Raw genomic sequence first — 115,343 nt, 5'->3', positions numbered from 1 at the left:
ATTGTTTGGTTTGTTGAGGCAGGCTGTAAGGCGATGCTTGCCAAGTGACATCGAGGAAGAAAAAGAGCTCGCCCATGCACGGATTTACTTCTACACGCTGCATGGCATCGTCGGTACGTATACACATTCCGAAGAACCATTGGACAGCTTGATGGAAAGGCTAGCCCCTACATTCGCACTATCCGTAGATGTTTTTCTCGCAGGAAGTCAAAAAATAATGAACAGGGAGTGACGAAAGAATGATTAGAGTAGAGCAAATCTCAGCGAACATTTGGTGTATCAAAGCGTGGTTGTTGATTCCTTTGCGGGTCTGGATTGTTAGGGAGGAGGATGGTGTTACGCTGATCGATGCGGGAATGCCATTTATGACGAAGCGGATTATGGCCTTTATCAAGCAGCTGAATGCAGGACCACTCAAACGAATTTTGCTGACGCATGGTCATTCGGATCATGTTGGAGCCATAAAAAAAATCGCGGAAGCAGAATCCGTACCAGTTTATGCCCATCGAATCGAGATTCCGTATATGGAAGGGAAAGAGCTGTATCCACGTCGTAAAAAGCTGGAAGTAAACGTTCAGCCTGGCTTGGCTCAGCCATTGCCAGAGGATGCTGAAGGGAATGTAGCTCCGATTGGTGGACTGCAACCTTATTTGACACCTGGTCATTCTCCGGGGCATGTGGTGTATTATCACGAACAGGATGGAGTGCTTTTGGCTGGAGATTTGTTTACTTCCAAACAAGGCAGATTGCATCGTCCCATGCCGATGTTTACGGCGGATATGGCTCAAGCACTTAAAAGCAGTTTGATCATCCGCCAATTGCGCCCGCGCCATTTGGAAGTATGCCATGGTAAACCGATTGAGAATCCTGCCGAACAGCTCGATGATTATTTAAAAGAGGTCTCTACTTCTTTTTCAATTCCAACGAGTGTTTGGCAATCATAGGCCAATGATTGACTGAGTCAAGTCGGTGAAACGAATCCCCTTTTTCTCGCGTCATAGGTTTGAGGTGATTGGATGAAAAAGGTAGGATTACTTGATCAACTAATTCTAATAGCGACACTGTTACTGACGGGGTGTGGGAACGGATCGTCGGCGCAAGGGACTTCACAGCTTGCGGAACCACCACAGCCAGTCATTGAATGGAGCGGAAAAACAGCTGCGACGGTGCCCGCATCTTCCTGCTGGAGCTATAATAGCGAGTCGGTCTGCAAGGATACGGCAGCACCCCCGGAACTCATCGCAGAGCATAAGCCTGCACCCCTGCAAGTAAAGCCCGGGGCACCGCTAACCGTCACTTTTGCCCAGCAGCCAACTGCAAATACGCTCAAGGTAACACAGTGGAACGGTATCAATGAAGTTGAGCAAGCAGTGGAAAACGGCAATCAGTGGAAGGCACCCGAACAGCCGGGCTGGTATTTGTTCGATGTTCGCGGTCAGTGGACGCAAGGCGATGCAGGTCATGCATTTGTTATCGAAGTGAAAGACAACATCCGATAGACACACCTACAACAAAGAAAACAACTTAACATAAAAAAGAGGCATGGAAGCTACTGATCCATGTCTCTTTTTTGCATTCACGAGGCGGCCAGGCAATTGATTCGGCAGCCTTTCTGCGTTATATGAATATTTATTCCAATATTTCAATTCCAACGTCAATCATTCTCTCGTCTCCTAGAAAGTCAATTACAATTTTGGCTCTTTTCTTTCGCCGATTCACTTTCTTTATGATTCCTTCTTTTCCGGCAAGGGGACCCTTCTTGACGGTAATTTTGGAGTCGGTAATCAGTAAGGTTGAATATCCGAGTACCCCGTCTGTGTCCAGCATTTTTAAAATCGGACGGATTTCTGCTTCTTCGATTTCGGACACTTGCAGTAAACCATCTGATCGTTGTCTTATCTGCTTATTATTATTGAGTAATCTGAAAGTTCTAGGGGTTTCTTTAAGGTCGTAGTATGTCTTTGTGTCCATATTCGTTTGGATGAGTAGATAACCCGGAAACATAATTTTTAAAGGGTGGGTAATAAGACCCTGTTTTCGTTCAGGAAGCCTTCTTTTCGGTACAACGGCCCTTAATTGGCGAGAAGAGAATTTATCTGAAAGAAATTTGGCGACTCGTTCTTCGTATCCGGTCTCTACATAAAGGGCATACCAATTCATCAATTCCCTCCTCAATGGTGCGACATAATTCTAGTAAAATTTACAGTATTCGACTTTTGTGGTACAATTAGATTATAATTCACTAAACTACCTTTGTACATAGTCCCAGACGGCACGAACTAATCGTTGTTGCGGCACGTTAGTTTGCTTTGGATTCAGAATATTGGATGCATTTTTTGCTGCTATATAGCCGCGAAATGTCTCGTCATGTCCATTTTTGGGTGGTGGTCATCTTTTGCAGTGGCGTTCGTTCGAGAAATGCATCGTGTTGAATAGGCCCGATCTAACCATGAACGCTGGGCTAAGCTTCGTTCATATTGGCGAGGATAAGGAACCTGGGATAGATCCGCTTATATTCGACCTCGACGAAATGGAAGAATATCAAAAATTGGCATTTCATGTCGGAAAAAGAAATTATTTGTTAGGTAGAATAGCTACCAAACGAGCGGCTTCGACAATGATGTGCCGGTCTGATTTAACAAAGATAAATATTAGCCGGGGAGTCTTCGGACAGCCAGTTCTTCATACCGGCAGCCCGGATAAATTAGCGGTCAGCATTTCTCATTGCCAATGCATGGGAGCTGCTATTGTTTTCCCAGAAGGGAGCCCAATGGGAATCGATGTGGAAGCCATCAATCCGTCAAGAAACGAAACAATGGCCAGTCAAATGACAGTGGCGGAGATGGAGAGGGGCGCAACTGTTATTAGGAGCAAAGAATTCTTATTAACATTGTTGTGGTCCAGCAAAGAGGCGCTGTCAAAGGTGCTTCGTACGGGACTTACCATCCCGTTCGAATTGCTAGAGATCGAAACGATTCAACCTAACGACGGGTTTTATGTGAGTACGTTCACGCATTTTCCACAGTACAGCGCCAAAACATACCTGACTTGCGGTTACGTCTGGTCAATCGTAGCCCCTCGCAAAAGCGAGTGGCATTTAGATCCCTTGGAAATGCAAAATCATTTTCTGGCATTCGATTGCGGCTGCCGTAAACAAAGTGCAACTATAAAATAAAAACCGTGTTGATAGAAAAAATGATGCCTCGGAAGGATGAGCTCCACTTAGTGGGGCTTTTTGTTTTGTGTTTTGCTCCTGAAGGGAGAGTTAGCTGCAATGAGCGAATCCTATCAGATCCATACCATTTCTACTAGCTATCTCAATGAATTGTCCAATTACAATTATTTAATCGTCGATAAAGCGACAAAGCTGGCTGCTCTTGTAGATCCTTCTTGGGAACTCGATCGAATTTTGACGGTGATCGAGGGGCTGGACGTGAAGCTGCATGCCATTTTGTTAACGCATTCCCATTTTGATCACGTCAATCTTGTGGAATTGCTAAGTGTACGATATACGCCCAATGTGTACATATCAGCGAAGGAAGCGCGGTATTACGCCTTTTCTGCGCCCCATTTACATACGTTTAACGATCTAGATACCATTTCGCTGGGAAACACCACGATTACCTGTATGCTTACGCCGGGCCATACTGCCGGAAGCGCCTGTTATCTTTTATCCGGTTGTTTGATAACAGGAGATACGCTATTTATTGAAGGCTGCGGCAGATGCGATACAACCGGCGGAAATCCGGATGATATGTTCGATAGCTTGCAAAAAATACGAGACACCGTGCCGATCTACGCCAGAGTCTATCCTGGACATTCATACGGGAAAGAGCCTGGATATCCGCTTTGGTATTTATTGGAGAACAACATCTATTTTCACCTTGTGAATCGCGCGCAATTCATTTCGTTCCGAATGCGTCATGCTCAAGGCTATCGCTCGGATGCGAGAGAGAGACGAAAGTAAAACGGAGGGGACAAATGGAGAAAAAAGTCGTGTTTATGTTCTCGGGTCAAGGGTCCCAATATTATCACATGGGTGAGACGCTCCTGGCTGAGGGAGATGTATTCGAAAAATGGATGACCCGGCTAGATCAAATTGCCGAACCGTTAGTTGGCCGATCCATCATGCAGTTGCTCTATGACCCTCTACATTCGAAAGCAGAACCTTTCGATAGAACGCTTTTTACTCATCCGGCTCTTTTTATGGTGCAGTACGCCTTGGCACAAGAGATGCTTCATCACGGGATCTTTCCTGATTATGTATTGGGTAGCAGCCTCGGGGAATTTGTCGCGGCCGCTGTCTCCAATATTATAGACCCGGAGCAGGCCCTCATTGCTGTCATCAAACAGGCTCAAATCTTTGAGATGAGTTGTGAAAGCGGGGGGATGCTGGCCGTATTGGATGATCCCCGCACCTTTCGGGACAACCCGCTCTTATATAACAACACCGAGCTGGCAGGAGTTAACTACGATGGGCATTTCGTGATCGCAGGCGGTAATGTGGTCTTGGACGGCATTCATACGCATTTGAGGGATAAGGGCATTGCTTCCGTTCGGCTTCCTGTCTCCTACGCGTTCCATTCTAGGGGAGTTGATCCAGCCGAAAACGCGTTTATCAGTCATCTTCGTACTTTATCGCTTCAGAAACCGGCCGTTCCTTTTTTGTCCGGCATGACTGGAGAATTGGTTGAAGCCTTGAGGCACGAATACTTCTGGGACGTGGTCAGGCAGCCGATGAGGTTTCGGGAAGCAGTAACTGCTATGGAGAGGGAACAGCCGGCCATTTATTTGGATTTGAGCCCTTCAGGGGTGCTCGCAAATTTCACGAAACGTCTCTTTAGGGACGATTCAAGCTCTGAAAGTGCCGGGCTTCTGACGGTATATGGTTTTGACTTTGAGAAAATGAATGAGCTCAAGCGAACGCTCGCACGACCAAATGACTCGATTACGGGAGGGAAAGACGAAACCATGATCGCATATCTTTTTCCAGGACAAGGCTCGCAGCACGTTGGCATGGGGGAGGGACTTTTTGATGAATTTCCGGATATAACTGCAAAGGCGGATGCCATTCTTGGTTATTCGGTAAAGGAGCTATGCCTGAACGATCCGAAGCATCAGCTGAGCAACACCGCTTTTACCCAACCGCTTTTATACACCGTCAATGCTCTAATGTATATGAAGAAAAGAAAGGAAACAGGCAGACGTCCCGACTTTGTAGCCGGTCATAGCTTGGGCGAGTATAACGCCCTGTTTGCAGCAGAGGTTTTCGATTTCGAAACCGGACTGCGTCTCGTTAAGAAGCGGGGCGAGCTGATGGCCCTGGCTACAGGCGGTGGAATGGCGGCAGTAATCGGCATGCAGGCGCAAGAGGTTGAAGACATGATTCGCCGGAATGGACACTTGGAAATCGACGTTGCCAATTATAATTCACCCGTGCAAACCGTCTTGTCGGGGCGTAAAGACCATATAATGGAGGCGCAGCGCATTTTTGAACAGGCAGGGGCAGGGATGTACATTCCGCTTAATGTCAGTGGCGCATTCCATTCCCGGTATATGAATGAAGCGAAGAAAGAATTCGAGCAATTTCTAAATAACTTTATCTTCAGGGAGCCTGTTATCCCTGTCATCGCAAACGTGTCTGCCCGTCCGTATCGGTTCAACGAAATCAAACGCAACTTGACTGAGCAAATTACAAGCTCCGTCAATTGGACGGACACCATTCGCTATTTAATGGGAAAAGAGGTAGATCTGTTCGAGGAGGTTGGGCCGAAGGATGTGCTTACAAAACTGACGGAGAAGATCCGGCAGTCGAGCTCTCCGTTATTCGTAGAGGAAGAAACGAGCACAAACGAACAAGTGGACGACCTGCCGTTCGTTGACAGGGAATCGGTCTCCATGCCCAGCGCCCGGAAGACGATCACTGCAGCTTCGCTTGGCAGCCCGGCGTTCAAGGAAAGGTATGGTTTGAAATATGCCTATGTTTTGGGCGCGATGTACAAGGGGATTTCCTCGGCTGAAATGGTTGTGAAAGCCGGAAAGGCCGGCATGCTCTGTTTCTTTGGCTCCGGAGGACTAAGGATTACGCAAATTGAGGAAGCGATTCGGGACATTCAGCGCCAATTACGAGGCGGCGAGCCCTATGGAATGAATTTTCTTCACCATCCGGATAACCAAGCTCTCGAAGAAGCGGTTGCTGATCTTTACTTGAAGTACGGCATAACCGTAATAGAGGCTTCTTCCTTCATTACGATGACTCCCGCGCTCATTAAATATCGGGCGAAGGGACTGACTAGAAGAGCGGACGGAACGGTGGAGATTCGAAACAAAATTATCTCCAAGGTTTCCAGACCCGAGGTCGCATCCAACTTCCTAAGGCCAGCACCGGAGCGGATCATTGAGAGGCTTGTTCAAGAAGGTAAAATCACGCAGGAAGAAGGCCGTTTGCTGCAAATGGTACCAGTTGCCGACGATCTGTGCGTCGAAGCGGATTCGGGCGGACATACCGATCAAGGCAGCGCGTATGTGCTCATGCCGACATTGATCAGGCTGCGTGACGATATGGTACGCGAACATGGTTATACGAACGAGATTTCCGTAGGTGCTGCCGGAGGGATCGGAACTCCTGAGGCTGCGGCTGCCGCGATATTGCTAGGTGCGGATTTCCTTGTGACCGGTTCCATTAACCAATGCACGGTGGAGGCTGCGACTAGTGATGCTGCTAAAGACCTTTTGCAGCAGGCGAATGTGCAGGATACCGATTATGCGCCGGCGGGCGATATGTTTGAAATCGGCGCCAAGATACAGGTTTTAAAGAAGGGCCTGTTTTTCCCCGCAAGAGCGAATAAATTGTATGATCTGTACCGGCATTTCAACGCCTTGGAAGAAATAGACGAGCCGACAAGGGAGCGTCTTCAGGATAAGTTTTTCCATCGTTCCTTTGAAGAAATCTATCAGGAAGTTATAGCACACAAATCTCCTGCCGAAATCGAGAAGGCGGAGCGTAATCCGAAGCATAAAATGGCCCTTATATTCAAGTGGTATTTCTCCTATTCGACGCGGTTGGCGATGACGGGCAGCAAGGAACATAAGGTAGATTACCAAATTCATTGCGGTCCTGCGCTCGGAGCATTCAACCAATGGGTGCTGGGCACGGAGCTGGAGCATTGGAGAAACCGTCATATCGATCAGATTGGAGAGATGCTGCTGAATGAAACGGCAGCCCTGTTGAACCACCGAATTTCCGAATTGGTTGGCAATTGACTGAGAAGGAGAACGTTATGGTTGATATAGCAATCATCGGGATGTCCTGCAGACTACCTGGGGCGCGGAATTATCATGAATACTGGTCCAATCTGATCGAGGGTCGTTCATCCATCCGGGAAATTCCCAAGGAGCGGTGGGACTGGAGAGATTATTGGGGAGATCCGAAAGTTGAATATGCGAAGACCAACAGCAAATGGGGCGGCTTTATTGACGATGTAGACGCTTTTGATGCCGCGTTCTTCGGTATATCGGCCAGAGAGGCGGAGGTGATGGACCCGCAGCAGCGGATGATGCTTGAGCTTGCCTGGTCGTGTCTTGAAGATGCCGGGATCGTCCCGTCAGCGTTATCGGGCAGCAAGACAGGGGTCTATATCGGCGTGTTCAACTTGGATTACAAGGAACTGCAGGAGAGGCCCTCTAGCCTTATTGAAGCTCATTATTCGACGGGAACCGCAGCAGCTGTTATCGCGAATCGCATATCCCATTTTATGAATCTGAGAGGGCCCAGCCTTTCAGTGGACACCTCATGTTCAAGTTCGCTGCAAGCGATTCATTTAGCGGCCCAATCGTTACAGACAGGTGAATGCAGCATGGCTTTGGCGGGTGGCGTCAGTCTGATCCTGACTCCGACCCGCCATATTTCATTTTCCAGAACAGGCATGCTGTCACCTACGGGCTCCTGTAAAACGTTTGATGATAACGCGGATGGCTATGTCCGCAGTGAAGGCGCCGGTCTTATTTTGCTTAAGCCCTTGGCACTGGCGGAAAAAGACGGCGATTTAATCCATGGCGTCATTAAAGGGAGCGCTGTGAATCATGTCGGTAAGACACACACCTTAACTTATCCGAATGCACAGGCGCAGGCTGAAGTCATCGAGGAGGCGTTCCACAAAGCGGGTCTAACACCGGATCAGGTGAATTATATGGAGGCACACGGCACAGGAACGCCTAAAGGCGATCCGATTGAGTTTCAGGGTCTTACGCTTGCGTTTCAAAAACTCGAAGCAGAGATGGATAAGCCGCTTAGTCATCGTTATTGCGGCATCGGTTCAGCCAAAACAAATATCGGGCATGCCGAATCCGCAGCAGGCATCGCGGGCGTGATTAAAGTGCTGCTTTCCATGAAGCACCGAACACTCCCCGGATTACAAAATTTCAAAACGTTGAACCATCGGGTTGAATTAACCGAGACTCCTTTCTATATGGTGGACCGGCCGCGGGAATGGGAGCCGCTTCTGGATCATAATCAACAGCCACTTCCGAGAAGAGCCGGCGTAAGCTCGTTTGGCTTCGGTGGTACGAACGGGCATGTGCTGATCGAGGAAGCGCCGCAGAGGCCGTCTCACAAGATGGTACAGCATGGATTGCCGTGCCATCTATTTTGTTTTTCCGCGAAGTCTGAAAAATCGCTCCTTCTATCGCTAGAGACGTTAGTTGCATGGTTGGACAGCGAGGGAAGCGAGTGTGAAGCCGCGGACCTTAGTGCAGCCTTGCTACTGCGCAAGCAGCATTTTGGCATTCGTACCGCTATCGCGGCTCAAAGTGTGGAGGAGCTTAAAGGACGTTTAAAGGAGCTGTTGTCCGACCGGAAAGAAGCACAGCAATTTTTGAAGCAGGAAGCTTCAAAATTAGAAAAGACCAAAACTGCGCTTTTTCAAGAGCTGGCAGGCCTACTGATCCGGGAGCTCCGCGAATGTGTAAATGATACGCAAAAGTATCGGGAGAAAATATCGGCTTTGGCAGAGCTGTACGTAAAGGGCTATGACTTCGATGCATGGGTACTCTTTGAAGGAATGGACCTGAACAGACTTCGACTGCCTACCTATGCTTTTACCAAAGAACGATACTGGATTACGGGCAATGCTTCAGAATCCGCCATTGTGCCGACGTCAGGCAGCGGAGGTGTAGGTGAGCTTCATCCTGTACTGCATCGGAACACATCGGACTTTGCCGGGGTTCGCTACAGTTCGGTTTTCACAGGAGAGGAATTTTTTCTCGCTCATCATGTCGTCGCCGGGAAGCGTGTATTGCCGGGTGTCGTTTACTTGGAAATGGTCCGCGAGGCGGCTGAACAGGCCGGCAGGAAATGGTTAGGCGAACGTAAGCGTATCGTGCTAAATCGGGTGGTGTGGTCGAAGCCTGTTATTGTGACGGATAGCTCTGTTGAGGTTCATGTGTCGCTTTCGGTTCAAAATGACGATAGCTGCAGCTTTCAAGTGTACAGCGTATCCGGTGAATCAGAGCAGGATCGTGTTCTTCATTGCGAAGGTCATGTCTCGTTTCGTTCGGCTGATCCGGCTTTCAGGAAACTGGAAATTCAAGATTTCTTAAACTCCGGGCGAACTCCCGTCCCATCGCTCGTCTGTTATGAACGTATGGGGGGGATGGGTCTTCATTATGGTCCGGCTCATCAAGGAATTGAGCAACTATATCAAATGGACGGCTTTATTGCTGCTAAGCTGTTGCTGCCGGAACCCATTTCCGATACGCGAAATCACTTTATTCTTCATCCGAGCTTGATGGACGCCGCTCTGCAGACGGCGGTTTACGGTTATTCAAATGCCAGACAAACGGCGGTTGGTGAAAGCGGCAATCCCTTGCTGCCTTTTACGCTGCGGGAGCTCGAAATTATACGTCCGTGCGCTTTTGCTACTTGGGCGATTGTAAGCGAGGAAGAAGCGGAAGACAGCAAAATGACGAAACGTCTCCGTATTGATGTATGCGATGAGGACGGCAGCGTCTGTGTGAGTATCAAGGGCTTCGTCCTAAGGCCGCTGGAGGGCGGGTTCGCCGACGGCGTCTCAGATCCTGCAAAACCAGAGGCGTCAAAGGCGTATGCAGGATTAATGGTACCGCTATGGGACCCGATCACACCGGCAGCGCGTAAAACAGATGTTCCGAACATACGAACCGTAATAGCCGGGGGTTCGGCAGCGAGCCGTGACAAGATATGGCGGGTTATTCCAAATGCGCAGGATGTACAGCTACAGGTGGAGGATGACCTGGAAGTATTGGCACGAAAGCTGGAGAAATGCGGCGAGATCGGCCATTTTGTTTGGATTGCGCCTGACGATTCGATAGAGTCAGCGGAATCGGATGCGATGCTTGCGGCGCAGCATGAAGGCGTGCTATTCCTGTTTCGGATCATCAAAGTGCTTCTGCTGCTTGGATATGGCGCAAAGCCGTTAAAGTGGAGCGTCATCACATTTCAAACGGTGCAGGTATTCCGGAAAGAAACGATTCGGCCCGCTCATGCAAGCCTGCATGGGCTTATCGGCTCGATGGCCAAGGAATATCCGAACTGGTCAGTTAGCTTTGCCGATTTGGAGCGGGAAGATGCTTGGCCGATTGAAGAGTTGATCGCATTGCCGCCTGATGAGCGGGGCGACGTGTGGGCATACCGGTCCAAGGAGTGGTACCGGCAGAAAATGATCCCGGCGCAGATCCCCAAACCCGAAGGTACAGCCTATCGGAAGGGAGGGGTCTATGCGGTAATCGGCGGAACCGGCGGAATCGGAGAAGCATGGAGCGAATATATGATTCGCCAGTATCAGGCGAACATCGTCTGGATTGGCCGACGGGAGATTGATTCCGGTATTCAGGAGAAGATCGATCGGCTGTCAAAACTGGGGCCGTCTCCGTGCTACATCCAAGCAGACGCAAAGGACGGGAAGGCGCTGGAACTGGCGTACGAGAGTATAAAATCTAGCTACGGACGGATCCATGGTGTCATTCACTCGGCAATTGTGCTTTTGGATCAAAGTTTGGCGAATATGTCGGAGGAACGGTTCGCAGCGGGATTGACGGCAAAGGTGGACGTGAGCGTAAGGATTGCACAGGTATTCGGAAGGGAACCATTGGATTTCGTCCTGTTCTTCTCTTCCATGAACTCTTTTGCAAAACCCGGAGGTCAGAGCAATTATGCGGCAGGGTGCACCTTCAAAGATGCATTCGCACAGCGTCTGGCGATGGAATGGCCATGCAAAGTGAAGGTCATAAACTGGGGCTACTGGGGAGGCACAGGCATCGTTTCCTCGGAACATTACCGAAAGCGCATGGCACAAGCAGGGGTTGACTCCATCGAGCCGGAAGAAGCGATGGACGCACTGGAGACGCTCCTTACCGGGCCGTTTGACCAAATGATGCTAATCAAAACAACAAAGTCTTATCCGCTCATTGATATGAAGCATGATGAATGGATTTCAAACTATCCGGAACAGCTCTCGTCCAATATCCAACGGCTGATAACGGAGCGAAAGAGGCGCAGTGCTTCGGAGCAGGAGTATCCTGTAGCAGCTTCTTCGGTATCGGCCGATGAGACAGCCGATCCTGTGCTGACGTATTTATCCGGTTTAGCCGCAGAATGGCTTCAAGTGGATTTCGGTGAAATGGATGTGGATACTCGGTTGGAGGAATACGGGGTCGATGCGGTCGTTCTTAACGAAATGCTCTTGTCCGTAAATCAGCAGTATCATATCGATTTGCAGCCGGCCGAGCTGTCTGCTCAAGCATCGCTGCGTCAGATCAGTTCATGTGTGCGTGAGGGAATAAGAATCGGCGCTGACAAGAGCGATGCATAACAAAAGAAAGGATGGCCTGCTAATGTCGGGATTTAAGGTTGGAAGTCTGCAAATGAAGTGGAACGATCCGCTTCTTTGCCGGCTACTCTGGGGTCAACTGCAATCGATTGGCATGTTTAGGGAACGAAATACGACAATGGATGCGCTAAAAGCAGCTGCCGGCTTGCGCGGGATATATGATAGATGGCTGGAAGAAAGTGTCACTGTACTTGCGCGGCACGGTTATCTCGAGGTTAGCGGCGGCAATATCGATGTTTACGATACATCGCTTGTCCAAATCGAGACCATCTGGGCAGAATGGGACCGACAAAAAACGGAGTGGCTCGCCGACCCGAATCTTAAAGCGCAGGTCGTCTTGGCCGAAGCCGTGCTTAAGGCGCTGCCGGAGATTATTACGGGCAAAATTCCTGCAACCGACGTTATATTCCCTCAAGCTTCCATGGCGCTGACGGAGGGGATTTACAAGAACAATCTGGCCGCGGATTACTTCAATGAAGTGATCGCAGACCTCGTGGTCGATTATGTACAAGAACGAAAGCGTCAGGACGCATCGGTGCGCATCCGGATTTTAGAGATCGGCGCCGGTACGGGCGGAACGAGCGCGATGGTCTTTCGCAAGCTGAAACCGTATCAGGCGAATGTTGAGGAATACTGCTACACAGATCTGTCCCGCGCTTTTTTTATGCACGCCGAGAAAGAATACGGGCCTGACAATCCGTATTTGACCTGTCAAATATTCGATCTGGAGAAACCACTTGCGGAGCAGCGCATAGAGCCGGGAGCCTATGAGCTGGTGATTGCGACGAATGTTCTCCATGCTACAAAGCAGATCAGGCAAACATTGCGCAATGCTAAAGCTGCGCTTAAAAAGAATGGACTGCTTCTTCTCAATGAATTAAATGACAACTCCCTGTTCTCCCATCTTACCTTCGGATTTCTGGAAGGCTGGTGGATGTATGAGGATGCAGAGCTCCGAATACCCGGCTGTCCCGGCTTGTACCCCGAGACATGGAAGCGGGTGCTGGAGGCGGAGGGCTTTCGGCATGTATTTTTCCCTGCTGAAGCCAGACATGAATGGGGGCAGCAAATTGTCATTGCAGAGAGCGACGGCATCGTTCGACAGCTTGAAAAACGTCCGGCCTCTGCCGGTGCTGCAGAGCCTACGAGATCCCGGGCTTCGTCTTCAGAACGCTTGGATCGGATCGAAACGCAGCACGGTTACCCAGCACAGCCTGCCAAGGTAGAAGCGGCGAGCGTTCAGGACATCGACCGACACGCGATATCGGAAATGATTCGAGTGGTTATTCGGGAGAAACTGGCCGAATCGTTGAAGGTGAGTGCCGATATTATCCAAGACGATGAATCGTTTGCCGATTACGGCGTCGACTCCATCCTTGGCATTCATCTGGTGCGTATACTGAACGAGGCGCTAAAGGTGGAGCTGGAAACGACGAGTCTGTTCGACTACTCCTCCGTAGACGAATTGACTGCACACATCCAGTCGACTTATATGGACGTTTTTATACATAAAAATGTGCTTGAACCAAAAGCAGAAACAGAAGCAGGAGCAGCTAATGTCGCAACTGGCAGCGTCGTAATCGAAACTGAGGAGCGAGAAAAGGAGATTGCTCGTGACCCGATGACAGCGGAGGGCATTGCGATTATCGGGATGAGCGGACGGTTTGCCGGCTCAGAAACGACGGACGAGCTGTGGCAGCATATCGCAAACGGCCATAATTTGGTAGGCCCGATCACCCGCTGGGATCTTTCTTCCCACCTGGCCTGGAGCGGCTCGGATGCTTGCCGCGACGGCAGCTTTTTGGACCAGATCGACCGGTTTGATCCAATGTTCTTTAATATTTCGGGACTGGAAGCATCTTATATGGACCCTCAGCAAAGGCTGTTTCTCGAAGAAGCGTGGAAAACGCTTGAGGATGCGGGCTACGCGGGATCGGCAGCTTCAAGCCGGCAATGCGGGGTCTATGTCGGATGCTGTGGAAGCGATTACCATGAATTATTCGGTAATCAACCCCCGGCTCAATCGTTTTGGGGGAACGCCATATCCGTAATCCCATCCCGTATCGCATACTTTCTTAATTTGCAGGGGCCAGCGGTTACGATTGACACGGCTTGTTCCAGCTCGCTGACGGCTATTCATTTGGCTTGCCAAGCGCTTTGGTCCAATGAGGTCGAAATGGCATTGGCAGGCGGTGTTTTCGTGCAAGCGACGACTCGATTTTATGAAAACGCCATTCGAGCCGGTATGCTCTCGCCGAGTGGCCGCTGCTATACGTTCGATGAACGGGCGGACGGCTTTGTACCCGGCGAAGGGGTTGGTGTCGTGATGCTGAAGCGGCTGAAGGACGCATTGGCAGACGGTGACCATATTTATGGTGTCATCCGGGGCTCCGGAATTAATCAGGATGGGACGACCAACGGGATTACAGCGCCAAGCGCCAAATCCCAGGAACGACTGGAGCGTCAAGTGTATGACCGCTTCCAGCTCGATCCGCAGGGGATCCAATTGATGGAGGCGCATGGAACGGGAACAAGACTGGGCGATCCGATCGAGTTTCAGGCCTTAACGCGTGCGTTCCGGCATTATACGGATAAGGAGCATTATTGCGCTCTTGGTTCGATCAAAACGAATATCGGCCATTCAGTCGGCGCTGCCGGAGTAGCTGGCGTTATGAAAATATTGCTTGCTTTGAAGCATAAGCAGCTGCCGCCGTCGCTGCACGCAGAGCGCATCAATTCGAATATCCGCCTGGAAGGCAGTCCGTTTTTCATCAACAAGTCCATTCGGGCTTGGGAGACGGAGCCCGGCACGCCGCGCCGCGCTGCTGTCAGCTCGTTTGGCTTCAGTGGAACGAACGCCCATGTGGTCATTGAGGAGGCACCACCGCATATCGGACGCAGTAAGCGGCAGCGCTCTCTCTACTTGATTGTACTGTCGGCCCGGACTGGTGAGCAGCTACGCAGGCAAGCGGAACGGCTCGCTGCATTTTGCAGGCGGGAGAACGGCAGTGTATTCATCGGGGATATGAGCTTAACGCTTCTTCTCGGACGGAGACATTTTGCCGACCGTCTCGCCTTCCTGGCCAGGGATACGGAGGAGCTTTTTCTCCGTCTTGAAACTTGGCTGATGAATGGAGAAGGTCCGGGTATCTATGGATCTGATGCCCTTACGAAAGAGCAACGGGAGAAGCCAGATCTGAAAGAGTATGGCAATGAATGTATAAACATTTGCGCAGCGGCCGACCAAGATGCCAAGTTTATCGAGAGTCTGACTGCCGTGGCAGACTTATACAGCCAAGGCTATTCCTTGAACTATGAACAATTGTTCGATGGGTGCAGTTATAACAGAGTGTCTCTTCCGACCTACCCCTTTGCCGATGAGCGGTATTGGGTAAACGAGGGCGAGAGCAGTCCACGTGCAGGAGCACAGGAAGCTTTGCAATCCTCGGAGGCTTTCCATCCGTTGCTGCATCGGAATGTCTCTACGTTTGCCGAACAACGGTTTACGTCGATCTTTACTGGCAAAGAGTTTTTCTTGGAAGACCATGTGGTGCACGGGCAGCGAGTGCTGCCGGGAGTTACCTATTTAGAGATGGCAAGGGCGGCCGTTCAGTCTGCCGTAAGTGATGGGGAATACAGCGGGAAGAAGATCCGGCTTAAAAATGTGATATGGGCTAAGCCCATTATGGCAGGGGCTGCAGCCGTTTCGGCCGAAATTACGCTGACACCGTCAACCGACGGCGATATTGCTTTTCGGGTATACGGTCCGGCAGAAGCCGAAACCAAAACCGTCTTATGCAGTGAGGGCTCCGTATGCCTGGAGGAGCCAGGTGAGCAGCCGCGCATTCCGATCGAACGGCTGCTGAAGGAATGTGCTACACGTTCGATCAGTCGGACGGAATGCTACGAGACATTTAATAGGATCGGTGTCAATTATGGTCCTTCTCATCAGGTCATGGACATTCTGCTCACCGGACAGGGCAAGGCGCTTGCGAAGCTGGTGCTTCCCGAATCCTTAGCTGCGTCTGTGCAAAGTTTTGCGCTGCACCCGAGCTTGCTGGACGGCGCGCTGCAGGCAGCTTCATGCCTGCTGCTCGGACTCGATACGGAAGTCGGCTACCAACCAGGTATCTCTCCGCCGCTTCCTTTTGCGCTACAGGAGATGGAGCTGCTGAATGAATGCTTGCCTGTTATGTGGGCTTATGCCCGCTTCAGCAGCGGCAGCGGTCGACACAATCAGCTTCCAAGCCTTGACATCGATCTGCTGGACGAGCAGGGGAATATTTGCGTACGAATGAAGGGCTATTGCGCCAGAGCGATGGAGGCGGGTGCTAGGCAAGAGGATGTCCTCTTTATGGTTCCGGAATGGAGGGACAAAGCTCCGCAGCCTGGAATTGCGAATTCGCCGGTAACCGAGCATACCGTGATCCTGTGCGAACCCTCTCCCATGCTGCAAGCATCGGTGGAAAGCGCGTTTCCCGGTGTCCGTTGCTTGGTGCTGACGGCTGAAGAGGCCGCCATGGAGCAGAGATTCAGCCGCTTCGCGCAGAGGATCTTCGAAGAGACCCAGCGCTTACTGCGCCAAGTAACAGGAAGAGGCGTCATACAGATCGTTTATACCCCCGGTAGCGGTCGCGAGCTGTTAGCGGGACTGCGCGGGCTGCTAAAAACGATGCGTCTGGAAAACCCGCATATGTCTGGACATTTGATGGAAATTTCGCAAGACGAAACAGCGTACGCAATCGTGCAAAAGCTTCGCGATAATCTCGATCATCCGGAGGATACGCATATCGGCTATCAAGGTTCCCGCCGTATGGTGATGACACTCAAAAGGCGGGCTCCCGGAGAGGGAACGAACTCCCGGTTCTGGAAGGACGATGGCGTTTATCTCATTACGGGCGGAGCAGGCGGACTGGGTATCATTTTTGCGAAGGAAATCGCCCGAGCCGTACGCAGAGCGACGATCATTCTGACCGGCCGAGCACAGTGCGATCCATATAAGCTATACGAGATCAAAAATTCAGTTTCGGGAAACGCCGACATTGTATACAAGCAAGCCGATATGACACGGATGGAAGAGGTAAAGCGGCTGGTTCACGCTATTGAGACGGAATACGGCGGTTTGAACGGGGTCTTTCACAGCGCGGGCGTGCATGCGGATAATTATTTACTTCGCAAAAGCAAGGACGAATGGAATACGGTATTGGCTCCTAAGGTTTCGGGGCTCGTCCACCTGGATGAAGTAACGAAGCATATCCCTTTGGATGTATTCGTCATGTTTTCATCTGTGGTTGCTTGGCTCGGTAATTCCGGGCAGGCGGACTATAGCACGGCGAACGCGTTTATGGACGCGTATGCCGCTTTCCGCAGCAGGCTTGTCGCGGAGGGCCAAAGAAAAGGCCATACTTGTTCCATTAACTGGCCGTTATGGCAAGAAGGCGGCATGCGGGCAGGCGAGCATGCGGAGCGTGAGCTCGCCAAGGCGATCGGATTGATACCGATGTCCACCGAAGCCGGAATCCGTGCCTTCGATCAGGCGATGTCAATCGGTTCGCCGAACGTGATCGTCGCGGCCGGAAGCGCTAATCGATTGGAGCAAGCCCTGACAGGGGATATCCGAGTATCGTCGGATGACGTGCAGCAGTACGAATCGGCAACGGACACCCTTTCGACCGAAGTGGAAGAACGTGTCCTCCTAAAAGTGAGGGAGATCGTTTCCTCCGTCATCCGGCTGCCTCTGCATCGGGTGGAAGCGGATGCGCACATGATGACGTTCGGGCTGGATTCCATTATCGTCATGCAATTGACGGGACAGCTCGAGCGTCTATTCGGTTCCTTGCCGAAAACGCTGTTTTTTGAATATCAAAATCTGCGTGACTTGGCGAAGTTTTTCATACAGCGGCACGAATCACGGTGTGCGCAATTATTCGGCGATCGTCCTCAGCTGAAGGTGCTGGAGGAAGATGCGCGTATGCCGGAGCATTCTGCCACGAGGCAAACGGTACTTTTACAAGAGAAGGAAAGCGAGGATGCCGCTCCTAAGCAGCGTAGTCTTCCCGGCAGCGCTCCCCTTGATATCGCGATAATTGGTGTTGCCGGCAGATATCCGGGTGCGAGAAATATGGATGAGTTTTGGGAGCTGCTGCAAGAGGGCGTCGATTGCGTGACAGAAATTCCGAAGGAACGATGGGATCATACCCCTTATTTCCATCCTGCCAAAGGAACGTCCGGCAAAACAAATGGCAAGTGGGGCGGGTTTCTGGAGGGCGTCGATCAGTTTGACCCGTTGTTTTTTAATATTTCGCCGCGTGAAGCGGAGCTTATGGATCCTCAGGAGCGGCTTTTTTTGCAGTGTGTCTATGAAACAATCGAGGATGCTGGCTACACTCGGGACAGTCTTGTCGGAAGAAAAGGGGACGGTGCCGGTTCCAGTTCCAGTGTAGGGGTATTCGCAGGCGTCATGTACGAGGAGTACCAGCTTTACGGAGTTCAGGAGACGATGAACGGTAATCCGGTCGCGCTGAGCGGAAGCCCGGCGTCGATTGCAAATCGGGTATCTTATGTTTGTAATTTTCACGGTCCGAGCGTTGCTGTTGATACGATGTGCTCGTCCTCGCTGACGGCCATCCATTTTGCATGTCACAGCCTGCAAAGGGGAGAGTGCGATGCAGCCATTGCCGGTGGCGTAAACGTCTCGCTGCATCCGAACAAATATCTGTTGCTTGGCCAAGGCAATTTCCTGTCCACCAAAGGCCGGTGCGAAAGCTTTGGAGCCGACGGAGACGGCTATGTCCCAGGGGAAGGCGTTGGAGCCGTCCTGTTGAAGCCGCTTGCGAAGGCCATCGCCGACGGTGACCAGATTTATGGCGTCATTAAGGGGACATCTATTAATCACGGCGGGAGAACGAACGGTTATTATGTTCCGAATCCGAATGCGCAGGCTTCCGCAATTGCGCGCGCGTTGAAGGAGTCCGGTATTAACGCAAGGTCAATCAGCTATGTAGAGGCCCATGGTACAGGCACATCTCTTGGCGATCCGATTGAAATTGCCGGGCTTTCTAAAGCGTTTGAAGCTTATACCGAGGACAAGCAATATTGTGCAATCGGTTCCGTCAAATCGAATATCGGTCACTGTGAAAGTGCCGCAGGCATAGCGGGCCTGACCAAGGTGCTGCTGCAGCTCAAGCACCAGAAGCTGGTACCGTCGCTGCATGCCGACACGTCCAACCCATTTATCGATTTTCCTACTACGCCATTTCAGGTTCAGCGGGAGCTAGGGGAGTGGGAGCGTCCGGTGATGGTGCTTGATGGGAAAATCGCGGAGCAGCCGAGAATGGCCGGCCTTTCCTCATTTGGAGCAGGCGGTGCGAACGCTCATCTCATCGTTGCCGAGTATATTCCGGATCGTAAGGGTGCCGTGCATGCGCCAAAAGCTCAGCGAGAATGCATGATCGTGCTCTCCGCCAGAAGTGAAGACCAATTAAAAGAACGGGCTCGTCGTCTGCTGCAGGCAGTTAATAAAGACCTTGAAAATGACGATTCTTTCCTGATTAACATGTCTTACACACTCCAGGTAGGCCGAGAGGCGATGGAAGAGCGTATGGCCATCGTCGTAAGAACAATCGAGGAGCTGCGGGCAAAGCTTATCCAATATGTGGATGGGCAGCTAGGAATTCCGGATTTGTACAGAGGATCGGTAAAACAGAACAGGGAAACTGTTGCGCTTATTGCGGCGGACGAAGATATGATGAAAGCAGTCGGGACCTGGATGACCAAAGGTAAATACGCGAAGTTCCTGGATCTATGGGTAAAAGGGCTGGATATCGACTGGAGCAGTCTCTATGAAGAAGGAGATAAGCCGGAGAGGGTCAGTCTGCCCACCTATCCGTTCGCACAGGAGCGTTACTGGCTGCCGTCGGTATCGTCTACGGATGAACCAGGGGAGTTCCACTCTTTAGAACGACCTACTTCCGAGCCCGCTCTTGAGCCTGATGAGAAGGCAAAGGTTATTTCTGCTGAGGAATTTAGATCTCCGCTTGCACATAACGGATTGCTCGTGCCTGTGTGGGACCCTGCACCATCGCCAGTAAGAAATGTGGCTGATCGGAAACCGTATGGCCGCACAGTTATTATTGGCGGTACGGCCGCAAAGGTCGCCCAGATCAGGCGGCATGTGGAGGATGCATCGGATGTGCAGGTTTATGCGGGAGAGAACACGGCGGAATTGGCACGGAAGCTGGAACTGTCCGGTCCAATCGGGCATTTGATCTGGATTGCTCCGGATGATTCGATAGAAATAACACAATCGGAGGACATGTTGGAGGCGCAGCGTGAAGGGGTGCTGTTCCTGTTTCGGACCATAAAAGCCTTGTTGGCCCTTGGATATGGCATGAAACCGTTACGGTGGAGCATCATCACGGTTCGAACCGTCCAGGTTTACCGCGGCGAAGCGATTAAGCCTGCCCATGCAAGCCTCCACGGGCTAATCGGCTCAATGGCCAAGGAATATCCGAACTGGTCCGTTTGTCTTGTGGACATGGAGACGGATAACAGCTGGCCGCTCGAGGAACTGTTCGCACTCCCGCCGGATGCGCGGGGCGATGGATGGGCGTATCGGTCCGGGGAATGGTACCGGCAGAGACTGATGCCAGTGCGCATGACCAAGACTACAGCTACCGTATACAAGAAGGGTGGCGTCTATGTAGTCATCGGCGGTACGGGCGGCATCGGAGAAGTGTGGAGCGAATATATGATTCGGCGTTATCAGGCGAACATCGTTTGGATCGGGCGACGGGGGAAGGATACCGGCATACAGACCAAGATCGATCGGCTGGCGGAGCTTGGACCGGCTCCACGCTATATCCAAGCGGATGCGACTGACGGGAAGGCGATGGAGCGGGCGTATGAGGAAATAAGAAACCGATACGGACGCATCCACGGACTGGTCCACTCGGCCATCGTACTGCTGGATCAAAGCCTGGCGAACATGGAAGAGGAGCGGTTCGTTGCGGGATTGCGTCCGAAGACAGATGTGAGCGTACGAATGGCACAAATATTCGGTCATGAAAAGCTGGACTTTGTCCTGTTCTTTTCATCAATGAACGCGTTTCTAAAGCAAGAGGGGCAGAGCAACTATGCGGCAGGCTGCACGTTCAAGGATGCGTTCGCGCAGCGTCTGGCGACGGAGTGGCCATGCGCCGTGAAGATCATAAACTGGGGCTATTGGGGCAGCACGGGGGCTGTGTCGTCAGAACAGTACCGCCGGAGAATGGCGCAAGCAGGCATTGTCTCTATTGAACCGGGCGAGGCGATGGACGCGCTGGAATCGTTGCTTGCCGGACCTTTCGATCAGCTTGCCCTGATGAAAACGGCGGCAGGTAATGAAATGTTTGGCCAGCCGATCACCGATGAGCTGGAAGCTTATCTGGAAGAGGACAGCCTGTCTTTCGAGGATATCGTCAATCATCTTCGTTTGCCCGCGGTTCCGAAGGCTGAAGCTTCGGACTTGCTTAGAGCGGGAGAGTCTGTGGACCGGCTTGGAAATTCCCTGCTACGGGCGGCAGCGAGCATATTGAATGTGCAAGCGGAAGAAATCGAAGCGGACATCCCATTCTATGAGTATGGATTCGACCCTGTTAAGCTGGCCGAATTTTCCCGGTGGATATCCGATCACTATAAGCTTGCTATGACAAGCGATACGCTCCTTCAACAGGCAACGCTTGGACAGTTGGAGGCCTTCCTTGCGGAGCAGATCGGATAAACAAATAGATTCGGAAAAAATCGGAGATGGAGGCTTCTGTATGAGGGAAATGGAAGAACTGCTAAGCCGGCTGCTATGGCAGCAGCTTCGAACCATGGGGGAATTTGCGGAAGCCGGTTCTATTACGTCCGCATCAATGGCAGCAGCAGGAATAGACGGTAAATATGAGCGCTGGTTTGAGCATACCCTGGCCGTTCTGACAGAATACGGGTGGCTGAGGATGAAGGATACGGCTTATTTTGCTAACGATCGAAGCACCGGGCTGGAAACCGCATGGAGCGAGTGGAATAACCGCAAACAGGCCTGGCTGGAAGATTCGAGCTTGCGCGCGCGGGTCACCTTGCTTGATGCGGTGCTTCAGCGGCTCCCGGACATCTTAACAGGCAAGCTGCCGGCTACAGATGTCCTTTTTCCTAACTCCTCCATGGAATTGGTTGAAGGTATTTATAAAGACAATGAGATTGCGGATTACTTTAATGAGGGAATGGCTAATGCGGTTGTTGCCTATATCGAAGCAAGTTTGAAACAAAATCCGCATGCGCGGTTTCGATTGCTGGAAATCGGTGCGGGCACAGGCGGGACGAGCGCCATGGTGATCCGTAAACTTACGCCCTATCAGGACCTGATAACGGAATATAAGTATACGGACATTTCGCAGGGATTTCTTCGGCATGCCGAAGCCGTCTTTGGAACGAAGGCGCCATACTTGACCTGCCAGCTCTATCATGTCGAGAAGCCTTGCGCCGAGCAGCAAATTCAAACAGGCGTCTACGATCTTGTGCTTGCGTCAAATGTGCTTCACGCGACGGCTAATATTCGGTCAACCCTCAGAAACGCCAAGACGCTGCTGAAAAAAAACGGTCTGCTGCTCATCAATGAGATCAGCGGCAATTCGCTGTTTGCCCATCTGACATTCGGGCTGCTGCAAGGCTGGTGGCTATATGAGGATCATATGCTTCGGATCCCGGGCTGTCCAGGTCTCTACCCGGACACCTGGAGAAGGGTTCTGAGTCGAGAAGGTTTTCAGCACGTGATGTTCCCCGTTAAGGAAGCTCATGCGCTGGGGCAGCAGATCATTATTGCCCAAAGCGACGGTATCGTTCGCCAAGCGCGAATCAGCGAAGCTAATGCTGCATGGATGGAGGTAGCGACCAGTTCTGCTTCCACTACGGTGAAGAAGACGGAGAAAGACTCTGTCTCGGTACATGAAGTAATGGATGAAGGACAAGTTAAACGCCGTATCCGGAGTATATTAATGGAAAACTTGTCCGTATCGCTAAAGCTCGACAAACAGCGCATCGATATGGATGAATCGTTCTCCGATTACGGTTTGGATTCCATTACAGGGGTTCAATTCGTTAAGCAGATCAACAAAGTCTTGGGGACCGCCTTATCCACGACGATTTTGTTCGATTACAGCTCGATCCGGAAATTGACCGATTATTTGTGGAGTGCGTTCGGTCCGGTTATTACGACTCAATGGGCAGAAATAGATGGCAACGTACCTTCCGTGCCCTCTGATAAGGAGGCAGGCCAACGAAAGCCGCCCGTGCAGCAAGAGAAGAAAACCGTTTCCTCCGATGGGACGGACCCGTTGGGAGAGGTCTTTTATAAAGAGCCGATCGCCATCATCGGCATGAGTGGTAAATTTGCCAAATCGGATACACTCGAAGAATTGTGGAAGCACTTGGAAAATGGCGACGACCTCGTGGAGAAGGTAACACGTTGGGACTTGTCTTCTTATATGGAGAACGATTCTTTCTGCAATTTCGGCAGCTTCATCGAAGGCGTCGATCTTTTTGACCCGTTATTTTTTAACATCTCCCCAACGGAAGCTGCCTATATGGACCCGCAGCAAAGGCTTTTTCTGGAAGAGGCCTGGAAGGCGATGGAGCATGCCGGTTATGCCGGAAAGGGAATGGATGGACGAGCTTGCGGGATTTATGCCGGATTTAATATGAATTATTACGCCGAGCTGATCGAGGGCCGGCCTCCAGCGCAAGCGATGTGGGGGAACGCAGGGTCCGTCATTCCCGCACGTCTATCGTACTATCTCAATCTGCAGGGGCCTGCAGTAACGGTAGATACCGCGTGCTCCAGCTCGCTTGTGGCTATTCATCTGGCTTGTCAGAGCTTGTGGAGCAGGGAGACCGAGGCCGCCATTGCCGGAGGGGTGTTTCTTCAGCCTACGCCAGGCTTCTATATTAGCGCAACCCGGGCTGGAATGCTCTCCGCAGATGGACGATGCTATACATTCGACGACCGTGCCAACGGATTTGTTCCGGGTGAGGGTGTAGGTGTCGTTGTGTTGAAACGGCTGCAGGATGCGCTGAAAGACGGCGATTCTATCTATGGCGTCATTCGCGGTAGCGCCACGAATCAAGACGGGACAACAAATGGGATAACGGCACCAAGCGCGAGGTCTCAGGAAATGCTGCTGCGTCAGGTGTATGATTCATTCGGTCTTAACCCGGCGGACATTCAATTGGTCGAGGCGCATGGGACCGGAACCCGGTTGGGCGATCCGATCGAGTACCAAGCGCTCAGCCGGGCATTCCGTCAGCATACGAGCAAAACCGGATATTGCGCATTAGGTTCGATCAAAACGAATATCGGACATACGACAGCGGCAGCAGGAATTGCGGGCTTGCTGAAAATTTTGCTGGCCATGAAGCATCGGAAGCTGCCTCCTTCGCTGCATTTTCAATCGATAAATGGAAACATCGAGGCATCTGATAGTCCATTTTACATCAATACATCGCTGAAGAATTGGGAGGTTGAGGCAGGGGGGAAACGGCGAGCGGCCATCAGCGCATTCGGATTTAGCGGAACGAACGCCCATATGGTAATCGAGGAAGCTCCGGATATGGCGCCGCCGCGTACGCACAAGCCCGCCTACCTCATCGCACTGTCGGCGCGGACAGCCGGACAACTGCGCAGGCAAGCGGAACAAATGATAGCCTACGTCAAAGGCGAACCGAATGTCGATCTTGGACATGTAAGCTTTACGCTTCTTCTGGGCCGAAAGCACTTTCCGCACAGGCTCGCCTGCCTCGTGCAGAACGCCGGACAATTGGCGGAGCGGTTGACCGCATGGCTGGAGAACGGGCAAGCCGAAGACCTGTTTCAATCCGATCCCGGAGCACAGCTGCCTCTAGAGGAGCTCCCGAGCGATCATTACGGCTATGCCTGTATGGATGCGTGTGCGCGGGAAACCGAGCGAATGAACTATTTGGAACGGATTGCGTCGATTTTGGAGCTGTATACGCAAGGCTATGAGATGTCATTCGACCGTTTATTCGCGGATGGCCGTTATATCAGGCTGGCGCTTCCTGTTTATCCGTTTGCGCGGGAACGTTATTGGGTGCCTGAATCCACCGCAAGGCCAGCTGTCCGGACAAAACCACCGGAGGGCGCCGATCTGCATCCGCTGCTTCACCGTAAAATACCGGTGTTTGAAGGAACAGGATTTCGCTCCACGTTCACTGGCCACGAGTTTTTTCTGGCGGATCACGTCATTATGGGACGATCGTTATTACCGGGTGTAGCCTTTCTGGAGATGGCCAGAGCCGCTGTCGGGATGGCATTTGGATCAAGCGGCGGAGACTATGAAATCAGGCTGAAGGATCTGTTCTGGACCCGGCCCTATAGTGTGGACGGTCCGCATACGGAGCTTGAAATTCATATGGAAACCGGAGATAACGGTACCATTGAGTATGGGATATACGCCACAGCAGCTGACAAGGACGAAGCGGTACGTTGCCACCAAGGCAAAGCCGCGGTCGTACCGTTTTCTCGCGTGGAGAATGTAACCCTGGACGCAATCCGGCAGAAGTGCGGCTTGGCGATGCTGGATGCACAGCAGTGTTATACGGCTTTCAGGCAGATCGGCATGCATTACGGTCCGACCTTCCAATGCATCGAACGTCTATATATCGGCGAGGAACAATCGCTGGCCAAGCTTCGGCTGCCGGTTGCCGCCCAGGAAACGGTCAGTCAATACGGGCTTCATCCCGGCATGCTGGATGCAGCGCTTCAAGCGGCGGGTGTCGTAGCTACGGCGGACCTCGCGGACAGAAGCCGCGTTCTTGACCGGATTAAATCGGTCATTCCTTTTGCCCTTAAGGAGCTTCGTGTTTATAAGAGCTGTACATCGGACATGTGGGCCCATATAAGACGGAGCGCGAATGCGCCGTTCGATGAACGGACCCGGCAGACCGACATTGATTTGTGCGATGAACAAGGGAACGTTTGTGCACGGCTTATTGGTCTAGCATTCCGGGAGCCCAAATTGGAAGACGTAGCAGCCGAACAAGAAAATGAAACACTCTTGTGGGAGCCGGTATGGGTAGAAAAGGAGGCCGTCCGTGAAGACGACTCCGAAACGACACGGCGGCATATCGTCTTCCTATGCGAACCGAATGAATCGGTCGTCAACTTCGTACAATCGGAAGCTGGCCGCATGACCCGATATGTGACGCTTAGCGCAGGTCGTGTAGCGGAAATAACGGAGCGTTACGAGACCTACGCCGTTCAAATGATGGAAGAACTCAAATATATCCATTCGGAAGGCGTTCACGGGGAGACGCTGATCCAGATTGCTTCGTTCAGTTCGGAAAGCGATTGGCTGTTCCGGGGTCTGACCGGATTGCTTCGGACGGCATGTCTGGAGTATTCCGGTTTCATCGGGCAGTACATCGAGCTGGAACAAAATGTTCGAGCAGAGGACTTAATTCGGAAGCTTCTCGAGAACAAGAGCTGCCCGGAAGACTTTATGATTCGTTATCGCAAGGGTGTTCGACAGGTTCAGCATTGGGTTGAACGAGAGGAGATCCCTTCGGCGGCTGACATTCCGTGGAAGCATGAGGGCGTTTATTTCATTACAGGCGGTGCCGGCGGTCTGGGCTATGCACTTGCCCAGGAGATCGCAGGGAAAGTCGCATCTCCGACGCTTGTGCTTGCCGGGAGAACGCCGGCCAGTGCAGCGATCCACGAGAAGCTTGCTGCGTTAGGAAGGTTAGGCGCACAAGCAGTATACATGCAGATGGATGTATCCGATAAGGAGCAGACCGTTGCCGTCATCCAAGCCGTCAGGTCCAAGTACGGTCGGCTGAATGGAATCATTCATGCCGCAGGCTTGCTGAGAGACAGTCTTCTAATTCATAAAACCAAGACTCAGGTTGCTGATGTCATGGGTGCAAAGGTAAAGGGAGTTGTCCATTTGGATGACGCAACCCGGGAGCTGGAAGTCGACTGGGTGCTTGTATTCTCCGCTGCAGCGGCTGTGCTCGGCAATTACGGACAAGCCGATTACGCTGCGGCGAACGGCTTTATGGATGCCTACGCAGCATATCGAAACGGACAATCATCCGCTGGCGGCCGTAAAGGCAGAATGCTCTCCATTAACTGGCCATTATGGCAGGATGGCGGGATGCGAGTTACCCGGGAAACCGAGCAGAGCCTAAGAGACAGGATCGGTATGGCTCCCATGAAGGCAATGGACGGTATGCAGGCTTTGTACCGGGCATTTGGCACCGACCAGGATCAACTGCTTTTCATGCATGGCGATCCGGAACGGTTAAGGGCCTACATCCGTTTGGTGAACCGTCCTGCCCGTCCAAAGAAACCGAAAGCTCATCATCATGGAGCGGTGCCCCAGGACGAATTAACGGTATGGGTTAAACAGCAGCTGGCCGGTATTATCGGAATATCTGCAGACGATATTCACTCCGATACGGCATTCGATAAATACGGCATGGATTCCATCATGCAGTTGGATCTGATCCGCGAGCTGGAGAAACTGACCGGAGAGTTGCCCAAAACGCTCCTTTTTGAACATAACACTGTTCGTGAGGCAGCTGCTTATTTGGCCGATCATTATGCGGAACAGATTCGAAAATCATGGCAGGTGAATGTTATGGAGCAGCCTCCAGCCCCGCATATTTCCGTAACGCCACCTTTAGGCCCGGTTTCTGTCCGTGAAGCGTTTGTCGAAACGCAACAGCAGGATGTGAATTCGAGTGCCTTGAAGCAGGATGGTATCGCCATAATCGGGGTAGCGGGTAGATACCCGAAAGCCAATCAATTGGAGGAGCTGTGGGAGCGGCTCAGGTCGGGAGAGAACTGCATCACGGAAGCGCCTGCTGACCGATGGTTCAAAACGTTACTTCGGGGGTCGTCGGTCAAAGAAACCGAACAGAAGTCCCCGTATTACGGCGGGTTTTTGGATGCAGTCGATCGCTTCGACCATCGGTTGTTTGAAATGGATGCCGAAGAAGCCCGGGATCTTCCTCCGGAAGCACGGCTCTTCCTCGAGACGGTCTGGGAAACGTTCGAGAGCGCAGGTTATTCCAAATCGGCGATACAGCATTGGCAGAACCGGGATCAGGCTGGTATCGGCGTGTTTGCTGGAACGATGTATAGCCAATATGGCTGGCAGATGCCGTCGTTGGAGCAGGCGGCGCTTCACTCGAATCGGACCGATTGGCAAATCGCAAACCGGACATCGCATTTCTTCAACCTGACAGGTCCTAGCTTAACAGTGAATACCGCCTGCAGTAGTTCGCTTACCGCGATACATCTCGCTTGCGAAAGCCTAAGGCAAAACGGGTGTTCCATGGCTGTTGCCGGCGGAGTTAACCTGACGCTTGACGTGTCCAAATACGAGGCGCTGGAGCAGGTCAATTTTCTCGCGACTGGCGGCAAAAGTAAATCGTTCGGCGACGGTGACGGTTATGTTCCCGGAGAAGGCGTCGGGGCAGTGCTACTCAAACCGCTTTCGCTGGCTGAACGTGACGGAGACCAGATCCTCGGGGTCATCACGTATAGTGGCGTTAATCATGGCGGCGGACGGCAAAAATATAGCGTCCCCGATCCGAAGCAGCAGGCACAGCTTATGGAATCGGCAATCAAGCGTTCGGGGGTTGATCCCGAATCGATTACCTACGTAGAGTGCGCGGCTAACGGTTCGCCGCTGGGCGATTCCATCGAGGTCGCGGCTTTACGCAGCGCTTTCTCGCGATTTACCAGTAAGCAGCAATATTGTGCCATCGGCTCAGTCAAATCTAACATCGGGCATCTTGAAGCGGCTTCCGGCATCTCGCAGCTCAGTAAAGTGCTGTTGCAATTGAAATACCGCATGCTCGTTCCATCGATTCATGCTGACGTGCGCAATCCGAATCTTAAATTGGAAGGCACGCCTTTTTACTTGCAGGAGAAATTCGAGCCCTGGAAGCAGAAGGTTGACCCGTCAAATGGGAACCTGCTCCCACGCAGGAGTATGATCAATTCGTTCGGTGCTGGCGGTTCATATGCCGTGCTTATCGTTGAAGAGTATATCGGTCCGCACATCCGGACAGAAATTGGGGCGGATGCGGCTATTGACCCGCCGTCAGAGTATCTGGCCGTTTGGTCGGCCAAAACCGAATATAGCTTACGAAGCTATACGGATCGTATGCTACGACTGCTAAGAAAGGAACGCAATCTCTCGGCAGAAGCGCTTTCGGACTCGCTGATTCGGATTAACCACGATTTGGAATACCGTTTGGCTATCATTTATCGTTCAGTTGACGATCTTCGACTGAAGCTGGAAGCGCTGAGAGCAGGGGAAGAAGTGCGTGACCCGGATATATTCATCTCGCCAAATTGCAGGCCGGGTAAATCTGTACATGCGGTAAACACGAAACGGCAGGACCATGCTGGACAGCTGTACCGGATTGCTCTTCACTGGGTTCAAGGACGATCCGTGGATTTGGAAAGCCTAACGCATCACCCAGCAGCGGGAACAGTGAATCTTCCCCATTACGCATTCGATTATGGAACGGATGATGGCGAAGCCTCCGTCCATGGAAGCGGGGAAACCCAGCTGCGCGTTATATTGGAGAGAGTTTCGCGCGGCGAAATGTCCAAGAGCGAGGCTATGCAGTACTTTTTCGATATCGAGGTGTAAGGATGGACATGAAAAAGGAAGAATTGGAACGTCTTCTTGAACGGGTACAAAACGGCAATCTGGAGGTCGAGCAGGCGCTTCAGGAAGTCCGGGAAGCCCAGCGGCTTGCGAGCCAGATTCCGCAACGGCCTGCTTTCGAAGTGGCCAACCGCCGGTGGACGAGAACCTATCATTACGATGAGACGCTTCTACGTGACCACAAAGTCGGCGGCCAACCGGTTATCATAGGCGTCGCTCATGCTTCAATGGCCATGGAGGCTTATTTTGCCCTCTATGAGAGGGAACGCTGCGGCCGAATACGGAATCTTTCCTTCATCAGCCCTATAAAAGTCGATCCTGCGCAGCCGGTGATCGTCGAGATGAAGCTCGGGAAGGACAGCTATGAAGCCGCGGGCTTCGAGACCGTGTATGGGAACCTCTCCTCCGAGGACAGACAGCTTACCGCTAAAGGCGAGCTTGTTGTAGGGCCGGTAAGCAACCGGGTTTTGGATCTGGCCGAGCTACAGGCATCAGCCGAACTGTACGAGCAGTTGGATCGGATCTATGAGATCAATCGAACCGTTGAATTAGGGCCAAGCTTCAAAACCATTCAGCGTGTATACAAAGGACAGGACTATATTCTTGTCCGGGCTGAACTGACCGATGAATCGGCTTCCGAGGAATCTGAATCGAGTATTCATCCTCTGCTTTTGAACAGTGCGTTTCTCTCGGTCGTCCCCCTTTTGAATAAGGCGACCGGTTGGGACGGTTATTTGCCGTTTGCAGTCAAGGATGTGCTCTTCCATAAAACCGAACGATTGCACCAATGCTGGATCCATATCCATCATTTAAAAGAATCAGACGAAATGATCGTCTTCGATGCAGAGCTGATTGAAAACTCCGGCATAGTGGCGGCGGAGCTGACGGAATGCTCGATCAAGCGCCTCCGTCTGTCAGCAATCCCACGTGAAGAGATTGCGACGCATGATTCCGCTGAAGGCGGAATCGAGGCTCTGGAAGAGTGCATCATCGGCTATTTAGTGCGTCAGGTGGAGACGGTCACCGATGGCCGGTTAAAGTCTTGCAGCATTACGGCGAATTTAATGGAGCTTGGTCTAAACTCCGCCCAGCTTATTGCACTTACCGGCGTTATTGGACAGGAAATCGGCTCCGAGCTCTATCCGACCTTGTTCTTCGAGTACCCAAGCATTGAGGAGCTTGCGTCCTATTTTGGCAAGGAGCATAGGGAGGCCTTCCAGAAGCTGCTGGGAACGACATCTGCACCGATTGCGGAAGCAAAGCCGAAGACTCATTCGTCGACCTCCGGCCAGATCGCAGGAAACGACGTCGACTATGAAGATATCGCAATCATTGGGATGGACGCATTATTTGCAGAATCGTCCGATATCGAAACGTTTTGGGAAAATATCGTATCCCGGAAGGATTTGATCAAAGAGATTCCGCCCGACCATTGGGATTTCCGGCCTTGGTTCGACGAAGACCGCCGGGCCAAGGATAAGACGTATTGCAAATGGGGCAGCTTTATCGATGACGTCGATAAGTTCGATGCGGAATTTTTTAACATATCGCCAAGAGAAGCCGAATGGATGGATCCACAAATCCGTCTGCTGCTGCAAAGCGTCTACGCAACCGCGGAGGATGCAGGCGTTGTGAAGCAATTAGCGGGAAGCAGCACGGGAGTATTTGTCGGGGTGTGTGTTCATGATTACGCGGACCGAATCGCGGAATTAAATCTCCCCGTCGATCCTCATATGGGGACAGGCAATGCGCAGACCGTCGTCGCTAATCGGGTATCGTTCATCTTTGATTTGAAAGGCCCGAGCATGGCAATAGATACAGCTTGCTCCTCGTCTTTATTCGCTTTACATACGGCTTGCCGTTCCTTGCAAAATGGGGAGTGTAAGATGGCCTTTGTCGGCGGCGTCAATCTGCTGTTGTCGTCCTGGCACTACCGGTATTTCAGTAGTATCGGCGCCTTATCTCCCACCGGCCGCTGCCATACGTTCGACGCAGCCGCCGACGGGTATGTACCAGGAGAGGCGATCGCCAGCATGCTGCTTAAACCGCTGTCGCAAGCGAAGAAAGACGGCAACCGTATCTACGGCGTCATAAAAGGTTCAGCTGCGCTGCATGGAGGACATACGCCGTCCCTCACGGCACCAAGTATCGAGGGCGAGGAACATGTCATTGCGAAAGCTTGGGAGGAGGCGGGGATTGAGCCGGAATCGATCGGTTATATCGAAGCGCATGGCACCGGTACGGCACTCGGGGACCCGATCGAAATAAGCAGCTTGAAGAAAGCGTTTGAGCGTTTCACCGACAAGAAGCAGTTCTGCGCGGTCGGTTCCGTGAAGTCGAATATCGGCCACACGGAAGGTGCTGCGGGAATCGCTGGCGTCATCAAAGTCATCCAACAGATGAGGCATCGGCAAATACCGGCAATGCCAAAGCTTAATCAAATAAACTCTTACATTCAACTAGAAGACTCGGCGCTTTATATAAACCGGGAGAATCAATACTGGGACACAAGGGACGGACTTCCGAGACGGGCGGGTGTCAGCTCCTTCGGCTTTTCGGGCTCCTATGCCCATGTCGTCATCGAAGAATATGTGGAAGAAGCATCAGCCGCTCTGGAAATAGGAACTCCTTATGTGCTGATATGGTCGGCCAAAAATGAAGAACGGCTGCGTGAGCAGGTTCGCCAGTTCGTCGAGTGGATGAGCAAATCGAAAAATAGCGAAGCGGAATTGGCGCAGATTGCTTATACGCTGCAGACCGGCAGGGAAGAGCATGAAGAACGGTTGGCCGTTGCCGTTGAATCGGTGGAGGAGCTTCACTATAAGCTCTCCGCATATTTGGATGGCCGCGAAGGAATTCCACTGCTGTACAAGGGAAGTGTTGGGTCCGGTAGCAGGGGAAGCAAGCTCGAAATACTCGAGCACGAGGAAGTATCGAAGGTACTTGAACGGTGGGTTCAGGGCGGTGTCTATGATTGGAATCGCAGATACGATGCGCTAAAGCCTCGTCCGATCACGCTCCCGACGTATCCGTTCGCCAAGGAGAGATACTGGATCCCAGATATGAGAAGCACCCAAACGGCAGCAGGTGCTGATCCGCTTCATCCACTGCTGCACCGCAATACGTCGGATTTCACCGTACAGCGCTTCAGCTCGCGGTTTGAAGGAACTGAATTTTATTTGGAAGACCACCGGGTTGAAGGTAGGCGTATTCTTCCGGGAGTCGCTTATTTGGAGATGGCCCGAGCAGCGGTTGTCCTATCCATCGGTAAGTCGCTGCCGGAGGTATCCGTCCGATTGCAACAGGTAGTATGGGCGCAGCCGATCCATGTAGGCGATGAACCTGTACATGCGCACATCACCTTGAAGCCAAGCGACAACGGGACAATTGATTATCGGATTTATACCGGGGCACCGGAGGAACAAGCTGGGGAGAACGTGCACAGTCAAGGAACCGTGCTGGTTGTAGAAGCAGCTGAGCCGCCCGTTTTAGATTACCATGAGATTCGGAAGCAATGCTCGCGACGCCAGTTATCGAGTGGGCAATGCTACGAAGCGTTCGAGGGAATGGGCATTCATTACGGTCCCTCGCATCGCTCGGTATCCGTGATTTATATCGGCGACGGGCAGCTGCTTGCGCAGTTGTCGATGCCTTCATTGATTGTGGAAACAAGGGATGACTTTTTGCTGCACCCTAGCATGATGGATGGAGCCTTGCAAGCTTGCATCGGTTTGGCTGCAGTAGAATACGGGCAAGCACCGCTTGCGATGCCGTTTGCGTTGACGTCACTTGAGGTGTTCCGAGGATGCACGCCATCGATGTGGGCTTATATCCGGAGCGTCACGGAGGAAGGCAATGGTAAGGTCCGGGATCTCACATTCGATATCGACTTATGTGATGACCAAGGCCGCATCTGTATTCGGATAACAGGTCTTGTAACTCGGGCGTTGATCGCAAAACGAGAACTTGCGCTTCAAGCATGTTCCGCTGAAAGCCGTACGACCGTTCAGCTGCGGCCAGTTTTGATAAGAGCTGCGGCCTCCATTTTAGGCGTGAAAGAAGACGAGATTGATCCGGACGCCGAGATGGAGGAATACGGTATGGACCCGATCAAGCTGAATGAATGGGCTCATCAGCTGTTCGAAGCTTGTCAGCTTGAATTACGGCCATACGAATTGCCCGCGTTTAAGACGATGACAATCAATACAATAGCGGAGTATCTTAGCGGATCCGGAGGAGTATCGCGAATTTTGGGTGGCGATGAAGAGACGGCGCAGGATAAAGCCAACGTGTCGGAAGCAATCGATCGAATAAACGATATGAACCACACGCTGTGTCGGATGCTTTGGGCTTATTTTTGCGAAGCAGGATGGGTGGCCTCTTTATCAGCCTTCGGAGGTTACATACCCCCGGACACGGAATTGCTGAGCTCCTATCGGAGATGGTTTCAAGAAAGCGTCGCAATGCTGGTCCGCAGCGGCTATTTAATGCCGGAGGCAGGCGGCGTTTACGCCCCGGCTCAAGAGCCAGTAACTCTCGGGCAAGCCTGGGCGGAATGGGAAGCGAACAAGAACAAATGGCTGGATCATGACGATGTCTTTGCACAAGCTTCCCTTGTGCAGGCGACGATGCGCGCGCTTTCCGAGATTCTCTCCGATGGCGTTAGGCCGACGGATGTCATGTTCCCGGGTTCGTCCGCGGCGCTGGTGGAGGGCATTTATAAAAATAACCGCGTAGCCGACTTTTATAACGACCTGCTCGCGGATACGGCGGCGAATTACGTGCGTGAACGGATTGCGCTTGATCCGAATGCGAAAATACGGATTTTGGAAATTGGCGCCGGAAGCGGCGGAACGAGCGAGGCGGTGCTTCGGAGGTTGAAGCCTTATGAAGCGCATATCATCGATTTTAGCTACACGGATGTATCCAAATCATTCTTGCTCCATGCGGAACAGAAGTATGGCAAAGAATATCCGTACCTTTCCTTCCATTTATTCGATGTCGAACAAGCGTTGGAAGGGCAGGGAATTGCGAAGGGCAGCTTCGATATCGTGATTGCGGCCAATGTGCTTCATGCGACCCGCAATATGAAAAAGACGCTGTATCATGTCAAATCCGCACTGCGCGCAAACGGACTGCTTCTGTTAAACGAGCTTACCGGCAACACGGTGTTCAATCATGTGACATTCGGTCTGCTGGAGGGCTGGTGGCGTTATGAAGATCCGGAGCTTCGAATTCCGGGATGTCCGGGCCTGCATGTGCCGGTTTGGCAGTCCCTGCTTGCCCAGACAGGCTTTCACGGGATCATGATTCCTTCTGATGGTCGACTTTCATGGGACCAGCATATTATCGCCGCGTTGAGCGACGGCATATTAGATCAACCAGAGCGGCTTGCGACCGGAGAACGGCACGAGCGGCTTCATGACCTAACCAATACGGACCGAAGCGGTGAACATATGGAAGAACAGTGGATGGAAGAACAGTGGATTGAAGATTATGTCAAGAAGACGATACGGGAATATGTCGCGCAAGCCTTGAAAATGGACGAGAAGCGTATTCAGGATGAGAAAAGCTTCTCCGAATACGGCGTAGATTCCATCGTGGCAGTCAGTCTCGTGAACAGCCTGAATCATCACTTCGGCCTTATTCTCAAGACAACGGTGCTGTTTGATTACAATAACGTGAAGCGGTTATGTGCGTTTTTGATCAAGGAGCATACGGATCAAATAACCGTTCTTCTCAAGCGGAGCGAACCAGCTGCCGACAGAGAGGAAGAGAGCGCACGAGCCCTGCAGGCATCGGCAAAGCAGCCCGTTCAAAGCAGCCTTAGCATGCCTGCGTTGAGCAATCGCTTTCTATCGCAACCGGCAGGATCGCCGGCGCCTGCAGTCAGTGAGCGTCAGAGTGCTCCCCTTTCTGCGGAAGAGCCGACGTATCACCATGTCGTGATCGAGCGCCCCGGGGGAATTGATTCGCTGCGGATTGCACAATCCGGCGTTCCGGAGATGAGATCCGATGAGGTTCGCATCGCCGTCCGTGCCTTTGCACTGAATTTCGGCGATCTTCTCTGCTTGAAGGGTCTATACCCAACCATGCCAGCATACCCGTTCACACCGGGCTTTGAGGCAAGTGGGGTTGTTGTAGCCTCCGGTGCCGACGTTTCGACCGTTCGCACGGGCGATGAAGTAATTGTGGCGCTCGGTGCTTCTTTCGGCGGACATTCCACCATGATCACCTGCCGGGAAGACCAGCTGTTCAAGAAGCCGGATTACCTCACGTTTGAGCAGGCTTGCACCATTCCGGCTGCCGCCATGACGATGATCAATGCTTTCCGTAAAGCGGATCTCAAGAAAGGCGAGAAAATTCTCATCCATACCGCGGCAAGCGGAACAGGACTTATCGCGGTACAGCTTGCGCGTCATTATGGTGCGGAAATATATGTTACAGCTGGATCCAACCGTAAGCTTGAATTTTTGGAAACGTTCGGTGTGAACTATAGGATCAATTACAGGGAGACCGATTTCGAGAAAGAGATCGACAGGCTGACCGGCGGTAATGGAATCGATGTCATTATCAATACGCTTCCCGGGGACGCCATTCAGAAAGGAATCAACTGTCTGGCGCCAGGTGGCCGTTATATCGAGCTCGCGATGACGGCACTCAAAACCGCGAAGACGATCGATTTATCAGCGCTGGATGAGAATCAGACCTTTTATAGCATCAATTCAAGAAAGCTTGCTAACGAGAATCCAGCCGAGCTGCGCGGTTATGTCGAAGAGATGCTTGCGCTTGTCGAAGCAGGAACGATAAGCCCTGTCATTGATAGGGTTATCCCGTTTGAGCGGGTGGCGGATGCTTACCGGTCAATTGAAGATCGGGCGGCCATCGGAAAGCTCGTCGTTACGGTTACAGAGCCTTATCGATATCAAGAAACGGCGACTTTAGTCAAGCAGTTGGACAATGCGGAACTGCCAAGAGCGCCGCACAGCGGGGAAAAAGGCCGGGATCCGGAGCCCATTGCCGTGATCGGGATGAGCGGCAGGTTTGCCAAGTCGGAAACGCTGGAGGAATTTTGGGCCAATCTGGCAAACGGGATCGATTTGATCGAGGAGGCAAGCCGCTGGGATCTTAGCCCATACAAGGCAGGGAAAAGTAGTTTCTGTTCAAAAGGTAGCTATGTCGATGCGATCGACCGTTTCGACCCAGTTTTCTTTAACATTTCGGGTTACGAAGCGAATTATATGGATCCTCAACAGCGTTTATTTCTAGAGGAAGCGTGGAAAGCGCTTGAAGATGCCGGTTATGCAGGAGCGGGAATGGATGGGCGAAAATGCGGCGTGTTTGTCGGCAGCTGCGGAAGCGACTATGCCCGACTGATGGGTAAGGAGGCGCCGGCACCTGCGTTTTGGGGCAATGCCAGTTCGGTCATTCCTGCACGAATCGCCTATTATCTTAACTTGCACGGACCAGCGGTAACCATCGACACCGCGTGCTCCAGCTCGCTTGTTGCTGTCCACATGGCCTGCCAGAGCTTAAGGTCCGGGGAAACGGAATTGGCGCTGGCCGGCGGTGTTTTTATTCAGTCGACACCAAGCTTTTATGAGAGCACTAATCAAGCGGGTATGCTGTCCGCGACGGGACGGTGCCACACTTTCGATGAACGGGCAGATGGCTTTGTACCCGGTGAAGGTGTGGGAACTGTCGTTCTGAAGCGGCTCCGTGACGCCCAGGCCGACGGTGATAACATCTACGGCGTCATCATAGGCTCAGGCATAAACCAGGATGGTACAACGAACGGGCTTACGGCTCCAAGTGCGTTATCCCAGGAGCGTCTCGAACGGGATGTTTACGATTCATTCGACATTGATCCAGAAAGTATACAGCTGGTCGAAGCACACGGAACCGGCACGAGATTGGGCGATCCGATCGAATATCAAGCACTGACGAATGCGTTTCGCCATTATACGGAGCGGCGGGAGTACTGCGCCATCGGCTCCGTCAAGACCAATATGGGCCATGCCGCAGCCGCTGCGGGTATTGCCGGCTTGCTCAAGGTACTGCTGGCGCTCAAATATAAGCAGCTGCCACCGTCCTTGCATTTCAGAAACGGCAACCCCGGCATTGACTTTAAAGAAAGTCCGTTTTATGTCAATACCGAGCTGAGGAGCTGGGAGGCAGAGGCAGAAAGCAGGCGCCGCGCAGCCGTCAGCTCGTTCGGGTTCAGCGGGACGAACGCGCATCTTGTTGTTGAAGAAGCCCCTGCAATCGAGCGTAAGTCCGTAAAACGACAGGGCTACCTGATCGTCTTGTCGGCTTGTACGCAGGATCAGCTTCGCCGACAAGCGGAACAGCTTCTGGATTACAGTTTAACCAATACTGGTGCAGATTGCGGCAGCATAAGCTTTACGCTGCTTACAGGGCGGAAACACTTCCATCACAGACTGGCGCTTGTCGTCCGTGATACCCGTGAATTAGCGTCCTTGCTGTCTTCGTGGATCGGCAGTGAGGCCACGCCGCGGATATTCCAGTCCGAGCTAGACGCCAATGGAGTGCGGCAGCAGCTTGCTTTGAAACGGTATGGAAACCAGTGCATTCGCGAGCTGCAGCATGCGGACGGCGCAGCAGACTATATGGAACGTTTGTCATCGATAGCCGAGCTTTACGTACAAGGTTATGAGCTTGATTATCACGAGCTATTCGCGAAGGGAAGGAATTTCAAAATTCCGCTGCCTACCTATCCTTTTGCCGATGAACGGTATTGGGTGCCGGAAGTCAAACCGCATGCGGATGCGCAGACGGAAAGTGATGCGACAAAGCAAGCCGTACTCCACCCATTGGTACAAAGAAATACATCAGATTTCCAGGGCATGAAATACAGCTCGACCTTTACAGGTGAGGAATTCTTCATCAGGGATCACGTCGTGAACGGCGAACCGGTTATGCCCGGTGTCGCCTATTTGGAGATGGCTCAAGCCGCGATTCGGATGATGGCGGGTGGCGAGCGGGAGAGCAGTTTCGGGATCCGTCTGAAACGAGTCGTTTGGGCACGGCCTATGATTGTGGCTGCCAAGCCTCTTGACGTTCGGATTGGGGTGAAGCAGGAACAAAACGGAGACGTCAGCTACCGGGTTACGAGCCAAATCGAGGAAGAGAGCGTTCTTCATTGTCAAGGGGCAGGACAATTTTTCGAGATGCGGGAACGACCTGTGGTGTTGCTGGAAGCGTTGAAAACTACGCTGACGCAGAAGCGGTCCGTTCAGAGCTGCTACGAGGCATTTGAACGAATGGGTATTCAATACGGTTCCGGCCAAAGTGGATTGGACGAGGTTTACACAGGGCCGGAGGGCGTACTCGCCAAGCTCTTGCTCCCCGCGAGCGTCCAAAGCACGAAGGATCGCTACACGATGCACCCAAGCATGATGGACTCCGCCCTGCAAGCGGCAGTTGTCTTTATGGACAGGACGGAAGAGAACAAGATGAAGCTCCCGTTTGCAATCGATGAGCTTGAGCTGTTTGACCGCTGCGCAACGGTTATGTGGGCTTGGCTGCGGCCAACAAGCGGCGAGGCTGCAGACGGTCACATTCATAAGCTTGATATCGATCTGTGTGATGAACAAGGGACCGTATGCGTGGCAATAAAGGGATTTTCGTCCCGTTTGACGGATCGGAACGCGACGGATAACGCGATTTCGTCGAACACGGCTTATGCTTCCGGGAAGTCTGACCAGAACTTGTCGGATTTGCTGACTTACGTCTGGGACGAGGCGGAAGTAGAAACAAGTGGCGTCCAGCCGCCGAACCGGACCGTAATCATTGCGGAGGACGAAAGCGCGGCCGTTCGTGAAAATCAGCATGAGTGGCCGGCAACGCCGAGCATCATCCTGAAGGCTTCAGATACGATCGAGGAGATGGCCCACAAACTAAGGGCGTGCGGCGAATTCGAGCATCTGTTGTGGATTGCGGCACGGGAACCGGTCGGAGTTGCCGCTTCGGATGCTCCCATCGAAGAACAGGAAAAGGGCGTCCTTCATGTGTTTCGACTCGTAAAGGCCTTATTGGCGCTGGGCTATGGGAGCAAGCGTATTGACTTGAGCTTCATCACCCAGCAAGCCGTTTCGGTCCAACGCGATGACGCCGTGCGTTCTTCTGCTGCCAGCGTACACGGATTGGCCGGCGCGATCGCCAAGGAATATCCGCTATGGGCGATACGGGTTGTCGATTTGGAAGATGGGGGCAGCCTTTCGTTTGATCAATTGTTTCGTCTGCCAGCCGACCCGGAAGGTCACGTATGGGCCTGTCGGGATAACCGATGGTATCGTCAACGAATACTTCCGGTGACCGCAGCCGTACCGAAACAAAGCCTGTACCGTCAAGGCGGCGTTTATGTCGTCATCGGCGGTGCCGGCGGGATCGGCGAGGCGTGGACTGAATATATAATCCGCCAATATAGAGGACGAGTTGTTTGGATTGGTCGAAAACCGCTGGATGAAACCATTCAGCATAAGATTAATCGACTGGGTGCGGCTTATGGGATAGAGCCGTGGTATATTTCGGCCGATGCCAAAGACAAACAGTCTTTGCAGCGGTCTGTCGACGAAGTGAAGTCACGCCATGGCGCAATCCATGGCGTCATCCATTCCGCTATCGTCCTACTGGATCAAAGCTTAGCAAACATGGATGAAGCACGCTTTCGCGCGGCGCTGTCGGCGAAAGTGGATATCAGCGCTCGGATGGCACAAGTATTCGCGACTGAGCAGCTTGATTTTATGCTGTTCTTTTCTTCCATCAATTCGTATACCAAACCGGCCGGTCAAAGTAATTATGCTTCCGGCTGCACCTTCAAGGATGCTTTTGCCCATCGGCTTGGCAAGGAGCTGTCCTTCCCGGTCAAGGTGATGAATTGGGGCTATTGGGGAAGCGTAGGCGTCGTTGCCTCGGAGGAGTACCGGAAGAAAATGGCCTCGCTTGGCGTCGCTTCCATTGAACCGGACGAGGCAATGGCAGCGTTGGAATTGCTGCTTGGAGGACCATTGGACCAACTGGTGATGCTGAAGATGACAAAGCCGGTGCCGCTTGCAGGATTGCTGCATGATGAACGTCTGGTCATGCGGGCTGACCGCAGCTCACTGCTTCCAGGAATTCGAAACCGATTGCAGGAAGCAGATGATTCGCGGCTTGGGCGTATACAATCCGATATGGGGCACCCCATGGCGTTGCTGGACGCTGCCATTTGCAAATTGATGTGGGCGATCTACAGAGAACGCGGCTGGCTTAGCAGTGTGGAAGATGGTGCGTCCGGGATGCAGCCGGCCTACTACAGATGGCATCAAGAAACCATAGCCGCCTTTGAACGGGCTGGTTATGTTCGGCGCGAGGACGGCACGGTGCGCATATTGGACACACGCCCTCTGGACCTGGATGGAGAGTGGCGTCAATGGTACCAGACGAGAAGCCAATGGAAGAGCAACGGTAATATGAATACACAAGCTGAGTTGGCAGAAAAAACGTTGCACGCCCTCCAGCGCATTTTGGTCGGGGAATTACCGGCAACGGATGTTATTTTCCCGAACGGTTCCTTCGGATTGGTGGAGTCTGTTTACAAAAACAATCTGATGGCTGATTTTTTCAATGAAGCGCTTGCGGATACGGCGGCGGCTTATGTGCAGGAACGTATGGCGCTGGACAAGTCGTCCAAGATACGGATCCTGGAGATCGGAGCAGGTACGGGAGGGACGAGTGCGGTTGTACTCAAGCGGCTAGAACCGTATCAATCCCACATGGCCGACTACCTTTACACGGATTTATCCAAGGCGTTTCTTATTCACGGAAAGCAGACGTATGGGGCTCAGGCTCCTTACTTATCCTGCAAAATGGTCGATATTGAACGTCCGCTTGCCGAGCAAGGGATTGAAGAAGGAAGCTTCGATCTTGTCATAGCAACGAATGTGCTCCATGCCACTGCACGGATAAGCCGTACGTTGCGTCATGCAAAGGCAGCCCTTCGCCCTGGAGGGTTATTGCTGATTAACGAGATCCATGCAAACCGCCTGTTCATGCACGTGACTTTCGGGTTATTGGAAGGCTGGTGGCTGCATGAGGATGCCGAAGCACGCATTCCCGGCAGTCCGGTGCTAACTACGGAAATGTGGCAGCGGCTTTTAGCGGAGGAAGGTTTCCGGAGCATCTTCTATCCGGCACGGAAAGGTCATTTTCTCGGTGCCGCTGTCATTGCAGCGGAGAGCGACGGCGTATACCGACAGTACTTGAGCGGTAATGAGAGCGTCCCGTCGGATTTCCAGGAGCAGGAGCCGCTCCCGATCAGCCCGTCCACAAGCGGAACAAACGGCACAGACGGTGCCGGTGACGTTTCGGACCGGGCACTTGGTTCGTTTATCCAAACGGTTATTCGAACAGCGGTGGCGGATGCTCTGCAAATCGATGCAGGCCGAATCCAGGACGATCGGAGCTTCTCGGATTACGGCGTCGATTCCATCATTGCGGTCAACCTCATTAACATCATGAATGAGCACTGTGGGACGCAACTGCAGACGACGATCATTTTTGACTATAACAGCGTCGAGCGGCTATCCGATTGGCTGCTTCGCGAGCATCGGCAGGAACTGCTGAGCAAGTACCGGCAGTTGGATAAAAACGCAGTCCAATCCCCGCCGCAGGTTATGGCTGAAGAACGGGTCCTGGCGCCGGAGGCATCGGAGAACGGGTATCGAGTCACAGAAGATGCAGCTGCCTTCGAGCTGGCGGAAAAGAGTCAGACGCCGCGGGTACGCCATCATGTAGTCGTTGAACGCCCCGGCGGTATCGACGAGCTTCAATTGAAACAATCGGCAGTGCCGTCGCTGACGGAGCATGATGTGCTGGTTGAGGTACGCGCCTTTTCATTGAACTTCGGCGATCTGCTTTGCGCCAAAGGTCTGTATCCAGTGATGCCGCCTTTTCCTTTTACGCCTGGCTTTGAGGCAAGTGGTGTTGTCATCGATACAGGGAAAGCGGTGACCTCCGTCCGGCGTGGTGATCAAGTGGTTGTGATCGGAGGGGAGAATATAGGCGCGCAATCGACCTACATCGTATGCTCGGAGCAGTCGCTTCTTCCAAAGCCTGACTTTCTGTCCTTCGAAGAAGCTTGTTCGCTGCCGGCAGTCGGTCTTACGATGATGGACGCCTTTCGCAAAACGGCAGTCAAACCCGGCGACAAAGTGCTTGTTCAGACGGCGGCGGGAGGAATCGGTTTGATGGCCGTACAGCTAGCCCGCCATTACGGCGCGGAAATTTACGCTACCGCAGGCTCCAAGGAAAAATTGGACTATCTTGCGGGTATCGGTGTTTCAAAGCTCATCAATTACAGAGAAGACGATTTTGAGCAGGAGCTCAAGAGGCTTACGGACGGACAAGGGGTACAGATCGTTGTGAACACACTGTCCGGGGACGCGATGTCGAAAGGATTCCGGTGTTTGGCGCCGGGAGGCCGGTATATTGAGCTCGCCTTAACCGCGCTGAAGTCCGCGCGGAGCATCGACTTGTCGCTGTTGAACGAGAACAGGGCGTTCCATTCCGTTGACTTAAGAGCGTTGTCAGCCGAACAACCGGCTGCGATACAAGCTTATTGGGATGAGTTGACAGCTCTGATTAGGCAAGGGGTCATACGGCCGACAATCGGCGGCGTTTATGGTCTCTCTGATTTTAAAGAAGCCTATCGTCAGTTGGAGAACCGGAAAAATATCGGCAAGATTGTGGTGCGTATACCCGGTGGCGATTACCTGTCCGAACCCGAAGTCAGTTCTTCTGCTATAGAGAATGCAAGCATGCCACAGGTTCCAACGCGTTTAGAACCGGTGGCCATTGTCGGGATAAGCGGCCGTTTTGCTCGTTCGGATTCAGTGAAGGAGCTATGGTCACATCTTGAGGCAGGGACCGATCTGGTAGAAGAAGTGACGCGCTGGGAACTCCGTAGGAGCGGCTCGGATCCGAAAGGGGTCAAAAGCTGCCGCCACGGAAGCTTTCTAAGCTCAATTGATTGCTTCGATCCGCTTTTCTTTAACATCACTGGCGTGGAAGCCGATTACATGGATCCTCAACAGCGCATTTTTCTCGAGGAATCGTGGAAAGCGCTGGAGGATGCTGGATATGCGGGACCGGGAGAGCATACGCGACGATGCGGCGTCTATGTCGGAAGCTGCGGCAGCGATTACGCGAGATTGTTTGGAGACGAAGCGCCGGCTCAGGCGTTCTGGGGTAATGCAGGATCCGTCATCCCTGCACGGATCGCTTATTACCTGAACCTGCAGGGGCCTGCGGTAACAGTGGATACAGCGTGCTCCAGTTCGCTGGTTGCGATTCATCTGGCCTGTCAAAGCCTGTGGACAAGGGAAACGGACATGGCGCTTGCGGGCGGCGTATTCATCCAATCAACGCCTGAATTTTATACCGTCTCCAATCGTGCCGGTATGCTTTCTCCTACCGGCCGATGCCATGCTTTTGACGAAAGGGCCGACGGCTTCGTGCCGGGAGAAGGCGCCGGCGCGGTTGTTCTCAAACGTTTGAAGGATGCGCTTGCCGACGGCGATCATATTTATGGAGTGATCCGCGGCAGCGGCATCAATCAAGACGGCACGACAAACGGCATTACGGCACCAAGTGCGAATTCACAGGAGCGCCTGTTGAGGCATGTGTATGATAGCTTCGGCATCAATCCGCGCCATATTCAGTTGGTGGAGGCGCATGGAACGGGAACGAAACTGGGAGATCCGATCGAGTTTCAGGCCCTGACCCGGGCATTCAGACATTATACGGACGATAACCGCTATTGCGCGGTCGGTTCGATTAAATCGAATCTCGGCCATCCGGCTGCTGCCGCAGGCATTGCGGGCTTTTTGAAAGTTATTCTGTCATTGCGTCACAAAAAACTGCCACCTTCACTCCATTTTGAAAAGGGCAACACAAGCATTGCTTTCGAAAATAGTCCCTTTTACATCAATACGGAGCTTAGGGATTGGACACTTGGCGAGGGAACGAAACGAATGGCAGCTATTAGCTCATTCGGATTCAGTGGAACGAATGCGCATCTTGTTCTTGAGGAAGCTCCTCAGTCGGTTCGCAGACGGGAGGCGAGATCCGCATACTTGTTCGTGCTGTCGGGAAGGACCGCGGTACAGCTGCGCCAACAGGTTGAAAGGCTTGCTGCGCACTGCAGACACTCCTCGCAGTTGGACTGCGCCGCGGTCAGCTTTACGCTGCTGGCAGGACGTAAGCAATTGAAGCACCGACTTGCATGCGTCGCCGCCTCCAGGCATGAGCTACTCGAACGGCTTGGCGAATGGTTGGATAATGGCCATGCGCAAGACGTTGTCCAAGCAGAGCTGCAGCCTGTCGGGGTGCGGGATGAAGAAGAGCGGCGAATCGACGAAGTTAATCAGAGCATCCAGGCATACCGAGATAATGTCGACGGCCTGGCACGAGAGCATCTGCTGGCTTGTGCCGAGCTGTTTGTTCACGGTTATCCGCTGGACTTACGCAAGCTGTTCCTGGAAGGGGAGCTGCAGCGGATTCCATTGCCGACATACCCCTTTGCCAATGAAAGCCATTGGGTAAAGAAAGCGGAGCAACGGGAAGAGGCAAAGACGGATGAAGACGGCTTCAGTGATCTACTAGATCAGGTTCTCGACGAAACCATAACGTTGGAGACCGCCGTCCAGAAAGCGGAACGAATCCTATCATCTTTGTCTTAGCAGGCTTCTAACCGGGAGGTCAATATGAGAGATTTCTTGCAAGAAGTGTTGAGTGGAGTCAAAGAGGGCCGTCTGTCCAAGCCAGAGGCCCTTCGAATGTTGAACAAGTATAAGCAGAGCGCCCCATCCGAAGCAAATGATGATTACGGCGTGCTGCTTTTTCGGCCGTCCGAAGAGGAAATTGCAAAGTTTCCAGCGGACTCCCCTGGGGTCAATCAAGACCGATTGATCATATTTGGCGAGTCGATCGAGGTCCGCGCAGATAAATTAAAATGCATGACAGGCAAAGCCGAATGGCTTGTTCTTGAATTCTCAGAGCAGCGGATCGAGCAGAGGTATGAGGCTTATACACTCCAAATCGTCGACCGCCTCCAGCGCCTTCTGCATAATCACACCGGCCGGGAAACGCTTGTGCAGCTTTTCATCGCAGATAAAGAGGAGTCGCCATGGCTTGTCGGATTATACAGCTTACTGTTAACCGCACGTGCAGAAAATCCGAAGCTCACGGTAGAATGTCTCGAATGGTCGGAAAATGGTAAGGGAGATATTGCCGGTGCGCTCGAGGCAGGTGCTTGGGGGGGCGGCAGCACAAGTGCTGTCCAATCCCGGCACGGTCGCTGCTACCGTTCCGCGTGGAAGAAGGAGACGATCCTGCAGAAGCAGGGGCGAATGCCATGGATAGACCGCGGCATCTATTTAATAACAGGCGGAGCGGGCGCACTCGGCCTGTTATTTGCTGAGGAAATCGCAAGGCAGGTGAGCCTGCCTGTTCTTATACTAATCGGAAGATCGGCAACGCTGAATGACGAAGCATCCGGCCGAATCGAACGGATAGCGGCTCTTGGCGCTAAGGTTGAATATAGGCAGGTTGATCTAAGCGAAGAACGTCAAGTTGCTGCATTGATCGATGCAATTCAACATCAATATGGCGGCTTGAATGGGATTTTACATGCGGCAGGTATCATCCGTGATGAATATTTGTACCGCAAAACGCGTGATCAGGTTATCGAGGTGCTCAGTCCGAAGGTGAAGGGACTCGTCTATTTGGACCGATCTAGCAAGGATATCAAGCTGGATGTGTTTGCCGTCTTCTCATCCGTAGCGGGTGTATATGGCAATGTCGGCCAAGCAGACTATGCGGCGGCGAATGGCTTTATGGATGCTTATACCATATGGAGAAAACAGACGGATCCCAACAGGTCAGGAATGATCGCAATCAACTGGCCGCTCTGGAGATCGAACGGGATGCAGCTCGAATCCGGAGCCGAGGAAGCATTGGAACGTGAGACCGGGATGGCGGCGATGCCAGGAACGATCGGCATCCGTGCATTCTACGCTTCGCTTGCAAGCGGAGGGAGCCGGGTCATGGTACTCTACGGTGCTGGTGATAAGCTAACCCGTTTTGTAGAAAATGACCGAAGCCGCTCTTCGACCGAGATTGTCGAAGGCGTCAAGCTGGATCCAAACTTGGACAAGCGGACCCTGAAACGACTGATTCATTTGTTCTCGGGCTATACGAGGCTCAATCCGGACAGCGTTGATCCAGATGAACCGTTGGAAACGTATGGCATCGATTCGATTATGATTACCGAGTTGAACCGCAATCTCGCGAATGAATTCGGTGAGCTTTCCAAAACGCTCTTTTACGAATTCAGGACACTAAGAGGCGTAGCCGATTATTTGAGCGCAACGTATCCGCATCAATGTCTCAATTGGATTGGCCTGGCCGAGAAAGATACACAGGAGAAAAATAACGTGGCAGCAGCCTCGTCCTCGGGTGTGACGCCCCGTTTGTCACCGATCGGTGAAAGTGATCAAAAGGTCACCAGATCGGCCGACATTGCCAGCAAGAGTGGTCAGCCGGCAGAGAAGGAGCCGATCGCGATTATCGGGATGAGCGGCAGATATCCGCAGGCCGAAGATTTGGACGCGTTCTGGCGAAATCTTGCCGCAGGTATGGACTGCATAACCGAAATTCCCGGGGATCGTTGGCCGGTCGAAGGTTTCTATGAGCCCAATTCGGAGATTGCGGTCGCCGAGGGGAAAAGCTATAGCAAGTGGGGCGGATTTCTGGAGCATGCAACATGCTTTGATCCGCTCTTCTTTAAAATATCGCCGCTGGAGGCGTCCTGCATGGACCCTCAGGAACGGCTCTTTCTCGAAAGCTGCTGGCATGCGCTTGAGGATGCGGGCTGCACGAGAGAGCATCTGGCTTCGCAGTACGGCGGCCGAGTCGGCGTTTTCGCCGGAATAACGAAGACAGGGTTTAACCTGTACGGGCCTGCGTTCAAAAAACAGGGAGAGCGCATGCTTCCCTTTACGTCTTTTAGCTCCGTGGCCAATCGAGTTTCGTACTTGTTTGACTTCAATGGTCCGAGCATGCCGATCGATACGATGTGTTCCTCTTCGTTAACCGCTATTCATGAAGCTTGCGAGCATATTTTGCGCGGGGAATGCGAATTGGCAATCGCCGGAGGCGTCAACCTATATCTTCATCCGTCTAATTATATCGAGCTTAGCGCCCATGGGATGCTGTCCACCGACGGCAAATGCAGAAGCTTCGGCAGCGGCGGTAGCGGCTTCGTTCCGGGAGAAGGAGTAGGTGTTTTGCTGCTGAAACGGCTGTCGCAAGCCATTGCCGACGGTGACCGGATTCATGCCGTGATCAGAGCCACCAGCGTGAATCATGGCGGCAAAACAAATGGCTACACTGTTCCAAATCCGAATGCCCAGGGACAGCTGATCCGGCAAGCGCTCGACAAAGCTGGCATTCACAGCAGAACGGTAAGCTATATCGAAGCGCACGGTACGGGCACCAAGCTGGGCGATCCGATCGAAATTACCGGGCTGACGCAAGCGTTCCGCCAAGATACGCAGGATAACCAATATTGCGCGATCGGTTCGGTCAAATCGAATATCGGTCATCTTGAGGCGGCGGCGGGTGTGGCCGGCGTAACGAAAATCGTGCTGCAAATGAAGCATCGGAAGCTCGTACCGAGCTTGCATGCGCGTACGCTAAACCCGAATATTCCGATGAAAAACACGCCTTTTATGGTCCAGCAGGAGCTGACGGATTGGGATAGACCCGTCGTTCGTCTGAACGGCAGAGAGGAAGAGTATTCGAGAATTGCGGGCATTTCTTCCTTTGGCGCAGGCGGCGCCAATGCGCATATTGTGCTCGAGGAGTATATTCCGGCTGTGAGTGAAGCCCAAAAAGAAACATCCGCTTGTGAAGAGGTGCTTATTCTGCTGTCGGCCCCGAACGAGCAGCGGCTGCGTATTCAGGCGGAGAGATTGCTTTCGGCTTTGGACAGCGGATCATTGGCGGATGCGGAATTGGCGGAGATCGCTTATACGCTTCAGATCGGCCGCGAGGCGATGGATGAAAGGCTTGCTTTTACAGCGGCATCGATGGAAGAGTTAGCCCTTCGCTTACGAAGTTTTTTGAATAAGACGTCGGATGACGGATCGATATACCGCGGTCATGCGAAATCAGATAAGGATCAGTTGGCCTCGATCGGAGCGGATGACGATCTTGCAAGCCGTGTAAACCGGTGGATAGAGCTCCGGAATGTTGACAGGCTTGGATCACTATGGGTGAAGGGTCTGAAGGTAGACTGGAGCCGGATGTATGAGAACAAGCCAGCTAGGCGAGTGAGTTTGCCGGGTTATCCTTTTGAACGCAAAACGTACTGGCTACCGGGCAGCGGCAAGCGTAAGGAAGCTGAAGCTAGTCCAGACTTGGCAGCTGAGAAGCAGCGCTTTATCCGCGATCCGGAGAACCGTCCGGAAGCGTTTGAACATGTTTTACTTACACCTGTTTGGGAGCCTATGCCTGTTGAATCCGGGCCTGCGTACCCCGGAGCGAACAGCCGAAGCGTTGTGATCATCGGAGGAACGGCTGAAAGCCGGGAGGCTCTCTTGGTTCATTATCCAAACGCCTTTACAGTCAACGTAGGCGAAGAGGATGATATCGAGCAAATCGCTATGGTGCTGGCACGATTCGGCGCCATCGATCATTTATTTTGGCTTGCGCCGCCTTCCGAATTTTTGCTTCATGACGATTCACTCCTTGCTAAGCAAGAGGTTGGTGTCCTTTTGCTATTCCGCTTGATCAAGGCGCTGCTACACGCCGGATATGGCGGGAAAAGGCTGAGTGTCGATGTCCTCACCTTCCAAACCCAGCGGGCATACACGGGAGACAGGATTAATCCTGTTCATGCGAGTGTGCATGGACTGATAGGTGCGCTTGCAAAAGAATATCCCAATTGGCAGATTCGTGTACTGGATTTGGAGCCCGGCTGGGAGACTTCAATTGAAACGCTGTTGACACTTCCTCCCGATGCGGAAGGAAACACGTGGTGCTTAAGGGGACGGGAATGGCTATGTCAAAGGCTGGCTCCCGTGAATATCGCCTCTGGCATACAGCACAACGGTTACCGGAAAGGCGGCGTCTATGTCGTTATTGGCGGGGCCGGGGGTATTGGTGAAGTCTGGACGGCGTACATGATTCGCCGCTATCAGGCACAGATCGTCTGGCTTGGACGCCGCAGGCAGGATGAGTCGATCAGCGCATCAATCGAACGGGTGTCCACTACGGGGCCAAAGCCATTCTATATAGAGGCGGACGCAGCGGATGCCCAAGCACTGGATCATGCTTATCAGGTCATCAAAGCACGTTTCGGCGCCATTCATGGTGTCGTTCATGCTGCAATCGTCCTGCGTGACCAAAGTCTCGTTAATATGCAGGAGGACGACTTCCGGGCAGGGCTTGGAGCCAAGATTGACGTCAGTGTACGGCTCGCGCAAATATTCCGCAGAGAGCCGCTTGATTTTGTTTTGTTTTTCTCAGGCATGATGTCCTTTGCTAGAAGGGCCGGTCAAAGCAATTATGCAGCAGGCTGCACGTTTAAGGATGCCTTCGCGATCCGTTTGGCCTGTGACTGGCCGTGTGCGGTGAAGATAATGAATTGGGGCTACTGGGGAAGTGCGGGCATTGTCGCTTCAGACGAATACCAGGCACGGATGGCGCATGACGGCATCGGTTCGATAACGCCTTCCGATGCGATGGAGGCGTTGGAGACGCTGCTTGCAAGTCCGATCGAGCAGATGGCATTTATTAAAGCCTCGAAGAGTGTCCTGGAAGCAGGCTTTGCTTCGGAGAGGCTAGTAGACGTCATGTTCGACACTCCGGGCTTCAGTGGCGATTACAGGTCAATGGTGGAGCTGCCTGCACTTCCTGATCTCATTGCTGGTATGAACATAGAACGAGGCCAACCGGTTGGGCCGTCCGGTCAAGCCGACCTGATTTTGCATGAATTGATCGGGGAAGCGTCCCGTTTGCTGGAAGTCCATCCCGAAGAAATCGACCCGAACGCTGAGTTTTCGGAATACGGATTGGATACGGTCCAGCTGGCCGAGCTTTTAAGCAAGCTTAACAGACGCTTCATGGTGGAAGCGGAAATGCAGGCTTTTACAGATTGGACGACGTTGAACCAGATGGCACAAGCTGTGTCCCGTTTTGTCGGACGATCGGAAATCACGTCATAAGAAAGGGGCCTGTTCGTCTTGGATCAATTAAACGCGTTAACCTATAAATTGCTGTGGGGGCAGCTGTGGGAACTCGGACAGTTTACACAGCATTCGTTTGACCTGGACGCTCTGAAGGCCAAGGTGCATTCGCGCTACGGAAGCTGGCTTGAAGAGAGTCTGACACAGCTAACCGAACAGGGGTATATCAGGCAACCACAAGGACAGGGTCTTGCGAAAGCATCTCCTCCTGTTCGTCTGAACGAGGTGTGGGAAGAGTGGGCCGCCGCCAAGAAGGAATGGCTGGGCAATCCCAATTTACATGCCCAAGTCAACCTGTTGGAAACGGCGCTTCGGGCGCTTCCGGCGATATTGACCGGCCGGACCGCCGCCACTGACGTTCTGTTTCCAAACGGCTCGATGAAGCTTGTCGAAGGCATCTATAAACATAATCCGGTATCGGATTATTTTAACGAGGTGTTGGCCAATACAGCGGCCGCATATGTAAAAAGTCTGGATCAAGGGCAACGGATGCGAATTCTTGAGCTGGGAGCGGGAACGGGCGGTACGAGCGAGATGCTCTTCCGCAAGCTGGACCCTTATCGGGAACAGATCGCGGAGTACGTTTACAGCGACTTATCAAAAGCATTTCTTATCCATGCACAAGAACAATACGGACCGGCAGTTCCCTATTTAAGCTGCCGGATCGTCAACGTTGAAGAGCCCTTGGCGGAACAGGGGATTTCGCCCGGCACATTCGATATGGTCATCGCGTCAAACGTGCTGCATGCGACAAAAAATATTCGGCTTACGCTACGCAACGTTAAATCTGCACTGAAAAAAAATGGTTTATTGCTGCTAAATGAGATGAGCCACAACACACTCTTCGCTCACCTGACATTCGGTCTTCTGGATGGCTGGTGGCTCTATGAGGACGACTGGCTGCGCATCCCGGGTTCGCCCGCCTTATCTTCGGAGAACTGGACGAAAGTTTTGGAGCAGGAGGGGTTCCAGTCGGTTTATTTCCCGGCGCAGGCAGCTCGGAGCTTGGGACAGCAGATTATCGCTTGCCAGAGCGATGGCGTTGTCCGAAAATCCGGTACATCATCAGCAAAACAAACCGGGTCGACTATGGATACCGCTGCGGCGATGATTATCTCCACAACGGCAGATGATACCGGAAAAGTGGAACCGAAAGCGGATTGGACTCCTCAGGACAATGACAGATACATGCAAGCTGTCAAGCTCATGCTTAGAAAGCACATCTCGACAGCGCTTAAGGTTGACCGCGATCAGATCGCTCCGAACCATGCTTTTGCCGATTACGGGCTGGACTCCATTACGGGCGTTCACTTAATCCAATTGGTTAATGGGGAGCTTGGACTGGAGCTGCCGACAACCGTTCTGTTTACATACAGCTCGATTAATCAGTTTACAGGCTATTTGCTGGCTGAGCATGGCGAAGCCGTTTCCAGGGTCTTCGGAGCTGCGGACCGCATAGCGCCGCAGGCAGATGCTAGGTCGAGCTCTGCAGGCGAAAGCTTACGGGAGGCAGACTTCGAAACGAACGAAGTGGAAACGCCCGCTGCGTTCCAGAAAGCGGATGCACCAGCCCGAGGTCCGGCTCATAAGGAGCCGATTGCCATCATCGGCATGAGTGGAAGGTTTGCCAAATCCCGTCATTTTGAAGAATTATGGGAGCATTTGGCCAGTGGAACGGATTTGGTCGGGGAAATCACGCGATGGAAACAGTCGGATTCCAATATCGTTCGCTTTGGTAGCTTACTTGACGATTATGACCAGTTCGACCCGTACTTTTTTCATATTTCGGGAACGGAAGCGGTTTACATGGACCCTCAGCAGCGGTTGTTTCTGGAGGAGTCCTGGAAAGCGCTGGAGGACGCCGGCTATGCCGGATCGGCAATGGAAGGCCGCCGGTGCGGCGTTTATGTGGGGTACAATATCGGCGATTATATGCAGCTGATCGGCGATAATCCTCCAGCGCAGGCGATGTGGGGAAATGCCGGTTCTATCGTAGCTGCTCGAATTTCGTATTATTTGAACCTGAAAGGCCCGGCGATAGCAGTTGATACCGCCTGCTCCAGCTCACTCGTATCTGTTCATCTTGCATGTCAGGGACTGTGGGCGCGGGAGACAGATATGAGCTTGGCCGGGGGTGTGTTCATTCAGTCTACCCCGGCTTTCCACGACAGTGCACAACGAGCAGGCATGCTGTCTGCTTCCGGGCGCTGTTACACGTTTGATGAACGGGCGGATGGTTTTGTGCCAGGCGAGGGTGTCGGTGCGGTTGTTCTCAAACGGTTAAGCGATGCAGTTGCTGATGGCGACCATATCTACGGTGTCATTGCCGGATCGGGCATGAACCAGGACGGCACGACCAACGGGATTACGGCTCCGAGCGGTGCTGCACAGGAAGAGCTCGAGCGCGAAGTGTATGAACAATTCGGCATCGATCCGGGGCGCATTCAACTGGTAGAAGCACACGGCACCGGTACTAAGCTTGGCGACCCCATCGAGCATGAGGCGTTAACGCGCGCATTTAGACATTACACAACCAAAACGGAATACTGTGCGATCGGCTCTATCAAGACAACGATCGGTCATACGATCGCTGCAGCGGGCATCGCGGGGTTGATCAAGTTGATGTTGTCATTGAAATATAAAAAGCTTCCGCCATCCCTTCATTATCAGCAGGGCAATGCGAATATCCGAATGGAAGGAAGTCCCTTCTACGTTAATACCCACCTCAAGGAATGGCCTGCTGAGCCGGGTGAAAGCCGGCTCGCGGCGATCAGTTCATTCGGCTTCAGCGGGACGAATGTGCACATGGTCCTTCAGGAAGCGCCGTCGATCGATCGTCAGCCAAGGTCAACGCGCAGTCATCTGCTGGTACTGTCGGCGCAGTCCGACGCACAGCTGCGTCAGCAGGCGGAGCAACTAATCGCTTACTGCGGCAAGCATCCCGAAGCGGATATTGGGGATATGAGCTATACGCTGCTGATCGGACGTAAGCATTTGCCGCATCGGTTGGCCTGTATCATTGAGGATGTGACTGCCCTTGTCGCTGTGCTGAACCGCTGGCTCCTTGAGGGAAGCGCGCCGGGTCTCTTTGCGTCGGTGGTGCACGAATGGGAACGGCAGGAGGATGCGATCAAGAAGAACGAGGGTCTGGCGTACATCATGGAATGGCGTAATTCGGAGCGCGATAAGCCGGAGATGTTAGAAAGGATTGCCCGCTTGTATCAGCAAGGCTATGAGCTGGCGTATGACGAGCTGTTTACAGCAAGTCAATACAGACGGATTTCATTGCCGGTGTATCCGTTTTCACGGGAGAGATTTTGGGTGCCGCTTAGCGGAGGAAGTGAGTCGGTGAAGCGGGATGAACAGCAGCAATCGGGAGTTCTTCATCCGCTGGTGCACCGCAATACGTCGACGCTTACGGAGCAGCGGTACAGCTCCGTTTTCACGGGAGATGAGCCCTTCTTCACGGACCATGTGCTAAACGGCCAGAAGATTTTTCCCGGCTCTGCTTACTTGGAAATGGCTCATGCAGCTGTACGGCTTGCTACTGAATCGGCTGCTGACGACGGACAAATCCTGCAGCTGAAGCATGTTGGATGGGTACAACCCCTCATTGCGCGGGATGAACCGGTTGCTCTTCACATCGCTCTCGCTTCCGGAGAGAATGAGGAAATTACGTTCGAGGTATACAGCTTGTCGGGGGATAAAGATAGGGAAGCAGCGGTTGTTCATTTTCAAGGTTCGGGAAGGTGGATAGCCGCCACGCCGGAGGAGCGACTGAATGTGCGGGAGGCGCAAGCGGCATGCCGCCATACGGTTTCGTCGGAAGCATGCTACGAGGCGTTTGCACAAATCGGCTTTCATTACGGCATCACCCACAAAGGCATCGAGCAGCTTCATATTGGAGAACAGGCTGCGCTGGCAAAGCTGTCGATGCCTGCTAATCGAGGGAGCGTGGAGCCTTTTACGATGCATCCCGGTCTGCTGGATGCCGCACTTCAATCGATGGCTGGTCTTGTACTCGGAGAAAATGACGTAAGCCCATTGGATGGCAGTCTTCGTTTAAGCCCGCTTCTGCCCTTCGCTATTGAAACGCTCGATATCGTACATGCCATGGATGCCGAGATGTGGGCGTATTTGCGATTCAGTCACGACTCGGGGATGCGTGGCGGCATTAAGAAGATTGACATCGATTTGGTTGACGCTCAGGGCCGTTTATGCGTACGGATCAAAGGGTATGCTGCCCGCCCGGTACAAGCAAACGCACACTCCGATGAGGGAGTGTTGTTGTTCGAGCCGATATGGGAAACGGCGGAGGACTCTATAGGTTCAAACGAAGCTGTGCACCGATATGAGCGCCGAATTGTCGTCGCTGCTGAAGACTGTGCCTTCGCTCTGAAGGAAATCGAAGGACAGGAGGATGACGTCCGGTGCATCGCGCTGCAGACCGAACATCAGGATAAGATCGACCTGCGTTACCAGGCCTATGCAGAAAAGCTGCTCGGTATCGTACAGGAAGTGCTGCAGGATAAGCGCCCAACTATTATACAGCTGCTTATCGGCCATACCGATCAACAGCAATTGGCTGCGGGGTTGTCGGGAATGCTCAAAACAGCGGCCATGGAAGAGCCGAGAATAGCCGGCCAGCTGATCGAGCTTGAAACTCAGTCGAGTGAGCTGCACTTCGCCCAATTACTAGCGGCGTACGCAAAGCACCCAGAATTGCAGCACATCCGATTGAATAGGGAGCAGCAGAGCACTCTGCGCTGGCGCGAGATGCGTACGGTTCCCGAGCCGTCTACAGTCGTTCCTTGGAAGGATGGCGGCGTTTACCTCATAACCGGGGGAACAGGCGGGCTTGGCGTGCTGTTTGCGGAAGAAATTGCGCGAAGGACCCGCGGCGCTGCCGTGATCCTTACGGGACGATCAGCACTGGACCAAAGCAAGCGTGAACAGATGGCGCAATTAACCAATCGAGGGCTGACGGTGGAATACAGGCAAACGGATGTCGGTAGCCTGGGGGCGGTTGAAACGCTGATTCAAGAGATTTGCCGCAAATACGGTACATTGAACGGGATCCTGCACGGCGCCGGTGTTATTCAAGATGCGTATTTGAGGAAGAAGTCCGCTGCTGAACTTCAGAAGGTCCTTCGGCCAAAAGTATCCGGAACGGTCCATCTGGATGATGCGACTCGCCATATTCCGTTGGATTTCTTCCTGCTTTTCTCGGCTTTAGCAGGTGTAATAGGTAATCCCGCTCAGGCTGATTATGCGGCCGCCAACGCCTTTCTGAATCGTTTTGCTGCCTACCGTAACGAGTTAGCGGAAGCCGGACAACGGCATGGCCGCACATTGTCGATTTGTTGGCCGCTGTGGCAAGAAGGCGGCATGCAGGTTCATGCCGAGACGGCGAAGCTGTTGAAGCAAAAGAGCGGCATGCGGGCAATGGCAAGCAGCACGGGCATTCAAGCGTTTTACATGGCTTTGGCTGCTGGAAAATCGCAAATCACCGTTATCGACGGTGAGAAAGAAACGTTACGTTCCTTTATGAGGATGGCACAGAACGAAGGGAAGGCGCAGGCTTTCGAAAGCGGCATAAAAGAGCCGTCCGCTTGGGATCAAAGCGATGCGCTTCAGGAGAAAGCGGTCGCGTACTTGACGAATTTGATATCCTCCGTGGCCGGCACGCCTGCTAGCCGGATGGACCCTGAAGCTCCGATGGAAACGTACGGCCTCGATTCCGTCATGGTGATGCAAATCACTAGCCGGCTGGAAGCAGCCTTTGGCTCGCTGTCGAAAACATTGTTTTTCGAATACCCAAACATCGGTCGACTGGCGGCTTTTTTCATCGAACATCATCGGTTCCGTTTGGCCGAGTTAGTTGGCGCTAAAATGGCGGCGGAAGATTCCATGAGTCCTATTACCGTTTTACCGAAGCTAAAGGAAGCACGCCGCAAAGCTGCACGTCCGATATCCAAGCGGCCGACAGAAGCACGGAACGGAAGTCGTGTACACGATATTGCGATCATCGGCATAGCCGGCCGTTATCCAGGTGCTAAAAATGTTGAACAATTTTGGGAAAAGCTTCGTGACGGTCAGGACTGCATCAGCGAAATTCCGCCCGACCGCTGGGATCACAGCGTCTACTATGACCCGGATAAGAGTAAGCCGGGGAAAGTGTATACGAAGTGGGGCGGATTTGTGGAGGGCGTCGACCGCTTCGATCCGTTGTTCTTTCATATATCGCCGCGTGAAGCCGAGATCATGGATCCGCAGGAAAGATTGTTTCTGCAATGCGTCTATGAAGCGATCGAAGACGCCGGATATACACGGGAATCGCTCGCTTCCGAGGGTCAAGGGAAGACGAAGCGGGTTGGCGTATTCGTTGGCGTCATGAACGAGGAATATCAGCTATATGGCGCGGAGTTGACTGCTCGAGGGAAGCCAATTGCACTATCTGGTAATCCCTCGTCTGTCGCAAACCGGGTCTCTTACTTCTGCGATTTCAAAGGACCAAGCATGGCGGTGGACACGATGTGTTCCTCGTCGCTGACAGCCATTCATCTGGCTTGCCAAAGCTTGCGGCAAGGGGAAAGTCGTGTTGCCGTGGCCGGCGGAGTCAACGTATCCGTCCACCCGAATAAATACATTTTCCTTTCCCAAGGTAAATTCGCTTCCAGCAAAGGCCGCTGTGAAAGCTTCGGGAAAGACGGCGACGGTTACGTACCCGGCGAAGGGGTAGGTGCAGCTGTGTTGAAACCGCTCGAAGATGCAATTGCGGACGGCGATCTCATTTATGGCATTATCAAGGGAACGGCTATCAACCACGGCGGCAAAACAAACGGCTATTCGGTACCCAGTCCAGCTGCGCAGGCCGATGTCATTGGCGAGGCAATCAAGGATGCCGGTATTGATCCGCGAACCATTAGCTATATCGAAGCGCACGGCACGGGCACTTCGCTTGGCGATCCGATTGAAATCGCGGGCTTGAGCCAATCCTTCCGCGCCCATACGGCCGACGTTCGCTTTTGTGCGATCGGCTCGGCCAAATCGAACATCGGCCATTGCGAAAGCGCAGCAGGCATTGCCGGTTTGACGAAGGTATTGCTTCAGATGAAATACGGTCAACTGGCGCCGTCACTGCATGCGGAGAAGCTCAATCCGAACATCGATTTCGAGCAATCACCTTTTGTGGTACAGCGGACGTTGGAGGCCTGGAACCGACCTGCTCTGACCATAGACGGGACCACAAGGGAACTTCCGAGAATTGCTGGACTCTCTTCCTTTGGCGCGGGAGGCTCCAACGGGCATCTCGTTATCGAAGAATATATTTCAGAAGAACATGTGACAGGCGAAAAGCAGACTTACCATAGGGATCATCCGGCTATCATTGTACTTTCAGCGCGCGACGAAGATCGTCTACAGCTCGTTGCGCAGCGTCTCTTGTCCTTCATACGCGATCAAGGCTGTGAACAAATAAACCTGGAGAATCTTGCCTACACCCTCCAAGTGGGCCGGGAAGCGATGGAGGAACGGCTGGCGATGCTCGTCGGTTCGGTCGAGGAGCTGGAGAATAAGCTGCTTGCTTATGTAGCGGATCACGAAGAGCGGAACAACGTTTTCCGCGGTCACATCCAAACCAATGAACTGATGCAAATGTGGCGGACAGACGAGGATTTATCGGAGACGTTTAAGGCATGGATGAGAAAAGGGAAATTCGGGAAGATCCTCGGTCTGTGGGTGAAAGGGCTGAACATCGATTGGCGCCTGCTTTACGAAGATACGGTTCCACGCCGGATGAGTCTGCCAACGTATCCGTTTGCGGAGGAGAGGTACTGGATACCGGAAACCGACATCCTATTTGCTCGGGAAGGAGAGGGCGGAAAGCCTCTTCATCCGTTGCTGCACCGGAATACATCGGAAGTGTCGCAGCTGCGTTTCAGTTCGCTGTTTACCGGTAAGGAGCATTTCCTAAGCGATCATGTTGTTGATGGGAATAAGGTTATGCCGGGCGCCGCTTACCTCGAAATGATTCGCGCAGCCGCTGAGGCTGCAGCCGGTAAGCTGTTAAGTTCGGCAGGCACTCGTCTTCATCAGATCGTATGGAGAAAACCGCTTGTCATGAACAATGCATCCTCCGAGGTGCATATTCGGCTCCGTAAGGAAGACGAAGGGTTGGCATGCGAGGTCTTTACCAATCAGGGCGAAGACGAGAATGAGACCTTGTATTGTACGGCAACGGTATCGCTTCAGGAGCCCGAAGAGAGCCCGATTATGGATATTGAAGTCATAAGAGCACAATGCAGCGGGCCGAAGCTGTCAGGCGAACAGTGCTATCGGGCATTCGAATCAGCCGGACTTTTGTATGGACCCGGCAATAGAGGGATCAGAAGTATCTATACCGGCAACGCTCAAGCATTGGCGAACGTGTTTGTTCCGGCGGAAGTAGCTAGCACGCCGCATGATTATGTGCTTCATCCGAGTTTGATTGATTCCGTCTTCCAGGCAACGATCGGCTTGTTTCCCCGTCAAGTTCTGGAAGCAATGGAGGGGCAGCCGCAATCCGTGAGCCCAATCGTTCCTTTTGCGCTGGAGGAATTGGACATCCTTGGCCCATGTTCAGGAGAGATGTGGGCGTGGATCCGGTTCAGTAGCGATCTTCTACCGGAGAGCCCGATTCGCAAGCTGGATATCGAGCTTATCGACAGCAGCGGAATCGTTCGTGTACGGATGAGAGGATTGACGTCCAGACGGATTGACCGAGAAGAGGTTCGTGATCAACCTGTTGCGACCCCTACAGAAACGCTTTTTTTCCAGCCGATGTGGGAACGGAAGCCTTGCCATACGGAGAAGAACACGGTGACTTATACCAGGCGGATCGTCTTGTTGGGCGGATCGGATAGCTCGCTTGCGGATCAACTCATACAACAGGGGGACGGGGCAGAGGTTCATCTATTGGGCGACGGCCTGGAAAATATGACGTTGGCGTCGTGTTATACGATTTATGCCAAACGGATGCTGAAACAGCTTCAATCCGCACTTCATGGTACGGAAGGCAGGACGCTGATTCAATTGGTACTCCCGAGTAGCGACAATCAGCGTGTCTTGGTTGGATTAAGTGGAATGCTGAAGACCGCTACTCTTGAACATCCCGGTGTCGTCGGGCAGACGATTTTACTGGGTAAGGACTCGGTAGGTCCTGTCATTGCCAGGATTATCGACGAGAATGGGTCTGAACCGGAGGACGACGTCATTCGTCATGAAGCCGGTAATCGTTATGTTCAAAGGCTTGTGGAAATGGGACATAAAAACGGGGTTCCGGTACCTTGGAAACATAACGGCACGTATCTGATCACAGGCGGCTGCGGCAAGCTTGGGATGATCGCTGCGCGAGATGCTGCCGCGCGAACTAGGGGTGCGAACCTGATCCTAACGGGGCGCTCCGCTCATGATGAAGGAATACAGAAGCATCTTGACGAGTTGAAAGCGGTGGGAGCCCATGCAGAGTACCGCAGCTTGGACATCAGCGACGCTTCCGCCATCCAAGAAATAATCGAACAGATAGAAGCTCGCTATGGCGGTTTGTCCGGCATCATTCATTGCGCAGGCACTCGGGCGGACAGCTTCATCTTGAAAAAAACGGAAATGGACATCGATCGGGTATTCGCAGCTAAAGTGACCGGTCTTATTCATCTGGACCGTTCAACGAGGCATATGGAGCTCGACTTTATGCTGCTTTATTCCTCTCTTGCCGGAACGCTTGGCAATTTCGGTCAAGCCGACTACGCAGCCGCCAATGGGTTTATGGACGCGTTCGCAGCGCATCGGAACGATCTTACGGCTTCAGGACATCGCAAGGGCAAAGCCTGCTCGATCGCCTGGCCGCTCTGGGAGAAGGGCGGCATGCAGATCGATGAGGAAACGCTCTCCATGATGAACAGGCTGACCGGGATGTCTGTGCTCGAAACCAACGGCGGGTTGCACGCTTTATATGCCGCAGCAGCATCAGCAGCGGATCATGTCCTGACGATAGCGGGAGATCCTTCCCGCATACGGGCTGCCTTGACGGCCGGGAGTCAGTCTCCGCCGCAGGCTCAAGCTCGACCGGCAGTTGTTATGCAGCAGCCTATAAAGGCTGACGGCATTCCGGCCTTTCCGCAGGATGAGCTGGAGCAGAGAACCATAGCGTACTTAAAATCGCTTGTATCGACGGTAATTAAGCTGCCCATTCAGCGGATGCATGAGGATACGCCGTTCGAGAAATATGGTGTCGATTCAGTGACCATCATGCAGTTGACAGCGAGTCTGGAACAATCATTCGGAACGTTGTCCAAATCGCTATTCTTTGAATATATGACGATCAGGGAGCTTGCCAGCTATTTGATGCGTGCTCACCTCAGCCGTCTGCCTGCTGTCTTGGGCTTGGAGGACGGTTCTTCGTTCGGATCGGCAGCGTCCATCCCTGAACGCGCCGGTCTTTCGCGTCATGACAGCCATGCTGTAGAGAAAGAAGAATCACCTGCCAGCAAAAACGATATTGAATCGGTAGGAGCTGGAGCTACAACCGAATGGCGGCCGGAGGATATCGCGATTATCGGGGTGGCCGGACGCTATCCGGGAGCAAGAGACGTGGAGGCGTTTTGGCACAATATCCGGAACGGCGTCGACAGCATCACCGAAATCCCGGAAGACCGTTGGAATCATGAGGCGATCTTTGATGCAGAGCCTGATAAACAGGGGAAAACCTATTCCAAATGGGGAGGCTTTCTGGAAGGGGGGGATCGTTTCGATCCGTTGTTCTTTCACATTTCGCGCAAAGAAGCGGCGTTTATGGACCCTCAGGAGCGATTGTTTTTACAGTGCACGTACGAGATGCTACAGGATGCCGGATACACGAGGCATGACCTGCAGCAGCTCGATTCGTCCGGTCTTGGCGGTAATGTAGGCGTTTACGTCGGTGTCATGTACGAGGAATATCAGCTTTATGGTGCGGAAGAAACGGTTCGGGGCCGGCCGATGGCGCTGTCTGGCAGCGCTTCGTCGATTGCGAACCGCGTATCGTATTTTTGCAATTTACATGGACCAAGCCTGGCTATTGATACGATGTGCTCATCTTCGCTCACCGCGATACATTTGGCCTGCCAAAGTCTGCGCGAGGGAGAATGCGATGCAGCTATAGCAGGGGGGATAAACCTTTCTATTCATCCGAATAAGTACTTGGCGCTTGCGCAAGGAAAATTCGCGTCGAGCAAAGGCCGGTGCGAGAGCTTCGGCGAGGGAGGCGATGGTTACGTGCCAGGCGAAGGCGTTGGCGCCGTTCTGTTAAAGCCGTTGTCACGGGCCATTGCCGACAAAGACCGCATCTACGGCGTCATTAAAGGCTCAGCAGTCAACCATGGCGGTAAGACGAACGGCTACTCGGTTCCGAATCCGAAAGCGCAGGCAAGTGTGGTCGAGCGGGCGATCCGGAAGTCGGGCATTGATCCGGGAGCAATCAGCTATATCGAAGCGCATGGGACCGGTACGGCGCTTGGCGATCCCATCGAAATAAAAGGTTTAAGTGATGCATGGAAAACGAGTGCCCTTCCGACATCCGTCTGTGCGATCGGTTCCGTAAAATCCAACATCGGTCACTGCGAGAGCGCAGCGGGAATTGCGGGCTTAACGAAGGTGCTGATGCAGTTGAAATACGGGGAACTGGCGCCATCGCTTCATTCCGAGAAGCTGAACCCGAATATCGTCTTCACGGATACACCGTTTAGGGTGCAGCAGGAGCTGGAGGAATGGAAGCGGCCCGTCGTCGAAGCAGGCGGAGAAAAGCGGGAAATGCCGCGTATAGCGGGAATTTCTTCATTCGGCGCGGGAGGATCCAATGCTCACTTAATCGTGGAAGAATATAATCCGCCCGCAGCGGTACATTCGGCCGATCAGGCTGGGAGGACCGTTCCGATTGTTTTGTCCGCACCGAACAAAGAGGGACTGAAACGATTGGCTTCTCGCTATCTGGATGCGATAGCAATGCGGCAGATTACGGATGATAACTTGACTGATGCGGCTTACACCCTTCAGGTGGGTCGTGAGGCGATGGAAGAACGAGCGGCTATGACCGTTTCTTCGGTTCTGGAGCTGAAACGCGGGTTGCAGGCGATTGCCGAGAACGGCCAAATGGAGAAGCTGCACCTCGGCAGGGTGAAGTCAGGCACGGCATTGTCCGAGCTACAGGCCGGAGCGCCGGATGAATCGACCTGGCTGGGATGGTTTGCTTCAGAGAAGTTTGAGCCGCTTCTGTCTTTATGGGTAAGCGGCATTGATTTCGATTGGCGGCTTGTCTACGGCAAAACGACACCAAGACGCATTAGCCTGCCTTCCTATCCGTTCGCTGAAGAAAAATGCTGGTATAACATTAGCGGCAATGGACAGAAATCCGCAGGAACATATGGAAGCGAACCTGCACCAGCTCCAAACGTTCATATTCATGAGGCTGGAACGATGGACCGGGAAGCAGTGGAGACAATTACGTTAAGGCCGCTATCGAACATTCCCGATCAAATCGATCACGGAAGCGGACACTCGCTGCAGCTCCCGCCGATTAAATTGAAGAAGATCGACGGGGTATCGAAGCAGCGCATATCGCTCGACGTGTTGATTGAGCAGCTGGCCGAGAGCTTGGCCGATACGATGTTTATGGAGCGGGCCGAATTGGACCCAGAGAGAAAGTTTGTCGAAATCGGCGTGGACTCGATTATCGGCGTGGAATGGATCAAAGCAGTGAATAAGAAGTATGACGTATTCATTACGGCGACCAAAATATATGATTACTCGACTTTAAGCGAATTTGCCACCTATTTGCACGGCGTAATCGCTGAGAAGGCCGCTTCGGTTGGGAACGAAGCGGAAGCAGAACACGATTACGATCACGTAAGCCAGTTGCCGAAGCAAACGGCTGCACTTACGGCTGCCGAACATGAGGTCCCTGCCGAAGAAAGGACGCCCCCTCCAAACAATGGTGTTTCCTTGGAGGTACTGGAAGAACAATTGGTCCAGAGCATGGCGGAGGCCATGTTTATGCAGCCTGACGAGATTGATCCTGAAATTAAATTCGTGGACATCGGGGTTGATTCGATTGTCGGCGTCGAATGGATCAAGGCGGTTAATAAGCAATACGGCACGAGCATCACGGCGACGAAAATATATGACTATTCGACGATCAGACAGTTCGCGGCGTACCTGAGTTCCGAGCTGAGCCGGGGGCAAGGCGCTTTCCCAGAACAGGAAACCGTACGTTCTCCGCTTCTGCTGGATGACATTTTGCAGCAAGTAGAAAGCGGTAGGCTGGACATTCAAGAGGCTAACAATTACGTCAGTCGTCTTATCCTTGAGGAGGAACGGAATTGAACAGACAAGAAATAACAGCCCTTATCATAAAAAATTTGTATGAGATCGTCCCCGAATTAGAGGGACGGGAACTAAGGCCGGAGGACCGGCTTTCGGATCTCGGATTGAACTCCATCGACCGTGCGGATCTAATTTCGATGGTGATGGAGGATTTGTCTCTTTTGCAGAATCAAAGATCGCAGTTTATTGGATTATCAAGCATAGGGGAACTGGCCGATGGGTTCTTGGGCAAGCTGTAGGCCGGACGATATCGTCATCTCAGGCATTGGCATCACATCGGCCATTGGTCAAGGACAGGCGGCCTTCGCGGCAGCCCTCCTTGACGGCCGGCACGCCTTTGCTGTGCTGAACCGTCCAGGTCGCCAAAAAGGCAGCTCTTCTTTTCTTGGAGCGGAGATCGAATCGCTGGTTATGCCGGAAAATCTTTCTAAACGGCTGCTGCGAACAGCTTCCTTCTCCGGACAGGCTGCGATGGCAACGATGCACGAGGCTTGGGAGGATGCAGTTCTGGATCAGGTTGAGCCAGAGCGTATCGGCCTCATTATCGGCGGTTCCAACTTACAGCAGCGCGAGGCTCTCCAAGTCTATGCCTCGTATTCGGAACGTCCTTCGTTTCTGAGGCCCACTTATGCGATGACGTACATGGACAGTGATTTATGCGGACTTTGCACGGAGCAGTTTGGGATTCGCGGATTTGCGTTTACATTGGGAGGCGCATCCGCAAGTGGTCAGGCTGTCATCGCACAAGCGGTTCAAGCTGTTAGCTCCGGGGAAGTCGATACTTGTATCGCAGTCGGGGCATTGGCCGACCTTTCCTATATGGAGCTTGCGGCTTTTCGTAGTCTGGGCGCAATGGGCTCTGATCAATATGCCGACAGACCGGATCTGGCCTGTCGGCCATTCGATCGCGGCCGGGACGGCTTTATCTACGGAGAAAATTGCGCTGCCGTCGTCATTGAGCGCGCGTCTTTTGCCGGTAAGAGAGGGGTTCGTCCTTATGCGGCCATTACCGCCACGGCGATCGCGATGGACGGCAACCGAAATCCGAATCCGTCCTACGAGGGAGAAATGCGCGTGATCCGCGAAGCTCTTCGCCGGGCCAGCATTTCAGCCGCCGACATCGACTACGTCAATCCGCATGGAACGGGCTCTCCGATCGGTGATGAAACGGAGCTGCGCGCGCTTAAAGACAGCGGATTGTCGCATGCCTACATCAATGCGACTAAATCGATAACAGGCCATGGCCTTAGTGCGGCAGGTGCCGTGGAAATTGTTGCGGTATTACTTCAGATGCGTAACTCCCGCCTTCATCCGACGCGTAATCTGGAGCTTCCGGTTGACGAGTCGTTCAATTGGGTGAAGGAACAATTCGTCACGCACTCCATTTCTCGTGCTCTATGCCTCAGCATGGGCTTTGGCGGCATGAATACAGCGGTCACACTGCAAAAGCTTTAATACGAACGGAGAAGGAGAATGGCCTTGACTCAAGTTGGAATAGAAGCGATGAATGTTTTTGGCGGCACTGCTTTTCTGGATGTCCCGGAACTTGCAGCGAGGCGCCAATTGGATAATGCCCGGTTCGAGAATCTGATGATGCTCGAGAAAACCGTTGCCTTGCCTTACGAGGACCCTATTACGTTCGGTGTCAATGCCGCGAAGCCGATCGTGGATTCGCTGTCTGAAGAAGAGCGGAACCGGATCGAGCTGGTGATTACCTGCACAGAATCCGGTATCGATTTCGGCAAATCGATGAGCACGTATAGCCATCACTATCTCGGCTTAAACCGCCGCTGCCGGATGTACGAAATCAAGCAGGCCTGCTATTCGGGAACAGCAGGCCTGCATGCTGCAGTTAATTTTATTCTCTCCGGCACATCACCGGGAGCCAAGGCGCTGGTGATTGCTACGGACATATCCCGTTTTTTCGTGGCTGAGGGTGGGAGCTCGCTGACCGAAGACTGGTCCTATGCAGAGCTAAGTGCTGGAGCTGGAGCTGTTGCCCTTTTGGTCAGTGATACACCGTATGTCTTCCAAATCGATACGGGCGCGAGCGGTTATTACGGTTATGAAGTGATGGATACGTGCCGCCCGATGCCGGACAGCGAAGCAGGTAATTCCGATTTGTCGCTGTCCACGTATTTGGACTGCTGCGAACAAACCTTTATGGCCTACAAATCGCGGGTGCCTGAAGCCGACTATAAGGATACGTTTCAATATTTGGCGTTTCATACGCCCTTCGGTGGTATGGTGAAGGGCGCGCATCGCACGATGATGCGAAGAATCGCGAAGGCGAAAGCGCCGGAGATCGAAGCGGACTTTAATCAACGTGTGCTTCCCGGCATTCGATTTTGCCAGCGTGTCGGCAATATCATGGGTGGCACTATCTTTCTGTCACTGGCAGGCCTAATCGAGCATGGGACATTTGATACGCCCAAGCGGATCGGCTGTTATTCGTACGGGTCCGGCTGCTGCTCGGAATTTTACAGCGGTGTCGCCACAAGTCAAAGCCAGGTGGCACTGCGTAAATTCAAGCTGAGCGAACGTCTGCAGGAGCGAAGTCTGCTCGGCTTTGACGAATATGAAGCGATGCTGAGAAGCGGTCACGGCATCCGGTTTGGAACTCGTAACGCGAAGCTGGACTTGCAAGGGATTCCCGTATCTGTACGGGGCGAGCAGCGGCTCTACCTGGAAGAGATCCGGGACTTCCATCGGATTTACAGGTGGCTGTAATGGAGTTTAAGACGCTACATGTTCGATATCAGGGAACCGTATGCTTTATCAGACTGCACCGACCCGAAGCGGACAACGCAATCAATGACCAGCTTGTGGAGGAACTGGGCTACGTGCTGGACCAATGCGAGGAAGAAGTGACGGTTGTCGTGCTGGAAGGTCTGCCTCATGTATTCTGCACGGGCGCAGATTTCCAGGAGATTCACGCTCATATGGCTGAAGGCCGATCCATACGAAGCAATCCTGAACCTCTGTATGCGTTATGGATGAGAATGCGCACCGGACCGTACATCGTTCTTTCTCACGTCAAAGGGAAGGCAAATGCCGGGGGGCTTGGCTTTATCGCCGCAAGCGATATCGTTCTTGCGGACGGGACGGCTCAATTCAGCCTGTCCGAGCTGCTGTTCGGCCTGTATCCCGCTTGTGTAATGCCGTTTCTTATTCAAAAAACGGGCATGCAGCGCGCGCATTATATGACGCTGATGACGCAGACCTTCGATGCGGAAACCGCACTCCGCTGGGGGTTGGTCGATGCCTGGGAGCCGGATAGTGAGTCGCTAATGCGCCGTCATCTGCTTCGATTGAAGCGTCTGCCAAAAGCGGGGGTCGCGAAGTATAAACGCTATATGATTGAGCTGCAGCCCTTAATCCGGGAAGGCAGGGAACTGGCAATAACTGCGAATCAAACCATGTTTGCCGACCCGGATACGCTCGCAGTTATTTATAATTTTGTCAATAAAGGCCAATTTCCATGGGAAGGTTGATGTGTAATGCAACCGGTTGTAGAGCTGCGTGAAATCGAGCCGGGTATCGCACTGATCACAATGCAGGACCGCGTATACAAAAACACGTTCTCCGACGACCTGGTAAAGGGTTTGGCGCATGCTTTCCTATCTGTAAAGGAAACAGAGCGGTATAAAGCCGTTATTTTGACCGGGTATGATACTTATTTTGCTTCCGGCGGGACGCAAGAAGCTTTGCTTGCCATTTTCGAGGGGCAATTGAAATTTACGGACAGCAACATTTATAGTCTTGCATTGGAATGTCCAGTTCCCGTCATATCCGCTATGCAGGGTCATGCGATCGGAGGCGGGTTTGTGATCGGATTGTTTGCCGATTTTGTCGTCATGAGCCGTGAGAGTGTCTATACGGCCAATTTCATGAAATACGGCTTCACACCGGGAATGGGTGCAACGTATATCTTGCCGCGAAAGCTGGGATTGAGCCTGGGCAATGAGATGCTGCTAAGCGGCAGCAATTACCGCGGGGCGGATCTGGAGAAGAGAGGCGTGCCTTTCGCGGTCCTTCCCCGGGACCAAGTGATGAGCCATGCTCTGGAGCTGGCGCGGCAGCTGGCAGAAAAGCCGCGCCTTTCGTTGGTTGCTTTGAAGGACCATCTGGTTGAGACGGCGCGAGCCGAGCTCCCGAATTATATTGCGAAAGAAGTCGCGATGCATGAGCTAACCTTCCATCAGACAGAAGTTCGGGACAAGATTCTGTCCTTATTTGGTAAATAGCGAACAGGCAGGGGGTGTGAGGGTGAATATTCAAGAGATACTTCGCGCTTTGCAAGCGGGAGAGGTTAGTTCTGAAGATGCCAAGCGTCGAATTATGGAGCTGAAGGCTGCCGACGGGAGGAAAATCCCGTCTCCAGCAGACCATGCTGATTCCCGTAGTCCGGAACCGGAGATGGTCGGATTAAAAGTCGACAGCCGGCAGTCAGCGAAATCGGATTCTGCCGGCCTGGTCGTGTCGAACGTTCATCACATCAGCGAGGTTTCTTTGCGGCCATGGTCCGTATCGGAGCCCGGCTTTGGTGAAATGACGATACAAGTCATGGCATCGGCAGTTAATTTTCCGGATCTCATGTGCGTAAACGGGCTATACCCGACGATGCCCGACTATCCATTCGTGCCGGGGTTTGAAGTAGCCGGAATCGTCACATGCATCGGCAAAGGCGTAGAGGAGTTCCAGATCGGCGATGAGGTCATCGCTCTTACAGGCAGGCAGCTGGGCGGTCATGCCAGCGAAGTGAATGTTGCCGCCGCTAATGCCGTCCGGAAGCCTTCCAATATAACGTTTGAAGAAGGGTGCAGCTTGCCTGTTGTTTTCTCCACAGTTTATCACGCTTTCGAGACAGGGAAGCTTGCGCAAGGCGAGCATGTGCTCATTCAGACGGCGACAGGAGGCTGCGGCCTTATCGCCCTGCAGCTGGCGAATTTGAAAGGCTGCAAGATTTACGGCACGAGCAGCAAAGCCGATAAGCTCGCCCTCCTTGATAGGCTTGGCGTTGCTGCGGCGATCCATTACAGCGCCTCGCCCTTCGATCGGGAAATCGCCTCCTTAACCAATGGCCGCGGGGTTGATGTTGTACTAAATATGCTGTCCGGGGACGCGATTCAGAAGGGCTTGAATTGTTTGGCCCCTTCAGGTCGCTACCTGGAGCTGGCCGTGCATGCGCTGAAGACGAGCGGAAATCTGGATCTTTCCGGACTTGTACATAACCAAACAATTCATAGCATTGATTTACGGCGGTTAAGTGCCCAAAAGGGATTTAACAAGGAATTGCTCCATGTGATGGTTAACCTGCTTCAAACACAGAAAATCGTACCCATTGTGTCCAGGATTTACCCCTTCAAGCGAATTCAAGAGGCGCTTGAATATGTCAGCCGTGGACAGCATATTGGCAAAGTCGTCATAAGCCGTACGGCGGAGGACATGACGGACCAGACCGACGAGCTGATCGAGCGGATGCGAAGGCAGAAAAATCAGAGGCAGGAATCCTTTGGATTGCACAGTGCACAAGTGGTCTTCCGTAGCCAGGAAGATATGACCAAGGAGAAAAGCCGGAAATCGCCCGCTCTGGATGGCATTGCCATCATCGGGATGTCAGGCCAATTCCCCAAGGCCGCTACTATTGACGAATTATGGGACAACATTTGCAAAGGTGAAGACTGCGTATCTGAGATTCCAGCAGAACGCTGGCCTCTCGAGCGATACTACGATCCCGATCCTAAGAAGCCGGGCAAAACATATTCGAAATGGATGGGCGTCTTGGAGGATGCGGACAAATTTGATCCGTTATTTTTCCAAATATCGCCCGTGGAAGCGGAATACATGGATCCGCAGCAGCGGCTATTCCTGGCGAACAGCTGGACCTGCATCGAGAATGCCGGACTGCGTCCATCAGACTTGTCCGGTAGCCGCTGCGGGGTCTTTGCCGGATGTGGCACCGGCGATTACGGACGTATGGATAGTGGAGAAGAGCTCCATGCGCAAAATTTGATGGGGACCTCGGTTTCCATTTTAAGCGCACGCATCTCCTATCTGCTGAATTTGAAGGGTCCCTGCATGGCGATCGACACCGCTTGCTCCTCCTCGCTGGTCGCGATTTCAGAAGCCTGCAACAGCTTGCTCCTGGACAATTGCGACATGGCGTTGGCTGGCGGCGTTAATGTCATGAGCGGACCGGCTATGCATATTATGACGAGCAAATCCGGGATGCTGTCCAAGGATGGGCACTGCTATACGTTCGATAACAGGGCGAATGGATTCGTTCCGGGGGAAGGTACGGGCGTGCTGCTGCTTAAGAGGCTATCCGACGCGGTCCGCGACAAAGACCCGATTCATGCCGTCATACGCGGCTGGGGTATTAATCAGGACGGGAAGACAAACGGAATTACAGCCCCCAGCGCTGCTTCACAGGAAGAGCTGGAGAAATCCGTCTTTGATAAATTCGGCATTAACCCGGAGACCATTTCGCTTGTTGAAGCACATGGTACAGGAACAAAGCTCGGCGATCCGATCGAGGTCGAAGCCCTTACGGCATCGTTCGCCGCATATACGGACAAGAAGGGCTACTGCGCACTCGGTTCCATAAAGAGCAATATCGGTCATTTGCTTGCGGCATCCGGCGTATCGGGCGTCATCAAGGTTGTACAGTCGCTGAAGCACCGTATGCTGCCGCCAACCATTCATTTTGATTCCTTGAATGAGCATATCCGACTTGATGGAAGCCCCTTCTTTATAAACACGTCCTTGAAGAGGTGGGAGAGCGAATCCGGCATTCGACGGGCCTCGGTCAGCTCCTTCGGGTTTAGCGGAACGAACGCCTATATGGTCATTGAGGAATACAATCCGGAATCGCCCGGACATTCGGCTCCACCTATGGATCAACCGCTATTATTCCTGGTATCGGCCAAGACCGAAGATCAGCTGGACGACGCTGTCGCATCCCTTAAAGCCTTCCTACTGCGGGAAACAGACATCTGTTTGTCAGATGTGGCGTTGACGCTGCAAGCGGGGAGGGAAGAAATGGATGTCCGTGCGGCGTTCACGGCAAACACGAGGAAGGAACTGCTGCAGGCAGTGGAGGACCATTTGCTGCGGAGGCCTTCTTCTTTTGTATTCACTGGGAAAGTAAACAGAAGGCAAATAAGGAATCCGATCGCATCAAGCGAAGAACTGCCATCGGAGCATGAGACCGGTTCCTTTCAAGAGGTAAAGCTTGCCGATGCCGCAAAAAAGTGGGTGCAGGGCTTACAAGGGCTGCCTTTGGTGAACGGGGGGAAGCGCATCCACATGCCGACCTATCCGTTTGCGAAGGAGCGGTACTGGCTTGAAGCAAAGGCTTCGGACCGGGACCCGCTCCATACGAAAATTTTGTCTGAGCGTCTTCATCCGCTTGTGCACAGAAATACGTCGGTGTTAGGGAAGACCCGGTTCAGCGCTTCTTTTACAAATGAGGAGGCGCTGCTGCGAGACCATGTTGTCTCTGGACAGTCTATCATGCCAGGAATGGCCTTCCTTGAGATGGCCCGCGCTGCAGTCGAGCTTGCGACAGATTACGTGGATAAGGGACAGGCCATTACGCTGGAAAATGTGGTATGGCTGCGGCCTTTTATTGCGAAAGCGACGGCCGAACACATTCATGTTTCCTTAACGCAGGAGGGTGACAATCAAGTTTCATTTTGTATGCTGGCAGGACCTTCGGAGGCTGATGCGGATGAAGGCCTTATTTATAGCAAAGGGACAGCTGTTATTCATACGGCTTCTGCCCCCCCTCAGCTGGACGTGCAGGCCATTCGCGCCCAATGCTCGGTCGCAAAGCTGGATCAGGAAACGTGCTACGGTGCTTTCGAAAATATGGGAATTGCATATGGTCCAGGTTATAGAGCAGTAAAGACGATTGAAATCGGCGAAGATTGTGCGATCGCTAACATTCATTTGCCGGCCGCCATGAGTGACGAGATGCAGCGGATTGGATGCAATCCGGTATTGCTCGACGCTGCCGCTCAGTCCACGATCGGCTTCGCCTTGCACAGTCATGGACGCCAAATCAACGCTGAGGCAAACGGGCCCTATGTGCCATTTGCGATTCAGGAGCTTACGGTCTACCGTCCTTTTACTTCAGTGATGTGGGCGGTCACTCGCATAAGAAAAGCAGAAGCTTCAGGTGATTCGCTGCGCGTCTTCGATATCGATTTGTGTGACGAGGAAGGCCATGTTTGTGCGGCCATGCGGGGAATGACAACCAAGAGTGCGGGGAAATCAGGGGCCTGGAGCTTTACCCCCCATCAAACCGAGACGGATGGTTCTCACCGATTACCTGATGGATTGCTGCTGCTTCCTACCTGGGAACTTGCCGCATTCAACGAAGCGCCAGCCCTGCAGCATGTTCCGGATGCCGACATCGTGATCGGCGGAACGCCAGAGCAAATCATTCAAATCAACCACAGGTATCCCGCGGCTCAGTCGCTGTCGTTTGAAGCCGAAGCTTCGATTGAGGATATGGCTCAGAAGCTGAGCAACTATAACGATCTGAAGCATATTATATGGATTTCGCCAGTTCATCCGATTCAAACCGTGCGGGACGAAGGTATGATCAGTAAACAACAGGATGGGGTATTCCAGCTTTTTAGGCTCATAAAGTCACTGCTCGAAATAGGCTTCGGGTCCAGGCCCTTGCACTGGTCCATCATCACAGTGGAGACTCAGCCGATTCTTGCAGGTGAAACATCTGGCTTTGCACATGCCGGTGTCCATGGTTTGGTCGGGTCGATGGCGAAGGAATATCCTAGTTGGAGCGTGCGACTGTTAGACATAGGCCTGAAGGACGAACTGCCGTTGGACGTTCTGCCATCGCTGCCAAGGGATGCCAAGGGAAACGCATGGGGCTACCGAAAAGGCGTTTGGTACAAGCAGATGCTGGTTCCTGTCAAAAGCTTGCCGATTAAGCGTACCGCTTACCGGCACGGTGGCGTTTATGTCGTCATCGGGGGAGCCGGAGGCATTGGCGAGGTATGGACCGAGTATATGATCCGTACCTATCAAGCACAAATCGTGTGGATTGGCCGCAGAGAGATGGATGAAGCCATTCGGGCTAAGATCGCACGGTTAGGGGATCTTGGACCTGCTCCAGCCTATATCCAGGCCGATGCGGCAAATTTGGCATCGCTCCAGCAGGCCTATGAGACGATAAAGTCGCGGTATACGCGTATTCATGGCATTGTTCACTCCGCGATCGTCCTGCTCGATCAAAGTTTGGCAAAAATGGACGAGCAGCGGTTTGAAGCGGGGTATGCAGCCAAAAACGGCACAGCTGTACGAACAGCTCAAGTATTTGATCGTGAGCAGTTGGATTTTGTTTTATTCTTTTCATCTTTTAATTCGTTTCTGAAATCGCCTGGTCAGAGCAATTACACAGCTGGGTGTACATTTAGCGACGCTTTCGCAGCGAAGCTCGCCTCCGAGTGGTCTTGTGCCGTCAAGACGATCAATTGGGGGTATTGGGGAAGTGTGGGGACGGTTTCATCCGAAGCTCTCCGTGAGAAAATGGCACGGATCGGAATGGGGTCCATCGAGCCGGACGAAGCCATGGACGTCGTGGAAAGACTGCTTGCTGGGAAGGTGAATCAACTGTGCTTCGTCAAAACGACCAAGCCATTACATATAGAGGAAACAGCCGCAGACCAGCATATAGCGGTTCTACCTGAACGCTACGGATCAGTCCTCAGCAGGATCAGAAGCGACTTCGCTCCGGCTCCCTTTCAAGCCCTCTCGTCTGCAGAAAGACCTTTAGAGGAAGAGACGGGAAGCATCCCGGATGCGAAGCAGCGGGCAGAGGTGCTGTCTTTCGTGAGGGAAACGGCAGCAATGTTCTTGAAGGTCGACGAACAGGACATAGAACCCGACGCGGAATTAGCGGAATACGGCCTTGATCCGGTTAAGATGAGTTTACTCACGGAAATGCTCAATCAACGGCTCGGAATAGATGTAACGCCGGAGCTGGTCATCCGGCACCGGAGTTTTAGGGAGCTGGCAGATAGGATTGCAGATATAAGATGGAAGCCGGGTGTATAACAATGGACGAAAGGAGCGGTCAGGTGAACGGTATAGAGGAGAGCATACGAGATGTAAAACGCCTGGAAGAAGAGGTTCTAGTCAAGCTTCTTTGGGTGCAGCTGCAAGCTGCCGGCTTCTTTAACCGAGAGCGGCAATCCAAGGAGGGGCTGGCCGGATTGCTGGGCCAATCTCGGCTTTACGATAGATGGTTGGAGACTAGCATCGATTATTTGCTTCGCTATGGCTTTATATCGGAGGTTGTCGGTGAATACGTCGTCGATCCGAATCGGAAAGAAGACCATGCAGCCCTCTGGGCCCAATGGGATCGGCATTTAGAGCAGTGGAGGGATCACCCGGATTCCGGCGCACAAATGATCCTTGTCGACGCTGCACTCCGAGCACTTCCACAGGTGCTGTGCGGAAATACGGCCGCTACGGATATTATATTCCCGAACGGATCGATGACACTTGTCGAGGGTGTCTACAAAAACAATCACATCGCGGATTACTTCAACAAGATCGTATCGGATCTTACGCTTGCGTTTATTAAGGAACGGGTTCAAGAAGATCCTGCTGTCCGCCTGCGCATTTTGGAAATCGGCGCAGGAACGGGCGGAACAAGCGCACGGGTGCTGGCTGGACTTAAACCGCTGCAGGAGCATATTGCAGAATACTGCTATACGGATATTTCTCAAGCGTTTTTGCTTCATGCCCAGCACGAGTACGGACCGCATTACCCGTTTTTGACCTATCGTCTATATGATGCCCAGAAGCCGGCGGCGGTGCAGGGCTTCGAGGAAGGCGCATTCGATCTTGCGATTGCAACCAATGTGCTGCATGCAACCCGAAATATGAAGACAACGATCCGAAGCGTCAAGACGGTCCTGAAGCACAGTGGTCTGCTGCTTCTCAATGAAATGAGCAGCAGCAATCTGTTCATCCACCTGACGTTCGGTCTGCTTGAAGGCTGGTGGCTGTATGAGGATCAAGAGCTTCGGATGCCGGGATCACCGGGTTTGACACCCAATTCGTGGCGTTCGCTGTTGGAGGAGGAGGGCTTCCTCGATGTGTTTTTCCCTGCTGAGCATTCACACGGTCTCGGACAGCAGATTATAGTAGCCGAAAGCGACGGTGTAATCCGCATACGAAGTCAAGAGGATGCATCGGATCACGCTGCAGAAGAACAACCCCAGCGGAAGCCAATTGCTCGTACAACGCTGTCCGCCAAAAAGAATGAACAAAGCCAGGAGGTGCTCCGCGAGAAGAGCAGAGAACGACTGAAGGCGCTCATCTGCGAAACGCTGAAAATTCCATACCAGCGCATGGAGACATACGTGTCGCTGGAGACATACGGAATCGATTCGATTCTGGTCGTACAGCTTACGGAAGCACTCCGGCCCCATTTCGCTAAAATAAACAGTACGCTATTTTTCGAGCACGCAACGATTAATGCGCTAGCCGACTATTTGCTGCAAGCCCATCCGGAGGAGATGCTTCGCTTCACGGGAATGGAGAGACAAGCAGTAGGCAGCTCCATTTTCGATACGCAAGAAGTGTCCGATAGCAATCTAGCGCCAGATCGTCATATGGAACCGGCAGCCCTTGAGCCGATTAACGAACAGCAATCCGTCATCGAAATGACGAGGAGCGAAGCGGCGGGCAAACAGGATGTCGCGATCATCGGCTTATCCGGACGTTATCCAGGGGCACGGAATGTAGAACAGTTCTGGGAAAACCTTAAACACGGAACAAATTGCATTACCGAAATCCCATCCGACCGGTGGGATTGGAGACTCTACTACGACGAAGAGCGGGGCAAGGAGGGCGCTGTCTATAGCAAATGGGGCGGATTCCTGGACGATATCGACAAATTCGACCCGCTATTCTTTCAGATTGCGCCGAAGGAAGCCGAACGAATGGATCCGCAAGAGCGGATTTTTTTGGAAACCGCTTATGCAAGTATAGAGGATGCCGGTTATACCCCTGAACGTTTAAGCCGTTCAGGGAAGGTTGGTGTTTTTGTCGGGGTGATGAACGGCAATTATTCGACTGGGGCGAATTTCTGGTCCATTGCAAACCGACTATCTTATCTTATGAATTTCCAGGGGCCGAGCCTGGCTGTCGATACGGCATGCTCCTCCTCGCTCACTGCGATCCACCTTGCGCTCGAGAGTATCTATTCCGGTACTAGCGAATGCGCGATTGCGGGCGGCGTTAATTTGATCGTAGATCCCGTTCACTACAAAAGGCTAACTTCGATGAACATGCTCTCCTCCGGCGATCAATGCAAATCCTTCGGTGCACAAGCCGACGGATTCGTCGATGGAGAGGGTGTAGGCGCGGTTGTCCTCAAGCCGTTGCATGCGGCGATTGCGGACGGCGATCATATTTACGGCATCATAAAAGGAAGTATGCTGAATGCCGGCGGCCGGACGAACGGCTATACGGTACCCAGCGCTTCCGCTCAAGCGCAGCTGATCCAGGACGCATTAAAGCGGTCTGGCGTACATCCGGGGGCCGTCAGCTATATCGAAGCTCATGGTACTGGAACGGAGCTGGGTGACCCGATTGAAGTCGAGGGGCTGACGCGAGCATTCTCGCCGCTGGCCGGAGAACATGGCTATTGTGCGATTGGATCCGTTAAATCGAATATCGGCCACTGTGAAAGCGCGGCTGGCATAGCGGGACTGACCAAGGTGCTGATGCAAATGAAGCATGGGCAGCTTGCGCCGACTTTGCACGCGGACGAAGTGAACCCGAATATCGCCTTCGAGCACACGCCTTTTGCGGTGCAGCAGCGGCTGACGGAATGGAAACGGCCCGTCGTCGTCTTGAACGGGGAAACAATCACGTATCCCCGTATAGCCGGCATATCCTCCTTCGGTGCCGGAGGAGCGAATGCCCATCTTGTCGTCCAAGAGTTCACAGAGAAGGCCGAAGACCGTCCGGATTTGGCACAGCACGCTTCCATCATCGTTTTATCCGCGATGAACGAGGAGCGTCTGGAAGCGAACGTCCGCCAGTTCGCCGAAGCCCTCGGGGCAAGGACATGGCGGAATGAGGAGCTTGCAAGTATTGCGTTTACGCTTCAGATTGGCCGGCAGGCGATGGAGGAGCGTTTAGCCTTCACCGCAGCGTCAATTGCCGAGCTAAAGGAAAAGCTGGAACAGTACAGGATGTACGGCGCCGGCCCCGGCATTTATCACGGACAGGTTAAGCGGGGAAGAAATTCGTTTCAAGCACTGGCAGCAGACGATGATATGCAGACGGCGATTGATGCCTGGTTTGCCAAGGGAAAGTACGGTAAGCTGCTTGACCTTTGGACGAAAGGGCTTGAAATCGATTGGCAGAAGCTCTACGGCGGCAAACCGCCGCGCAGGGTGAGCCTGCCGACTTATCCGTTTGCCAAGGAACGCTATTGGCTCGCTGCTTCTGAACCGGATGCCATTAAGGTCCCTTTTGAAGGGATGACGTTTCAGGAAACGTGGCAGCCAGATGAATGGAAGGAAGTGCTGCGGGAACAGCCGAGGACGGTCGTTTGCTTCCTTTCGGATTCACACCGTCAACTAGAGCTGACGGAAGCCGTTAACCGCTTAAGTCCGAAGACAAAGCTGGTTTTTGTGTCACGGTACGAGGGCGGAGCGTTGAATACATGGCCGCATTCCATAGATAAGTGGGATTCATCCGGCTTCGAACGGGTGCTGGCGGACGTCAACCAGACAGAGGCGGTAGAAGCCATTCTGTTTTTATGGCCTTTGGAGACAGGGCCTTCAGCGCAAACGACGGACGAACTAACCGCGATCATCCAAGGGATGCATGCCTCTGGCCTTACGTCGACCAGGCTGCTTGCCGCGGCGATGTGCTCTACGGATATCGAACGCTGCCATGCGGAGTCTTGGATCGGCTTTGAGCGTTCGATCGGCCCGCTTATGAAGGATGTGCGGATGTCTGTTCATCTCTTTACGGACGGTTTTCAGGCGGAACGCTGTTCGGGTCGCAATCTTTGGGAGTCGTTGTGGATGGAGCTTGGACAGGATAAGGTGCGAAGCTCTTTATATACAGGGGGAGAGCGGCATGTTTGTTCTGTGCGCGAAACCCGGCTTCAGCCGAAAGCGACCAAATTCCGACGGGGCGGCATTTATCTCATAACAGGCGGCTTCGGTGGAATCGGCATGGTCGTTGCGGAGCATTTAGCCAAAACGTATCAGGCCAAGCTTATCCTGACAGGTCGGTCATCCATTGATGCTGGCAAAAGATCGATGATGAAAAAGCTTGAAGCGGCAGGAGCCGCCGTATTCGCGATCCAAGCGGACGTGTGTGACTATGCCGCCATGAAGAATGGACTTGCTGAAGCTCGGGCTGCTTTATCGGGAAGCATAAACGGTGTTATCCATGCAGCCGGTACGGAAAGCGGCCGTAGCATTCTGGAGAAGAAAGCAGAGCAATTCCACGAAGTCATACAACCGAAGATTACCGGCACGCTTTTGCTTGATGAGCTGCTTCAAGAAGAACGCGAGCTTGATTTTGTTGCTTACTTCTCGTCGATATCCGCTGTACTGGGCGATTTCGGATCGTGCGATTACGCTGTCGGTAACCGGTTCATGACCGCCTACGCGGAGCGGGCTTCCCGCGTTCGTATGGGAGATCGACGACATGGCGGGTCGATTGTTTCCATTCAGTGGCCGCTGTGGAAGGATGGCGGCATGAGTGTCGGGGATCAGGCCATGACGAAAATGTATCTTCAAGCAAGCGGCCTGCGTGCCTTGGAAGCCGAGCAGGGGATTGCGCTGCTTGAGCTTCTGTTAGCACAGGATGAGCCTAATCATCTTGTGATGGTTGGGAATCGGGAGAGCGTCCTCCGCTCTCTAGGTCTGGAGCTGGCAACTGAACAGAAAGCGGTAAAGCCGGTGAAGGCGGCGCCGTTGACATCAATCGCGAAGCGGGCAGAACAACGTGTCGAGCCGCATGTAGAAGAGCTGCTGGAGGAAGAACTGATGGCGCACATCAGTCGAATAGTCGCGATCCCGATTGACCGGATCGACAAGGAACAGTATTTTTCCGATTTCGGCTTCAATTCCATCAGCTTTGCCGAGCTGGCTACATCGCTGACCAAGCATTACCGTATTGATCTTACGCCAGCCGTCTTCTTCTCCTACCCGACGGTGGAGAAGCTTATCCATTTTTACTTGCGGGAGCACCGTGACGACCTGACCGGGTTTTACAAGGACAGATTTGAGGTTCGTCCTGATGGTGTACTGGATGTTCATCAGGAAGCAGTTGCTCCGGAATCCATTCATACGGAGCCATCTAAACCGATTGAAGAACCCGCCGCAGCGGTTGAAACACAAAGCCATCCATTTCCGGAGCCCATCGCAATTATCGGCATGAGTGGACGGTTTCCTGAGGCCCGTTCGGTTGAAGACATGTGGCGTATTCTCCGGGAGGGCCGCGATGTGGTTCAGCCGATGCCAGAAGAACGAAGCACTCTCATGAACGGTGAGAACTGGACGTGCGGATGGGTGCCGGGCGTCAGCGAGTTCGATCCTGCCTTCTTCGAAATCTCTCCGCGCGAGGCGGAGCTGATGGACCCAAGACAGCGGCTGTTATTGCAGGAGTCGATGCGAGCGCTGGAGGATGCAGGATACGGGAGCAAGCAGTTACGGGAAGGAAATATCGGCGTTTTTGTCGGAGCCGAGGATGGCGACTACCAGTTCATCGCGAAAGGGGCAGGCAGTGTGACCTCCACGAACAATGCGATACTGGCATCCCGCCTTTCGTACTTCCTTAACCTGAGCGGACCTGTTATGTCAATCAATACCGCTTGTTCCTCCGGGCTGGTCGCCGCCCATCAAGCATGTGTCAGCCTTCGCAACCGTGAATGCGATACGGCTATCGCCGCCGGTGTTAACCTTATGCTGACGCCGTTGTATTTGAACGGGATGAGGGAAGCGGGCATGCTCTCGCCGGACGGCAAATGCTATGCCTTTGACAATCGGGCGAACGGTATGGTACCGGGCGAGGCGGTCGTCGCCGTCGTGATGAAAAGATTGTCTTTGGCAAAGAAAGATGGCGATCCGATTTATGCTGTCATCCGCGGCAGCGGCATCAATTATGATGGCAAAACGAACGGAATTACGGCACCGAATGCAGCAGCACAGGCCCGTCTCATCCGTTCGGTGTACGAGCAGGCCGGCGTGAATCCGAAGCAGGTTGAGTATATCGTTACGCATGGAACGGGTACAAAGCTGGGGGATCCTGTCGAAATCCACGCGCTTCAGGAAGCGTTTAAAGGGGCAGCGTTGCACGAAAGTACATGCGCGTTAACCTCTCCCAAAACTAATTTTGGTCATAGCTTCGCAGCTTCAGGCCTGGTCAGCCTCGTTAATCTCGTCCAGGCGTTCCGTCATGAGACGATACCTGCAAGTCTTCATATAGATAAGGAAAACGACTATATCCGCTTTGAAGGGAGTCCGTTCTATGTGAACCGCGAGCCGAGGCCATGGCGTTCCAGCTCAAGCGCGCCGTTAACCGGTGCCGTAAGTGCGTTCGGCATGAGCGGTACGAATGCCCATTTCGTCCTTCAGAGCTACAACGAGAGGCAGTACAGCAGCTATTCCGGTCAAACAGCGTATTATATGCTACCCCTTTCAGCAAAGAGCGAGGATGCGCTTTTGCGGAGAATAGAAGATATGCGCCATTACATGGCGAGCCAGCCTGCATCGGTGGAATTATCACAAATTTGCCGTACGCTTCTCGAAGGCAGACAGCCGTTTGCTTATCGTTGCGTAATCGTTGTATCCAGCAAGGAGGAAGCGGTAGAAGCCTGGGTGGCTGCGGCTGAGAAGCGATCTAGCCCGCACATTTTGTTCGGACAAGTAGAACGGATGTTTAAAGCCGACAAGGCGAAGGAGCAGGAAAGGGCCGATTGGCTTCATAAAATTCCGTCTATGGACAAGGCTTCGAGTGAATACCGGGGAGCATTGATCGCGCTGGCCAAGTTATACTGCCAAGGCTATAGCGTGGACGGGGATTTATTATTCGGGGATGAGAGGCAAAGTCGTATCCATTTGCCGGTATACCCGTTCTCTCGGGACCACTATTGGGTGCCGGCAGCACCACTTGAGACCTCAAGTAGTGCTACAGCAGACTCCCATAAGCCCGATACGACACGATTGCTCTGCAAAGAATGGATAGAAGCGCAGGCATCGGCCGACGGTGAACCGCCAGGTAAAGTCGCGATCGTTACTGAGGATGGAACCCGCGAGCTTGCGATGGAACTTAAATCCCGGCTTCCCGGCGCTGTCGTCCTTCATTCTCGCCAACTCGATGAAATGACAGCGGGAGAGGTCGAGGAGATGGATTTCGATGCTTGCATTGACCTTTTAGGCTGTAGCAGCGAAGTGGATCGGAGCCTGGAAGGATTGCCTTGGCTCCAGCGACTAATAGACGTAAGACGAAGAAAAGGGATCAAATTGATCGGCGTAACGAAAGGTCTTGAGCGATTCCGCAGCGATGCCGTGGGATTATCCGGAGCTTGCATAGCCGGACTATACCGTATGCTGCAAAGCGAATACGCCAATATTCATTCCAGGCATGTCGATCTGGATACTTCGGATAATTGTAAAGTCTGGGCGGAACAATTGATTGCAGAACTGCATTGTAACAGCGAGTGGCCAGAAATTTGTTACCGTAAATCCGTGCGTTACCGCGCATGCCTACGGGAGCAAGAGACGGCACAGAATGTCAGGCCGTTTTCGTGGCCGGAGGGGCAAGTGTTGTGGATTACCGGCGGAACGCGAGGACTAGGCGCATTGTGTGCACGCCATTACGTTGAAACCATGGGCGTGAAAAGGCTGGTCCTGCTCGGGAAAGAAGCGCTGCCTCCACGGGAAGAATGGGAATACGAGGCGGTCCAGACTTCACCAATGGCGAATAAGATCCGTTTGGTAAAGGAATTGGAGAAGATAGGGGCAGACGTGCGGACGCTCGCCATCCCGCTAACGGATACCGATGCACTAAAGCAGGCGCTTCTTGATATTCGAGAGGAATGGGGACCGGCAGGAGGCGTGATCCACTGCGCGGGCGTCGGCGATCGGGAGTATCCGGCTTTTGTTCACAAGCCAACCTCTGTTATACGGCAGGTATTGGAGCCGAAAGTGGAAGGATTAATGTCCGTATGGGAATGTTTCAAGGATGAGCCGCTTGCCTTTTTTGCTCTATTCTCGTCCGTATCGGCGGCTGTTCCATCGCTAGCTGCGGGACAAAGCGATTATGCGATGGCCAATTCGTTTATGGATTATTTCGCGCAGGCTCATGCGAATCAAAAGCCCATTATCAGCATTCAGTGGCCGAGCTGGAAAGAATCGGGCATGGGCGAGGTACAAAGCAGCGCCTTCCTTGCCACCGGTATGAACAGCCTGACCGATCGGGAAGGGCTGAGATTGCTCGATCATATGATTGCAAATCTGCCGGGAGCGGTCGTTCTGCCTGCTGTCGTTCAACCTGACAAGTGGCAGCCGGAGCGTCTGCTTATGCGGCGACTTGATAGCAGTTTCAGCACGCAGGCTCCCGCTTCTGACCCATCGGAAGTGCGCTTGGAGTCACAAGCATCGCTGCCGGGAGCCGTACGTTCATGGCTGTTGGATTTATTTGCAGCAGAATTGAAGCTTGAACGATCCAAGCTGGAGCTTACCATACCGATTCAGGATTATGGTGCAGACTCGATCATATTGGCGCAATTAATTCGGACAATAAGCCGCACCGTAGGTAAGGATATCGATCCATCGGTACTTTACGAGCATACAACCATTCAGTCGCTCGCAGATTGGCTGACGGCCTCCTACGGCGAGCCGCTTACCCGGGCGTTGCTGTCGGGAAGCCAGAAGTGTCAGGAGCATGAACAGTCAATGCCAATTCATGATTTTAGAGATGCTCCTTCAATGCCTGTAGCGGAGATCTCCCGTCAGTCCATTCATCAGGAACGAATCGGCGAGGAGGATATTGCGGTCGTCGGGATGTCCTGCCGATTTCCGGGAGCAAAGGACTTGACCCATTATTGGTCGCTGCTCACGGAAGGCCGAAGCGCGATACGGCCGGTCCCAGAGGAACGATGGGGGAGCGCCCAACCTTATTATGCAGGGCTGCTGGATGAGCTTCGCCATGCCGATCCGTCGTTTTTTCATATTCCGGATGAGGATGCCAGAGCGATGGACCCGCAGGCGTTGCTCATCTTGGAGGAAAGTGTAAAAGCGCTTCATCACGCAGGATATAACCGAGCAGACGTAAAAGGGAAGGCCGTTGGCGTTTATATCGGTGCCAGAACCCAGTATTGGCCGGGCGAGGAACTGCTCCTTCAAACGAGAAATCCGATCGTTGCAGTCGGCCAAAATTACTTGGCTGCCAATATATCCCGTTATTTTGACCTAAGGGGTCCCAGCATGGTGATCGATACGGCCTGTTCCTCTGCCTTAACTGGGATGAGCATGGCTATTCAAAGCCTGCGGAGCGGGGATACGGTGTCCGCATTGGTGGGAGGGGTCAGTCTGCTGAACAGCGACTTCTCGCACAAACTATTCGGTCAGCGCGGCATTCTGAGCAAAAGCTCGACATTTCATGTCTTTGACCGCCGAGCTGATGGCGTTGTACTCAGTGAAGGCGCCGGCGTTGTCCTATTAAAAACAGTGAAACAGGCGCTGGCAGACGGAGACCGCATCTATGCGGTTATCAAGGGAATCGCCGTAAATAACGATGGGAGAACTGCAGGGCCGACGGCTCCAAATATGCAGGCGCAGAAGGACGTCATGCTCGCTGCCTTAAAGAAGAGCGGCAGAAAGCCGTCTGACGTCTCTTATATCGAAACGAACGGCTCAGGCTCGGAAGTAACCGATCTGTTGGAGCTCAAGACGATCCAGCAGGTTTATGGCAACGGTGGAAATGCCGCAATTGCATTGGGCTCCATCAAACCCAATATCGGTCACCCGCTAAGCGCCGAAGGGATTGCGAGCTTCATTAAGGTTGTGCTGATGCTCGATCATGACCAGTTTGTACCGTTTTTATCGGGCGAGCAGCCGATGCAGCATTTTGATTTGGAAGCGTCCCCGTTTTTCTTTCACCGAGAAACGAAGAACTGGAGTGAATCGGTTCGAACAGCGGCGATAAACTGTTTTGGGGACGGAGGCACCAATGTTCATGCAGTTTTAGAATCTTGGCAGGAAGAGCGTTCAGGAGACGCCATACGGAAGCCGCTGCCTTGGCCGGAAGAATGGCAGGAAAGCAGAAAACAGATCAGCGTATCATCGTCTGATTCGCAGAAGGTCAAGAACCGAACGAATATATGGAAAATGAAAGCGGAAGAGCGGAAGGTCAACAGTCCGAAATCATTCTGGGGCGGAACGAAACCCAAATAACCCCATCGGGCTTAGGGGTAGCGCATTCAAGGGGGACTATTTCATGAAAGAACAATTTTTATTAAGCGGCGATCATCCGATCCTGAGCAATCATAAAGTCTTTGGTCAGGAACTGCTGCCCGGTCCGGCTTATGTCGACCTGATCTACCAAGCATTTCGGGATAACGGGTACGATTGGAGAGAGCTGGAGCTTTGCCATGTATCGATCTATCATCCCTTGACGGTGGGTCACGATTACGAGGTGCTGATCGATATTGTTGTGGAAGAGAAGGAAGCAGGATGCTGGAGCATTGTTGTAGAAGGCCGCGAATCGCGGGATGGAGCAGTCAGCCCGGAGGCGAAACGATATGCCGATGCCCAAATGCGGAAGATTCAACCCGTTTCATTTGATAAGACGATCAATCTCGGGCAAGTCATAAATCAGGCGGAGGCTTCCGTCGATCTGGAGGAGGCCTATGCGCAGTTTCGTGCGCTGGGCCTCACTCATACCGGCATGATGAAAGCGGAAGGGCATACCTTCCAAACTTCAACAGGCGTGCTCATCGAGCTTGCATTGGATCGCAATTCGCGCGACAGCGCCGAAGACGTGCTGTTTCATCCCACCTTGTTAGATGCTAGCTGTGTAGGTGCCTCGCTATTGCTGCGAACGCTTGTCGGGGAAGAGCAACAATTGTTTCTGCCCTTATATTTTGAGTCCTTTCGTGCGGAGCAGCTCATTCAAGAGCGCTGCTATACACAGGTTCTCACTCCCAGTGTTCAACGAAAGAACGAATTGCTCAGCATGACGCTGGAGCTATTCGACAGCAAAGGCTGCAAAGTAGCAGAAATGAAAAACTACACGATGAAGCTGGTGAGGGCGGCATCCGGGATCGGTTCATCTGCCGTCTCCGGAGGTGGGGATGACCCGTCCGTCACAGAACCGGCGCCGGCTCCAGTCAAACAGGGGCATACTCTCATCGGGGAGCGCACTCCTGCCGTTCAGGCGGCCACTTTTCTAGCTGGCATCTTGGCTGAGCGCTTGGATATGGCTGAAGCGGATCTCGATCAGAACGCGGGCTATTATGAGATGGGAATGGATTCCTCAGGCTTGCTGGAGATGGTTAAGAGAATTGAAGCGAAGGTAGGAGCAGTGCTTCCGCCTACGCTGCTTTTTGAATATACGACGATTGCAGATTTATCCGTTTACTTGGCCGAACAGTACGCTTCGGTATTTGCGGATGAAAGCTTCGCACCGGCACCGGGCGATGGGATCAATGCCCCCCGATTGCAGCTTGATGAACATCCGGACAACAGGAAGACACCTGCGGATCCCAGCAACCGCTCAGAAGCATCAACATCGCAAGAAGAGGATATTGCAATCATCGGAATGTCAGGCCGTTTTCCAGGGGCAAGCGATCTCCGCGAGTTTTGGCAAAATCTGAAGGACGGTAAAGACTGCATCAGCGAAATTCCCCCTTCACGATGGGATTGGAAACAGTTTGAAGACTTAAAGTCTCCTTCGGGCAAAGGGGTTTCCAGATGGGGCGGCTTCATTGACGACCCGGATTGCTTTGATGCGCCGTTCTTTCGCATATCGCCTCGCGAAGCGGAAATCATAGACCCGCAGGAGCGGATTTTTCTTGAAACCTGCTGGGAGGCCATTGAAGATGCTGGATACCGTCCGTCCAGCCTCGTAACGCCAAGAGGACCGAACAAACGGAACCTTGTCGGCGTGTTCGCCGGTGTTATGCATAAGGATTATGCACTTCTCGGGTCGGAGCTTATGGCGCAAGGCGTGCTATTCCCGCTTTCTTTGAGTCACTCGTACGTGGCGAACCGGGTTTCCTACTCGCTTAATTTCCATGGCCCCAGTCTGGCAGTCGATACGCTGTGCTCCGCATCTCTAACAGCTGTCCACATGGCGGTAGAGAGCATCCGGCGTGGAGAATGTGAAGCTGCAATTGCGGGCGGTGTCAACTTGACGCTTCATCCTGGCAAATATAAAACGTTCGGCATGGCCAACATGCATTCGAGCGACGGTTATTGCCGTACGTTCGGTAAAGACGGCGACGGGTTTACATCCGGAGAAGGGATTGGCGCGGTCGTACTAAAACCACTAAGTGCCGCCGTCAAGGATGGCGATCAGATATATGCCGTTATCAAAGGCAGTTCAATCAACCATGTGGGTGCGGTTAGCGGCATTACGGTGCCCAGTCCGGTTGCACAAGCTGAATTGATTGAAGACTGCCTGAATAAGGTTAATATTCATCCGAGAACGATCAGCTATCTGGAAGCACACGGCACAGGCACGTCGCTCGGCGATCCCATCGAAATCCAAGGACTGGTGAAAGCATATTCCCGCTACACGGATGACCGTCAATATTGCGCCATCGGTTCAGTCAAATCTAACGTCGGTCACGGCGAGTCCGCTGCCGGGGTTTGCGGGTTGATTAAGGTTGCGCTGCAGATGCATCATAAAACGTTAGTGCCGTCGTTGCATTCCGCCGAAACGAATCCTTATATCGATTTTGAGCAATCGCCATTCTACATCCAGAGGCAGTTAGAGCAATGGGAGCAGCCTCGGGTGATCGAAGCAGGAAAGGAAACGGTATACCCGAGAAGGGCAGGGATCAGCTCCTTTGGCGCCTACGGCTCAAATGCGCATGTCATCTTGGAGGAATGGGTACCGCAGCCTTCCTCCGCGAGCGGCGAGCCGTCTGCCGTCATTGTGCCGTTATCGGCCAAAAATGAAGATCGCCTGAAAGCGTATACGGATCGGTTAGCGCGATTCCTTGGAGATGAGGCTGGATGCGTAGCTAGCGTTAAGGAAATGGAATCACATAGCGGGCTGGCGGCCAATATTCTGCGAATGGTTTCAACTGTTCTGAAGGTGGATGAACAAGACATCGATTTCGATCAAGACTGGTCGGAATACGGCATGGAAACGGCACACCTGTCTGCTGTCCGGGAACAGCTGCTGCGGGAATATGAAATCGAGACTGACAGCATCGATTGGTATGAGATTCGATCGATCTCAGATGCCGCCGAATCGCTGCATCTGATTCTGAATCGGAATCGTCATGCGGAAGGCGGGGCATCTCAGGAGATGAGCTTGTCGTCCATTGCGTATACGCTTCAGACCGGACGCGAAGCAATGGAAGAGCGAGTTGTCTTTCTAGTCAGCAGCATTCGGGAACTGGTCGAGAAATTGAAAGCATATGCGGATGGTAAACCTTCCATTCCGAACTGCTGGAAAGGTCAGCTGAAGAAAAAGTCCAGCGTGTCGGCGGATGTGGCCAAGGCTGACGACCGTTGGTTTACAGAAGGAAAGATGGCTGAAATCGCACAGTCTTGGGCTCAGGGCAGCGATATTGAATGGGGACGACTTTACCGTACCGATAAACCGAGAAAAATGCATCTTCCGGCCTATCCTTTTGCGAAAAACCGATACTGGCTGCCGGTTGCGGCGAAACCGCAGGACAGCCTGCCAACAGCGGTACAGCAAGTAGGAAGCACAGCCAAAGCGGCAAGTCCGACCTCGCCTCAGGGAGAAAGCTCAGCCGTAATTCCAGCTTCGAACCGGGACTCGGAGAATGACGCTAACCAACGTATCGTGGAAGCTGACACAGGTACCGGTTCGCAGGATATGCTGCGGCAGTTTACTCCGGTGTGGGATACGTTTGCGGTTGAGGCGGAAGGCGATTATTTCCCTGCCGTAACGGAACGGATCGCTGTATTTGGTCTCTGCAACGAACGTTTTGCGCAAATCCAAGCCCTATATCCGGGTTCCGTACATTTTGGTAATGACGAAGACGTGTCCGTGGCTGATATCAAGCGGAAGATTTCCGGCTTTGAGGATATCGGGCACTTTATATGGGTAGTTCGTGATCCTGCTGCTATAGACGGCGGTGTAGACGATGCGCTGATTACTGCTCACAATCAGACTACGCTTAGCTGCTTCCGGTTTATTCAAGCGTTGCTGCAATCCGGCTACGGTTCAAGGTCGGTCGGACTCACGGTCATCACGACCCAGGCCCAAGCGGTATACAAGAAAGACAGCATAAAACCGGCACAGGCAGGCGTTCACGGACTGATCGGCTCGCTTGCTAAAGAATATCCAAACTGGATGATTCGTCTCATCGACTTGGAGTCGGATTCGAAATGGCCGGTGTCCGAGATGTTCCGGATCCCTGCAGACCGGAGGGGCGGGGCTGCGGTATACAGAGGGCGTGAGTGGCACCGTATGCAGCTGATTCCAACTATTCTTCCCGCTCCGAAGGCGCCAGTGTACCAGAATGGAGGCGTATATGTCGTCATCGGCGGCGCCGGCGGGATCGGCATGGTATGGTCGGAGTATATGATTCGTACCTATCAAGCGCAAATCGTATGGATTGGCCGCAGCCCGATGAATGACGCTATTCGAACCAAAATTCACAGTCTTTCAGATCGTGGTCCCGAGATTCGGTATTGGAGTGCAGACGCATCGGACATCCATTCGCTCTCGCAGGCTTATGCCGAGATTAAGCAACGCTTTGGCTCTGTAAACGGCGTCGTCCATTCGGCAATGGTATTAAACGAGTACAGCTTGGCTGAAATGGATGAGGTTGCTTTTCAAGCCGCGCTCTCCGCTAAAGTTGACGTGAGCGTCAGGATGGCGCAGGTATTTCGCGAGGAACGGCTAGATTTCGTATTGTTCTTCTCATCGCTCATCAGCCTCATTAAGAATCCGCAGCAGGCTCATTATGCCGCCGGTTGTGTCTTTAAGGATGCTCTCGCGCACTTGCTGGCACAGCAGTGGTCTTGCAGCGTGAAAGTGCTGAACTGGGGATTCTGGTCAAGCGACAAGGTCGAGGATACGGAAAAATATCGGATGCTGCAGGAGCTTGGAATCGGGCTGATCGAGCCGGAGGAAGGGATGCAGGCGATCGAGAGAGTGCTTGCCCAGCCGCAATTGCAGCTGGCCGTCATGAAAACGACGAAGCCAATCCCAGTCGAAAGCATGAATCCCAAAGAAGAAATGAAGGCTCTTGCTGCAGGGGAGCGGTTCGCTGAAGCAGGCCGAAGCCTGCCGGCCGCCTCTGAGCGACCCGATATCGGACAGCTGAAGCGTGAGAACGCGGAGAAGACCGATGAGATGAACGGACTTCTTGGCAGGCTGTTGTTCGTGCAGCTTCGGCAAACGGGGTTATTCGCTTCCGGAACGTTCGATCTGAAAAAGGCAATGGCTGTTGCAGGAATCGCCGAAGATATGTATGCCGAATGGCTGAGTCAGAGCGTTACTATTCTCGTAGAGCTCGGGCTGCTGTCCCGCAGCGGCCATCTTCTGTCGGTTACGGACACGGCAAAAAACGATCACGGGGCGGTATGGGAGCAGTGGGGGCAGCATACCGCTAAATGGCGGGAGGACGAGAAAACAAGAGCGCAAATCGTATTGGTGGAAACAACGCTGAAGTCCTTGCCTGCTGTCCTTACAGGGAAATCTGCAGCGACCGACGTGCTCTTTCCGAACTCGTCAATGGAACTTGTCGAGGGGATTTACAAGAGCAATCCGGTAGCCGATTATTTCAACGATGTAGTGGCCGAGGCAGCCCTGCATGTTGTCAGACAGTGTGTACAGGAAAATCCGAAGGCGCAAATTCGTATTCTGGAAATCGGTGCGGGTACAGGCGGTACGTCTGCGGGCGTGCTTGCCAAGCTAGCTCTCTATAAGACCCATATTGCGGAATACTGCTATACCGATCTATCCAAAATGTTCCTACTCCATGCGCAGAAGGAATACGGCCCAAGCTATCCTTTCCTCACGTACCGCACGTTCAACGTAGAGCAAGCTCTTGCGCAGCAAGGCATTGATGCCAGTCAGTATGATCTGGTCATAGCCGCGAACGTCCTTCATGCTACGCGTAACATGCGGACGACGGTTCGCAACGCCAAAGCGGCATTGAAGCCCGGAGGATGGCTGCTATTAAATGAAATTAGCAACGGCGCCCTATTTACCCATCTTACGTTCGGACTGCTGGAAGGCTGGTGGCTGTATGACGATCCCGGCATTCGGATTCCGGGCAGTCCAGCGCTTTCACCTGAAAACTGGCAGCAGCTGCTTGAACGAGAAGGCTTCGGTGCGATCGGCTTCCTAGCCCAGGATCATCACGACCTGGGACAGCAAATCGTTGCGGCACAAAGCGATGGAATCATCAGACAGCCTAGATGGGAACAAAGGAAAGGAATAAGCGCTCAGCAGTCTGCAAGTCAATCCGTTTCAACATTGACGAAAGAGCGGAATGATGCAGCACATACGGATTCCAGAAGTGAAAGCGAAGACAGCTTATTTGCCTTAAATGAGCAGATGCTCCAGGATGAAATCAAATCGTTGATTGCCTCCCAGCTGGCAGAAACTCTGAAGCTGGATGCGTCATCGCTCGATATGGATGACTCTTTCGCAGACTACGGGCTTGATTCCATTTCTGGCGTGCATATCGTCAATACGCTTAACGAACATTTGCAGATTGAGATGAAGACGACCATTCTTTTTGACTACAGCTCGATTAATCAACTAGCTGGTTATTTGCTGTCTGCGCATAAAGAGGCTGTCGTGTCCGCATTTAGCCACCGACTCGACGCCGTTTACGAGCAAGGCTCAATTTCTCTCGAAAGGGAGGAGCAGGCTGTCCATTTCGAATCCTTGCAAACGAAGGCGTCCGCGCAGCCGGCCGAGGCCGCTGCATCCGTTCGGGCTACGGAAGCAGCAGTTAAAGAGCCCATCGCCATAATCGGTATGAGCGGCCGCTTTGCCAAATCGAACACGCTGGATGAATTGTGGGACCATTTGGCGCAAGGTCATGATCTTGTTGAAGAAGTTACCCGGTGGGATCTGTCGAAGTATGCACCCAAAGGCAAGCCTTACTGCAATCACGGCAGCTTCTTGGATGAGATCGATAAGTTTGATCCGTCGTTCTTTAATATTTCCGGACTCGAGGCTACCTATATGGATCCTCAGCAGCGCATGTTCCTAGAGGAATCATGGAAGGCGCTGGAGGATTCGGGTTATGCGGGCCAGAGCGTAGAGGGTCGTGCCTGCGGCGTGTATGTCGGCTACAATATTGGCGACTATGTGCACCATATCGGAGACAACTCGCCTCCGCAAGCGATGTGGGGGAATGCTCCATCCATTATTCCTGCAAGAATCGCCTATTATTTAAATCTGCAGGGGCCTGCCGTTACGGTGGATACCGCCTGCTCCAGCTCGCTTGTATCCATCCATCTTGCCTGCCAAGGCTTATGGACCGGAGAGACCGAAATGGCGCTGGCAGGGGGCGTGTTTGTCCAAACGACGCCAACGTTTTATATCAATTCCAACCGGGCCGGCATGCTGTCTCCTTCAGGCAAATGTCACACGTTTGATAATCGGGCGGACGGCTTTGTACCTGGCGAAGGGGTCGGTGTCGTCGTTCTGAAGCGGCTGAAGGATGCCATTGCCGACGGCGACCATATCCACGGGGTTATTAAGGGGTCGGGTATTAACCAGGACGGGACGACAAACGGCATTACCGCTCCAAGCGCCAATTCGCAGGAACGGCTGGAAAAGTCCGTCTATGAGCGTTTCGCCATTCATCCGGAGCAGATTCAAATGGTGGAGGCGCATGGCACCGGAACCCGTCTCGGCGATCCGATTGAGTTCGAAGCATTGAACAGTGCCTTCAGCCATTACACGGATAAAAAGCAGTTCTGCGCGATCGGAACCATAAAAACAAATATTGGTCATACAACCGCAGCTGCAGGTGTCGCGAGCGTTTTCAAAATTTTACTGTCGCTACGAAACCGGCAAATCCCGCCTTCCTTGCATTATGAGACGGGCAATGCGCATATCAAGTTTTCCAGCAGCCCGTTCTATGTCAATACGGAGATGAAAGATTGGGCGGTTCCACCGGGCTCAAGGCGGATTGCAGCCACCAGCTCCTTCGGCTTCAGCGGCACCAATGCGCATATGGTCATTGAGGAGGCTCCAGCTCTTTTGCGCATGCATGCATCGAGGCCGTTTTACCTCATTACGCTGTCAGCCCGCAGTCGGGAACAGCTGAGGCAGCAAGTCGAGCGGTTGTTGGAGCATTGCGAGCGGGTACCTGGCATTGATGCGGGAAACATCAGCTATACACTGCTGGTTGGACGCCGTCACATGAATCACCGGTTGGCGTGTATCGTCAAAGACGCAGAAGAGCTAAAACAGCTGCTCTCCAACTGGCTATCGCGCGGTAAAATGGCGCAAGTGTACGTATCCGAGTTAGCGGAAAATGACGTTCGCGAGCAGCAATCGTTAAAGCGATTCGGCAATGCCGCGATCGAGAGCTGCCAGACGTGCACGAATCCAGGCTTGTATTTGGAGCATCTGTCCACGGCAGCCGAATTGTATGTTCAAGGCTATGCGCTGAATTACAGTCAGCTGTTTGCCGGCGACTCCTATTCGCGTGTTCCGCTTCCGACGTATCCGTTTGCCAAAGAGCGCTACTGGGTTTCGAATACTGACTATCCGCCGCGGGATCCACAAAGACGCGAACCTATGAAAGCGTCTAGCGAATCTTTGCCTCTGAACCTTCAGCGCGCTTCATTGAAGGACACTTCAGGCCTATTGTTTCAAACGGTTCTGACGGGGACGGAGATTTTCTTGACGGATCATACAGTTCGAGGTCGAAAGGTGCTACCTGCCGTCACCTATCTGGAGATGGCGCGGGCGGCTGTGACGGCAGCATGCGAAAAAGGATCAGGTTCGCCAACGTCCCCCGTCTTGCTGCGGCATATCGGATGGGCGCAGCCAATCGTCGTGGAAGATCGTTCCGTCACGGTGAACATTCATCTACAGCGTAATTCCGAAGCGGACTTCTTCTTTGAAATTTATACGGAAGCATCGGGTCATCCGTCGGGAAGAACGGTTCACTGTCAAGGAACAGCGGCATTAGACGAATCTGTTCAAGTGCCACCTCTTGAATTGCTTGAAGAACTTCAGACTAGATGTGACGTTGGACTGATCACCGGCGCCCAATGTTATGACATGCTTGCCCGTCTGGACATGGATTACGGACCCGGCCATCGTGCCATTGACCGAATCCAGGTCGGTAAAGGCGAACTGCTGGCCCGTTTGGAAATTGCGGCTTCCGTCTTGTCCACACTGGAGCATTATGTGCTTCATCCGGGCATGATCGATTCGGCGCTGCAAGCATCAATCGGAATGGCAGCATTACCTTTAGAGTCGGAGGGAGGAATTGGCTCGGAAGCAGCATTAAGGCCGGGACTTCCTTATGCACTGGACCGTTTGGTGATTTTGGGTCCAAGTACAGCGGTCATGTGGGCATGGATTCGAAGAAGCTCCGGAAGCACCGCAACAGGGTCGATTCAAAAGCTTGATATCGACATCTATGATGAGCATGGAAAACACTGCGCGATGCTGCAAGGCCTCTCTTCCGACGGCATGACCGTCGATCCCGCAACGGAAGCGATGCAGAGCCAGCATGGCATTCAATCGCTATACGCTACGCTGGCAAGTGGGAAGCACCAAGTTGCGGTGACTAACATGGCTTTGAGCACAACGCCGCTCATGGAAGAGTTGGCGACAGCGCAGCAAGCTCCCGCGGCCGAGTGGCAATTAGATAGAGAGAACCGGCTCGGATCAGACAAGCTGTATGAGAGAACGATACACTACTTAAGAGAGACCCTGTCATCCTATATACGCATGCCGCTGCACCGCATGGATGCCAAGACCTCTTTCAGCAAGTTTGGCATTGACTCGATTATGGCGCTGCAGCTTACGGAACATCTTGAGAACGAATTAGGCTCGCTACCGAAAACCTTGTTCTTCGAGTATGAAAATATACAAGCGCTGAGTGAATATCTTCTCGGTCATTATGAGAGTAAACTACGTCGGCTGCTTGCGCCCGAGCTTACACAAGTGATAACAAACGCAGCTTCACCAGTCTTAGCGGCTGCTCATTTATCCGTTACGCCAGCTCCAGCGGCGACAAAACCAGCGTTAAAGCAAGTAACGCTGACCCGCGAGGAGATATCCGAGCGTCAACTTGCGTCCGATATCGCGATTATCGGATTGTCGGGCCGCTATCCGGGAGCGGACGATTTAGACCAGTTCTGGGACAATCTGAAGAGCGGGAAGGATTGTATTGAAGAAATACCTGCTGTTCGTTGGCAAAGCGGCAAGTATTATGATCCTGAGAAAGGCAAGCCGGGCAAGAGCTACTGTCAATGGGGCGGGTTTCTGAAAGATATCGATCAATTCGATCCGCTCTTCTTCCAGCTCTCACCCCTGGAAGCGTCTTATATAAACCCGCAAGAGCGGCTGTTTCTCGAATCTGTATTGAACACGCTGGAGCAAGCGGGATATACAAGCCAGAGGCTTGAGCATGAGTACGATAGCAAGGTTGGCGTGTATGCCGGTTGTATGAACAATCATTATCATTTGCTTAATAAGGACCCGTCGAAGGAGCCGCTTCTTGCTCTGTCCTCGTATAGCTCCGTCGCCAATCGGGTGTCCCATTTCTTTAATCTCAAAGGTCCGAGCATCGCTGTCGATACGATGTGCTCTTCCTCGGCGGTCGCGATCCATATGGCTTGCGAAAGCTTGCGGAAGCGTGAATGCGAGCTAGCGATCGCCGGCGGTGTCAATCTTTCACTTCATCCGCAAAAGTATGTCGGCTTAAGCATGTTGCGTTTAGCTGGCAGTCATCCCGGAAGCAGAAGCTTCGCGGACGGGGACGGTTATTTGCCATCGGAAGGAGTCGGTTCGGTCCTATTAAAACCGCTGGTCAAAGCCATCGAGGACGGTGATTCCATATTAGCGGTGATTAAATCAACCGCTGTCAATCATGGCGGACAGACAAACGGCTACGGAGCGCCGAATCTGAATGCGCAAGCCCAATTGATGGAAGAAAGCATGCGCCAGGCCGGCATAATACCAGAGTCGATCAGCTATATCGAGTGTGCGGCTAACGGGTCATCCATCGGCGATGCAATTGAAATGGCGGCGATGAACAAGGTGTACCGCAATCATTTCGGTACGAAGCGTACTCTGCCGATTGGGTCCGTCAAATCCAACATCGGGCATGGGGAAGCTGCCTCGGGCATCGCCCAATTAACAAAAGTCGTTCTTCAGTTAAAGCATCGCCAGCTTGTTCCGACAATCGGCTCGGACACAGCCTTGAATCCGAATTTACGCCTTGAGGAAACGAATTTCCGTATTCAGCGGCATTTAGAGGAGTGGCAACAGACGGAAAATGAAGCGCCACATGGCGGGAAATTCCCGCTTCGCGCGGCGATCAGCTCCTTTGGTGCCGGCGGTACGAATGCTCATCTGATTGTCGAGGAATATGTGCCGCCTGCTGAAGAGCCGTCTGTACAGGAAACAGGAAATCAATTATTGATCCTCTCGGCCAAAAGCCGGGAACGTCTGAAGGAAGCCGTGTACCATGTACGTCAGTATGTGAAGCGGAACGAGGAGCTTTCGCTGAACGATCTGGCCTATACGCTGCAGGTCGGTCGTGAATCCATGGACTTCCGCCTTGCCGTAACAGCGAGCAACAGGGAAGAATTGATGGCCGCGCTCTCGTACTATCTGGATGATACCGGCAGTTCGGATAGTCCGCTTTCCGGGAGCTTCGGGTTATACGAAGGAAATGCGGGAGGACCTTCGGATGATATGCTCAGGCTCCTTTCTGGTAAGAATGGCCAGATGTATTTGAAGCACTTGATGGATGAACTTGATGTCGAGAAGCTTGCCATCTACTGGTCAAAGGGCGGCGATATGGACTGGAGGGAATTGTATCGCAGCCGAAGAAAGGGGAGAATCGTACCATTGCTCACTTACCCGTTCATCAAGCAGCGCTGTTGGCTTGAAATCCAACCGGAAGCGGGCTTAGAGCGGACGGAAGCTGAGATGAGCAAGAACGATGAGATGAGCGTACAAAAGGCTCAGCTTGCCATGAAAGGGAATGATGCAAAGACAATCGTCTTAAACAGCGTCGCTCTACTTCTTGGCATGATGCCGACAGAGATTCAATTGGACAAGCGATTGATGTATTACGGATTGAGTTCGCTTCATCTCGCGCAATTGCTTGCAGGCCTACAGAAAGTGGCTGCTCCGTCGATGGAGCTCCCCGATCTGTTGACTTGCGAAACGATTCAAGACTTAATCGACAAGGTGCAAGCGAACTTCCCGCCGGAAATCGATGATCTTCATGTTGACGGCTCTTTTTTGGAGGAGAACGTCAATCAGCAGATCATTCGGCTAAATTCTATTACAGATGGAAGGCCGGTATTTTGGATTCACGGCGCATCCGGAGGCGTGGAAGTATATCGTTCTTTGGCGGCGTATGCGGACAGACCGTTCTACGGTATCCAATCGTTCAGCGGTACCGGCGATGAAGCACCTGAGGGCATAGTAGCTATTTCTTCCCAATATGTCCGACTCATCCAAGCGATTCAGCCGGAGGGCCCTTATGATCTTGGCGGATATTCGCTCGGCGGTATGTTGGCCTACGAAATGACGCGTCAGCTGCAGGAAGCGGGGGAGACCGTATCGTCTTTGGTCATGCTGGACACGATGTTTAGCCCAGAGATCCAGAGGACGACCCTCGATCAGAATTCTATAGCCCTGCAAACCGTTAACATGGCGTTGGCAGCCATCCATGGCATTGTCTCCACTGATGAGAAAGGTAATCTCATTCATAGGGATGAGATTGACTGCGACAACGGATTCGATGTATTCTTTGAACGCCTAACCGAGCTAGCCGAGCATAGAGGACTGGATATTCCTAAGCGGCTGCTGGAGAAGCAATTTGAGCGTCAGTTTTCCATGCAGCAGCGCTACAGGTTGATAGACTATAAACCCCTGCCTCTGCCTGATGAGGTGACTTGCTATTACTTCCGAAACCAGAGTGGGGTGTTCATGGGACCATGGGAACCTTATTTAACGGCTAAAGAAGGAACTGTTCCATTCGACCATCTGCCTTACTGGGAGGAATGGGTTCGACAGATCCCGCAGGCGTACGTGATGGACGTTGAAGCCTCGACACATATGACAATGCTCGAAGACGAAGCCTCAAGGCAAACGATTTATGCGTTCTGCGAGAAACTTTATGACAAGCGGCCGCTTTCGGCACGGTTTTTTCAATCTTTCTATAAGCAGCACGCCATGCTCGTATAATACACTGAAAAAAGCGAGGTACGCAGATGCGTATCTCGCTTTTTTTGTTGTACGCAGCCAAGAGCAAGGGTGTCCATCGTTAGGTGGAATCTGAAGAAAGCCAAGGTACATAAACCCAATTTGAGGCTAGGATAGCCGGATGATCCTGCCAAACAAGGCAGAGTCCAACGTTCCAACGTGTTCGAAGAAAATATTGTTGTAGACTCGGAAAATAAAATGCTAGACCGTGAAAATACTGTTTTAGACTGAGAAAATATAGTGTTAGACTTACGATGCGTATTATATGTAAACCTACTTATATTTCGATTAATTACCGTATTAATGGAATTAATCACAGTGCTATACTGAGGAGGAAAGACTTAAAGGAGAGACAACATGCTAGAAGAATTAATTAGCTTCACGGTTGATGAGGCAGATGCAGGACAAACTGTGCGAGAAGTCCTGCAAAAGCGGTATGGTGTATCGCGGCGTTTGCTCATTCGTGCCAAGTTTAAAGGCTCCATTACACGGAATGGCGTTCTCGTATTTGTAAACGAAAAATTGCAAGCCGGCGATAAAATAGCAGTCATGGTTGAAGAAGAAGCAGAAGAGACTGTTGCTCCAGAGGACATGCCGCTCTCCATTCGTTACGAGGACGAAGATTTGATGGTCATCGCAAAGCCAGCGGGATTGGTCGTTCATCCGACAGGAAATCATCCCAGTGGCACTTTGGCAAACGGGATGATCGCTTATTGGAAAAAGCGTGGTGAGAACAGAAAGTTCCGGGCGGTGAACCGTTTGGATAAGGATACATCAGGCTTGATGATCGTAGCGAAAAATCAATGGGCGCATGAACAATTCAGCCGCATGCAGCAGATCAGGACGTTGCAGCGGACTTATCGGGCTATCGTCCAAGGAATCGTGGAGTCAGACGACGGTACGATTGATGCGCCGATTGGCCTTGCGGAAAATTCATTTATCACCAGACAGGTAAGGCCGGATGGGCAGACAGCTGTTACCCATTATCGTGTGCTTGCCCGAGGGGAAGGAATGAGTTTTGTCGAGGTGAAGCTGGAGACGGGGCGTACGCATCAGATTCGCGTACATATGAGCAGCGAAGGGCACCCACTTGCCGGAGATGATCTGTACGGGGGAGAACGGGAGCATATCGGCAGACAAGCTTTGCATGCATGGGGGCTATCCTTTGTTCACCCGCGTAGCGGTCTTGCGATGAGCTGGGAGGAGCCTCTGCCAAATGATATGGAACAGTTAGCCCAGCAATTTTTTCCCGATTATCTGTGCAAGGAAATGACTTAGGCGAAAAATTTCGTCATTTCCCTCTGGAAAGCTGTAAACGTTTTCGATATGATAGAAGAAATTCGTTACAAACTTTGGAAACACAACAGTGAATAGCTGGCTGTCTGCGGGGGAAAATCCAGAAAAGATTTTTTTCAGTAGCAGACTAGACCCAGCTTGCGCCTGATGCCTGTTTCGGATCGTTTTGACAAAGAGGGCTCCCCTTTTTATTTGTCATGCACCGGAATTGCTTTGGGGGTGAGCTGGGTTTTCTTATAATATCGGAAAGCATAAACCTCTTCGGGTTTCTTCCCGATATTACGTAAAACAATCCGCTAATACGCGGTCGCTCATCCTTGAGCAAGCATCGATATAGGTTTTCTTATTGCCCAAGAGAAGGAGAGGGTTTCATGAAGCTGGTTTCCTATCGAGAAAGGGAAAGGGATGCTTGGCGAGCGGGGCTCTTGCACGAAGGAAAAGTCAAAGATATTGCACATACTTGTCCGGGGGCGCCGAGTACAGTGCTAGGTTTGCTCGAGGAGTGGGCGAGCTGGTTACCTGTTCTCCAAGAAGCATACGAGGCACAGGATGGCTGGGATTTGGAACAAGTCGAGCTAGGTTCGCCACTTCCACGTCCTTCCAGCTTTCGTGACTTTTACGCCTTCGAGGCCCATGTGATGACAGCCCGAGCCAAACGCGGACTTCCGATGGTTCCCGAATGGTATCACTTTCCCGTCTTTTATTTTTCGAATGCAGCAGCTTTTACAGGGACGCAAGCGAATATTCGCAGACCCAAAGCAACCGAGTGGCTGGACTATGAGCTGGAAATTGCCTGCGTGATTGGAAAAGCAGGAGTAAACATTCCAGTAGAACGAGCGGAAGAGCACATCGCAGGATATTGTATCTTAAACGACTGGAGCGCCCGGGATATACAGCGGGAGGAGGTCAAGGTCGGCTTAGGACCTGCCAAGGGTAAAGACTTCGCAACGTCCATGGGACCGTGGCTGGTTACACCGGAGGAGCTGGCGGATGTACGCCTCACAGGCGAAAAGGGCAGCCGCTACGATCTGGAGATGGTGGCACGCATCAATGGTAGAGAGTATTCGAAAGGAAACTTCAAAGACATTCACTATACATTCGCTGAAATGATTGCCCGTGCCTCGGAGGATTGCTCCTTGTATCCCGGAGATGTTATTGGGTCGGGGACAGTAGGGACTGGCTGCATTTTGGAGCTGGGGACAGAGCAGTATGCTTGGCTTGCGCCAGGTGATGTAGTGGAGCTAGAGGTGGAACGCCTCGGTGTGCTTCGCAATACGATTGGTGAATAGGAATGAAAAAAGGAGGAAGGAACGTATGGCTTTTTATCATCGAATGGGGGAAGTTCCACAAAAGCGGCATACGACGTTTTACAAGGCGGATGGGGGACTGTACCGCGAGCAAGTGATGGGAACCAAAGGTTTTTCTGGGATTCAATCGATTCTGTATCACCACAATCCGCCTACCCAAGTGAGGGAGACGCGCAAATACGCAGACGTCCGTTTGGAATATGTGGAGCAGGTTGATTTAAAGCATCAGCATTTTAAAACGTTTGATGTTCAGCCAGGTGGGGACCCGATTTTTGGACGTCGCTACATGCTGGGGAATAACGATGTCGTCATGGCAGTCTGTGCACCGACAGAGCCGATGGATTACTTTTATCGCAATGCGGATGGGGATGAAGTCGTTTTTGTCCATCAAGGCGAGGGAGAGCTGCAAACGATTTTCGGCACACTCACTTACAAGCCGGGTGACTATCTCGTCATTCCGATCGGCACGACCTATCGGATTGTACCTTCAGAACAGAGTCGTTTCCTCGTCATCGAGTCCCAGAATGAGATCGTGCCACCAAAGCGTTATCGCAACGAACACGGTCAATTGTTGGAACATTCGCCGTTTTGCGAACGCGATATTCGTTTGCCAGAAAAATTGGAGACGCATGTGGAAAGCGGAGACTTCGAGGTGCGCGTCAAACGCCAATCCGTGGTCTACAGCTACTTCTTTGACTTCCATCCGTTTGATGTCGTGGGCTGGGACGGTTATTTGTATCCCTATGCACTAAGTGTTCATGATTTTGAACCAATTACCGGGCGCATTCACCAACCGCCACCTGTCCATCAAACTTTTGCTGGTCAAAACTTTGTCATCTGCTCGTTCGTTCCGCGGATGTACGATTATCATCCGCAAGCGATCCCTGCGCCTTACTACCACAGTAATGTAGAAAGTGACGAGGTGTTATACTACGTAGATGGTAATTTTATGAGCAGAAAAGGTATTTACGAGGGTTCGATCACCTTACATCCAATGGGGATTCCTCATGGGCCGCATCCAGGCAAGGTAGAGGCGAGCATTGGGAAAAAAGAAACGCAGGAGCTAGCTGTCATGCTGGACACATTCAACCCGCTTCACGTTACAAAGCAAGCGTTGGAATTTGAAGATGAGGCATACATGTCAAGCTGGTTGCCACCGAAGGAATAGGAAGAGGTGTAAAAACGCAATGGAAATCGCTATTCACGAGATTGAACGGCAGGAAAAATACAAGCTCTTGATCGGTTGTATCGTCCCGAGGCCGATCGCTTGGGTCACCTCGTTAGGGGAGGGAATGATCGTCAATGCCGCTCCTTTCAGCTATTTTAATGTCGCCAGCATTGAACCGATGATGGTTTCGGTTGCCGTCATGCGCAAGCCGGGAAGTGTCCCAAAAGATACGGCACGAAACATCATCCAAACGGGAGAATTCGTGGTCAATATGGTAGACGTACACAATGTGGATGCGGTCAATCAGACTTCTGCCGATTATCCTCCAGAGATCAGTGAAGTAGAGGCAGTGGGGCTCGAAATCGCACCATCCGTTCGTGTCAAGGTGCCAAGATTGCGTGCATCCCGCATTCATTTTGAGTGCAAGCTGCATCAGATTGTCGAATTAGGTAGTCCGACGACTTCGGATTTGATTATCGGGGAAGTAGTGCATGTACATGTAGCGGATGAGCTGTATCATGCAGGACGGATTGATGCTACAGCATTTGCACCCGTTAGCAGATTAGCGGGCCATACGTATGCGACTCTGGGTGAACAGTTTGATCGTCCCCGCCCCGTTTATGAGCCACCTGTCAAATGATTGATCTCCGTCCAGCGACGGAGGACAAATCCCTCTACGGACCATTTTACCGCAATCGCCTATCGGGTATCCTGTAGATACAAGGCAAGCGGATACTGTAGAGAGGGTGGAAAGCAATGATGGAAAGACGACTATACCGTTCGCATCATGATAAACGGTTATTTGGAGTTTGTGGTGGGATTGCGCAATTTTTGCGCATTGACTCTTCGTTGGTACGTATAGGAGTTGTCGTTCTCACTGTTTTTACAGGAGTACCGATTTTGCTTTACTTGCTGATGGCGATGATCATGCCAAAAGAACCGCATTGGTCATACGCTTCTGACGGTTTCCCGATGCATGATGGGCCATATAGTGGACATGCACGCATGAACGATTTGGATCAGGAAATTGACCGTCTGGAGAAGCGTGCTTTGGTACAGGAAGTGTATCGCCTGCGCGAAGAGTTGGGCAAATACAAAGGACTTTAAAGCAAATAAGAGACTTCCAGGGCATTACGCTCACGGGAAGTCTCTTTTCGCTTTTACCTAATTTTGATCCCACAAAAAAATGGTCAGCAACTTCTGGAGATCGCTGCATAACATGTAAGGTGGAAAACCTACATAGGGAGGGAAAAGCAGTGTATCTCGGCGTGTTCGATTTGAATCAGCGTTTGGAGCAAACCCGCAAAATTTTGCGGGAAAAGCAACATCTGAAAAAACTGATTGAAGAAGACATCCATGACTTGGAACAAGACGTCAAAGAATTAGAAGCAATGACGTCGAAACAAGACAAGTATGCGACCAGCGCTCAGCGCTAAAACAGCTGTATGATCGACAAAAAGAGGAAGTGGCAACTGCCAGAAGAAGGCAGGGAGCCACTTTTTTAATTGGGAAGCGCTTGGTCCAAAACTTTTTCTACGATGGCAGGCACCATGCGGATCGCTGCACTATCGGTCCCGTATGTCTGGCTATCCGCGTAAGTACCTTCCATCAACAAGATAAGCGTATAGGCCAGCTCGCACGGATGAGCAGCGCCAAGGGCTGTCGTGCGTTCCAAAAAAGCGTCGCGGATTCGTTTCTGATGGGAGCAAACCAACTCGCGAACGGGATGAACCGGATCAGGAAACTCGACAGCTACATTGATAAAGCAACAGCCGCGAAATTGCTCGTTGGACGCGCGCGCAGCCAGATCAGCAAAAAACTGAATGAGTTGCTCTCGTGGCTGATTGGGATGTTTGGCGATGCTCTCTTCCCACTCTTGCCAAAAAACGTCTTGCTTACGGGTCATGTAGGCGAGAATCAGGTCTGTTTTCGAGGAAAACTGCCGATAGACGCTCATCTTATTCATTCCAGCACGCTCGACAATAGCGTCTACACTGACGGCATGGATCCCTTCTTGATAAAACAATTCTTCAGCAGCGTTCAAGATGATCTCTTGTGCTTTTTCACGAGGAACGCGAGGCCGTTTTGCTTCCGTCATATACCATCCCCCATTTAGGACTTCCAGACGTCGGCGACAATTTCAAAAGAGCGCACACGATCGGCATGGTGGTACATTTGCGTCGTAATCATGAGCTCATCTGCTCCTGTAGCATCGAGCAACTCTTGTAGTTTGCTTTTCACAGTGGCAGGGCTACCAATAATGGAGGAACGCAGCTGTGCTTGGACCGACAGTTTTTCGAATTCACTCCAGAGCTCATCCATATTGTCCACAGGTGGTTGGATTGGCTTGAGATCACCGCGGACGAGATTTAAGAATGCCTGGTAATGGGAGGTGGCCAGTCGATTCGCGAGCTCATCCGTATCGGCTGCCATCACGTTGACGCCAACCATAACATATGGCTGATCCAGCACTTCCGATGGACGGAAACAATGACGATATGTCTGTAGGGCAGGCAATGTGAAGTTCGGTGAAAAATGCCCGGCAAAAGCAAATGGCAATCCGAGCATGCCTGCTAGTCGCGCTGAGAAATCGCTGGAGCCGAGCAACCAGATCGGGATGTTCAGACCTTCGCCAGGGATAGCGCGGATGGCAGATGCCGACTCGCTTGTTCGTGGACGAAGATATTCACGCAGCTCCTCCAATAACTCCGGGAAATCCTCTCCACCAATTCGCAAATCGCGGCGCAGCGCACGCGCTGTTCGTTGGTCCGCCCCGGGGGCGCGTCCTAGACCTAAGTCGATCCGGCCTGGATAGAGGGACTCCAGTGTCCCGAATTGCTCGGCGATCACGAGTGGAGCATGGTTGGGCAGCATTATGCCGCCTGAACCTACACGTATTTTGCTGGTGCCGCCGGCAATGTAACCAATGAGAACGGAAGTAGCAGAGCTGGCTACGCTGGGCATTGCGTGGTGTTCGGCGAGCCAATAACGTGTAAAGCCCCATTTTTCCACCTGTTGCGCCAGATTGAGACTGTTTTTATACGATTCAGCAGCGTTGCTACCCTCCGTAATGGGTGCTAAATCGAGAACGGACAATGGAATCTCTCGAAGTGGCTTAGACGAGATTGTATCGGACATGGGTTGGAACCCTCCTTGTGCTTAGCGGTTGCTGGTCGGATAACTTTGTTACTAGGTAGTAACAAAACGTACTTGCATCATACGGAGCGGCAGAAGGGATGTCAACACTTGGATGTGCGACCAAGCACATTGGGAGAAAAAGAAAAAGCCCTGACAATGCAAGGGCTCTTCGTACTTCCTTATTGTTTTGTTAAGATAACAGGTCCATTCGCGGTAATAGCGAGGGTGTGCTCGTATTGAGCGGAGAGCTTCCCATCGCGTGTACGTGCTGTCCAACCATCTTCATCGACCTTCGCATGGTACGTCCCGATGTTCAGCATGGGCTCAATGGTAATAACCATGCCTTCTTTGAGGCGTTGTCCTCTGCCAGGAGGGCCAAAGTGAGGAACGAACGGCTCCTCATGCATTTCCTGACCAATACCATGTCCGGTAAAATCGCGCACGACGGAGTAGCCTTGTTCTTGCGCATACGTTTGGATGGCGTGGGAAATGTCACCGATCCGATTGCCTACGACTGCTTGCTCAATACCGAGATACAGCGATTTTTCAGTGACTTCCAGCAGTCTTTTCGCTTCCGGGGACACAGTTCCCACTTCATAAGACCAAGCGGAGTCAGCCAGCCAACCATTTTTTCGAACAACCATGTCGATTGTGACGATATCGCCATCACGCAGAGGCTCTTTTTTCGGGAAGCCATGGCAAATGACATCATTTACTGAACCACATGTGGCATAGGGATATCCATGAAACCCTTTTTGCTCAGGGGTCGCGCCATTTTTAGCCAAAAATTCTTCTGCGAATTGATCAATCTCCCAGGTAGAAATGCCTGGACGAATCATCTTGGCAATCTCACGATGACAAGCAGCCAAAACCTTGCCTGCTGCATGCATGAGTTCAATTTCTTCAGGTGTCTTGAGGATAATCATCGACTCTCTCCTTCTCCTCGTTAGTCAAGATCTCTCTATAGTATATAGTGTAGTGCCGTTCTGCGCCAATTGCCACACCGAAAACGGCATGGTAGGATGAGGAAGAAATAATCAACCCTGGGGGTAGGTAGCGTGGACAAGTTTCAAGAGCATCTGGCGAACTACCAGATTCATGTAAAAGAAGACGTGGAAAAACGTATTGCCTTTATTCGTGAGCAAATTGATGGAAATGGCCTCGGCGGTGCAGTTGTCGGTATTTCTGGTGGAATTGACAGTGCCGTTACAGCAGCGCTGTGTGTGCGTGCCTTAGGCTCTGAACGCGTCATTGGCGTTTGGTTGCCTGCATACTCGCAAACCGTTCATGAAACAGATTCCAAGCAACTTGCTGAAGCGATTGGAATGAATTTGCACACGGTAGATGTAGGGGCAGCCTACGACGCTTTGGTTCCTGCTATCGAAGGTGTACTTGGGCTTGATGACAAAACAAAGGGAAATACAAAGGCTCGCTTGCGCATGACAGTGCTGTATGCCATCGCTAACCAAAAAGGATACTTGGTAGCGGATACGTGCAACCGCAGCGAGATTCATGTTGGCTATATGACAAAAGGCGGAGACGGTCTTGCTGACTTTAACCCAGTAGCTAGCCTGACGAAGCATGAGATGCGAATTCTTGCTGCTGAGCTCGGGGTGCCTGGAGAGATCATCACGAAGCCGCCTTCTGCTGATTTGTGGGAAGGGCAGACGGATGAACAGGAGATGGGCTTCACTTATGAGGATCTGGATCGTTTGCTGATTACAGGAGAAACTCGACCGGAAGCCAAAGAACGTATTGATTACCTGCATCGAATCTCTGAGCATAAGCGCAACATCATGCCAGGTATATAAAATATGGCAGAGACCTACAGGCTGTTTACAAGTTGTCTGTGGCAAACGACAAGTGCAGTCGTCTCAACCGAGCAACGTATTTACTTGTTTGATCCGGCCTATTTTCCCCATGAGGTAGAGGCGATTGCTGATTATGTGCAGCGTGAGAGGAATGGGAGAGAGCTTATTCTCGTCCTGACACACGGTGATTGGGATCATGTAGTCGGAGTCGGCAAATTTCCGGATGCCACAGTCATTGCACAAAAGGAAATCCTGACCGATGGACGGATCGAGGGTATGCTGAACAAGGCGAAAAAGTTTGACGGGTCGTATTACGTGGTCAGATCGTATGAAGTAGGAATGCCGAAATTTACGAAGCTTGTGGAGGATGCACAAGAGTGGCAGGAAGTCTTTTTCCTGCCTGTACCAGGACATACACCCGATCAGATGGCGACCTTGTTCCGGGAGCAGAAGCTGCTTGTTGTCGGTGACATGCTATCCAATTTAGAGTTCCCGTTTATCGATGACAGCGGTGCCTATTTGGAGAGTCTGGAAAAGATCGAACGGTTGGTTCATCAAGGAGAAGTGGAAGAAGTCATTCCTGGACACGGCGTACCTGCAAAAGGACGCGAGGAAATCCTGCATCGAATTGAACGGGATCGCCAGTACTTATTGGATGCACGTGCAGTTGTTTTCGAGGGTATCGCTAATAATGTAGAGAAAGACGTACTGGAAGAGCAGTTTTCCCAACTGACGTATGATGGTGTTTCGATCGATGAACATCTCCGTTCATCCCATGACCAAAACCGGGATCAACTAGGCAAGGAAGCTATTTCGCAGAAAGGTTGATTATTCCACGGTTTTATAAGATAATAGGGGTTACGCAAATCTTTCTAGGAAAGAGGTCGAACAGATGTCTACGACTGAATTGATGCTGAGAACTAGTCTGGAAGGACGTGTGAAGCGTACGTTGCAAACGTACTTCCGTCGCCCTAACGACGTGTTGATCAAGGAAAGCCTCGGAGCGAACGGTTTGTCCCCAGAGCAAGTGGAAGTAACCGTGAAGCTCTTGAATGAAGAAAAAACTGTTGCCGAAATCATGGAGTACCTGCACGATAAAGGCTACTTTGCATAACATTGCGAGCAAAAAAGACCGGACTGACAGCGAATGTCGGACCGGTCTTTTTCGTTCGAGCAATTAAGGGGGAGGACTTTCCTCAGGTAATGAGCGCCGTAATTTCTTGCGACGATATAATTGAAGGCCAGTTAAAACGAGAAAGTAGCTCGCGAACGCGACAATCAGCCCCATGATGGCACTTCCTGTAAAATAGACAAGTCCTTTTTCTTTTACCCAGACAAGCCATGGCATCCCAGACTCGTGATGGTTCAAATGTCCTTGTAACGGTTTGCCAATCAACACGTATCCAATATTGTAATTGAAAAGAATGAAGAGCGGTAAGATGAGCTTTCCGATGACAAACGCAACCAAACCAGCGGGAATACTGGCGCGAAACAGCTTGCAGAGTGGGAAGAGCAACAGAAACGCGATGCCAAAAGTAGGCAGGGTAATAAACTCGATGAAGATTCCGAGCGAAAATCCGCGGGCGACGAAAGCTGGCGCCCCTTTCATTCTCAGTACCTTGTAGTATTCGAATTTAAGCTTTCGATATGCTTTTTTCCACATCCGTGCTATCCCTCGTTTGTTCCAAGTCATTTGTCCATAAAATCCCCTAAGGGTATGGCGAATGGTGAAGCTGGATTCGTTTTTTTGTTGATGTTGTAGAGTATCTCCAAGTTGGTAAAAATTAATAGTTGCTATATGAGCTCTTATTTGTGAATGCGCCTTTCTTTTGGCATAATGGAAGAGGGTAGCTTGCTGGAAAAGTGGTGACATTTGTGGAAGGTGTAATGGGAACCTTCGGTGATTATATTGCGCAATATGGGTATGGCGCCTTGTTTGGATTGTTCTTTCTAGGAATTTTGGGGATGCCCTTGCCAGAAGAAACGCTGCTTGTTTTTTCAGGATTCCTTGTTTCAACGGGGAAATTGGAATATTGGCCTACTTTTTTTGTCTGCTTTCTCGGTTCCGTTACAGCGATGACGGCAGCATACTGGATCGGCAGAACGCTAGGCTACGCCTTTCTCGAGCGATATGGGAAACGATTGGGGATGGGCTATACCGTTTACAAAAAAACAGAAGAGTGGTTTAATCGCGTCGGAAAATGGGCGCTTCCGCTGGGCTATTTTATCCCTGGTGTCCGTCAGTTTACGGCCTATTTTGCCGGGATCACGCGATTGCCATTTCCGACTTTCATGCTCTATACCTATTTGGGAGGGCTGTTTTGGAGCTTGCTTTTTGTGACGCTTGGCTGGCAATTAGGAGAACGTTGGGATGAGCTGTTTGATTTGATTGCCCGTAACCTTGCGATCTTCTTTATCGCTTTGCTGGCATTGATCGCAGCTTGGTCGTATTTCAGACACAAGGCGAATGTAAAAAAGCAATTACGGAGGGATCAGCATGAGTGAAGAAAACCGCAACGAAAATCTACTGCCTGTGGTTCGCAAGCCAACGGAACTGGTACCTGTCGTATTACCGGAAAAACACCAGCGTTTTTATGATAAATTGCGTGAGAAAATCGAAACGTTCATTAGAGACAAGGGAATCAATGATTCTGTAGCCAACTTTATATTGCTTGCACCAGATTTGTTTGTTCTCTTGGCCCGTCTTATGCTAGACAAGCGCGTAGGAGTTCAATCAAAAGCGTTAGCGGGTGTAGCGGTTGCCTACTTCATTACCCCGATTGATTTTATTCCGGAGGCTTTAGTGGGCGGATTCGGACTAGTGGATGACGTTATTTTGGCTGTTTATGCATTGCGCAAGATTTTGGTGGATATCGATGAATCGATTGTACGTGAGCATTGGAATGGCGAAGAAGACCTTTTGGCTGTCATCACGAAGGTGGTTCGATCAGCGGATGATTTAGTCGGCAAGAAAATAGTGAAAAAGCTGGAAGAAACCCTGTTCCGAAAAAAATAAGCTAGGATGGGACATATAGATGAAATATTTAATGGATTATCAAGAGGGAGAGCGTGTTGTCGCTTTTTGCCTGATTAAAAGCAAGGAAGCGGGCGTAGCGAGTAATCAGAGTGAATACTTGAATCTGGAGCTGGGAGATCGCTCCGGTACGATTATGGCAAAGCTGTGGGATGTCAATGCAGAAATGAAGGAATGGATTAACGTCAAATCTGTTGTGAAGATCGATGCTGCTGTCCAAATGTACCGTGGGAAAAAGCAACTGGTGATTCAACGAATCAGACCGGCTGCGGCATCAGACGAAGTTCAGATGGAGTCGCTCATTCCGATCTCGCCCGTTCCAGTGGACGAACTGTGGACAAAGCTGACCCATGCAGTCGACAGCCTGCAGAGTGCCACACTCAAGGCCATTATTCAAGAGGCGCTGGCAACAGAGGAGATTCACGATCGCCTTCGCCATTATCCGGCTGGCGTTCGCATGCACCACAACTATTATCACGGTTTGCTCGAGCATATTGTCTCTTTGTTGACGGCGGCGCAGAGTCTCTTGCCACTGTATCCGCAAGTAGACAGGGATGTACTGATTGCGACTTGTATCTTGCACGATATCGGAAAGCTGTACGAGCTATCTGATCCCATCGCTCCGGATTACACCACGCCAGGTCAGTTAATTGGTCACTTGGTCATGGGAGTCGAGATGGTAAGCGGTATTTGCCGTAAGCTAGATATTTCTTTAGGGGACGCAGAGGTTCTGCACTTGAAGCATTGCATTTTGAGCCATCATGGAGAGGTAGAGAACGGCTGGGGCAGTGCTGTATCTGGAAAAACGCCTACAGCTGTCATGTTCCATTACCTGGACCAGATCGACAGCAAAATGAACGCTTTGAGCCAAACACTAGCGGACATGCCGGAAGAAGAGGAATGGGCGTACGCTGGCGTGCTTAGACGAAAAGTCTGGCGCGGATATTAATCGATAGAACAAAAAGCCAACTGCTAAGCAAAACAAAAGCAGTTGGCTTTTTTTAGATAAATCAGAAACGTTTTTGCAAGATGCTCGTCTTACCAGTAATGTCTTGTAATGAGGAGGTATTCCTGTGAAAAAGCGAAACAGAGCTGCCATGTTTGTGCTGGCAGTCAGCATGGTCACGACACCAGTGGCACTTCTGCATCCGTTGTCTTCTTATGCGTATGATGGCAAATCGAGTCTGGAGCCTATTCAGTTGCCAGAAGACATCGTCCACTTGTTAACGGAATTGAAAGAGGACTACGTGCCTCTCATGAAAGACCTTCATGTGGACTCTTACGGAGGGACAAGCAATTCGGGGTATGTCATTCATCTTTCGGATCGAAAGAGTGTCATTACCACGAATACGACGCTCACTATCTCCACAAATGCAAAGGGAGATATGACCAGTTTTGTCCTGCATGATGTGAATCGGGACAAAACAACCAAACTCAATCAAAAGGAAGCCTATCAAAAGGCTGTGGACTTTATTCGGAATTACATAGCAGTTGACCATGTTATTTCCCCGCAAGCGATGCTTTCTTACGATCGTGCATCTGAGCTGGATCATCTGGCGGTTGTCAGTGTCTACCCACAGTTGAACAACACATGGGTGGACAAAGAGACAGCACGGGTCATGGTTGACGCAAAGGGGCAGGTTGTCCATTTTCAGCAAGAAAAGCTAAAGCTTCCTACCGCAGAAGAAGTAGCGGACCCAAGCAAGGCTGTACCGCTTGAAAAGGCAATGAAGGAGTGGCAAGACAAGGTATCCTTAGAATTGGTCTACGATGAGTCAGCGGGCAAGCTCGTTTACGTGCCTGACCAATTGCCAACGATAGATGCTCTGACTGGTGAAGAAGTTTCGTCTGTGTATAAAACAACGAATGAGACGATGAAAATCAAAGGAACAGCAGACATGGGCGTCTGGCGAGATACGAAAAAAATGGAGCAGATGCTCGAAAAGGATTTTGGCTTGAGGTTGAATCAACGCACGTACAAAAATGTAAAAGAGGACAAAAAGTACAAAAACAGCGACATCGATCGCCATGAATGGAATGCGAACTCGTATCAAAGCGCGTGGGTTACGCTCGACCGTAAAACAAAATCACCCATTGAATTCAAGCTGGATGGTCCCGTAGAAAAGGAGCTTGAGAAGCCGCTCACGCATGATGAGGCAAAAGACATCGCCGTACAATTTGTGGAAAAATACTTATTGTCTAAAGAACAATCCTTCTCCGTAAAGGAGACGAGTCTTGTAGAAAATCTGCCGGGTTGGGCAGATCAAAATCTGGTGCGGCCAATTAGCAGCTTTGCCTTTCATCCTGAGATTGACGGTATCCCTACCAAGAGACCATTGTTCTACCTGGAAGTGGACGCGAAGAAGGGCAATGTAGTCCTTGCGCAAGTAAATGAACTGCCGTCCATGCCAGTTACCATCAGTAAAGACGGTATTATCAAGGATGAGAAAGCAAAGAATGCGTATGTCAAAGAAGCAAATCTACGCTTGGCATACTGGTATCCGAGGGTAGGGACGCATTCAGCGAAACTGCCGCAGCTGGCTTATTTACCGACAACGAATACCAAGTCTTTGCAGATCGATGCTGCAACGGGTGCGGTGGAGGAAACCTGGCTGGAATGGAAAGCTACCCAATAACCGATACCCGATATGGTGTAGAAGCCATGTCGGGTTTTCCTTTTCATCATTATCGGAATTCATAAACACTTCAAGGCAGGTAGGATTTTTTTTCTTTTTGTAGAATAACTTCTTGATTCCCATTTGATTTGGCATACAATGCCGATCACGAGAAGGAGAAAGTGCAATGAAACGGCCAACTTATACCCTACCAAGTATTGTAAAAAAGGTATTCCGGCCCGGTGAGCGCTCCCTTCCACGTACGGAGATCTGCTCCCGGATGGAAGCGAATGAGCTGAATGCTTTTTTGGAGCTGGACTGCGAGACAGTACTGGATAAAGTGTTGAAAATGGAGCAGTCTCCAGTGCGCGTTGGAAGCTCAGAGGCGATCGTAGAGGTCACTCACCAGCCACATCAAGTGTACGACTTGGCTCATCGCTATTTGCGTGATAGCCAAACACCAAAAAAGCTTGAGCAAATCGTCGCAGAGCTGCGTCGACAAACGCAGTTTGGCTGGAATCAGATTCTTCGTATGCTGCAATTGGAACGCGATCCTCGCTTTGTGCAATATCAAGGCGATAGCAGATGGTTTTTGGCAGAGTGGACTTTGGGCAATGACCAAGTGTATGCGTTTTGCCGCGACAATGGTATTACACAGGTAGCTGCTCGCACATTAGTCCATTTTCTGGAGCAGGAAGTTGGAATTGCTTCAGATGCTGCTTTTCTCCCTGCGCAAGATGACCGCTTCCGCATTGACGGTGATACCATGTACATCATTGCTCGTAGCGAAGATTCCAAGGAAGAGCAGGCGGCCCTCGAGGTTGCTGTTGCTGCCCCTTCTGTATCGATAGGAAACAGCGAGTCCGTCTCAGAAGAAATTGCATCGGAAGAACCAGCGAATCCCTTACACCAGGTGGAACAACAACAAGAACAACTATTTACCAAGGAGGAAGCTACTATGTCTACCATTACCAACCAGCAAGTTCTCGAGGAAGTACAAAAACTGATGCAAGAAGCTATCAGCCGCTTGGAGACAAGAAACCAAGAAATGTCCCAAGAAGTTGTCGCTCATTTTCAACAAAGCAATATGCAAGCTATAGAAGTGCTGATGAAAGAGAAACATAAGCATGAGCAGATCGTACTTGGCATTCAACAGGTACTAGCGACCAGTGAACAACAATGAGTCAACTTGAGGCTACGATCCGGTTAGAGCAGAGATTTGCCATCCTGCGCGATGTTATCGCGGGCTATCGGATTCGCCTTCAAGAAATGGAGAAGGAAGTAGTGGAGCTTTTTGCCACGAACCAACTCTCTGCTATTTCAGCATGCATGGGCGAGAAGCAGCGCATCGTCAGGTTGATGAATCGACTGGAACAATTTATTGTCCAATGGGAAACCAACAACACGGATGTGGGTATCGCACATGAACCAAAGCGAGAACACTTGAACACATGACGAATAATGCGGTAAAATAGGGGGATTGTGCATGATTCCCCGCGCATGCCGCGTGGGATGGAAAGGAGATCCAAACCCTCTATGTCGGTAGGAAGAAACGAACTGTGCCCTTGCGGGAGCGGAAAAAAATACAAAAAATGCTGTGGGGTAGTCACTCCTATTACGGAGCTGCGTAGCCGCCACGAGCAAAAGCTGCAAAAAGAATACGCTGGCTGGGTCGAAAGATTGAACCATTTTGTCGGCGCAAATGTAACCAGCGAGACGATTCAAGAAGCGCGGAATCGCTTTGCGGAAGAAGTCGGCTTGACCCAAGAGAGTGTCGCACGTCCTGAATGGGCAGCGCATTTCTTCAACTGGTGTGTATTGGACGTCAAAACAGGTGGAAGCACGCTGCTTGAGAACTATATCAAACAGCATGGACGTCGGATGGAGCCCGATCTTCGCCGTGCGTTTGCTGGACTGCACCTGAATGTTTATGAAATCGTGGAAGTGGATCGTGATGTCATCACGGTTCAACAACCGATTTCGGAAGAAAAACACTATCTGCTTCGTGCCAATACGTTGAATGTTGTCCCTGGACAATTGATCGTAGGGCGTCTGCTGAATCTCGGTCTGCGTGATATGCTCTTCTCTGGCAGCATCATCTTGCAGCCACATGTCAAGGAAAGTCTGCTCGAGTGGTTACACCAGCATCCAGAAGTAGAAGCAGCGAAGGCAGATACGAGCAAGAGAAGCTATACGACAGAGCTGTATCACTTCATCGTTCAATTTGGTGAAGCGGCAAGCGAGTCAGAAGCACCGAAGCAAGATTCCCTTCTGCGTCGTACTTATGCGATGCCAGATCGTAAACAGCTGTTGAAAGTAATCGAGTCGAACCCTGCATTTGAGCTGAAAAAGCGGGATGGTGCTCGTGAGACATGGGTATATGCGACACGCAAGGAAGAGCATTTGTTCCCGAATTTAAAGGATGCCTTGCTAGAGCTTTATGAAGTACAGGCAGAAGTGATTTTGCAGGATGACAGCCTGATTCTGGAAGGGTTTGCACCGCAGCTGGACGAAGTCGCTGAGACTTTACTGCTGCTTGCATTTGAGAACGAAGAGGAGATTCGCGTTCTTACTTCAACGGGCTCTCGTTTGTCCAAAGGAACCCTGTTTATCACGAGTCAGCCTACTTTGCCACCGAAAGTGTTACAGTGGGCAGTCCAAACCTATTTTGCGGAAAAATGGCTGGTTACTTCCCATGAACAGCTCGATGATTTGGCTCCACTTTTGGTTGCGGCTACTGAAAACGAGGCGCTGCATGAAAAACTCCACAAGCTGATGGAGCAAATGGAACAGGATCATAAAATCGGACAAGGCTTGGCTCGCTTTATCCGAATGGACATGCTTCGTCCGCGCCTCTCGTTGTCAAATGACAGCCTGCATGTGCATAACCTGTTGCGCCGTCCGTTGATCGAGGGATTGCCGGAGAGTGTGTACACCGTACATCCTGACAGACTTGCGGACATCAATCGCTTCGTACAAGAGATGACCGATGGCAAGTCA

Annotated in this window: 41 protein-coding genes (2 of these 41 running past the window's edge); 36 read left to right on the top strand and 5 right to left on the bottom strand. The window is 52.2% G+C overall.

The window, feature by feature from the left end; genetic code table 11:
- The 3 genes from HP401_RS06415 to HP401_RS06405 form a co-directional block, all read left to right on the top strand.
- Window positions 1–232: the 3' portion of a TetR/AcrR family transcriptional regulator gene (locus HP401_RS06415; RefSeq protein WP_173604476.1), read on the top strand. It extends 398 nt beyond the left edge of the window; the window shows 232 of its 630 coding nt (coding positions 399–630); its start codon lies off the left edge, out of view; it ends in the stop codon at window positions 230–232.
- A gap of 7 nt (window positions 233–239) precedes the next feature.
- The gene (locus tag HP401_RS06410; protein WP_173604475.1) at window positions 240–944 is read left to right on the top strand and encodes an MBL fold metallo-hydrolase; all 705 of its coding nucleotides are present in this window, start codon (window positions 240–242) and stop codon (window positions 942–944) included.
- Window positions 945–1,016: 72 nt separating this feature from the next.
- The gene (locus HP401_RS06405) at window positions 1,017–1,499 is read left to right on the top strand and encodes a hypothetical protein (protein ID WP_173604474.1); all 483 of its coding nucleotides are present in this window, start codon (window positions 1,017–1,019) and stop codon (window positions 1,497–1,499) included.
- A gap of 130 nt (window positions 1,500–1,629) precedes the next feature.
- Here the strand turns inward: HP401_RS06405 and loaP are convergent, their stop codons facing one another.
- Window positions 1,630–2,160, bottom strand: coding sequence for an antiterminator LoaP (gene loaP / locus HP401_RS06400; protein WP_173604473.1), 531 nt, complete (start codon window positions 2,158–2,160; stop codon window positions 1,630–1,632).
- 235 nt (window positions 2,161–2,395) lie between these two features.
- On the opposite strand from loaP, the gene HP401_RS06395 reads away from it, so the two are divergent.
- The 23 genes from HP401_RS06395 to HP401_RS06230 all read left to right on the top strand — a co-directional run bounded on the left by HP401_RS06395 (window position 2,396) and on the right by HP401_RS06230 (window position 103,181).
- A complete protein-coding gene (locus HP401_RS06395) occupies window positions 2,396–3,175 on the top strand; it encodes a 4'-phosphopantetheinyl transferase family protein (RefSeq protein WP_173604472.1) in 780 nt (259 codons plus the stop codon).
- Between the two features lie 99 nt (window positions 3,176–3,274).
- Window positions 3,275–3,967 carry an MBL fold metallo-hydrolase gene (locus HP401_RS06390; RefSeq protein WP_173604471.1) on the top strand — a complete coding sequence of 231 codons (693 nt, stop codon included), beginning with the start codon at window positions 3,275–3,277 and terminating at the stop codon, window positions 3,965–3,967.
- A 14-nt stretch (window positions 3,968–3,981) separates the two neighbouring features.
- Entirely contained in the window at window positions 3,982–7,263 is a 3,282-nt protein-coding gene (fabD, locus tag HP401_RS06385) for an ACP S-malonyltransferase (RefSeq protein ID WP_173604470.1), read from the top strand.
- Window positions 7,264–7,280: 17 nt separating this feature from the next.
- Window positions 7,281–11,846, top strand: a complete 4,566-nt coding sequence (locus tag HP401_RS06380; RefSeq protein ID WP_173604469.1) for a type I polyketide synthase — start codon at window positions 7,281–7,283, stop codon at window positions 11,844–11,846.
- Window positions 11,847–11,868: 22 nt separating this feature from the next.
- Window positions 11,869–21,624 carry an SDR family NAD(P)-dependent oxidoreductase gene (locus HP401_RS06375; protein ID WP_173604468.1) on the top strand — a complete coding sequence of 3,252 codons (9,756 nt, stop codon included), beginning with the start codon at window positions 11,869–11,871 and terminating at the stop codon, window positions 21,622–21,624.
- A gap of 40 nt (window positions 21,625–21,664) precedes the next feature.
- Window positions 21,665–29,572, top strand: a complete 7,908-nt coding sequence (locus HP401_RS06370; protein WP_173604467.1) for an SDR family NAD(P)-dependent oxidoreductase — start codon at window positions 21,665–21,667, stop codon at window positions 29,570–29,572.
- 8 nt (window positions 29,573–29,580) lie between these two features.
- Entirely contained in the window at window positions 29,581–45,333 is a 15,753-nt protein-coding gene (locus HP401_RS29660; protein WP_217365970.1) for an SDR family NAD(P)-dependent oxidoreductase, read from the top strand.
- Between the two features lie 24 nt (window positions 45,334–45,357).
- The gene (locus HP401_RS06305; RefSeq protein WP_173604466.1) at window positions 45,358–50,883 is read left to right on the top strand and encodes an SDR family NAD(P)-dependent oxidoreductase; all 5,526 of its coding nucleotides are present in this window, start codon (window positions 45,358–45,360) and stop codon (window positions 50,881–50,883) included.
- Between the two features lie 18 nt (window positions 50,884–50,901).
- Window positions 50,902–64,299 carry an SDR family NAD(P)-dependent oxidoreductase gene (locus tag HP401_RS06300; protein ID WP_173604465.1) on the top strand — a complete coding sequence of 4,466 codons (13,398 nt, stop codon included), beginning with the start codon at window positions 50,902–50,904 and terminating at the stop codon, window positions 64,297–64,299.
- Window positions 64,296–64,538 carry an acyl carrier protein gene (locus HP401_RS06295; RefSeq protein WP_106780905.1) on the top strand — a complete coding sequence of 81 codons (243 nt, stop codon included), beginning with the start codon at window positions 64,296–64,298 and terminating at the stop codon, window positions 64,536–64,538. The genes HP401_RS06300 and HP401_RS06295 overlap by 4 nt, the downstream gene beginning before the upstream one ends.
- Complete coding sequence (locus HP401_RS06290; RefSeq protein WP_173604464.1) at window positions 64,516–65,754, top strand: beta-ketoacyl synthase N-terminal-like domain-containing protein; 1,239 nt, start codon at window positions 64,516–64,518, stop codon at window positions 65,752–65,754. The genes HP401_RS06295 and HP401_RS06290 overlap by 23 nt, the downstream gene beginning before the upstream one ends.
- 24 nt (window positions 65,755–65,778) lie before the next feature.
- A complete protein-coding gene (locus tag HP401_RS06285) occupies window positions 65,779–67,029 on the top strand; it encodes a hydroxymethylglutaryl-CoA synthase family protein (protein ID WP_173604463.1) in 1,251 nt (416 codons plus the stop codon).
- Window positions 67,029–67,793 (top strand): enoyl-CoA hydratase/isomerase, encoded by a 765-nt coding sequence (locus HP401_RS06280; protein WP_173604462.1) that lies wholly within the window; start codon window positions 67,029–67,031, stop codon window positions 67,791–67,793. Before HP401_RS06285 ends, HP401_RS06280 begins: the two co-directional genes overlap by 1 nt.
- Window positions 67,794–67,799: 6 nt before the next feature.
- Window positions 67,800–68,546 (top strand): polyketide synthase, encoded by a 747-nt coding sequence (locus HP401_RS06275; RefSeq protein ID WP_173604461.1) that lies wholly within the window; start codon window positions 67,800–67,802, stop codon window positions 68,544–68,546.
- Between the two features lie 22 nt (window positions 68,547–68,568).
- Window positions 68,569–74,391 (top strand): SDR family NAD(P)-dependent oxidoreductase, encoded by a 5,823-nt coding sequence (locus tag HP401_RS06270; RefSeq protein ID WP_173604460.1) that lies wholly within the window; start codon window positions 68,569–68,571, stop codon window positions 74,389–74,391.
- A gap of 23 nt (window positions 74,392–74,414) precedes the next feature.
- On the top strand, window positions 74,415–84,779 hold the full coding sequence (locus HP401_RS06265) for an SDR family NAD(P)-dependent oxidoreductase (RefSeq protein ID WP_173604459.1): 10,365 nt from the start codon (window positions 74,415–74,417) through the stop codon (window positions 84,777–84,779).
- A gap of 43 nt (window positions 84,780–84,822) precedes the next feature.
- On the top strand, window positions 84,823–97,956 hold the full coding sequence (locus tag HP401_RS06260; protein ID WP_173604458.1) for an SDR family NAD(P)-dependent oxidoreductase: 13,134 nt from the start codon (window positions 84,823–84,825) through the stop codon (window positions 97,954–97,956).
- Between the two features lie 375 nt (window positions 97,957–98,331).
- Window positions 98,332–99,252, top strand: coding sequence for an RluA family pseudouridine synthase (locus HP401_RS06255; protein WP_142497683.1), 921 nt, complete (start codon window positions 98,332–98,334; stop codon window positions 99,250–99,252).
- A gap of 389 nt (window positions 99,253–99,641) precedes the next feature.
- Window positions 99,642–100,559, top strand: coding sequence for a fumarylacetoacetate hydrolase family protein (locus tag HP401_RS06250; RefSeq protein ID WP_173604457.1), 918 nt, complete (start codon window positions 99,642–99,644; stop codon window positions 100,557–100,559).
- 25 nt (window positions 100,560–100,584) lie between these two features.
- Window positions 100,585–101,745 carry a homogentisate 1,2-dioxygenase gene (locus HP401_RS06245; RefSeq protein ID WP_173604456.1) on the top strand — a complete coding sequence of 387 codons (1,161 nt, stop codon included), beginning with the start codon at window positions 100,585–100,587 and terminating at the stop codon, window positions 101,743–101,745.
- Between the two features lie 19 nt (window positions 101,746–101,764).
- A complete protein-coding gene (locus HP401_RS06240; RefSeq protein WP_173604455.1) occupies window positions 101,765–102,385 on the top strand; it encodes a flavin reductase family protein in 621 nt (206 codons plus the stop codon).
- 116 nt (window positions 102,386–102,501) lie between these two features.
- Window positions 102,502–102,852: a PspC domain-containing protein gene (locus HP401_RS06235; RefSeq protein WP_173604454.1), complete on the top strand. Its 351-nt coding sequence runs from the start codon at window positions 102,502–102,504 to the stop codon at window positions 102,850–102,852.
- 149 nt (window positions 102,853–103,001) lie between these two features.
- A complete protein-coding gene (locus tag HP401_RS06230; protein ID WP_015892331.1) occupies window positions 103,002–103,181 on the top strand; it encodes a hypothetical protein in 180 nt (59 codons plus the stop codon).
- Between the two features lie 65 nt (window positions 103,182–103,246).
- Here the strand turns inward: HP401_RS06230 and HP401_RS06225 are convergent, their stop codons facing one another.
- From HP401_RS06225 to map, 3 genes are all read right to left on the bottom strand, one after another.
- Entirely contained in the window at window positions 103,247–103,843 is a 597-nt protein-coding gene (locus tag HP401_RS06225) for a TetR/AcrR family transcriptional regulator (RefSeq protein WP_015892330.1), read from the bottom strand.
- A 14-nt stretch (window positions 103,844–103,857) separates the two neighbouring features.
- Window positions 103,858–104,883: an LLM class flavin-dependent oxidoreductase gene (locus HP401_RS06220; RefSeq protein WP_173604453.1), complete on the bottom strand. Its 1,026-nt coding sequence runs from the start codon at window positions 104,881–104,883 to the stop codon at window positions 103,858–103,860.
- A gap of 179 nt (window positions 104,884–105,062) precedes the next feature.
- On the bottom strand, window positions 105,063–105,809 hold the full coding sequence (gene map / locus HP401_RS06215; RefSeq protein WP_173604452.1) for a type I methionyl aminopeptidase: 747 nt from the start codon (window positions 105,807–105,809) through the stop codon (window positions 105,063–105,065).
- Between the two features lie 132 nt (window positions 105,810–105,941).
- On the opposite strand from map, the gene nadE reads away from it, so the two are divergent.
- The 3 genes from nadE to HP401_RS06200 all read left to right on the top strand — a co-directional run bounded on the left by nadE (window position 105,942) and on the right by HP401_RS06200 (window position 107,808).
- Window positions 105,942–106,694: an NAD(+) synthase gene (gene nadE / locus HP401_RS06210; RefSeq protein WP_015892327.1), complete on the top strand. Its 753-nt coding sequence runs from the start codon at window positions 105,942–105,944 to the stop codon at window positions 106,692–106,694.
- A gap of 3 nt (window positions 106,695–106,697) precedes the next feature.
- The gene (locus HP401_RS06205; protein ID WP_173604451.1) at window positions 106,698–107,522 is read left to right on the top strand and encodes an MBL fold metallo-hydrolase; all 825 of its coding nucleotides are present in this window, start codon (window positions 106,698–106,700) and stop codon (window positions 107,520–107,522) included.
- 64 nt (window positions 107,523–107,586) lie between these two features.
- Window positions 107,587–107,808, top strand: coding sequence for a hypothetical protein (locus HP401_RS06200; protein WP_064203414.1), 222 nt, complete (start codon window positions 107,587–107,589; stop codon window positions 107,806–107,808).
- 63 nt (window positions 107,809–107,871) lie between these two features.
- Here the strand turns inward: HP401_RS06200 and HP401_RS06195 are convergent, their stop codons facing one another.
- Window positions 107,872–108,387 carry a DUF2062 domain-containing protein gene (locus HP401_RS06195; protein ID WP_254457013.1) on the bottom strand — a complete coding sequence of 172 codons (516 nt, stop codon included), beginning with the start codon at window positions 108,385–108,387 and terminating at the stop codon, window positions 107,872–107,874.
- A 182-nt stretch (window positions 108,388–108,569) separates the two neighbouring features.
- Between HP401_RS06195 and HP401_RS06190 the strand changes: the two genes are divergently transcribed.
- The 7 genes from HP401_RS06190 to HP401_RS06160 all read left to right on the top strand — a co-directional run.
- Window positions 108,570–109,199 (top strand): DedA family protein, encoded by a 630-nt coding sequence (locus HP401_RS06190; protein ID WP_173604450.1) that lies wholly within the window; start codon window positions 108,570–108,572, stop codon window positions 109,197–109,199.
- Window positions 109,192–109,710: a YkvA family protein gene (locus tag HP401_RS06185; protein WP_015892322.1), complete on the top strand. Its 519-nt coding sequence runs from the start codon at window positions 109,192–109,194 to the stop codon at window positions 109,708–109,710. The genes HP401_RS06190 and HP401_RS06185 overlap by 8 nt, the downstream gene beginning before the upstream one ends.
- A 19-nt stretch (window positions 109,711–109,729) precedes the next feature.
- Window positions 109,730–110,677 carry a 3'-5' exoribonuclease YhaM family protein gene (locus HP401_RS06180; RefSeq protein WP_173604449.1) on the top strand — a complete coding sequence of 316 codons (948 nt, stop codon included), beginning with the start codon at window positions 109,730–109,732 and terminating at the stop codon, window positions 110,675–110,677.
- A 124-nt stretch (window positions 110,678–110,801) separates the two neighbouring features.
- Window positions 110,802–112,364 carry a YcdB/YcdC domain-containing protein gene (locus HP401_RS06175; protein ID WP_173604448.1) on the top strand — a complete coding sequence of 521 codons (1,563 nt, stop codon included), beginning with the start codon at window positions 110,802–110,804 and terminating at the stop codon, window positions 112,362–112,364.
- Window positions 112,365–112,530: 166 nt separating this feature from the next.
- Window positions 112,531–113,526, top strand: coding sequence for a hypothetical protein (locus tag HP401_RS06170; protein WP_142497672.1), 996 nt, complete (start codon window positions 112,531–112,533; stop codon window positions 113,524–113,526).
- On the top strand, window positions 113,523–113,798 hold the full coding sequence (locus HP401_RS06165; protein WP_015892318.1) for a hypothetical protein: 276 nt from the start codon (window positions 113,523–113,525) through the stop codon (window positions 113,796–113,798). The genes HP401_RS06170 and HP401_RS06165 overlap by 4 nt, the downstream gene beginning before the upstream one ends.
- Window positions 113,799–113,879: 81 nt before the next feature.
- Window positions 113,880–115,343, top strand: the 5' portion of a protein-coding gene (locus tag HP401_RS06160; RefSeq protein WP_173604447.1) for a YecA family protein. It continues 606 nt past the right edge of the window; only the first 1,464 of its 2,070 coding nucleotides appear in the window; the start codon lies at window positions 113,880–113,882; its stop codon lies off the right edge, out of view.

Source organism: Brevibacillus sp. HB2.2 (genome assembly GCF_013284275.1).
In the GTDB taxonomy this organism is placed as follows: domain Bacteria; phylum Bacillota; class Bacilli; order Brevibacillales; family Brevibacillaceae; genus Brevibacillus; species Brevibacillus brevis_D.
This window is presented reverse-complemented; position numbering and strand designations above follow the sequence as displayed.

Coding starts and splice junctions, on each gene's coding strand:
- HP401_RS06305 (WP_173604466.1), top strand. CDS start 45,358: ATGAGAGATTTCTTGCAAGAAGTGTTGAGTGGAGTCAAAGAGGGCCGT.
- HP401_RS06220 (WP_173604453.1), bottom strand. CDS start 104,883: ATGTCCGATACAATCTCGTCTAAGCCACTTCGAGAGATTCCATTGTCC.
- HP401_RS06255 (WP_142497683.1), top strand. CDS start 98,332: ATGCTAGAAGAATTAATTAGCTTCACGGTTGATGAGGCAGATGCAGGA.
- HP401_RS06390 (WP_173604471.1), top strand. CDS start 3,275: ATGAGCGAATCCTATCAGATCCATACCATTTCTACTAGCTATCTCAAT.
- HP401_RS06375 (WP_173604468.1), top strand. CDS start 11,869: ATGTCGGGATTTAAGGTTGGAAGTCTGCAAATGAAGTGGAACGATCCG.
- HP401_RS06250 (WP_173604457.1), top strand. CDS start 99,642: ATGAAGCTGGTTTCCTATCGAGAAAGGGAAAGGGATGCTTGGCGAGCG.
- loaP (WP_173604473.1), bottom strand. CDS start 2,160: ATGAATTGGTATGCCCTTTATGTAGAGACCGGATACGAAGAACGAGTC.
- HP401_RS06170 (WP_142497672.1), top strand. CDS start 112,531: ATGAAACGGCCAACTTATACCCTACCAAGTATTGTAAAAAAGGTATTC.
- HP401_RS06275 (WP_173604461.1), top strand. CDS start 67,800: ATGCAACCGGTTGTAGAGCTGCGTGAAATCGAGCCGGGTATCGCACTG.
- HP401_RS06195 (WP_254457013.1), bottom strand. CDS start 108,387: ATGACTTGGAACAAACGAGGGATAGCACGGATGTGGAAAAAAGCATAT.
- HP401_RS06370 (WP_173604467.1), top strand. CDS start 21,665: ATGAGGGAAATGGAAGAACTGCTAAGCCGGCTGCTATGGCAGCAGCTT.
- HP401_RS06180 (WP_173604449.1), top strand. CDS start 109,730: ATGAAATATTTAATGGATTATCAAGAGGGAGAGCGTGTTGTCGCTTTT.
- HP401_RS06165 (WP_015892318.1), top strand. CDS start 113,523: ATGAGTCAACTTGAGGCTACGATCCGGTTAGAGCAGAGATTTGCCATC.
- HP401_RS06410 (WP_173604475.1), top strand. CDS start 240: ATGATTAGAGTAGAGCAAATCTCAGCGAACATTTGGTGTATCAAAGCG.
- HP401_RS06290 (WP_173604464.1), top strand. CDS start 64,516: ATGGGTTCTTGGGCAAGCTGTAGGCCGGACGATATCGTCATCTCAGGC.
- HP401_RS06240 (WP_173604455.1), top strand. CDS start 101,765: ATGGAAATCGCTATTCACGAGATTGAACGGCAGGAAAAATACAAGCTC.
- HP401_RS06225 (WP_015892330.1), bottom strand. CDS start 103,843: ATGACGGAAGCAAAACGGCCTCGCGTTCCTCGTGAAAAAGCACAAGAG.
- HP401_RS06245 (WP_173604456.1), top strand. CDS start 100,585: ATGGCTTTTTATCATCGAATGGGGGAAGTTCCACAAAAGCGGCATACG.
- map (WP_173604452.1), bottom strand. CDS start 105,809: ATGATTATCCTCAAGACACCTGAAGAAATTGAACTCATGCATGCAGCA.
- HP401_RS06260 (WP_173604458.1), top strand. CDS start 84,823: ATGAAAGAACAATTTTTATTAAGCGGCGATCATCCGATCCTGAGCAAT.
- HP401_RS06280 (WP_173604462.1), top strand. CDS start 67,029: ATGGAGTTTAAGACGCTACATGTTCGATATCAGGGAACCGTATGCTTT.
- HP401_RS06380 (WP_173604469.1), top strand. CDS start 7,281: ATGGTTGATATAGCAATCATCGGGATGTCCTGCAGACTACCTGGGGCG.
- fabD (WP_173604470.1), top strand. CDS start 3,982: ATGGAGAAAAAAGTCGTGTTTATGTTCTCGGGTCAAGGGTCCCAATAT.
- HP401_RS06235 (WP_173604454.1), top strand. CDS start 102,502: ATGATGGAAAGACGACTATACCGTTCGCATCATGATAAACGGTTATTT.
- HP401_RS06405 (WP_173604474.1), top strand. CDS start 1,017: ATGAAAAAGGTAGGATTACTTGATCAACTAATTCTAATAGCGACACTG.
- HP401_RS06200 (WP_064203414.1), top strand. CDS start 107,587: ATGTCTACGACTGAATTGATGCTGAGAACTAGTCTGGAAGGACGTGTG.
- HP401_RS29660 (WP_217365970.1), top strand. CDS start 29,581: ATGAAAAAGGAAGAATTGGAACGTCTTCTTGAACGGGTACAAAACGGC.
- HP401_RS06205 (WP_173604451.1), top strand. CDS start 106,698: ATGGCAGAGACCTACAGGCTGTTTACAAGTTGTCTGTGGCAAACGACA.
- HP401_RS06185 (WP_015892322.1), top strand. CDS start 109,192: ATGAGTGAAGAAAACCGCAACGAAAATCTACTGCCTGTGGTTCGCAAG.